The 115,343-nt window shown below is 62.1% G+C and carries 104 protein-coding genes and 1 tRNA gene (1 of these 105 running past the window's edge); 67 read left to right on the top strand and 38 right to left on the bottom strand.

Annotation, left to right across the window (positions count from 1 at the left end; genetic code table 11):
* Positions 1-92, bottom strand: the start of a protein-coding gene (locus X750_RS143645) for a cytochrome b N-terminal domain-containing protein (protein ID WP_023670028.1). 1,252 nt of this gene lie to the left of the window's left edge; 92 of the gene's 1,344 nt are visible here — the first part of the coding sequence; the start codon lies at positions 90-92; its stop codon lies beyond the left edge, outside the window.
* A 16-nt stretch (positions 93-108) separates the two neighbouring features.
* A complete protein-coding gene (petA, locus tag X750_RS143650; RefSeq protein WP_023670027.1) occupies positions 109-669 on the bottom strand; it encodes a ubiquinol-cytochrome c reductase iron-sulfur subunit in 561 nt (186 codons plus the stop codon).
* A 259-nt stretch (positions 670-928) separates the two neighbouring features.
* Here petA and X750_RS143655 point away from each other — a divergent pair, with 259 nt between their 5' ends.
* From X750_RS143655 to X750_RS143665, 3 genes are read left to right on the top strand one after another with little or no spacing between them, the layout of a single operon-like run.
* On the top strand, positions 929-1,204 hold the full coding sequence (locus tag X750_RS143655) for a type II toxin-antitoxin system Phd/YefM family antitoxin (RefSeq protein ID WP_023701566.1): 276 nt from the start codon (positions 929-931) through the stop codon (positions 1,202-1,204).
* The gene (locus X750_RS143660; RefSeq protein ID WP_023724964.1) at positions 1,204-1,626 is read left to right on the top strand and encodes a type II toxin-antitoxin system VapC family toxin; all 423 of its coding nucleotides are present in this window, start codon (positions 1,204-1,206) and stop codon (positions 1,624-1,626) included. The genes X750_RS143655 and X750_RS143660 overlap by 1 nt, the downstream gene beginning before the upstream one ends.
* A gap of 5 nt (positions 1,627-1,631) precedes the next feature.
* A complete protein-coding gene (locus X750_RS143665; RefSeq protein WP_023724965.1) occupies positions 1,632-1,976 on the top strand; it encodes a cupin domain-containing protein in 345 nt (114 codons plus the stop codon).
* 20 nt (positions 1,977-1,996) lie between these two features.
* Here X750_RS143665 and X750_RS143670 read toward each other — a convergent pair whose 3' ends face one another.
* From X750_RS143670 to X750_RS0133350, 5 genes are read right to left on the bottom strand one after another with little or no spacing between them, the layout of a single operon-like run.
* Positions 1,997-2,305 (bottom strand): DUF6665 family protein, encoded by a 309-nt coding sequence (locus X750_RS143670; RefSeq protein ID WP_023724966.1) that lies wholly within the window; start codon positions 2,303-2,305, stop codon positions 1,997-1,999.
* Between the two features lies 1 nt (position 2,306).
* Entirely contained in the window at positions 2,307-2,783 is a 477-nt protein-coding gene (locus tag X750_RS143675; RefSeq protein WP_023691590.1) for a GNAT family N-acetyltransferase, read from the bottom strand.
* 3 nt (positions 2,784-2,786) lie between these two features.
* Positions 2,787-4,670 (bottom strand): ABC transporter ATP-binding protein, encoded by a 1,884-nt coding sequence (locus X750_RS143680; RefSeq protein WP_023748155.1) that lies wholly within the window; start codon positions 4,668-4,670, stop codon positions 2,787-2,789.
* Between the two features lie 10 nt (positions 4,671-4,680).
* Positions 4,681-6,576, bottom strand: coding sequence for an ABC transporter ATP-binding protein (locus X750_RS143685; RefSeq protein WP_023705915.1), 1,896 nt, complete (start codon positions 6,574-6,576; stop codon positions 4,681-4,683).
* A gap of 27 nt (positions 6,577-6,603) precedes the next feature.
* Positions 6,604-7,011: a hypothetical protein gene (locus tag X750_RS0133350; RefSeq protein ID WP_023748154.1), complete on the bottom strand. Its 408-nt coding sequence runs from the start codon at positions 7,009-7,011 to the stop codon at positions 6,604-6,606.
* Between the two features lie 445 nt (positions 7,012-7,456).
* Between X750_RS0133350 and X750_RS143690 the strand changes: the two genes are divergently transcribed.
* Both X750_RS143690 and soxR read left to right on the top strand, forming a co-directional pair.
* Positions 7,457-7,915 carry a tRNA (cytidine(34)-2'-O)-methyltransferase gene (locus X750_RS143690; protein ID WP_023670018.1) on the top strand — a complete coding sequence of 153 codons (459 nt, stop codon included), beginning with the start codon at positions 7,457-7,459 and terminating at the stop codon, positions 7,913-7,915.
* Positions 7,916-8,061: 146 nt separating this feature from the next.
* Positions 8,062-8,508, top strand: coding sequence for a redox-sensitive transcriptional activator SoxR (gene soxR, locus X750_RS143695; RefSeq protein WP_023691595.1), 447 nt, complete (start codon positions 8,062-8,064; stop codon positions 8,506-8,508).
* On the opposite strand, the gene X750_RS143700 is transcribed toward soxR, so the two are convergent.
* The gene (locus X750_RS143700) at positions 8,505-8,762 is read right to left on the bottom strand and encodes a hypothetical protein (RefSeq protein WP_023683688.1); all 258 of its coding nucleotides are present in this window, start codon (positions 8,760-8,762) and stop codon (positions 8,505-8,507) included. The genes soxR and X750_RS143700 overlap by 4 nt on opposite strands.
* Before the next feature lie 275 nt (positions 8,763-9,037).
* Between X750_RS143700 and hemF the strand changes: the two genes are divergently transcribed.
* From hemF to X750_RS143715, 3 genes are all read left to right on the top strand, one after another.
* A complete protein-coding gene (gene hemF, locus X750_RS143705) occupies positions 9,038-9,952 on the top strand; it encodes an oxygen-dependent coproporphyrinogen oxidase (protein ID WP_023695814.1) in 915 nt (304 codons plus the stop codon).
* A gap of 238 nt (positions 9,953-10,190) precedes the next feature.
* Entirely contained in the window at positions 10,191-10,451 is a 261-nt protein-coding gene (locus X750_RS143710; protein ID WP_023670014.1) for a DUF1344 domain-containing protein, read from the top strand.
* Positions 10,452-10,681: 230 nt separating this feature from the next.
* A complete protein-coding gene (locus X750_RS143715; RefSeq protein ID WP_023670013.1) occupies positions 10,682-10,867 on the top strand; it encodes a DUF1059 domain-containing protein in 186 nt (61 codons plus the stop codon).
* 6 nt (positions 10,868-10,873) lie between these two features.
* On the opposite strand, the gene X750_RS143720 is transcribed toward X750_RS143715, so the two are convergent.
* From X750_RS143720 to X750_RS143730, 3 genes are read right to left on the bottom strand one after another with little or no spacing between them, the layout of a single operon-like run.
* Positions 10,874-12,145, bottom strand: coding sequence for a CCA tRNA nucleotidyltransferase (locus X750_RS143720; protein WP_031243197.1), 1,272 nt, complete (start codon positions 12,143-12,145; stop codon positions 10,874-10,876).
* Positions 12,142-12,774, bottom strand: coding sequence for a CoA pyrophosphatase (locus X750_RS143725; protein WP_023748152.1), 633 nt, complete (start codon positions 12,772-12,774; stop codon positions 12,142-12,144). Before X750_RS143725 ends, X750_RS143720 begins: the two co-directional genes overlap by 4 nt.
* On the bottom strand, positions 12,774-13,403 hold the full coding sequence (locus X750_RS143730; protein ID WP_023670010.1) for a DUF1285 domain-containing protein: 630 nt from the start codon (positions 13,401-13,403) through the stop codon (positions 12,774-12,776). Before X750_RS143730 ends, X750_RS143725 begins: the two co-directional genes overlap by 1 nt.
* 144 nt (positions 13,404-13,547) lie before the next feature.
* On the opposite strand from X750_RS143730, the gene X750_RS143735 reads away from it, so the two are divergent.
* From X750_RS143735 to X750_RS143750, 4 genes are all read left to right on the top strand, one after another.
* Positions 13,548-14,552 (top strand): MoxR family ATPase, encoded by a 1,005-nt coding sequence (locus tag X750_RS143735; protein WP_023670009.1) that lies wholly within the window; start codon positions 13,548-13,550, stop codon positions 14,550-14,552.
* A complete protein-coding gene (locus X750_RS143740; RefSeq protein WP_023683683.1) occupies positions 14,552-15,466 on the top strand; it encodes a DUF58 domain-containing protein in 915 nt (304 codons plus the stop codon). The genes X750_RS143735 and X750_RS143740 overlap by 1 nt, the downstream gene beginning before the upstream one ends.
* Positions 15,463-18,288 carry a DUF4159 domain-containing protein gene (locus X750_RS143745; protein ID WP_023748151.1) on the top strand — a complete coding sequence of 942 codons (2,826 nt, stop codon included), beginning with the start codon at positions 15,463-15,465 and terminating at the stop codon, positions 18,286-18,288. The genes X750_RS143740 and X750_RS143745 overlap by 4 nt, the downstream gene beginning before the upstream one ends.
* A gap of 211 nt (positions 18,289-18,499) precedes the next feature.
* Positions 18,500-20,584: a membrane protein gene (locus X750_RS143750; RefSeq protein WP_023748150.1), complete on the top strand. Its 2,085-nt coding sequence runs from the start codon at positions 18,500-18,502 to the stop codon at positions 20,582-20,584.
* A 187-nt stretch (positions 20,585-20,771) separates the two neighbouring features.
* On the opposite strand, the gene clpS is transcribed toward X750_RS143750, so the two are convergent.
* The 4 genes from clpS to X750_RS143770 form a co-directional block, all read right to left on the bottom strand.
* Positions 20,772-21,077, bottom strand: coding sequence for an ATP-dependent Clp protease adapter ClpS (gene clpS, locus X750_RS143755; protein ID WP_023683679.1), 306 nt, complete (start codon positions 21,075-21,077; stop codon positions 20,772-20,774).
* Between the two features lie 133 nt (positions 21,078-21,210).
* The gene (locus X750_RS143760) at positions 21,211-21,558 is read right to left on the bottom strand and encodes a hypothetical protein (RefSeq protein ID WP_023705924.1); all 348 of its coding nucleotides are present in this window, start codon (positions 21,556-21,558) and stop codon (positions 21,211-21,213) included.
* A gap of 154 nt (positions 21,559-21,712) precedes the next feature.
* Positions 21,713-21,943 carry a hypothetical protein gene (locus X750_RS143765; RefSeq protein ID WP_023670004.1) on the bottom strand — a complete coding sequence of 77 codons (231 nt, stop codon included), beginning with the start codon at positions 21,941-21,943 and terminating at the stop codon, positions 21,713-21,715.
* Positions 21,944-21,982: 39 nt separating this feature from the next.
* Positions 21,983-22,285, bottom strand: a complete 303-nt coding sequence (locus X750_RS143770) for a hypothetical protein (protein WP_023705925.1) — start codon at positions 22,283-22,285, stop codon at positions 21,983-21,985.
* Between the two features lie 258 nt (positions 22,286-22,543).
* Here X750_RS143770 and X750_RS143775 point away from each other — a divergent pair, with 258 nt between their 5' ends.
* The 3 genes from X750_RS143775 to X750_RS143785 all read left to right on the top strand — a co-directional run bounded on the left by X750_RS143775 (position 22,544) and on the right by X750_RS143785 (position 25,164).
* On the top strand, positions 22,544-23,260 hold the full coding sequence (locus X750_RS143775) for a response regulator transcription factor (protein WP_023670002.1): 717 nt from the start codon (positions 22,544-22,546) through the stop codon (positions 23,258-23,260).
* The gene (locus X750_RS143780; RefSeq protein WP_023670001.1) at positions 23,257-24,666 is read left to right on the top strand and encodes an ATP-binding protein; all 1,410 of its coding nucleotides are present in this window, start codon (positions 23,257-23,259) and stop codon (positions 24,664-24,666) included. Before X750_RS143775 ends, X750_RS143780 begins: the two co-directional genes overlap by 4 nt.
* A 93-nt stretch (positions 24,667-24,759) precedes the next feature.
* Positions 24,760-25,164 carry a YciI family protein gene (locus X750_RS143785; RefSeq protein ID WP_023733367.1) on the top strand — a complete coding sequence of 135 codons (405 nt, stop codon included), beginning with the start codon at positions 24,760-24,762 and terminating at the stop codon, positions 25,162-25,164.
* Positions 25,165-25,191: 27 nt separating this feature from the next.
* On the opposite strand, the gene X750_RS143790 is transcribed toward X750_RS143785, so the two are convergent.
* Both X750_RS143790 and X750_RS143795 read right to left on the bottom strand, forming a co-directional pair.
* Entirely contained in the window at positions 25,192-26,661 is a 1,470-nt protein-coding gene (locus tag X750_RS143790; RefSeq protein ID WP_023724976.1) for an aspartate aminotransferase family protein, read from the bottom strand.
* 19 nt (positions 26,662-26,680) lie between these two features.
* Positions 26,681-27,766: a pyridoxal-phosphate dependent enzyme gene (locus X750_RS143795; protein ID WP_023748149.1), complete on the bottom strand. Its 1,086-nt coding sequence runs from the start codon at positions 27,764-27,766 to the stop codon at positions 26,681-26,683.
* Between the two features lie 203 nt (positions 27,767-27,969).
* On the opposite strand from X750_RS143795, the gene X750_RS143800 reads away from it, so the two are divergent.
* Entirely contained in the window at positions 27,970-30,000 is a 2,031-nt protein-coding gene (locus tag X750_RS143800; RefSeq protein WP_050588799.1) for a transcriptional regulator, read from the top strand.
* A 97-nt stretch (positions 30,001-30,097) separates the two neighbouring features.
* Here the strand turns inward: X750_RS143800 and choV are convergent, their stop codons facing one another.
* The 3 genes from choV to X750_RS143815 all read right to left on the bottom strand — a co-directional run bounded on the left by choV (position 30,098) and on the right by X750_RS143815 (position 33,203).
* The gene (gene choV, locus X750_RS143805; protein WP_023669996.1) at positions 30,098-31,279 is read right to left on the bottom strand and encodes a choline ABC transporter ATP-binding protein; all 1,182 of its coding nucleotides are present in this window, start codon (positions 31,277-31,279) and stop codon (positions 30,098-30,100) included.
* Entirely contained in the window at positions 31,276-32,130 is an 855-nt protein-coding gene (choW, locus tag X750_RS143810) for a choline ABC transporter permease subunit (protein WP_023748147.1), read from the bottom strand. Before choW ends, choV begins: the two co-directional genes overlap by 4 nt.
* A gap of 137 nt (positions 32,131-32,267) precedes the next feature.
* Complete coding sequence (locus X750_RS143815; RefSeq protein WP_023686157.1) at positions 32,268-33,203, bottom strand: choline ABC transporter substrate-binding protein; 936 nt, start codon at positions 33,201-33,203, stop codon at positions 32,268-32,270.
* A 237-nt stretch (positions 33,204-33,440) separates the two neighbouring features.
* Between X750_RS143815 and X750_RS143820 the strand changes: the two genes are divergently transcribed.
* From X750_RS143820 to X750_RS143865, 10 genes are all read left to right on the top strand, one after another.
* The gene (locus X750_RS143820; protein WP_023683669.1) at positions 33,441-34,052 is read left to right on the top strand and encodes a thymidine kinase; all 612 of its coding nucleotides are present in this window, start codon (positions 33,441-33,443) and stop codon (positions 34,050-34,052) included.
* Positions 34,053-34,066: 14 nt separating this feature from the next.
* Positions 34,067-35,245: a glycosyltransferase gene (locus X750_RS143825; protein WP_023748146.1), complete on the top strand. Its 1,179-nt coding sequence runs from the start codon at positions 34,067-34,069 to the stop codon at positions 35,243-35,245.
* Between the two features lie 86 nt (positions 35,246-35,331).
* On the top strand, positions 35,332-35,715 hold the full coding sequence (locus tag X750_RS143830) for a cytochrome c family protein (RefSeq protein WP_023748145.1): 384 nt from the start codon (positions 35,332-35,334) through the stop codon (positions 35,713-35,715).
* Positions 35,716-36,036: 321 nt separating this feature from the next.
* The gene (locus X750_RS143835) at positions 36,037-37,125 is read left to right on the top strand and encodes a hypothetical protein (RefSeq protein ID WP_023748144.1); all 1,089 of its coding nucleotides are present in this window, start codon (positions 36,037-36,039) and stop codon (positions 37,123-37,125) included.
* A gap of 27 nt (positions 37,126-37,152) precedes the next feature.
* Positions 37,153-38,298, top strand: a complete 1,146-nt coding sequence (locus tag X750_RS143840; RefSeq protein WP_023669989.1) for a hypothetical protein — start codon at positions 37,153-37,155, stop codon at positions 38,296-38,298.
* 48 nt (positions 38,299-38,346) lie between these two features.
* Positions 38,347-39,126, top strand: coding sequence for a Fic family protein (locus X750_RS143845; protein ID WP_023748143.1), 780 nt, complete (start codon positions 38,347-38,349; stop codon positions 39,124-39,126).
* A gap of 2 nt (positions 39,127-39,128) precedes the next feature.
* Positions 39,129-41,039 (top strand): ATP-binding protein, encoded by a 1,911-nt coding sequence (locus X750_RS143850; RefSeq protein WP_023748142.1) that lies wholly within the window; start codon positions 39,129-39,131, stop codon positions 41,037-41,039.
* A gap of 136 nt (positions 41,040-41,175) precedes the next feature.
* Positions 41,176-42,480: a DUF6638 family protein gene (locus tag X750_RS143855; RefSeq protein WP_023683664.1), complete on the top strand. Its 1,305-nt coding sequence runs from the start codon at positions 41,176-41,178 to the stop codon at positions 42,478-42,480.
* Between the two features lie 16 nt (positions 42,481-42,496).
* The gene (locus X750_RS143860) at positions 42,497-43,621 is read left to right on the top strand and encodes a DUF2333 family protein (protein ID WP_023686165.1); all 1,125 of its coding nucleotides are present in this window, start codon (positions 42,497-42,499) and stop codon (positions 43,619-43,621) included.
* Positions 43,622-43,933: 312 nt separating this feature from the next.
* Positions 43,934-45,613, top strand: coding sequence for a formate--tetrahydrofolate ligase (locus tag X750_RS143865; RefSeq protein WP_023683662.1), 1,680 nt, complete (start codon positions 43,934-43,936; stop codon positions 45,611-45,613).
* 61 nt (positions 45,614-45,674) lie between these two features.
* Here the strand turns inward: X750_RS143865 and X750_RS143870 are convergent, their stop codons facing one another.
* Positions 45,675-46,991: a hypothetical protein gene (locus X750_RS143870; protein ID WP_023691612.1), complete on the bottom strand. Its 1,317-nt coding sequence runs from the start codon at positions 46,989-46,991 to the stop codon at positions 45,675-45,677.
* Positions 46,992-47,512: 521 nt separating this feature from the next.
* Positions 47,513-48,151 carry an isochorismatase family protein gene (locus X750_RS143875; RefSeq protein ID WP_023748141.1) on the bottom strand — a complete coding sequence of 213 codons (639 nt, stop codon included), beginning with the start codon at positions 48,149-48,151 and terminating at the stop codon, positions 47,513-47,515.
* Between the two features lie 127 nt (positions 48,152-48,278).
* Here X750_RS143875 and X750_RS143880 point away from each other — a divergent pair, with 127 nt between their 5' ends.
* On the top strand, positions 48,279-49,274 hold the full coding sequence (locus X750_RS143880) for a helix-turn-helix domain-containing protein (protein WP_023733377.1): 996 nt from the start codon (positions 48,279-48,281) through the stop codon (positions 49,272-49,274).
* Positions 49,275-49,289: 15 nt separating this feature from the next.
* On the opposite strand, the gene X750_RS143885 is transcribed toward X750_RS143880, so the two are convergent.
* Positions 49,290-49,847, bottom strand: coding sequence for a sugar O-acetyltransferase (locus tag X750_RS143885; RefSeq protein WP_023695826.1), 558 nt, complete (start codon positions 49,845-49,847; stop codon positions 49,290-49,292).
* A gap of 154 nt (positions 49,848-50,001) precedes the next feature.
* Between X750_RS143885 and X750_RS143890 the strand changes: the two genes are divergently transcribed.
* From X750_RS143890 to X750_RS143905, 4 genes are all read left to right on the top strand, one after another.
* Positions 50,002-50,463: a membrane protein gene (locus X750_RS143890; RefSeq protein WP_023695827.1), complete on the top strand. Its 462-nt coding sequence runs from the start codon at positions 50,002-50,004 to the stop codon at positions 50,461-50,463.
* On the top strand, positions 50,460-51,851 hold the full coding sequence (locus X750_RS143895) for an FAD-containing oxidoreductase (protein ID WP_023733378.1): 1,392 nt from the start codon (positions 50,460-50,462) through the stop codon (positions 51,849-51,851). The genes X750_RS143890 and X750_RS143895 overlap by 4 nt, the downstream gene beginning before the upstream one ends.
* A 115-nt stretch (positions 51,852-51,966) precedes the next feature.
* Positions 51,967-53,145 (top strand): MFS transporter, encoded by a 1,179-nt coding sequence (locus X750_RS143900; RefSeq protein WP_023733379.1) that lies wholly within the window; start codon positions 51,967-51,969, stop codon positions 53,143-53,145.
* Positions 53,146-53,236: 91 nt separating this feature from the next.
* On the top strand, positions 53,237-54,292 hold the full coding sequence (locus X750_RS143905) for a succinylglutamate desuccinylase/aspartoacylase family protein (protein WP_023705935.1): 1,056 nt from the start codon (positions 53,237-53,239) through the stop codon (positions 54,290-54,292).
* A gap of 1 nt (position 54,293) precedes the next feature.
* On the opposite strand, the gene X750_RS143910 is transcribed toward X750_RS143905, so the two are convergent.
* The gene (locus tag X750_RS143910) at positions 54,294-55,064 is read right to left on the bottom strand and encodes an isocitrate lyase/phosphoenolpyruvate mutase family protein (protein WP_023748140.1); all 771 of its coding nucleotides are present in this window, start codon (positions 55,062-55,064) and stop codon (positions 54,294-54,296) included.
* A gap of 321 nt (positions 55,065-55,385) precedes the next feature.
* On the opposite strand from X750_RS143910, the gene X750_RS143915 reads away from it, so the two are divergent.
* Positions 55,386-57,575: an anthranilate synthase gene (locus tag X750_RS143915; RefSeq protein ID WP_023705937.1), complete on the top strand. Its 2,190-nt coding sequence runs from the start codon at positions 55,386-55,388 to the stop codon at positions 57,573-57,575.
* Positions 57,576-57,581: 6 nt separating this feature from the next.
* Complete coding sequence (locus X750_RS143920) at positions 57,582-58,529, top strand: cation diffusion facilitator family transporter (RefSeq protein WP_023705938.1); 948 nt, start codon at positions 57,582-57,584, stop codon at positions 58,527-58,529.
* 258 nt (positions 58,530-58,787) lie between these two features.
* On the opposite strand, the gene X750_RS143925 is transcribed toward X750_RS143920, so the two are convergent.
* Together X750_RS143925 and X750_RS143930 are read right to left on the bottom strand one after the other, a co-directional pair.
* Positions 58,788-59,492 carry a DUF4272 domain-containing protein gene (locus tag X750_RS143925; RefSeq protein ID WP_023705939.1) on the bottom strand — a complete coding sequence of 235 codons (705 nt, stop codon included), beginning with the start codon at positions 59,490-59,492 and terminating at the stop codon, positions 58,788-58,790.
* Positions 59,493-59,520: 28 nt separating this feature from the next.
* On the bottom strand, positions 59,521-60,615 hold the full coding sequence (locus X750_RS143930) for a hypothetical protein (RefSeq protein ID WP_023748139.1): 1,095 nt from the start codon (positions 60,613-60,615) through the stop codon (positions 59,521-59,523).
* Between the two features lie 100 nt (positions 60,616-60,715).
* Here X750_RS143930 and X750_RS143935 point away from each other — a divergent pair, with 100 nt between their 5' ends.
* The 5 genes from X750_RS143935 to X750_RS143955 all read left to right on the top strand — a co-directional run bounded on the left by X750_RS143935 (position 60,716) and on the right by X750_RS143955 (position 64,352).
* The gene (locus X750_RS143935) at positions 60,716-61,144 is read left to right on the top strand and encodes a DsrE family protein (protein ID WP_023686179.1); all 429 of its coding nucleotides are present in this window, start codon (positions 60,716-60,718) and stop codon (positions 61,142-61,144) included.
* 73 nt (positions 61,145-61,217) lie between these two features.
* Positions 61,218-61,997 (top strand): SDR family oxidoreductase, encoded by a 780-nt coding sequence (locus X750_RS143940; protein WP_023686180.1) that lies wholly within the window; start codon positions 61,218-61,220, stop codon positions 61,995-61,997.
* A gap of 79 nt (positions 61,998-62,076) precedes the next feature.
* The gene (locus X750_RS143945; protein WP_023691624.1) at positions 62,077-62,385 is read left to right on the top strand and encodes a putative quinol monooxygenase; all 309 of its coding nucleotides are present in this window, start codon (positions 62,077-62,079) and stop codon (positions 62,383-62,385) included.
* Positions 62,386-62,465: 80 nt separating this feature from the next.
* Positions 62,466-63,554, top strand: coding sequence for an AbrB family transcriptional regulator (locus tag X750_RS143950; RefSeq protein ID WP_023711109.1), 1,089 nt, complete (start codon positions 62,466-62,468; stop codon positions 63,552-63,554).
* Between the two features lie 45 nt (positions 63,555-63,599).
* Positions 63,600-64,352 (top strand): SDR family NAD(P)-dependent oxidoreductase, encoded by a 753-nt coding sequence (locus tag X750_RS143955; protein WP_023669968.1) that lies wholly within the window; start codon positions 63,600-63,602, stop codon positions 64,350-64,352.
* 53 nt (positions 64,353-64,405) lie between these two features.
* On the opposite strand, the gene X750_RS143960 is transcribed toward X750_RS143955, so the two are convergent.
* On the bottom strand, positions 64,406-65,302 hold the full coding sequence (locus tag X750_RS143960) for a LysR family transcriptional regulator (RefSeq protein ID WP_023669967.1): 897 nt from the start codon (positions 65,300-65,302) through the stop codon (positions 64,406-64,408).
* A gap of 146 nt (positions 65,303-65,448) precedes the next feature.
* Here X750_RS143960 and X750_RS143965 point away from each other — a divergent pair, with 146 nt between their 5' ends.
* On the top strand, positions 65,449-66,984 hold the full coding sequence (locus X750_RS143965; protein WP_023686183.1) for an MFS transporter: 1,536 nt from the start codon (positions 65,449-65,451) through the stop codon (positions 66,982-66,984).
* Between the two features lie 10 nt (positions 66,985-66,994).
* Here X750_RS143965 and X750_RS143970 read toward each other — a convergent pair whose 3' ends face one another.
* Genes X750_RS143970 through X750_RS143980 form a run of 3 tightly spaced genes read right to left on the bottom strand, consistent with a single transcriptional unit; the run spans position 66,995 to position 69,257 of the window.
* Positions 66,995-67,309 (bottom strand): nuclear transport factor 2 family protein, encoded by a 315-nt coding sequence (locus X750_RS143970; protein WP_031199220.1) that lies wholly within the window; start codon positions 67,307-67,309, stop codon positions 66,995-66,997.
* Positions 67,309-68,085 carry an esterase family protein gene (locus tag X750_RS143975; RefSeq protein ID WP_023748138.1) on the bottom strand — a complete coding sequence of 259 codons (777 nt, stop codon included), beginning with the start codon at positions 68,083-68,085 and terminating at the stop codon, positions 67,309-67,311. The genes X750_RS143970 and X750_RS143975 overlap by 1 nt, the downstream gene beginning before the upstream one ends.
* A gap of 5 nt (positions 68,086-68,090) precedes the next feature.
* The gene (locus X750_RS143980) at positions 68,091-69,257 is read right to left on the bottom strand and encodes an ATP-grasp domain-containing protein (RefSeq protein WP_023748137.1); all 1,167 of its coding nucleotides are present in this window, start codon (positions 69,255-69,257) and stop codon (positions 68,091-68,093) included.
* A 482-nt stretch (positions 69,258-69,739) separates the two neighbouring features.
* On the opposite strand from X750_RS143980, the gene leuA reads away from it, so the two are divergent.
* The 4 genes from leuA (at position 69,740) to X750_RS144000 (ending at position 74,988) form a co-directional block, all read left to right on the top strand.
* Positions 69,740-71,416, top strand: coding sequence for a 2-isopropylmalate synthase (gene leuA, locus X750_RS143985; protein ID WP_023711107.1), 1,677 nt, complete (start codon positions 69,740-69,742; stop codon positions 71,414-71,416).
* 193 nt (positions 71,417-71,609) lie between these two features.
* Positions 71,610-73,379 carry a hypothetical protein gene (locus X750_RS143990; RefSeq protein WP_023669961.1) on the top strand — a complete coding sequence of 590 codons (1,770 nt, stop codon included), beginning with the start codon at positions 71,610-71,612 and terminating at the stop codon, positions 73,377-73,379.
* A gap of 103 nt (positions 73,380-73,482) precedes the next feature.
* Positions 73,483-74,286, top strand: coding sequence for an alpha/beta fold hydrolase (locus tag X750_RS143995; RefSeq protein WP_023686188.1), 804 nt, complete (start codon positions 73,483-73,485; stop codon positions 74,284-74,286).
* An 84-nt stretch (positions 74,287-74,370) separates the two neighbouring features.
* Positions 74,371-74,988 (top strand): hypothetical protein, encoded by a 618-nt coding sequence (locus tag X750_RS144000; RefSeq protein WP_023686189.1) that lies wholly within the window; start codon positions 74,371-74,373, stop codon positions 74,986-74,988.
* Here the strand turns inward: X750_RS144000 and X750_RS144005 are convergent, their stop codons facing one another.
* A complete protein-coding gene (locus X750_RS144005) occupies positions 74,989-75,990 on the bottom strand; it encodes a metallophosphoesterase (protein ID WP_023748136.1) in 1,002 nt (333 codons plus the stop codon).
* A 71-nt stretch (positions 75,991-76,061) separates the two neighbouring features.
* On the opposite strand from X750_RS144005, the gene X750_RS144010 reads away from it, so the two are divergent.
* On the top strand, positions 76,062-76,562 hold the full coding sequence (locus X750_RS144010) for an NUDIX domain-containing protein (protein WP_031195895.1): 501 nt from the start codon (positions 76,062-76,064) through the stop codon (positions 76,560-76,562).
* A gap of 16 nt (positions 76,563-76,578) precedes the next feature.
* Here the strand turns inward: X750_RS144010 and X750_RS144015 are convergent, their stop codons facing one another.
* Positions 76,579-77,565 (bottom strand): glutathione S-transferase family protein, encoded by a 987-nt coding sequence (locus X750_RS144015; protein WP_023705949.1) that lies wholly within the window; start codon positions 77,563-77,565, stop codon positions 76,579-76,581.
* Between the two features lie 271 nt (positions 77,566-77,836).
* Here X750_RS144015 and X750_RS144020 point away from each other — a divergent pair, with 271 nt between their 5' ends.
* The 6 genes from X750_RS144020 to X750_RS144045 all read left to right on the top strand — a co-directional run bounded on the left by X750_RS144020 (position 77,837) and on the right by X750_RS144045 (position 82,578).
* The gene (locus X750_RS144020; protein WP_023669955.1) at positions 77,837-78,373 is read left to right on the top strand and encodes an N-acetyltransferase; all 537 of its coding nucleotides are present in this window, start codon (positions 77,837-77,839) and stop codon (positions 78,371-78,373) included.
* Positions 78,374-78,479: 106 nt separating this feature from the next.
* Entirely contained in the window at positions 78,480-79,241 is a 762-nt protein-coding gene (locus tag X750_RS144025) for a 3-hydroxyacyl-CoA dehydrogenase (RefSeq protein WP_023705950.1), read from the top strand.
* A 6-nt stretch (positions 79,242-79,247) separates the two neighbouring features.
* A complete protein-coding gene (locus tag X750_RS144030) occupies positions 79,248-80,414 on the top strand; it encodes a CaiB/BaiF CoA-transferase family protein (RefSeq protein WP_023705951.1) in 1,167 nt (388 codons plus the stop codon).
* A 35-nt stretch (positions 80,415-80,449) separates the two neighbouring features.
* On the top strand, positions 80,450-81,220 hold the full coding sequence (locus X750_RS144035) for a HugZ family protein (protein WP_023705952.1): 771 nt from the start codon (positions 80,450-80,452) through the stop codon (positions 81,218-81,220).
* A 153-nt stretch (positions 81,221-81,373) separates the two neighbouring features.
* Positions 81,374-81,712, top strand: a complete 339-nt coding sequence (locus X750_RS144040; RefSeq protein ID WP_023669951.1) for a metalloregulator ArsR/SmtB family transcription factor — start codon at positions 81,374-81,376, stop codon at positions 81,710-81,712.
* 71 nt (positions 81,713-81,783) lie between these two features.
* Positions 81,784-82,578, top strand: coding sequence for an RNA methyltransferase (locus tag X750_RS144045; RefSeq protein ID WP_023705953.1), 795 nt, complete (start codon positions 81,784-81,786; stop codon positions 82,576-82,578).
* A 37-nt stretch (positions 82,579-82,615) separates the two neighbouring features.
* Here X750_RS144045 and X750_RS144050 read toward each other — a convergent pair whose 3' ends face one another.
* Both X750_RS144050 and X750_RS144055 read right to left on the bottom strand, forming a co-directional pair.
* A complete protein-coding gene (locus X750_RS144050; RefSeq protein ID WP_023705954.1) occupies positions 82,616-83,776 on the bottom strand; it encodes a hypothetical protein in 1,161 nt (386 codons plus the stop codon).
* Positions 83,777-83,931: 155 nt separating this feature from the next.
* The gene (locus tag X750_RS144055; protein ID WP_245259859.1) at positions 83,932-84,468 is read right to left on the bottom strand and encodes an EipA family protein; all 537 of its coding nucleotides are present in this window, start codon (positions 84,466-84,468) and stop codon (positions 83,932-83,934) included.
* Between the two features lie 390 nt (positions 84,469-84,858).
* Here X750_RS144055 and X750_RS144060 point away from each other — a divergent pair, with 390 nt between their 5' ends.
* Positions 84,859-85,488, top strand: coding sequence for a histidine phosphotransferase family protein (locus tag X750_RS144060; RefSeq protein ID WP_023669947.1), 630 nt, complete (start codon positions 84,859-84,861; stop codon positions 85,486-85,488).
* Positions 85,489-85,732: 244 nt separating this feature from the next.
* A complete protein-coding gene (locus tag X750_RS144065; protein WP_023669946.1) occupies positions 85,733-86,101 on the top strand; it encodes a response regulator in 369 nt (122 codons plus the stop codon).
* An 86-nt stretch (positions 86,102-86,187) separates the two neighbouring features.
* On the opposite strand, the gene ctrA is transcribed toward X750_RS144065, so the two are convergent.
* Complete coding sequence (gene ctrA / locus X750_RS144070; RefSeq protein ID WP_006203583.1) at positions 86,188-86,883, bottom strand: cell cycle two-component system response regulator CtrA; 696 nt, start codon at positions 86,881-86,883, stop codon at positions 86,188-86,190.
* A 449-nt stretch (positions 86,884-87,332) separates the two neighbouring features.
* Between ctrA and X750_RS144075 the strand changes: the two genes are divergently transcribed.
* Positions 87,333-87,710, top strand: a complete 378-nt coding sequence (locus X750_RS144075; protein ID WP_023669945.1) for a flagellar export protein FliJ — start codon at positions 87,333-87,335, stop codon at positions 87,708-87,710.
* Positions 87,711-87,810: 100 nt separating this feature from the next.
* On the opposite strand, the gene X750_RS144080 is transcribed toward X750_RS144075, so the two are convergent.
* Positions 87,811-88,212 carry a helix-turn-helix domain-containing protein gene (locus tag X750_RS144080; RefSeq protein ID WP_023705955.1) on the bottom strand — a complete coding sequence of 134 codons (402 nt, stop codon included), beginning with the start codon at positions 88,210-88,212 and terminating at the stop codon, positions 87,811-87,813.
* A 92-nt stretch (positions 88,213-88,304) separates the two neighbouring features.
* Between X750_RS144080 and X750_RS144085 the strand changes: the two genes are divergently transcribed.
* Positions 88,305-89,234, top strand: coding sequence for an NADP-dependent oxidoreductase (locus tag X750_RS144085; RefSeq protein WP_023748135.1), 930 nt, complete (start codon positions 88,305-88,307; stop codon positions 89,232-89,234).
* A 64-nt stretch (positions 89,235-89,298) separates the two neighbouring features.
* Here X750_RS144085 and X750_RS144090 read toward each other — a convergent pair whose 3' ends face one another.
* The gene (locus X750_RS144090) at positions 89,299-89,574 is read right to left on the bottom strand and encodes a DUF1153 domain-containing protein (protein ID WP_013529904.1); all 276 of its coding nucleotides are present in this window, start codon (positions 89,572-89,574) and stop codon (positions 89,299-89,301) included.
* A gap of 257 nt (positions 89,575-89,831) precedes the next feature.
* Between X750_RS144090 and mnmA the strand changes: the two genes are divergently transcribed.
* Positions 89,832-91,022, top strand: coding sequence for a tRNA 2-thiouridine(34) synthase MnmA (gene mnmA / locus X750_RS144095; RefSeq protein WP_023748134.1), 1,191 nt, complete (start codon positions 89,832-89,834; stop codon positions 91,020-91,022).
* A gap of 64 nt (positions 91,023-91,086) precedes the next feature.
* Here mnmA and X750_RS144100 read toward each other — a convergent pair whose 3' ends face one another.
* Positions 91,087-92,046 (bottom strand): Gfo/Idh/MocA family oxidoreductase, encoded by a 960-nt coding sequence (locus tag X750_RS144100; protein ID WP_023748133.1) that lies wholly within the window; start codon positions 92,044-92,046, stop codon positions 91,087-91,089.
* Positions 92,047-92,282: 236 nt separating this feature from the next.
* Between X750_RS144100 and X750_RS144105 the strand changes: the two genes are divergently transcribed.
* From X750_RS144105 to X750_RS144145, 12 genes are all read left to right on the top strand, one after another.
* A tRNA-Met gene (locus X750_RS144105) sits at positions 92,283-92,359 on the top strand.
* A gap of 1,511 nt (positions 92,360-93,870) precedes the next feature.
* Complete coding sequence (locus X750_RS1000000163820; RefSeq protein WP_050588798.1) at positions 93,871-94,194, top strand: hypothetical protein; 324 nt, start codon at positions 93,871-93,873, stop codon at positions 94,192-94,194.
* Between the two features lie 682 nt (positions 94,195-94,876).
* The gene (locus tag X750_RS144110) at positions 94,877-98,503 is read left to right on the top strand and encodes a clostripain-related cysteine peptidase (RefSeq protein WP_198021000.1); all 3,627 of its coding nucleotides are present in this window, start codon (positions 94,877-94,879) and stop codon (positions 98,501-98,503) included.
* 73 nt (positions 98,504-98,576) lie between these two features.
* Positions 98,577-99,470, top strand: a complete 894-nt coding sequence (locus tag X750_RS0133335) for a GH25 family lysozyme (protein WP_023748127.1) — start codon at positions 98,577-98,579, stop codon at positions 99,468-99,470.
* Between the two features lie 442 nt (positions 99,471-99,912).
* Positions 99,913-101,070 (top strand): DUF262 domain-containing protein, encoded by a 1,158-nt coding sequence (locus tag X750_RS144115; RefSeq protein WP_023748126.1) that lies wholly within the window; start codon positions 99,913-99,915, stop codon positions 101,068-101,070.
* Entirely contained in the window at positions 101,063-102,220 is a 1,158-nt protein-coding gene (locus X750_RS144120) for a DUF3696 domain-containing protein (RefSeq protein ID WP_023748125.1), read from the top strand. Before X750_RS144115 ends, X750_RS144120 begins: the two co-directional genes overlap by 8 nt.
* A gap of 2 nt (positions 102,221-102,222) precedes the next feature.
* Positions 102,223-103,200 (top strand): hypothetical protein, encoded by a 978-nt coding sequence (locus X750_RS0133330; RefSeq protein WP_031243181.1) that lies wholly within the window; start codon positions 102,223-102,225, stop codon positions 103,198-103,200.
* Positions 103,201-103,395: 195 nt separating this feature from the next.
* The gene (locus X750_RS144125; protein ID WP_245271890.1) at positions 103,396-106,944 is read left to right on the top strand and encodes a helicase-related protein; all 3,549 of its coding nucleotides are present in this window, start codon (positions 103,396-103,398) and stop codon (positions 106,942-106,944) included.
* The gene (locus tag X750_RS144130) at positions 106,944-107,183 is read left to right on the top strand and encodes a hypothetical protein (RefSeq protein ID WP_023748122.1); all 240 of its coding nucleotides are present in this window, start codon (positions 106,944-106,946) and stop codon (positions 107,181-107,183) included. Before X750_RS144125 ends, X750_RS144130 begins: the two co-directional genes overlap by 1 nt.
* Positions 107,183-110,062 (top strand): DUF1156 domain-containing protein, encoded by a 2,880-nt coding sequence (locus tag X750_RS144135; RefSeq protein ID WP_031243179.1) that lies wholly within the window; start codon positions 107,183-107,185, stop codon positions 110,060-110,062. Before X750_RS144130 ends, X750_RS144135 begins: the two co-directional genes overlap by 1 nt.
* A gap of 15 nt (positions 110,063-110,077) precedes the next feature.
* Complete coding sequence (locus X750_RS144140) at positions 110,078-110,719, top strand: hypothetical protein (protein ID WP_023748120.1); 642 nt, start codon at positions 110,078-110,080, stop codon at positions 110,717-110,719.
* Between the two features lie 14 nt (positions 110,720-110,733).
* Positions 110,734-114,060 carry a Swt1 family HEPN domain-containing protein gene (locus X750_RS144145; protein ID WP_023748119.1) on the top strand — a complete coding sequence of 1,109 codons (3,327 nt, stop codon included), beginning with the start codon at positions 110,734-110,736 and terminating at the stop codon, positions 114,058-114,060.
* Positions 114,061-115,343: the final 1,283 nt, after the last annotated feature.

Below are 115,343 nucleotides of genomic sequence, written 5' to 3'. Positions count from 1 at the left end.
CTGTCATAGACCATGCGCGGCAGCGGCATGCGGGCGTCGAACCAGCGTTCGATACCGGTCTTGGGCGTATAGGTCGAGTGTCCCTCGCTCATCGAATTATCCCCTGCCTCAACCGATAAGGATTTTGGTATCGGAAATGAACTTGAATACCGGCACGGCCATGTTTTCCGGCGCCGGGCCTTTGCGGATGCGGCCGGCGGTATCGTACACCGAACCGTGGCACGGGCAGAACCAGCCGCCGAAATCGCCTTCCTGGCCAAGCGGAATGCACCCCAGATGCGTGCAGACCTGCACCATCACCATCCAGGCTTCCTTGCCGGGCGTGGTGCGGTTGGCGTCGGTCGCCGGCGCATCGGCGGGCAGATTGGCGTTGCGGGCAATAGGATCCTTGAGATCGGCAAGGTTCACGGCTTCGCCGTCCTTCATCTCCTGCTCGGTGCGATTGCGCACCACGACCGGCTTGCCGCGCCATTTGACGATCAGCGACATGCCAGGCGTCAGCGAGGCGACATCGACCTCGACCGAGGCCAGCGCCAGCGTCGAGGCATCGGGGCGCATCTGGTCGATGAACGGCCAGGCGACGGCACCTGCGCCAACCACTGCGGCCATGCCGGTGGCGACGTAGAGAAAATCACGACGGTTGGGATCCTGGGTGTCGGTTGCGCTCACGGGTGCCTGATCCTTTCGCCTCTTCCGAGCCGGCGGCCGAGCTTTGTCCCCGCTCCATCGCGCCGGCCCGACAGCGCATGGCGAACAAGCTAGCGAATTCCTCCGGCATTTGGATTTCGGTTTATGCGTGAAGCCCGTTTTTGTCCAGCGGGCTGAGGCCACAAGGGCAGATTGTCGCGGGCGTTCCGCACGAAGAGAAATTTGACGAGCTTGGCCGAATGTAGCAATATGTCTACATCTTCCGGATGGAGGTGTTGATATGAATATCTCGACGAAGACGATAACCATCATGTCGAGCCGTGAATTCAACCAGGACACGGCGCATGCCAAACGGGCAGCCAAGAACGGGCCGGTCATCATTACCGACCGCGGCAAGCCCTCCCATGTGCTGATGTCGATGGAGGAATATCAGCGTTTAGAGAAGAAGCCGAGAAGCCTCGCGGACGCGATTGCCGATGATCGCCCCGAAGCAGATTTCGACTGGGAACCACCTCGCCTGGAAGGACCGTTTTTCAAGATTCCCGAACTCGACTGATGTTCATTCTTGACACCAATGTCGTTTCGAATCTGCGTCGTCGGGACAAGGCCGATCGCAACGTTTTGGCCTGGTCAGAGACCCACGACATCGCCAGCTTTTTCATGTCGGTCATTTCGATCCTGGAACTCGAAATCGGAACATTGCTCTTGTCGAGGAAGGATACTCGCCAGGCCACCATGTACCGTGAGTGGTTGGATCAGACACTCATTCCACAGTTTGACGACCGGATATTGAGCATAGACACGGCTGTTGTCCTGCGTTGCGCAAACCTCCACGTTCCCGATCCAAAGCCGGAGCGCGACGCCCTCATAGCCGCTACCGCGCTCGTCAAAAACTTGACAGTCGTGACCCGCAACACCAAGGATTTTGAAGGCACCGGCGTGAAGCTTTTCAACCCCTGGATACCGACGAAGGGTTAGAGGCTATGGCACACATCATCGACCGCGAGACCTGGACCAGGACGCCCGGCCGCTGGCAGGGCGAACTGCAATGCGGCGCCTACGGCTCCAACTCCTGCCTGATTTTCAACTATCAGGAAGAGATTGGCGGCGGCCCGCGCCTGCACACGCATCCCTATTGTGAGATATTCATCATCCGGCAAGGCACCGGCCTGTTCACGATCGGCGACCAGCAGATCGAGGCCACGGCCGGCCAGATCCTGATCGTGCCGCCCGATACGCCGCACAAATTCACCAATCTTGGCCCAGGCCCGCTCGAAACGACCGACATCCACGAAAACGGCAGCTTCATCACCGAATGGCTGGAATGAATGTTGCCGGCTGATGACCTCTAGCTTGCACCGAGCCTGACCAGCACGGCCCTTGGGATATCGTATTCGCGGATGACCGACTCATGCCGGCGCAGGCCGCAGAGTTCACGCTGGATGAAATAGGCGTGCACCGCTGCGGCAGCCTCCTTGAGCAGCCGCGGTCGCTGCTCCTTGTCGTCGTTGTTCTGACGGAGCTTGGCCAGCGTTTCCTCGACCCGTTGGCCGGCACGGCCGAGCGCTGCGGCCTTTTCAGCCAGTATCTCATGGCCAAGCGCGTCGAACGCGGCTTCGGCAGCCGAGGCGCCTAGGGATGGCGGACGCAGTGACATCTCAGCCTCCTTTTCTGTCTTGAGAGAGCATCATGCGGTGCGTGACGAATTCTTCGCCCACCACCGGCTGGAAGCCAAGCCGTTCATAGAACCCAAAGGCTTCTTGTGGCGCGCGGGTGTTCAGCACGGCAAAATGCTGACGTGCCCTGTCAATGACGGTCTCGACCAGCATGCGGCCAATGCCGCTGCGGCGGTGACGCGCGCTGACGAACAGGTGCCTGACCCGGCCGTGGTCCCGGCCTTCGAAATAAGGATCGATGTTCAACCCGCACACACCAGCGAGTTCTCGGCCATGCCATGCACCAAACAGCGCCTCGCCTCGTTTCAGGAACTTGTTGCGGCCGCCCGCCCAGCCATCCGCCAGCCGCACCAGCATCCAGTAGCCCTCCAGCCGGCTCTCCTCCTTCAGCGCGTCGAAGGCCGGCGCGGTTGGCCGCAGCCGCTTGAGGACGTAGCCGATATCAGGCGACGCTGCCATGCCCTACTCCGCCGGCCGTGTCTCTTCCAGCACGCTTTCCTCGTGGTAGAGGAAGCCGCCGGACTGCCGCTTCCACAGCCGCGCATAGAGCCCGTCGAGCGCCACCAGCTCGTCATGCGTGCCCTGTTCGACGATGCGGCCTCCGTCCAGCACCACAAGACGGTCGAGCGCGGCGATGGTCGACAGCCGATGAGCGATGGCGATGACAGTCTTGTTCTCCATCAGGCTGGCGAGATTCTCCTGGATCGCCGCCTCGATGTCGGAATCGAGCGCCGAGGTCGCCTCGTCGAGGATCAGGTTCGGCGCATCCTTGAGGAAGACGCGGGCGATCGCGACGCGCTGGCGCTGGCCGCCCGACAGTTTCACGCCGCGCTCGCCGACAAAAGCCTCGTAGCCGGTACGGTCCCGGTTGTCGCGCAGGCCCAATATGAACTCGTGCGCCTCGGCCTTCTTCGCCGCCGCGATCACCTCGGCGTCGGTCGCGTCCGGCATGCCGAGCTTGATGTTGTCGCGCAGCGAGCGGTGGAACAGCGCCGTGTCCTGGCTGACCACGCCGATATTGGCGCGCAGCGAGTTCTGCGTCACCTCGGCGACGTCTTGCCCGTCGATCAGGATTTTCCCGCTCTCGAGGTCGTAGAGGCGCAGGATGAGATTGGCTAAGGTCGTCTTGCCCGCACCGGACGGCCCGACCAGCCCGACCTTCTCGCCAGGCTTGACCACAAGGTCGATGCCATTCAGCACGCCAAAACCCTTGCCGTAGTGGAACTCGACATTCTTCACCTCGATGCGGCCGCCGGCGACGACAAGCTCTTTCGCATCCGGCGCATCGACAAGGCCAAGCGGCTGCGAGATCAGCGCCTTGGAGTTTTCCAGCACGCCGAGGTTTCGCAAAATGCCGTTGAGCTGCATCATCACGCGCCCGAGCAGCATGTTGAGCCGTAGCACCAGGGACAGCGTGAAGGCGACGGCGCCGACAGTGATCGACCCTTCGACCCAGAGATAGACGGCAAAGCAGCCAATCGCGGTGATCATGATGCCCGACAGCGTCGTCAGCGCCATTCGCACGCCGGTCAGCCGGCGGGTGAAGGGCCGTAGTGCATCGAGATAGATGTCGAAGCCGTTCTTGATGTAGCGGTCGTCGCCGTCGGCCGAGAACAGCTTCAGCGTCTGCACGTTGGAATAGGAATCGATGATGCGCCCATTGATCATCGAGCCCGCTTCAGCCGTCGCCTCGGCATGCCTGCGGATCGAGGGCAGATAGAGCTTGGCCAGCCAGGCGAAAGCGAGGATCCAGATCACCACCAGCACGGCCAGGCGCAGATCCAGCCCGGCGACCAGCGCCAAGGTCGTCACCGTATAGATGAGCATGAACCAGATGACCTCGATGAAGCTCTCCATCAGGTCGCCGGTCGCCTGCCCCGCCTGCCAGACTTTTGTCGCGATACGGCCGGCGAAATCGTTCTGGAAGAAAGTGTAGGACTGCCGCGACACATGCCGGTGTGCCTGCCAGCGCACCAGATTGTAGAAGCCCGGCGTGATCGTCTGTTCGTTGACCAGCGCCGACAGGCCGACGACGACGGTGCGGATGACCAGCACCACTGCGATCATGAAAACAAGCTCAGGCCCGGCGGCGGTCCACAGCGCGTCCCAGCTGCGTTCACCGGGAAGCTGGTCGAGAATATCGACCAGCCGCCCGACGAAGTAGAAAAGCCCGGCCTCGATCAGCGGCGCGATGCCGCCGATGACCAGCATGGCGAAGAAGGCGAACTTCGCCTGGCCGACATAGTGCCAGAGGAAGCCGCCGACGCTTGGCGGTGGCCGAAGGTCCGCCGGCTCCCTGAACGGATAGACCCAGTCCTCGAACCAGCGATAGACGGCTGTCATCATGCTGACGTCATCACTCTGCGGCTTCACCCTTCACGCCGATGTCGTTGGCAACGGCGTCATTGGCGGCATCGACCGGACCGTCGTCGAGCAGGAACCCGCCCGACTGGCGCTGCCAGAGCTGCGCGTAGAGCCCGCCGCTGGCAACGAGTTCCTCGTGCGACCCTTCCTCGATGACACGGCCCTTGTCGAGGACGACGAGCCTGTCCATCGCCGCGATGGTCGACAGCCGGTGCGCAATGGCGATGACGGTCTTGCCTTGCATGAGCTTGTAGAGATTCTCCTGGATGGCGGCCTCGGCTTCGGAATCCAGCGCCGACGTCGCTTCGTCAAGGATAAGTATCGGTGCGTCCTTCAACATAACGCGAGCAATGGCGATGCGTTGCCGCTGGCCGCCGGACAATTTGACGCCGCGGTCGCCGACATGAGCATCGAGCCCTTTACGTCCGGTGTGATCCGAAAGCCTGCCGATAAACTCCAGCGCCTCGGCCCGCCCGGCTGCCTCGACAAGCATTTCCTCCGTCGCATCGGGCCGCCCGTAAAGGATGTTGTCGCGCACCGAACGATGCAGCAGCGAAGTGTCCTGCGTCACCATGCCGATCTGCGCGCGCAGCGAATCCTGCGTCACCGAAGCGATCTCCTGGCCGTCGATCAGGATCCGGCCGTTCTCGAGGTCGTAGAACCGCAACAGGAGATTGACCAGCGTCGACTTGCCCGCACCCGAGCGCCCGACAATGCCGACTTTCTCGCCGGGCTTCACCGTCAGCGACAGGTTCTCGATGACGCCCTTCTGCTTGCCATAGTGGAAACGAATGTCGTCGAAGCGGATCTCGCCCTTGGTGACGGCAATGTCCTTCGCCCCCGGCCGGTCTTCGACCAGGCGCGGCAGCGAGATCGAGGCGATGCCGTCTTGCACCGTGCCGATGTTCTCGAACAGGCTCGACATTTCCCACATGATCCACTGCGACATGCCCCACATACGGAGCACGAGGCCGATGACCACGGCGACGGCGCCGATCGTCACCGCCTGGCCGAGCCACAGCCACAGCGCCAGCGCCGTCACCGAAAACAGGAGCAGCGCGTTGAGGATATAGAGCAGCCCGTAAAGCACCGTCACCAGCCGCATCGACCGGTAGACCGTGTCGAGGAAGCCTGCCATGCCTTCTTTGGCGAACGTTGCTTCGCGCCGTGCATGGGAAAACAACTTGACCGTCTGGATGTTGGTGTAGCTGTCGACGACGCGGCCGGTCATCGTCGAGCGCGCATTGGCCTGCGCCTCGCCGACCTTGCCCAGCTTCGGGATGATATAGCGCAACAACCCGATATAGCCGAGCAGCCAGACGCCGAGAGGTGCCGCCAGCCGCAAGTCGGCCGAGCCGACGATGAACAGCATGCCGAGGAAATAGACGATGACGTAATTGAGCACCTCGATCACCTTGATGACGCATTCGCGCACGGCGAGTGCCGTCTGCATCAGCTTGGTGGCGATGCGGCCGGCAAATTCGTCCTGGTAGAAGCTCATCGACTGCTTCAAGAGATAACGATGCACCTGCCATCGGATGCGCATGGGGTAGTTGCCCATCAGCGTCTGCTGGTTGAGCAAAGAATGCAGCCATACCGTACCCGGCAGCGCGAACAGCACGACGAAGGCCATGCCGGCAAGCTTCCAGCTCTCGGTCTGCAGGAAGGTTTCGCGGTTCTGCCCGGACAGCCAGTCGACGATGTGGCCCATGAAGCCGAACATCCACACTTCCGCGATGGCAATCGCCGTCACCAGCACCGCGTCGACGATGATGTATGGCCAGGCGCCGCGCGTATAATGCACGCAGAAGGCAACCAGCGTCTTCGGCGGCTCGACCGGTTCCGCTGCGGGGAACGGATCGAGCCTTCTTTCAAACCAGCTAAACATAGTGATGCTCACAAAACTTTTGTCCGCTCATGCGGCGCGGGAAAAATCCCCGGGGCGCTCCGCGTCCCCAGACCGTACGTCGGCGGGGACCGACGGCCCGGAATCACCCGGGCCATCGGTCCTGCTTCGCGCAATATAGGGACTTGCGGGCTTTTCACCGACAGAAGCCTTCGACTGAGCTGACGGCACGCCGCCGCCAGTCCGGTTTTTCGCGCCCGGCCGGATCAGCCGAATGATCCGGCGCACCAGCGACGGCCGGCTGTGGTCGGGAACCGCACGCGAGAAATCGACATCCGGCAACATGCCGCGATGCGGACGCCGGCGCGTCTCGGCGTGAACCGCCGACGAATTGGTCTCGCCGACCAGCAACGCCCAGGTCGCCGTCTTGCGTTCGTGCAGGCTTCTTGAACCCGGTATCTTATAGGGATCGAACATCGGTCCGTCCTCCGTGTGAGAATAGACATAAGAAGGCGAAGCAATGTCGTGCGCCGGCATTCGGCCGGAGGCACGGATTGCATCCGTCGGGACACGAGGATAGCACTCGGTCGCGACATGCTCAGCTGGGGCTCTGGGCCCCTTTAACCGGTTGAAAAACATCGCAGGATTCCTTCGAGAGCCGAAAATTGGGTTCGGCGGGAATCGGTGCGATCAGATCTAAGAAATCAGGTAAATCGTCGTACCGAAACCGCCGGCAGGCAGGTAAGCCCACGGGAGGGGCGCAGGATGTGCATGGTCATCATGAAATACCCCTCCATCGGTTCGGGTTGACAATGCCTGCGGTATAATCGACTTCGCAGAAAATGGCCACCCGCAGGTCCAGCAATTTCCACAACCAGCCACCCGCTGTGGCCGATCTGCCACTTATTAGAAAGACGCGGAAATGAACCACCGTCTCCGCATCGCCCTCTACCAGCCTGACATCGCCGGCAACACCGGAACAATCCTGCGCTTCGCCGCCTGCCTCGGCCTTGGCGTCGACATTATCGAACCAGCCGGCTTTCCGCTCTCCGACAAAGCGCTCAAGCGCGCCGGGATGGACTACCTCGAAATGGCTGCCCTGACCCGGCATGTCGACTGGAACGCCTTCGAGGATTGGCGCAAGGGCCAAGCCTGCCGGCTGGTGCTGCTCACCACCAAAGCCGCGACCCCCTATACGGGCTTCAGCTTCGCCCAAGGCGACATCCTGCTGTTCGGCCGCGAATCCGCCGGCGTGCCGGATCCTGTCCATCAGGCGGCGGATGCGCGGCTGACGATCCCGATGCAGCCGGGCACGCGCAGCATCAACGTCGCGCTGTCCGTCGCCATGGTCGCCGGTGAAGCCATCCGGCAACTCGGCTAGAACCTTCAACGCGTTGTCGTCATCGCCAACGGCCCTTGCGTCTTGCATCATTCTCACCCAGGCGCACATCGCCTTCTCCTCAATTGCCCTATCGACATTTCCTGGCTACAAGCTCAACTTAAGTTGAGGTCAAGCGGAAAATCGAGATGGCTCCGGTAAAGGAATTGACGGTCGGCCAGTTGGCCATGCGCAGCGGCGTGGCGGTGTCGGCGCTGCATTTCTACGAGGCGCGCGGGCTGATCCGCAGCCACCGCACGTCGGGCAACCAGCGGCGCTATGGCCGCGACGTGCTGCGGCGGGTGGCGATCATCCGGATCGCCCAGGAGGTCGGCATCTCGCTGGCCGAGATCGGCGCCGCACTTGAATCGCTGCCAGAAGGCCGTACCCCGACGCGCGAGGACTGGAACCTGTTGTCGACCGGCTGGCGCGACGACCTCGATCGCAAGATCACTCAGCTAAAGAAGCTGCGCGACGGCCTTACCGACTGCATCGGCTGCGGCTGCATGTCGATCGACAAATGCCCGCTGCGAAACAGGGAAGATCGCTTGAGTGCGCAAGGGCCGGGCGCAAGGCGACTGCTTGTGGAATCCTAATCCGCCGCGGGCAGCCGCCGTATGGTGAATTCGATTACGTCGCCCGGCCGCTCGAACCAGCTTTCGATCTCGGTCCAGTAGGCCTGCTTGGGAAAACGCTCGAACCATTCCTTGGCCTTGAGCCGCGCATCGGGGCGCGGCAGGACGAAGGTCTCGCGCAAAAACCCGTCACGCGGCATGCGCTCGCGCTCGGCGCGTGAACGATCGAGCCTTTTCTTCAGGCCATGCAGCGGCGGTCTTGCCGGCGTGCGCATGAAAGAACTCCTGGGCCGAACCAGATGACACTTGACCCTTGCCCCTAAGAGATTAGGGATCGCGCCCGGAAAAGGCTAGTGGTCCGATTCCAACATTCGCCTCCCTAATCCCCAGGCGCCGTTGCGAATGTTGGAATCACAAGGACCACTAGCAAGTTTATGTTTCTGGTGGAGTTTTCGAATTTGACATTTGCATCGTGCCCTGCGCCACGCTGTGTGCAAATGTCAAATTCACTCCACTAGGTCCTTTGTCGGCCGCGACCGGAGACAGCATTTTGGAACGACCAGAAATACCGGCAGGCCTGCCACCCGACATCGAACAGAAGAAAATGAAGGCTAGGCTCTGGTTCGAGACGCTGCGCGAGCGCATTTGCACAACCTTCGAGCAGATCGAACAGGAACTGCAGGGACCACTGGCCGAATGGTCGCCCGGCAGCTTCGAGAAGACGCCGTGGGAACGCGACAATGGAAAGGGCGGCGGCGGCGCCATGGCGATGATGCGCGGCCGCGTCTTCGAGAAGGTCGGCGTCCATACTTCGACCGTCTATGGCGAATTCTCGCCCGAATTCAGGAAGCAGATGCCCGGCGCCGAGGAAGACCCGAGCTTCTGGGCATCAGGCATTTCGTTGATCGCGCATCCCTGGAACCCCAACGTGCCGGCCGTGCACATGAACACCCGCATGGTCGTGACGTCGCGCCACTGGTTTGGCGGCGGCGCCGATCTGACGCCGGTGCTCGACCGCAACCGCACGGAAGATCACCCCGACACGGTCGCCTTCCATCGAGCCATGCAGTTCGCCTGCGAGAAGAACGCTGCGATCGCCGACCACCCCAAATTCAAGGCCTGGTGCGACGAGTATTTCTATCTGCCGCACCGCCACGAGCCGCGCGGCGTCGGCGGCATCTTTTTCGACTGGCTGCATTCGGGGGAGGAGAAAGGCGGCTGGAATGCCGATTTGAACTTCGTCCAGGATGTCGGGCGTTCTTTCCTTGTCGTCTACGGACACCTGGTTCGCGCCCATTTCAACGAGAACTGGACCGACGACGACCGCGACGAGCAGCTCATTCGCCGCGGCCGTTACGTCGAATTCAACCTTCTTCACGATCGCGGCACCATCTTCGGCCTGAAGACCGGCGGCAATGTCGCTTCGATCCTGTCCAGCCTGCCGCCGGAGGTCAGGTGGCCGTAAAAAATCGGTGAGCGAAACGTGAGCCGCATTGACGTCCCATTCGCCGAATCTGGGCAGCCAATGTGGCATCGCCATTATCTTTTTCGTCTAATAGGCGATTGAAATAAAACGACTATTTGTCGTTTCGGGCCGGGAAGCGCCGGCGGTTCAGTCCCGAACCGCGACACGACGCTACCGGACGGCCCTGAACAAGGCGGAGCATTTTCCAAACGGATGCCCGCATTTCCAGGAGTATTACATGCGAAAGCTCATTGTTTCGGCAGCCGCCGCTGCCCTTCTCGCTTCCGGCTCGATTGCCTTTGCCGCGGTCAAGCACACCACGGGCACGGTCAAGACCTATGATGGCACGGCCATGAGCCTCGTTCTGGACGATGGATCGACCTTTACGCTGCCCAAGACCTTCAAGGATCCTGGCCTGAAGGCCGGCGAAAAGGTCCGCGTTTCCTGGGACATGAGCGGCAAGAACAAGGTTGCCGAGTCCGTCAAGATCGTGAAGTGACCGGGACAAGACCGAACGGTCTCGCCTTTGGCTTAGCCTGACAAGAGGGGCGGAGCAGCGCTGCTCCGCCTTTTTCGCACCACGGCAACCAAAATGGTCGAACCGTGTTATGCTAGCTCCCCCGTGCGTGCCCCCGAAACCGACTGCTGTGACAGGGCGCGGAACAGAGATGGCGGAGCTTCGTGTGCCCATGAGAGGCACAGGCTCCAAGGAGGAAAGGAGAAAATCCCATGAAGGAATTCCATTGCGGCTCGCTCGTTCCCGGCTGTGAGTGGCACACGCGTGCCGGTGAGGAAGCCGAGGTCATGCGCCGCGCCGTCGACCATATGCGCGAGACACATGGCGAAACGGTCATTCGCGAGACGATGATCGAGGCGATCCGCTCGCGCATCGAGAAAGTTCGCGACGCGGCCTGAGCAGTCCTATCTGGCCTTCAAGGCTTCCGCGGCGCGCTCCAGCAGCGCGTCGCGATCGAGCGCAAAGCCGGACCAGATCCATTCCTTTTCCAGGTTTTTCAGGATCGCACCGAGTATTGGCCCCGGCGACGCGCCAAGCGCCGTCAGATCGCCGCCCTTGACTGGGAACACCGGTTTTTCCCATTTCAGCGCAAAAGCGAGCAGGCGCGAAAACCCGCCGGCCTGAACCAGCGCGTCATTGTCCTCGAGAGCCCGCGCTCGCGCCGACGCCAGCGACAGCCGCAGGCGATCGAGAAAACCCTGGCGCTCCCCGGAATAGAGTTTCTTGGCCAGTTCCGCTTCGCTTGTCTTGGGCTCGACGGCAGCCGTCAGCGCCCAGTGGCGCAGGCGCTCCGCCTCAGTGGTCGAAAGTTTCAGCCGCTTGGCCAGTGTCTTCATCCTCTCCGCATCGGGCGGCACGATCGCCTCCAGCCTGAGCAGCGGGTCCAGCGCCCAGCCCAGATCCTTTTCTGTCTTGGTCAGCTCATGAATGGCATCGATGCCCCATTTCTCGCTTTCCGGCAGGGCGCTGGTGAGCACGCCGGCCTGGCGCATCCACAGCAAGGCGCGCGACGGATCTGGGGCCGATAACAACTTCTTCAGCTCGGACCAGATGCGTTCGGCCGAGAGATGGGCGAGACCGTCCTTGAGCCGGGCGCAGGCCTTCAATCCCTCGGCATCGGGCCGACCCTCGCCATACCAGGCGAAAAAGCGGAAGAAACGCAGGATGCGCAGATAGTCTTCGCGGATCCGCTGCTCGGCATCGCCAATGAAGCGCAGCCTTCGTGCCTCGATATCGCCGACGCCGCCGACCAGGTCCACGACCGTCCCGTCAGCCTCCGCATAGAGCGCGTTGATGGTGAAATCGCGCCGTTCGGCGTCGGCCTTCCAGTCGCGGCCGAACGACACTTTGGCGCGGCGGCCATCGGTCTCGATGTCGGCGCGCAGCGTGGTGACCTCATAGGGCGCGCCGCCGGCAATCACCGTGATCGTGCCGTGCTCGATGCCGGTCGGCACCGCCTTGAAGCCCGCCGCCTCGGCGCGGCGAACGGTTTCCTCGGGCAGGCAAGTGGTAGCAACGTCGATATCGGCGACCAGCTGCCCAATCAGCGCATTGCGCACCGCGCCGCCCGCGATGCGGGCTTCCTCGCCGCCCTGCGCCAGCACGGCAAGCAGCCGCTGCAGATGCTTTTCACCCAGCCAGTCGGCTCTGCCCGCCAGCGATATCGGATCACTCAAGCATAGAGCCTTTCATAGAGCGTGCGGATGATGCCGGCGGTGACGCCCCAGATGCGCTGGCCGCCATAGGGCATATCGTAGAAGAACCATTCCAGGTCGTTCCACATGCGGCTGTCCCTGGTGTGGTTGGCCGGATCCATCAGGAACGAAAGCGGCACTTCGAAGGCGGCGTCGACCTCGTCGGAATTGAGCGACAGCGTAAAACCGGGCTCGACGATCGCCAGCACCGGCGCGATGCGATAGCCGCTGCCGGCGACATAATCGGGCATGCGGCCGATGATCTCGATGCGGTCATGGCCGAGGCCGATCTCCTCGAAGGTCTCGCGCAAGGCCGCTGCTTCCGGGGTCGCATCGGTGGGATCAATGGTGCCGCCAGGAAAAGCCACCTGCCCGGAATGGCTGCGCAGTTTTTCCGCCCGCTTGGTCAAAAGCACGGTCGCATCGCGTCCATGATCGACGACCGGGATCAGCACCGCGGCGTCGCGCAGCGCTTTGAGCTGCGTCAACCGTGGATGGCCGGGGTTGAAGCGATGATCGCCATAATCGTCGCCGGCATGGGCTTCAGCTTGCGCGGCGACCCGCGCGCGAAAATCCGCTGTGGAAAACGGCCGCGGCCTCACCTGATCCATCATGCGCTCAGCCGCTTCAGTTTTTCCGCCGGCATGATCGGATAGATTTCGCCTTTCGAGCGCACGGCAAACATCGTCTTGCCGCCGATATCGATCTCCTCGCCATGCTCGACCAGTTCGTACATCACCGGCCGCGCCACCAGCGCTTCCAGCCTCCCGCGCACCAGCACATAGGGCTTCAGGCCGCCGGTCTCGTTCTCGTCGACGAAGCGCAGCGGATGGCCAGGTCCGGCCTCGACGACATCGCCGACATTGGTGCGGAAAGTGATGGTCTGCTCGGCGCCGGCGCCGGAAACATCCATTTCAACCGCGATGAAAGGCGCGTCCACGACGCGGATGCCGACCCGTTCGACCGGCGTCACCAGATAGGTCCTGCCATCCTCGTCCTTGCGCAGCACGCTGGAAAACAGCTGCACCAGCGGCATGCGGCCGATCGGCGTGCCGAGATAGAACCACGTTCCGTCTTGTTTGATCTCCATGTCGAGATCGCCGCAAAAGTCGGGATTCCAGCGCTCCACCGGCGCCGCGCCCTTGCCGGCGCGAGCCGCACGCGAGATCAACGCTTCGAGACCGCGCGCCTCGGTTGCGGCAGCAAGGCTGTGTTCGCGATGTTCGGAGCGTTCCGTCATGGTCACGAAATAGTCACTGTTGTTCCGCTTGTCAGCCTAAGTCTGTGATTTAAATTCATTCGTAGGCGCCAGGCGAAGCCGAATCGCGGCATTCTAAGGCTCTACAGTGCAAGCCGGTACTTCCAGCACAAGGATCGATGCGGCATGAGCGTAATGGTCAAGGAAAGCCCAATCAGCGAAAAGGACATGATCGCCCAGGCCGAGACGGCGCTGGCCGATATTTCCAGGGTGCGCGACGGCGTCGGCCGCGTCATTTTCGGCCAGGAAGTGGTGGTCGAGCGCACGCTGGTGGCGCTGCTTGCCGGCGGCCATGCGCTGCTGGTCGGCGTGCCCGGCCTTGCCAAGACCAAGCTGGTCGAAACGCTCGGTGTCGTGCTCGGCCTCGATTCGCGCCGCATCCAGTTCACACCCGACCTGATGCCGTCGGACATTCTCGGCTCAGAGGTGATGGAACAGGACGAGGCCGGCAAGCGCTCCTTCCGCTTCATCTCCGGCCCGATCTTCGCGCAATTGCTGATGGCCGACGAGATCAACCGCGCCTCGCCGCGCACCCAGTCGGCGCTGCTGCAGGCGATGCAGGAATATCACGTCACCATCGCCGGCATTCGCCACGACCTGCCCGCGCCCTTCCATGTACTGGCGACGCAAAACCCGCTGGAGCAGGAAGGCACCTATCCCCTGCCCGAAGCGCAGCTCGACCGCTTCCTGATGCAGGTCGACATCCTTTATCCCGAAATCGAGGCCGAGCGGCGCATCCTGCTCGAAACCACCGGCATCGAGGACGCCAAGGCGCAAAACGTGCTGCAGCCGGCGCGGCTGAGGGAAATCCAGACGCTGATCCGCCGTATGCCGGTGCCCGAAAGCGTCGTCGACGCCATCCTCAAACTGGTGCGTTCGGCGCGTCCCGGCCAGGGCAATGCCGAGACCGACAAGCATGTCGCCTGGGGTCCCGGCCCGCGCGCCAGCCAGGCGCTGACGCTGTGCGCCCGTGCGCGCGCGCTTTATGACGGGCGGCTGGCGCCGTCGGTGGACGACATCCGCGCGCTGGCCGAACCGGTGCTGCAGCACCGCATGGCGCTGACCTTTGCCGCCCGCGCCGAGGGCACGACTGTGCGCGACGTGGTGGCGAAACTGGCCAAAGGAATCTGATGGCACGTATCGGCGAAGTCCAGGCACCGGCAGCGACGCGCGACGCGCTCGCCAGGGGCCGGTTGCGGGCTTCGCTGGTGCCGGACCTGCTGGTCGAGGCACGCCGTATCGTCAATACGGTAATTGCCGGCTGGCATGGCCGCCGCAAGCGCGGCATCGGCGAGAATTTCTGGCAGTTCCGCCCCTATGTCGAAGGCGATTCCTCGCGCATCGACTGGCGCCGTTCGGCCCGGGACGACCACACCTATGTGCGCGACCGCGAATGGGAAGCAGCCCACACGGTGTGGCTTTGGGCCGACCCATCGCCCTCCATGCTCTACAAATCGACTGGCGCCAGCGTTTCCAAGGAATCGCGCGCGCTGGTGCTGGCACTGGCCATGGCCGAATTGCTATCTCGCAGCGGCGAGCGCATCGCATGGCCCGGCCTGACAGATCCGTTCACCGCCCGCAACGGCGCCGAGCGCATCGCAGCGCAATTGATGCACGCCGCGGACCTGCCAGCAAAGCCTGACCTGTCCGCCATCCGCCGCTTCTGCGACATCGTCGTCGTGAGCGATTTCCTCGACCCGGTCGAGGAGACCATGGAATGGCTCGATGTGCTGGCGCGGCATGGCGTGCGTGCGCATCTGATCGAGGTTGCCGATCCGGCGGAGGAGACCTTTCCTTATGCCGGCCGCACCGAATTCACCGATCCCGAGACCGGCGACAAGTTGACCGCCGGCCGCGCCGAAATGCTCGGCGACGAATACCGCCTGCTCTACACCGCCCGCCGCCAGGAGATGGCCAGCTGGTGCAAGCGCCTCGGCTGGAGCTACACCGTCAACCACACCGATCGCCTCGCTTCCGAGGCGCTGGTGCGCATCCACATGGCGATGACCGCCGATGGCGCATTCGTGGGAAGGGCCGGCGCATGAGCTGGCTGCCGCTCTCCTTTGGCGCTCCCATGGTGTTGTGGGGCCTGCTCGCGCTGCCGGTGATCTGGTGGCTGCTCAGGCTCACACCGCCCAAGCCGCAGTCCGAAATGTTTCCGCCGCTGAAGATCCTCGCTCGCGTGCTGAAGCGCGAGGAAACGCCGCAGCAGAGCCCGTGGTGGCTGACGCTGCTGCGGCTGTTGATGGCAGCCCTTGTCGTCGCGGCATTAGCCGAACCCGTTTTCAATCCGCGCGAAAAATTGCCGGCCGAGGGCGCCGCCCTGGCGCTCGTCATCGACAATGACTGGGCGAGTGCCGCCGACTGGGGCAAGCGCGTCGCCACCGCCCAGCGGCTGATCGCCGATGCCGGTTCGAACGGCGTACCGGTCGTCATCGCCTTCACCGCCGAAAAGCCGAACGCCGAGATCGGCCCCTTCGATGCCGCGGCTGCCCTCGACCGGCTGCGCGCCGCCAAGCCGAGGCCGATCCCAACCGACCGACCCGCCGTCTATGCCCGCGTCGCCGGCGTGCTGGAAACCTTGCCCGGCGCCAGCGTTGCCGTTCTCGCCGACGGCCTTGCGGCAAAGGGCGACGAGGCCGCCTTCAACACACTGCTGTCGAAAAATGCCGCCCGTGTCGTCTGGGCCAATTCCGACCGGCTGGCGCTGACTGGGCTCACTGGCGCCGAAAATCAGGTCGACGGCTTCGCCCTGACCGCCATCCGCGCGCCCGGCGACCCGGCGCCGGCACAAGTCACCGCCGGCGCCTTCGACGACAAGGGCCGCCGCATCGCCGACGCGACGCTGACCTTCGCGCCGGGTGAGACTACCGCCAGCGGCACGATGGCGGTGCCGTTCGAACTGCGCAACGACTTCGCCTTGATCGCGCTCGACGGCGAACGCCAGGCAGGTGCGGTGCGCGTGCTCGACGAAAGCTCCAAGCGCCGCCGCGTCGGACTTTTATCGCAGGCCGAGGCCGACCAGGCGCAGCCGCTTCTGTCGCCGCTCTATTACATCAGGCGCGCGCTGCAGCCTTTCGCCGATCTGGTCGAACCGTCGAGCGTCGATCTCGCCGACGCCATCCCGCAGCTTCTCGACCAGAAGCCGGCGATGATCGTCATGGCCGATATCGGTACCATTCCGCCGCAGGTCCATCAGCGGCTGGTCGACTGGGTCGACAATGGCGGCACGCTGGTGCGCTTTGCCGGTTCGCGGCTGGCCGCCGCCGGCAATGACGATGATCTGTTGCCGGTCAGGCTGCGCACCGGCGAGCGCTCGCTTGGCGGCGCGCTGTCATGGACGACGCCGCAGGCGGTGACCGAATTCCCGAAGAACGGCCCGTTCGCCGACCTCGCACCGCCGGCCGAGGTCACGGTGAGCCGGCAGGTGCTGGCCGAACCGACGCCGGACATCGTCGAACGCACCTGGGCAACCCTTGCCGATGGCACCCCGCTGGTGACCGGGTTGAAGAAGGGCAAGGGCACGCTGGTTCTGTTCCACATCACCCCGGAAGCGACATGGTCGACGCTGCCGATCTCCGGCAGCTTCGTCGAGATGCTGCGGCGCATCGTGCAGCTGTCGCGCAACCAGGGTGCGGCGGTTGCCAACGCCGAAGCCGCTGCTACGTCGCTGGCACCTTATCGCATGATAGCCGCCGACGGCACTTTGGTGCCGCCGACGCCGGACGCGCGACCGCTGGTCCCCGGCGCCGGCACGCTGCCGGTGACGTTCGAGAACCCGCCCGGCCTCTACGGCTCGGAAACCGGCGTTTTCGCCCACAATCTGCTCGAACCGGCCACCGCCTTCGCGCCGCTGGTGCGCCCGCAATTCACAGTGCCGGTGACCAATATCCAGTACGCTTTCGATGAATCGCGCGACCTCAAGGGATCGCTGGTCACAGCGGCACTTGCGCTTATGCTGCTCGACACGCTGGCGGTGTTCTGGATGGGCGGGCTGATGTCGCGCCGACCGCGCCGCGGCCGATCGGCCGCAGCAACGACGGCTGCGCTGCTGCTTGGCCTCGGCATGCTGTTTGGCCATGCCGACCTCGCCCACGCCGACGACGCCAAGCCCGGCGATGCCGCGGCAATCGAGGATATTGCCAAGACCCGCATCGCCTATGTGCTGACCGGTGTGCCCGGTGACGATTCGATCAGCCGCGCCGGGCTCGAAGGCCTGACCCGCTTCCTGATCGAGAAGACCGCGCTCGAGCCGGGCGCGCCGGCGGGCGTCGATATCTCGAAGGACGAGCTTTCCTTCTATCCGCTGATCTACTGGCCGATCGATCCTTCCGCGCCGATGCCGAGCCAAGCCGCGATCGCCCGCATCGACGCCTATATGCAGCAGGGCGGCACGGTGCTGTTCGACACGCGCGACCAGTTCGCCAACGGCATCGGTGCGGATTCGGCGAGCCCGGCGACGGAACGGTTGCGCGACATTCTCGGCAATCTCAACGTGCCGCCCCTGGAGCCGGTGCCCGCCGACCATGTGCTGACCAAATCCTTCTTCATCCTGCCCGAATTTCCCGGCCGCTTCTCCGGCAGCCCGCTCTGGGTGGAAGCCTCGCTCGAGGCCAGCAATGCCGAGAATCGGCCGGTACGCGTCGGCGACGGCGTCTCGCCGATCCTGATCACCGCCAATGATTTTGCCGGCGCCTGGGCCGTCGACGGGAATGGTGACCCGCTTTTGCCGACCGTGCCATCGGATCCGATGCAGCGCATCTATGCGCTGCGCGCCGGCGTCAACATCATGATGTACATGCTGACCGGCAACTACAAATCCGACCAGGTGCACGTGCCCATCCTGCTCGAACGGTTGGGGCAATAGGATGGCAGTATTGGCTAATTTCGTCTCGATCCTGTCTGGCGCCGGCGGCGCAGCCTCACCCTCACCCTCCCCCTTTTGGGGAGGCTCGGCTCGCTGTCGCAGCGAAGCGAAGACAGTGGGCCGGGGTGGGGGTGCAGCCAGCGCTCTGTCGCCTACCCCCACCCCGCTCCGCTACGCGGATCGACCCTCCCCACAAGAGGGAGGGTAAACGATGAACTGGTCGATTTCGTTCGAACCGCTGCTGTCCTGGCCCTTGCTGGCTTTGGTGCTCGCACCGCTGCTGGTGCTGGCCGCTGTCGGCTTGTGGTTTCGCCAGCGCGGCGCGATCTTCCGCTTCGCGGCGCTGATTGCGCTGGGCGCAGCACTCCTCAATCCGGTCTTCCTCGATGAGGAGCGCGAGGCGCTGAAGAGCGTCGTTGCCGTCATCGTCGACCGCAGCCAGAGCCAGGATATCGGCGACCGGACCAAACAGACCGACGAAGCGCTTGCCGGTTTGCAGCAGCGCCTTGGCCGCTTCAAGCAGTTCGACGTCCGCGTCGTCGAGGCCGGCAAGTCGGAAGCCGCCGACGAGCGCACCGAGACCAAGCTTTTTGCAGCGCTTGAAGGCGCCTTCCGCGACGTGCCGCCCTCGCGCATCGGTGGCGCCATCATGATCACCGATGGCGAGGTGCATGACGCACCGGCCGCCCCCGACTTCAATGCGCCGCTGCACGCGCTGATCACCGGCAACGAGCACGAGAAGGACCGCCGCATCCGCTTCGAGAACGCGCCGCGCTTCGGCCTCGTCGGCAAGCCGCTCGACATGACCTACCGCGTCATCGCCACCGACGGCGAAACCGGCCCGGTCGATGTCCGCGTCTCGGTAAATGGCGAGCAGGTCGCGGTCGAAGAGGCGACCATCGGCCAGGCGATGCCGCTGCAGGTGACCATCCCCGGCGCCGGCCGCAACATCGTCGAACTCTCCATCGACCGCGAGCCGGGTGAACTGACCGACGCCAACAACCGCGCCATCGCGCTGATCGACGGCATCCGCGAGAACTTGCGCGTGCTTTTGGTTTCCGGCGAACCGCATGCCGGCGAGCGCACGTGGCGCAATCTGCTGAAATCCGACGCCTCGGTCGATCTCGTCCATTTCACTATTTTGCGGCCGCCGGAAAAGCAGGACGGCACGCCGATCAACGAACTGTCGCTGATCGCCTTCCCGACCCGCGAGTTGTTCGTCGAGAAGATCAAGGATTTCGATCTCATCATCTTCGACCGCTACCAGCACCGCGACGTGCTGCCGATCCTCTATTACGACTACATCTCCGAATATGTCGAAAAGGGCGGCGCGCTGCTGATCGCCGCCGGGCCGGAATATGCCGGCGACGCCTCGATCGCCCGCACCCCGCTAATGTCGTCGCTGCCGGCAATGCCGACCGGCGAAGTCATCGACAAGGCCTTCTATCCGCGCCTCACCGATCTCGGCCAGCGCCATCCGGTGACGCGCGGCCTCGACGGCTCGGCGACCGAGCCGCCGCGCTGGAGCCGCTGGTTCCGCACCATCGGCGTACAGAACCCCGAAGGCGAAGTGGTGATGAAGGGCGCCGACAACCGCCCGCTGCTTCTGCTCGATCATAAGGGCGAAGGCCGCGTCGGCATGCTTCTGTCCGATCAGGGCTGGCTATGGGCGCGCGGCTTCGAGGGTGGCGGCCCGCATGTCCAGCTTTACCGCCGCATCGCCCACTGGCTGATGAAGGAACCTGAACTCGAGGAAGAGCGGCTGACTGCCGACGGCCGCGGCATGATGCTGGAAATCCGCCGCCAGACGATGAGCGACGATCCCGGCCCGGCGCAGGTGATCACCCCTTCGGGCAAGGCGCTGATCGTCAAGCTGGAGAAGTCCGAACCCGGCGTTTTCCTGGGCAGCATCGAGACCAAGGAGATCGGCCTCTACCAGATCGGCAATGGTGACCTGACCGCACTCGCCCATGTCGGCCCGGTCAACGCGCCGGAATTCTCCGACGTCGTCTCCACCGAGGACCGGTTGAAGGCTCCGACTGAGGCCACCGGCGGCAGCGTGCGCCGGCTGGCGGCCTCCTCCACCCTTGGCCAGATCACCGGCAGTGTCGCCCTGCCCTCCATCGTCCCGGTCCGCGCCTCCGGTGCGGCCTCGGGCGCAGACTGGATCGGCCTGCGCAGCACCGACGACAGCGTGCTCAAAGCCGTCTCGCGCGTACCCCTGTTCGGCGGCTTCCTCGGCCTTTGCCTGCTGCTGCTGGCCATGGGCGCGATGTGGTACAGAGAGGGACGGTAGCACCGCTTATCCTTCTCCCGGTTCACGGGGAGAAGGTGCCCGAAGGGCGGATGAGGGGCAGCGCGAGCCTGAGGTTGTTGGCAATCTCCTCGGCCCGCGCAAGCGAACTGTCATCGACTCGGCGCTGCCCCTCATTGTCCTGCCGGACATTTCTCCCCGTATAGTGACGGGGAGAAAGACGCTCAACCTACTCCTCCGGCTCCGTCGTAAACAGCAGCGGGTACCCCTTGGCCTTGGCCGCGTCGATGGCCCGTGTCGCCTTGGTCTCGGCCACATCCCTGGTGAAGACGGCAACGACGCAAACGCCGAGCCGGTGCGCGGTGATCATCACCCGGTTCGCCTGGTCTTCGCTGAGCTTGAACTCGCCCTTCAGCACCGTCACCACGAACTCGCGCGGCGTAAAATCGTCATTGATGAGGATGACCTTGTAGAGCTTCGGTCGCTCGGTCTGCGGCTTGGTCTTGGTCCGGGGTTTGGAGCTGATTTCAGGCATCGGGAACCGGTATCGCGCGAGGGGTCGCTCTCACTTTGTCATGGGGGAAAGCCGTCGTCCATTTTGATCGGCGCGCCAAACCGGCTTCCCGGAAGTGCTGCCGTTCACAAATTTAGGAACTGTGCGCTGCGGTTCAACGGCCCTGGCGGTCGGCGACGCGACGAGCCTGGAATTGCCGTGCGCTGGATGCCGCATCGGGCCTTGATCCGGCCGCCTTGTATTCGACCCAGGCGACCGCGAGCCAGCCGAAGAAGCAGGCCAGCGCCGCGCCGGTGATCACGGTCAGCAGCAGGCTTTGCCATGGTGTGATGTATTGCCAGCTGCTGGAGATTGCCGGTGCAAACAGCGACGGCTCCGTGCGCCCGCTCACCGGATCGGGCACCGGGCTGGCGGTGAACTGGATCAGCACCCTGACCATGGCCGAGGCCACAAGGCCGCCGATGGCCATCGAGCGCAGAATGGATGAAAGCCGCTTCTTCATGCGGGCTATCCTACCGGACCGGCATTGCAAACGGGTTAAAGTCCTGGGTGGCCGGCACCCATCAACGGGTAATCATGCTCTCACACGACAAGGCCGCTCCAGCCGGGGGGTGCTGGAGCGGCCTTGTTACAGACAAACCTGTTGGCTGTCTGGATCAGGCCTTCGGGGCGTCCGTCTTGACGACCTTCTTCGCCTTCTTGTGCTTCTTGACGGGCTTCTTGGCGACGACCTTCTTCACCGGGGGCTTGGCGGTCGTGGTCGCCGGAGCGGTGGTCGTGGAAGCAGCCGGAGCAGCGGTCGTGGTGGCAGCGGCATTGCCCAGAGCCGGCATTGCGAAAGCGAGAGCGACGGCGAGACCGGTGGCGGAGAGGATGGACTTTTTCATGGCTTCATTTCCTTCTTTGTGCGGGTCGAGTTTCGAGTGTCACTGAACCGGGTCGATCGGTGTCACTCCAAGCAGCTTCAAAGCGTTCGCGAGCATCCGGATACCCTGTGCCTGTTTCTTGTTGGCGCAGAACCGGTTTCCCTTTCTTTGCAGTGCTTTCGCCGCGGTGACCTGCGTTGCCGCGGCATGGGTTTCGAGGGCTTCGTCTACCTGGCGATTGAGATCGATGCAGCGCTCGCTCCTTGTGATCGGCGTCACCTTTGCGGTTGTGGCTCCGATCGCGGCTGTGACGAGCGGAATGCTGAGCAGCGCACCCATCAAGCTGATCGTGAACCTGTGCATCGGTAATGTCCGTTACTCCGGAGACTTCGCGTCGCAGCCGATGTCCTGACCGCCACGACACCCTTTATGCCCTTGATTTTTTTCGGGAGTTTTTCCGGACTATAGAATTTTGTTTCTGGATTGTTTCTGGCAAATCGGCTTTGCGGGCGATCATCGCCGCTGGCCAACATGTGGCCAGAATTCTATCGTGTGGGTGACGCCACAGAAGCAGACTCAGAAGGCAGCCGCCGACCGGCCGCCAGCAATGACAGGATCGCCGTGAAATCCGATGCGCACATACTGATCGTCGACGACGACAAGGGCATTCGCGACCTGCTTCAGGAATTCTTCCAGAAGCGCGGCCTGCGCACCACGGTTGCCGCCGACGGCGTCGAGATGGAAGACATACTGCGCCGCACGCAGGTAGACCTGATCGTGCTCGATGTGATGCTGCCAGGAAAGAGCGGGCTGGAACTCTGCCGCGACCTGCGCGCCAGCTACTCGACGCCGATCATCATGCTGACCGCGGTGACCGAGACCACCGACCGCGTCGTCGGCCTGGAAATGGGCGCCGACGACTATGTGCCCAAGCCCTTCGACCCGCGCGAGCTGCTGGCCCGTATCCGCGCCGTTTTGAGGCGCAATGGTGCTGCCGAGCCGAAGCGCGCCACCACCAAGCAGATCTATCATTTCGCCGGCTGGACGATGGACTGCTCGCGCCGCCGACTGATGGCGCCGGGCGACGTCAGGGTCGAGCTGACGATGGCGGAGTTCAACCTGTTGCAGACCTTCGTCAAAAGCGCGCAGCGCGTGCTCACCCGCGACCAGCTCATCGAGCTTTCCGGCGGCGACAGCGACTATTCCTTCGATCGCAGTATCGACATCCTAGTCAGCCGTCTCAGGCGCAAGATGGAAGACGACCCCAAGACGCCGAAACTGATCCTGACCGTGCGCAGCGGCGGCTACCAGTTCCTGCCCGAGACCACCTCCGAATGAGACGGTTCCTGCCGCAAACCCTGCCGGTCTGGGTTTTGCTCATCGTCATTGCCGGCCTGCTGATCAGCCAGGTCGCTACGCTCTATATCGTCTCGCGCGATCGCGCCGTCGCCAATGACGAGGTCGATCTCTACCGGCTTAACGACCGCGCCTATTCGCTGGTGCAGTTGATGCATGACGACACGCCGGAGCAGCGCAAGCTGACGGCCTCCGGTCTGTTCAACGCCACCTATGCGCTCACCGTTTCGGACACGCCCGCGGTCACCTCGTCGATCGCCGGCGACGACGAACTGGCCGAACTCGAGGACATCCTGGTCGGGCGGCTGTCGAAATTCGGCATCACCGACGCCCGCGTCCGGCGCGATCCGGCAACCCAGGCAGCCAACGCGCCTGGCGGTGTGGCCGTGACCAAGGATGTCGGCGCGGTGGAGCGCGACCTGTTATCGCTGGCGGCCAGCTTCGCCCAGAGCGACAAGCTGACGGCATCTGTCCGCTTCGCCGACGGCCAATGGCTGAATTTCACCGAGCCCAACACGCCGGTCGGACCGATATTGAGCTTCGACAGCCTGCCGCTCTATTCGCTGATCGCGGCCCTGGTGGTGATCATGTCGATCTGGTCGCTACGCCGGCTGACGGCGCCCTATCGGATGATGGAAACGGCGGTCAACCGGATCGGCACGGACCTGAAGAGCCCGCCGATCGCCGAGACCGGCAGCCGCGAAATCCGCGCCGCGGCCAAAGCCGTCAACGCCATGCAGGTGAGGCTGCGCGACTATGTCGAGGACCGCGAACATCTGGCCGCCGCGCTCGCCCACGATCTGCGCACTCCGCTGACCCGCATGCGGCTGCGCCTCGAGCTGTTGCGCAGATCGACGGCGCGCGAGGCGCTCGCCCACGACCTCGCCGACATCGAGAGCATCGCCAGCTCCGTCATCGACTTCGCCACCTTCGAAGTCACCGAGGAGAAGAGCGAGCGGATCGATTTCTGGTCGCTGGTGGAATCGATCGCCGACAGTTTCGAGGACGTCACGTTCGACCATGACGGCGCCAGGCCGCGTGGCATGATCTGCATGGCGCGGCCGGTGGCGCTCAAGCGCTGCGTCAACAATCTGGTCCAGAATGCCGTGACCTACGGCAAGAAAGCCCATGTCAGCCTGCGGCAGTCGGACGGCACGGTCACGCTGGTTATCCGCGACGAGGGGCCGGGCATACCGCAGGCGCAGCTCGACCAGGTGTTCGGTTCCTTCGTGCGGCTGGAGCAATCGCGCAACCGCCAGACCGGCGGTCTCGGGCTAGGCCTGACCATTGCCCGCAACATTGCGCGTGCCGCCGGCGGCGATGTCAACCTGTCCAACCATCCTCGCGGCGGCCTGCTGACGGAGCTCAGCCTGCCGCTGGCGGCATAAGGCAGCAGACTAGCGTCTCGATGGGCACCGGGGGTGGATCAACCAACCCAACCTTGCAATAGTGCGGCCGCTCGAACAGGAGGAGATCGCCGCATGCTTTACGCCATCCTGGCCTATCACGTCGAACAGACCATCCAGTCCCTGACGCCGCAGCAGGACGCGGCGCTGATGCACGACCTGCTCGAGGTCAATGCCAGATTGACCCGCGAAGGCAAGCTCGGGCCGGCGGCAAGACTGGGCGCGACCGCCGACGCCGTCACGCTGCGTGGTCCGGGAGACGGCATCGTCATCGACGGGCCGTTTGCCGAGACCAAGGAACAATTGCTGGGTCTTTATGTCCTCGACTGCGCCACGCAGGAGGCGGCGATTGCGGCTGCGCGCGACTTGCGCCGCGTGAACCCCTCGGCGGTGTACGAGATCCGGCCGATCACATTTTACCTTCCCGGCCTGGCGTTCCCCGTGACGAAGGGCGATTTCCAGGAGGCCGCCAGCGGCTGAGAGCCGCTTGCCCTACCCCATGGCCGGTCAGGCAGAAGCGATCTCGTTGCCCAGGCGGACCGTTTCGGCGACGAGAAGGTCGAGATCCTCGCGCCGGGTCCGGTGGTTGTTGATCGCCACCCTCAGGCAATGCTGGCCTTGCACCGTGGTATCGGAAATGGCGGCGATGCCTTCTTCCTGCAGCCTCAGCATGATCTCGGTGTTGAGCGCCTTCGAGCGCTCGCCATCGAGCCCTTCCGCGCGATAGCGGAAGCAGACGATGTTGATGCTGGTCGGCGCTGTCAGTTCGAGCGCCGGTTGAGCCTCGATCAGGCCTGAGAGATACTGCCCCTGCGCAATGTTCTGGTCGATCAGACGGCCGAATTTTTCGACGCCGTGTTCCCGCAGCGCCATCCACACTTTCAGCGCCTTGAAGCCGCGTGTCGTCTGCAGACCGTAATCGTGCAGCCATTGGCCGGAGGCGAGGCCGCGCGGTGTCGATTCCAGATATTCCGGCGTCACCGCGAAGGTCTTGCGATGCGCCGAGGCATCCCTGACCAGCGCGCAGCCTGCCTCGAACGGAGCGTGCAGCCATTTGTGGGGGTCGAGCGCGATGGAATCGGCCCATTCGATGCCGGCGACACGACGCGCATTCTCGGGCGCGATCGCGATCAGCGCGCCGATGCAGCCGTCGACATGGAACCAGAGATCCTCCTCATGCGCCAGTTTGGCCAGCGCCTGCAGATCGTCGATGGCGCCGGTGTTGACAGTGCCGGCATTGCCGATGATGCAGGCCGGCTTGAACCCGGCCGCGCGATCTTCCGATATCGCCGCCCGCAAAGCTTCGATGTCGATGCGAAGTCCGGCGTCGCTGGCAATGCGCCGCAGCGCCTTGTTGCCGAGGCCGAGCGCTTCCATCCCCTTGCGGTGACAGGAATGGACCTGGTCCGAGCCATAGAAACGCAACGGCTTTTCGATTGCTCCAACGCCGTGCTCGCGCACGTCGATGCCGGCCTTGGTGTTGCGCGCCACGGTCAGCCCGATGATGTTGGCCATCGAACCGCCGCTGACCAGCGTGCCGCTGGCCGAAGCCGGCATGCCCATCATCTGCTTGCACCAGTCGACCACCTGGCCGTCCATCAGGGCGGCGGCATGGTTGCCGCCGCCGAGATTGGAGCCCTGGATTGCCGCCAGGAAATCGCCGATCGCGCCGGTAAAATTGCTCGACCCCATATACCAGGACCAGAAGCGCGGATGGATGTTGCCCATCGGATAGAGCATCACCTTGTCCACGACATCGCCATAGATGTCGGCAAGCGGGGTCGGCGATTGCGGCAGCGAGGCGGTGAAGAAATGCCTCACATCTCCAGGCATCTCCTGCCACACCGGCCGTTGCCTGACATCGCGCAGGTAAGCGACGGCATCGTCAACGATCCGATGCGACAGGCTTTGCACATCGGCCCAGTCCGAGGGGTCAAGCGTTTCCTCGGCAGCCGAGGTGACAGGCATCGCGTCCATGCAATTTGCTCCCGCGTCATCATGCCGGGAACTGGCAACCGGGCGTCGAGCGCGAGAGAGCAAGCTCTTCCGCATTCATCTCGGCCTCGATGCCGTCGAACAAAGGCGTGGTCATGTAGCGTTCACCGGTATCGGGAAGCATGCACAGGATCACCGATCCGGCCGGTGCCGTGCCGGCGATCTGGCGCGCCACGGCAAAAGCCGAACCGCCGGAAATGCCGGTGAAGATGCCTTCCTGCTGCGCCAGCGCCTTGGCCCATTTCATGCCCTCCGGCCCGGCGATCGGCATCACCTCGTCATAGAAGTTGCCATCGATGGCCTCCTGCAGGACGTGCGGGATGAAATCCGGCGTCCAGCCCTGGATCGGGTGCGGTTCGAAAGCCGGATGGCTGGCGGCCGGCGCTCCGCCGGCGCCACGCATCTGCGGCTTGCCGCTGCCGACAAGCTGCGCGTTGGCCGGTTCGGTGAGCACGATCCGGGTCTCAGGCCGCTCGCGGCGCAGCACCCGCGCCACGCCGGCGACGGTGCCGCCGGTGCCGTAGCCGGTGACGAAATAGTCGAGCCGCGAGCCGGCGAAATCGTTGACGATCTCGCGTCCCGTGGTAGCTTCATGAATGTCGGCGTTGGCCTTGGTCTCGAACTGGCGGGCCAGGAACCAGCCATTCGCTTCGGCCAGTTCCACCGCCTTCTTGTACATGCCGAAGCCTTTCTCGGCGCGCGGCGTCAGCACCACCTTGGCGCCCAGCATCCGCATCAGCTTGCGGCGCTCGACCGAGAAACTGTCGGCCATCGTCACCACCAGCTTGTAGCCCTTCTGCGCACAGACCATGGCAAGACCGATGCCCGTGTTGCCGCTGGTCGCCTCGACGATGGTCTGTCCTGGCTTGAGCGCGCCGGTGCGTTCACCTTCCTCGATGATGTTGAGCGCCAGCCGGTCCTTCACCGACGCCGCCGGATTGAAGAACTCGGCCTTGACGTAGATGGTGGCGTGCGCCGGTCCGAGATTATTGACGCGGATGACCGGCGTGTCGCCGATGGTGTCGAGAATGCTGTCGAACAGGCGGCCGCGGCCGGCCGTGGTTCTGATTTTCTGCTGATGCAACATGGGTAAACTCCTGGTTCTTGCTCACGGGCCGGTTACACACCGGCGGTTTGGGCGGCGAGATTTCGACACCTTGCCGCACTACAGGTCCTTGACGTGCGGCAGTGTGGTAAACACCACATTCGGCGCACAAATTTTGCGAGCCGGGTGCACTTTGTCGTGCTCGGTGGTAAAGCAGGGGCCGACAGGTCAGCGTGGGAGCAGGCGTGGTATCTGGCGTGGAATCGAGCCTGGCGAGCAGCCATCAAGGTGTTGTCGTGCGCCTGTTTGGGCCGCCGACGATTGCGCGCGACGGCGTCCCGGTGGTCTTGCCGGCATCGCGCAAGCTGCGCGCGCTGCTGGCCTATCTGGCGCTGGCGCCCCATCCGGTCGGACGTGGCAAGCTCTGCGAGTTGCTGTGGGATGTTCCAAATGATCCCAGGGGTGAGCTTCGCTGGTGCCTGAGCAAGCTGCGGGCCGCGCTCGACGAACCGGGCCGCCGCAGGATCGAAACATCGGGCGATACGATCGCGCTCGACCTCGACGGCATCTCAGTCGACGTTCTGGATGTCGCGGCGGCGGCTGCCGCAGGCATCGAAACGCTCGAGCCGACGCGACTGCAGTTGCTCTCCGACCTGTTCGTCGGCGACTTCCTCGAAGGGCTGGAGATCGACCGCAGCCCTCTCTTCAACAACTGGCTGACCGCGCAGCGCCGCCGTTTCGGTTCCTGCCAAGCTGCTATACTGGAACATCTGGTCAAGACGCTGCCGGCCGATTCCGAAGACGTCTCCGCCCATCTCGAAAAATGGCTGGAATTGACCCCGTTCGACAGCAGCGCCCATGTCGCACTCCTGGTGAGGCTGGCGCGGCGCGGCCAGTTCCGTGCCTGCGAGGACCATCTTGCCGCAGCAGCATCGCTCTTCCAATCGGAAGAGCTGGATTTCGGCCCCGTGCGCCAGGCGTGGCTTGCCATTCGCGCGGAACGTCACTGCGCCACTTTGCCGGCACAGCCTGCGGTTGCGCCGGTGGCGGGCCACAGTCCGATCGCGCTTGCCGCCACCGAAGCCGCGACGCCGCACAAGGCTGCGCTGGCCGTGATGCCATTTGCCGAAGACGCCGGTAGCGGCGTTCGTGGCGGGCTGGCCGATGGCTTGACCCACGACATCATCACCCGCCTCGCCAAGCTCAGGGACTTCTTTGTCATCGCCCGGGGCTCGGTCTTTGCGCTGGCGGAAAGGAACATCGCGCCGGAAGATGCCGGCCGAAGGCTGAATGTCGACTATGTCGCCACCGGCACGGTGCGCAGCCTGACCGGCCGCCTGATCATCACCGTCGAGCTCGTCGAGGTCCGCACAGCCAGGATCGTCTGGGCCGAGACCTTCGAGCGCAAGCCCGACGATCTTTTCGCCGTGCTTGACGATATCGGCAACAGCATCGTGGCCTCGGTCTCATCCGAGATCGAGACCGTCGAGCGCAACCGCGCCATGCTGAAAGCGCCCAATTCACTTAACGCCTGGGAGGCCTACCATCGCGGCCTCTGGCACATGTATCGCTTCACCCGCAGCGAGAACGACCTCGCACGGCATTTCTTCGACATTGCTGTCAGGCAGGATCCGACCTTCACCCGCGCCTATGCCGGCCTCTCCTTCACCCATTGGCAGAGCGCCTTCCAGCGCTGGGGCGACCGCGACCAGGACAGCGCGCTTGCCTTTGAGGCAGCCGGCCAAAGCCTGTTGGTCGACGATCACAATCCCGCCGCGCACTGGGCGATGGGCCGGGCGCTGTGGCTGCGCGGCGAGGGTGACGCGTCCGTGCTCGAACTGCAAAGAGCCGTCGACCTCAGCCCGAACTTCGCGCTTGGCCACTATGCGCTGTCGTTCGTGCATTCGCAGTCGGGCGACCCGCACGCGGCGATCGGATCGTCGGATCATTCGCGCCATCTGTCGCCGTTCGACCCGATGCTGTTCGGCATGCTGGGCGCGCGCGCCATGGCCCATGTCCGCCTCGGCCAGTTCGACGAGGCGGCCGAATGGGCGCTGAAGGCGGCCGCCCGCCCCAACGCCCATGTCATCATCCTGTCGATCGCCGCTCACTGCCTGGCGTTGGCTGGGCGGCTGGACGAGGCGAAAAACTTCGCCGCCGCCATCCGCAAGACGCTTCCGGATTACCGAGCCGACGACTTCATCGACACCTTCCGCTTCGACCGGGATGCCACAGCCCTGTTCAAGCTCGGCGCCACGCGTATCGGGCTGGCTTAGAGCATGATCCCAAAAAGTGGGTACCGGTTTTTAGAAAAGATCATGCTCCAACAAATGGTTAGATCATGATGAGATTTCAACCAAATCTCATCATGATCTAGCGCCGCAACACCGCGCTCAGCACATCGCGTATCCCGATCGCGCCGACAAAGCGCGACTGGTCGTCGAACAGCGCCACGGGTGCCGTCTGCGAGCGGTGCATGGCCAGCATCACCGTCTTCAGCGAGGTCCCGGGATTGGCCCAGAACACTTGCGCCGTCTCCTCCGGCTGCGCCTCGACATCGGCGCACGAAACCCATACCGCCGGTTTGCCGTCGCGTTCCGCCGCCGCCACCAGCCCGTGCTCGTCGATCTTAAAGCGCGTCGTCTTGCGCCGGTCGAGCCACACCCAGCCATTATCGCCGTGCTCGAGGTCGCGGCTGTCGCGCATGACGTTCCAGGCGGTCAGCACCGACAACGGATTCACATTGGCGATGAAGTCGCGGACATAGTCATTGGCGGGCTTGAGCACGATGTCTTCCGGCGCCCCGGTCTGCACGATGCGACCGCCCTCCATGATGGTGATGTGGGTGCCGATCTTCAGCGCCTCTTCCAGATCATGGCTGACGAAGATGATGGTCTTCTTCAGCTCCGCCTGCAGCTGCAGCAATTCGTCCTGCAGCTTGGTGCGGATCAGCGGATCGAGCGCCGAGAACGGCTCGTCCATCAGCAGGATCGGCGCCTCGGTGGCGAAGGCACGGGCCAGGCCGACGCGCTGCTGCATGCCGCCGGACAGCTCATGCGCGTATTTCTTCGACCACTGGTCGAGATTGACCAGTTTCAGCTGGCGTTGCACGCGCTCCTTGCGCTCTTGCTCCGGCACGCCGGCGAGTTCGAGGCCGAGGCCGACATTCTCCTCCACCGTACGCCAAGGCAGCAGGCCGAACTGCTGGAACACCATCGCCACCTGCTTCTGGCGCAGCCGCCGCAGCGTCGCCTGATCGCAGGTCACGACATCGACGATATTGTCGCCGTCCTTGACCAGCACCTGGCCGCGCGACACCACGTTGAGCCGGTTGACCGCCCGCAGCAGCGTCGACTTGCCCGAGCCGGACAGGCCCATCAGCACCGAGATTTCGCCCTCATGCACGGTCAGGCTGGCGCCGGCGCAACCCAGCACATTGCCGGTCTTTTCGAGGATTTCGGCGCGCGTGGCGCCGCCGTCGATCAGCGCCAGCGAACCGGCCTGGTCGGACCCGAAGACGATATCGACATTCTTGAAGTCAACGGCGACGGTCATTTCTTGCCTCCAATGCCGATACGCGTCATCCGGTCGAGCACGATGGCGAGTACGACAATCGCCAGACCCGCCTCGAGCCCGAGATCGATACGGCGCGAGCCGAGCGCGCGGTTGATTTCAGTGCCGAGGCCGCCGGCGCCGATGAGTGCTGCAAACACCACCATCGACAGCGACAGCATGATCGACTGCGTCAGCCCGGCCATGATGGTCGGCAGCGCCGAGGGCAATTCGACCTTCCACAGCAGCTGCTGCTTGGTGGCGCCAAACGCCTCGCCGGCCTCGATGATCGACTTCGGCACCGAGACGACGCCGAGGTGGGTGAGCCGGACCGCGGTCGGGATGACGAAGATGATGGTGACGATGAGGCCGGGCGCGTTGCCGAGACCGAACAGGGTCAGGACCGGGATCAGGTAGACGAAGGTCGGCAGCGTCTGCATCAGGTCGAGCACCGGCAGCATGATGCGGTAGACCTTCGGCTTGTGCGCGGCCCAGATGCCGAGCGGCACGCCGATGGCCATCGCCATGGCGGCGGCGGCCACGACCAGCACCAGCGTCTGCACCGTCTGCTTCCAGAGATTCTGGTTGATGATGAAGATCAGGCCGAGAAAGACGCCTATGGCCAGCGGCCGAGAGCGCTGCAGCAGCCAGGCGATGATGGCGATGATCAGCGCCAGCAGCACCGGCGGCACCATCAAAAGGATGCCAACCAGCCCGTCGAGCAAGAAATTGAGGCCATTCGAGAAGGCCCTGAACACGGTGTCGAAATTGTCGGTGAGGAAACCGAAGAACGCCTTTCCCCAGGCGCCGATCGGTATCTTGTGATCGACCATGAATTTCGAAATCGGATCCATATCGCCCCTCTCATGCGAGAGACCGCCTGCTTCCGGCCTCCGCTGTCGTTAGGTCATCTTCTCACAGGATATGAAAAAGGGCAGCCTTTTCTAGATTGGCTGCCCTTCCTGGTTCGGCTTTGCCGAATTCAGTCGGCTCAGCTTCCGAGCGCGGTCTTGACCGCCGCTGCCGCATCACCGCCATCGAAGGTGGTGACGCCGGCAATCCACGGCGCAACCGCGTCAGGGTGCTTCTTCAGCCAGTCGGCTGCGACCGTGTTGGCGTCGCCGCCCTTCAGGATCGCGTCCATCATCTCGCCTTCCATGTCCAGGTTGAACTTCAGGTTGGCGATGAACTTGCCGGCATTCGGGCATTCGGTGGTGTAGCCCTTGCGCACATTGGTGTAGACGGTGGCGGCGCCGAAGCCGCTGTCGCCCATGCCGTCGAGATAGGTGAGCTTCATGGCGCCCATCACCGGATGCGGCGTCCAGCCGAGGAACGCGATCCACTCATTGTTCTTGATCGACTGCTCGGCCTGCGTCAGCATGCCGGCTTCCGAGGACTCGACCAGCTCGAAGCCTTCGAGATTGTCCTTCGGGTTCTTGATCATGTCGAGGATGATGCGGTTGCCGTCATTGCCCGCCTCGATGCCGTAAATCTTGCCGTTGAACTTGTCCTTGAACTTGCCGATGTCGGTCAGCGACTTGACGCCGGCCTCCGCGACATAGGTCGGTACGACGATGCCGTAGCCGGCGCCGGTCAGGTTGGTGCCGATCGTCTCGACCGAACCATCGGCGGTGTAGTCCTTGATGTCGTTGGTCATCGACGGCATCCAGTTGCCGAGGAAGACGTCGAGATCCTTGTTTTTCAGCGACGCCATGGTCACCGGTACCGATAGCTGGATCGTCTGCGGCTCGTAGCCGAGCGCGGTGAGCAGCACCGAAGCGACGCCGGTGGTTGCCTGGATGTCGGTCCAGCCGACATCGGAAAGGCGCACCGCCTTGCAGCTCTCCGGATCGCCGGCAAGTGCAGCGCTCGTGGACAGAAAAGTCGCCAGGCCGAGGCCGGCGACGAAGGTGTTCATACGCGACATTGGCAGTCTCCCATTGTGATTCTTTGGCGAAGCGTAGTTACGGTTTCTCTGCCCGCCTTGTTTCGTCAGCCAAACACCATTCTGGTGTGGTTTCAAGCGCTAAGACAATCACGATCAACGGCGCGGACTGGCCAAACAGCGACACGCCCGCCGCTTTTTCGATTGCAGAGGGCTTTTCCCATTAAATGCAGCGGTGCCCTCTCCCCGCGCCGCGCCAACTCGGCTTAAAAGGACGGCATGGCCAAGCTCTACTTCCACTATGCGACGATGAATGCCGGCAAAACGACAATGCTGCTGCAGGCGTCCTACAATTATCGCGAACGCGGTATGACGACGATGCTGTTCGTCGCCGGCCACTACAGAAAGGGCGACACCGGGCTGATCTCGTCGCGCATCGGCCTGGAGACCGAGGCCGAGATGTTCCGCGACGGCGACGATCTCTACGCTCGCGTCGCCGAGCATCACGAACATACGACGGTGCATTGCATCTTTGTCGACGAGGCGCAATTTCTCGAGGAAGAGCAGGTCTGGCAGCTCGCCCGTATCGCCGACCGGCTGAACATCCCGGTGATGTGCTACGGCCTGCGCACCGATTTCCAGGGCAATCTGTTTTCCGGTTCGCGAGCGCTTCTGGCCATCGCAGACGATCTGCGCGAAGTGCGCACCATCTGCCGCTGCGGCCGCAAGGCGACGATGGTCGTGCGTCTCGGCGCTGACGGCAAGGTGGCCAGACAAGGCGAACAGGTGGCGATCGGCAAGGACGTCTATATCTCGCTCTGCCGCCGCCACTGGGAAGAGGAAATGGGCCGCGCCGCGCCCGACGATTTCATTGGCTTCACCAGAGGCTGAACGGCCGGGACAACATGAAAATTCTGCAGTTCACAGTTGATTGCCCGTTCCCGCCGGTCTCCGGCGGAGAGATCCGGAACGCCGCCAATGCACGCGCCCTGGCATCGATGGGCGAGGTCCTGACGGTAAGCCTGACTGGCGCCCCGGCACCCTCCACACCGCCGAACATCCGTCACCGGATCATCGAGGCAGCGCGCGGCAGGGCGCCTTGGGGCAGGCGCAGCCCGCACCCGACCGTGCATATGATGCCGGACGACGAACTGGCCGAAGCCGACGCCATCTGGAGGGAATTCGCGCCCGATCTCGTGGTGATCGAGGAGATCGTGCTTTCGCAGCTGCTGACGCTGGCGCCGAAGCATCGCGCGCGCACCGTCCTTGACCAGCACAACATCGATTCCCGGACGGTGTCCGACCGGATCGCCGGCCTGACGCTGTGGCAGCAAATTCGAGACTGGCGCCAAAACAGGCGAAGGAAGGCAGAGGCGCGCGAAGCCGACAGGTGTGCGGCTGCCCTGGCCGACCAGGTCTGGGTTTGTTCGCGGGCCGACGAAGCGCTTCTGTCCGCTCTCGGCCCCGTCAACGACGTCAGGTTCGTCGCCAACCCCATTCCAGACGAGAGCGTGCTTTCCCTGCCAATTGCTGCCGAGCGCTTCAGTGAGCTCAGCCTGTGCTTCATCGGGCATCTCGGCTATTTCCCCAACATCGACGCCGTCAAGCAGATCGGCCGCGCGATGACGCCGCGCCTCGCCGCTTCCGGCCGGCCCTGGTCGATCACCGTCGCCGGCAGAAACCCGCGCGATGTCGTGCGCGGTCTATGCACCAGGCATGGTCTGCGGTTGATCGAGAACCCGCCGCATCTGCCGGAATTGCTTGGCCGCGCCGGCTATGCGCCGATCCCGCTGCACTTCGGCGGCGGAACCCGCATCAAGGTGCTGGAGGCGATGGCGGCGGGCTTGGTCGTCGCCGCCACCGAAAAGGCCGTCGAAGGTCTTGGGCTGCAGGCGGGCAGGCATTTCCTGTCCAGCGACGATGCCGGCAAGTTGGCATCGAAAATCATCGATCTCGCGACACGCCCGCAAGCGGCCGCCGAGATGGCGGAGATCGGCCGCGCTTTCGTGCGCGATAACCATTCGTCGGCGGCGATTGAAAAGCAAGTCAAGCAGGCGGTTGCGGCGATCCCGCGCACGGATTGAGCCCGGTCCGCTATCCAGCCGCCATACTGCGTTTGTTAAGGCCTGCTGCCTATTTTGCCCTCAACAAGAGCCAGCCGGGACCCGCCATGCTTCGAGCCATTTCATCAGCCCTTGTCATTTACTTGGCCGGTATCCTCGCCGCGCAGGCCGACGGCGATGCAGCACTTGGCAAGAAAGTATTCTACCGCTGCATGGCCTGTCACGAGGCGGCAAGCGACCGCGACAAGGTCGGCCCGCATCTCCTCGGTATCGTCGGCCGCACCGCCGGCACCGCCCAGAATTTCAACTATTCGCAGGCCATGAAGGACGCCGGCGCGGCCGGCCTGGTCTGGGACGAAGCCAACCTCAAAGCCTATCTTGGCGCTCCCAAGCTGAAAGTACCCGGCAACAGGATGGGCTTCTCCGGCCTGAGCAACGACGAGGACATCGCCAACGTCATCGCCTATCTGAAGGCCGATCCGAAGCCTTAAACGTCGCGATGGGTAGCGTGATGGCGACGGCTTCCGCCAGCTGTCTCGCGCTTGCAACTCATTGAGCCTTCTGTCGAATTCAGCACACCCACACTGTCCGAGATCGACTTCTTCGCAGCCGTCAAAGTTCAATGACAATTGAACAATACTTGGCCGGCTGGTTAATCACGCCATGACCCCGCCTTCATTGCCTTTCAAGACGACCATGCATTTTTTTGTTTTCGGGGCGGGTCTTGTCTTGCGTCTTTCAATCCCCTGATACCCCACATATATTCGCCGCTGTTCGCAGCCAGCGACCGGAAGCCGAAGCGGGAGGCCCCTATGGCGACATTGCAGAATTTCGATGCCGAAATTGCCAAGACCAGGCAGGTCGTGCAGGACATGCGCTCCAAGATCGAGCAGTCCGGCACGGTGCTTGATACGCTGGCAACCGCCGACAAGAAGATCGGCGACGCCAATTTCGACGTCGAGAATGCCCGCATCGAGGACGTGCTGAAGCAGCAGAAGGTGATGGAAGGCAACATTGCCGACCTGATCATCGGGCTGGAAGACGCCACCAACGTCTTCGGCACCGAATTCGAGAGCATGAAGAACTACACCGGCTGGGAAAGCTTCGTCGGCGTCTTCTCGGCGCAACGCAAGCAGCGCATGCGCACCGACCGCGTCCGCAACATGTCGCTGGCCGGCAATCTGCAGGAGCTTCTGGTCAAGTCCGACACCATCGTCGGCATCCTGAAAGCGCAGAAAGAGGTCCTCGACCAGCGCTACAAGACCTCGGAAAACAGCCTGTCGCAGGTGATCGAGCGCCGCAAGGTCACCATGACCAACCTCGAGGCGGTGCAGAAGCGCATCGAGGAGGTCAATCCGCTGCTGCTCGACATCGAAAACAAGATCGCCGCTTCTACCAGTCAGAAGGAGCGCACGCAGCTTGAGGGCGAGCGCTCGAAACTGGCGACCGAATACAATGAAAAGCAGGCCAAGGAGCAGGAGCTTCTGGCCGAAAGCCAGACGCTGGAACGCTACACCTCGATGTTCCAGACCTTCGTCGATTCGCTCAACAATCAGATCGCAGCGCAGTCGACGCTGATCAACAAGCTGACCATCGATACCGAGCAGCGCATCGTGCTCTACAAGGCACTGGAAGATTCCTTGAAGACCGCCGCCCAGCAGGATGTCGCCCACAAGATCAACACGCTGGGCAGCCAGGTCGACAACACCGCCGAAGAGACCATGGCCGGCATTGGCGCCGCCTCGCAAAAGCACATCGGCGATCTTCTCGAAATGCACGAGAAGAACATGGTCGCCAGCTCCGACATCCAGCGCCGCAAGAAGCTCGCCGACGACGCCTTCGCCCGCCGTTTCGACGACGTGATGAAGAAGCACAATTCGGCCAACTACGTGCAGTCGTAAGGAGCGGCTGCACGCGGGCACACCGGCATGACTCCCGAAAACGAAGCGGCGGCGCGCTATTTTTCCGCCATCACCGCGGCACTCAGCGGCCTTGAAGTGTTCATGCGCGACGACCGCTCGCCGCTTTACCGGCACGGCATCGTTGCCAAGATCGTCGCCGAATACATTGCCCGGCTGGACAAATCGTTTTCCTGCTGGCGCAACCGGCTCGGCTTCATGGACACGTTCCGCATTTCGCGCGCCGACAGCGGCTATCCCGTCTTCCAGAACCTGCTCGAACTGGAAAACGACCGCCGCCAGGCCGAGGCGCGGCTGGCCAACATTCCGCTGGCCGGCGAATTGCGCGAGGAAATGGCCGACTTCATCCTGCGCCACAAGGAATTCCCCGAAGCGCTGCAGAAGTCGATGGCCGAGCGGCTCTATCTCGAGGACGTCAAGAGCGAACAGACTTTTGGCCCGTTCTCGCTGGCGCAGACGGCCAAGGTCTCGGTCAATCCAAAGACCGGGCGCCCCTATTACCTCGTGCACTGGGCGAGCTTCGACGGCAGCGCCAACCTGCCGCTGGTCTACATGGTGACGGTGGAGGATTCCTCCGAAAGCATGATCCGGCAGCTCGTTGACAGCAGCGGCAAGCTCAATGAACGGGTCGACATCCCGCTGCCGGTGGACGGCCTGCTCAACCCCGAACTCGCCCATCGCTTCGACGATTTCACCGAGAAGAATTCCGCCTACACGCTTTCGCCCGCAACGATTGCGGTCAATCTCGACAAGGATTTCGAGCCGCTGCACCCTAAGCAGCTGCGCCGCGTCGTGCTCGGCCCCTTTTATTCCGCAGGCATTACGGACAACAATTCGACCGTGACCGAGGTGCTGGCCAAGGTGCGCAAACCGGAAAATGCCTGGCTGCTCACATGGACCATCCAGGAGGTCTACTCCAAGGGCGAGAAACCCGGCCGCAAGGGGCTGTTTTCGAGCGAGAAGACGACGCAGGAATTCTTTATCAACACCGACGATCTCGAAGCCGCGCGCCAGGGTGTGTCGAGCTACGAGAACCACGCCCTGATCCCGCACGAAGCCTATCAAGCACTCTACGCCGCCGGCGAAGCTCAAAAGATCTTTTCCGGCTACAAGGTTCACATCCTGTCAAATGGGCAGGTGATTTCAGATGTGTAAGAGTCTCGCTTGTGACGCCAATCGCCAAGCTGAGCCGAGGCGTGGCCGATGATGCCAGCGGTCTTCGCAAAGAAGAAACAGCTTGATGCTCTGAGGAAGACTGTCCGGGCCGGCGCGCTGGACGGTCTGGAGCACAGCCAGCGCATCGACATCACCTACACGTCCAATGCGATCGAAGGCAACACGCTGACTGCCGGCGAAACAGCCCTGGTGCTCGAGAAGGGCATCACAATCAGCGGCAAGCCCCTTAAGGACCATCTGGAGGCAGTCGATCATGCGCGAGCACTGAATTGGGTGCTGGAAATCGCCTCGCAACGCGACATGCCGATAATCGAGGCCGATATCCGTAACCTCCACCACCTGGTTGTCGCGAATTCCAGGCCCGAGATTGCAGGCAGCTATGCCGATACCGCCCGCTATGTGAATACCGATGCCGGTGTTCACAATTTTCCGACGCCGACGGAAGTCCCGGCCCTCATGGAAGCTTTTTCCCATTGGCTGGGCGTGGCACGCAACACGCCGAAGACCGCCTTCGAAGCGCATAGACGGTTCGTCGGCATTCATCCTTTCAACGACGGGAATGGTCGTACGGCACGTCTGTTGATGAACCTCATTCTGGCGCGGGCCGGCTATCCGCCGGTAGCGATTCGTCCCGAGGACCGTCCGGCCTACATTGCCGCCCTTGAGATCGATCAACGCGGCGGCGGCCATGCCGCCTTTGACAAGTTACTTTTCGACAGGCTGGACCAGACGTTGGATATGTATCTCGACGCCGCTCGCCAGGCGCGCGATTCGTCGGCCAGCAAAAGTATTCCTATGAGGAGCTGACCATGGACACGGGCCTGACCACCATCCCGGAAGCGGCTATCGAAAAGCACCGCGCAACCGCGCAAAGCTTCATCACCCGCGTCGTCGTGCTGGAGGATCCTTCACGCGAATCCGGCACAGCGCTGGCCGGCACCAACCGCCGCTTCGTCTCCACCGTCTCGGTCGGCTCGGTGCGGCGCACACGCGAGGTCGAGCTGGTCAAGACCGTGGCAGCCGTCCATCCCGACGACCAACTGATGAGCATCCCGCAGCACACGCTGCTGTTCCGCGCCCGCCGCGGCCTGGCGATAGCGCTCGCCATCTCCGACGTCTTCGCCGAGGGCTCCGACCTCGAAAGCCTCCAGGCCAAGAACACCCGGGCGCCTCTTGAGGGCGATGAGGCGGCGGCCTTCAAGAAGCTTCTGTCAGCCTCGGCTTACGTTTCAGCCTTCAGCCTCGCCTCTTATCTGTTCCAGCTGATCGACAGCGACGGCGAGGCGCCCAACGATATCCCCGAACCGGACTTCCTGTTCGACACGCCGCAGGACGCGGTGAAGTCGATCGTGGCTGGGTTGGACAAGGCGATCACCGGGTCGAAGGACGATGGCGACCTGACGACCCGGGCGCGTGCTTTCGCCCGTGTTGCCATTGACGGGCTCTTGGCCCGTAAAGGCCGCTTCGACGGCATCGGCCCGTTCGAGAACGCCCATATCCGCATCGACGCCGACGATTTCACCCTCGACGGCTTCGACGTCGCGCCCGGCAAGCGCTCCAAGCCGCTGGTGATGACCTTCAAGAAGCCGGAAGAGGTCGTCGGCAACCACATTGCCAAATACCAGTCGGTCAAGCTCGCCAAGATGCTGATGGCCTACGATTTCGAGCGCGAGTTGAACCCGTTCGTCGAACTCGGGGGCTTCCTCTTCACCTTCATCGGCGACGGCGCGCCGGGCACCGGCAAGACGACGCTGATCCAGATGATCGCCGGCCTCGTAAACGGCTATTGCCAGGTCGCCGGCTATCCCTTCGCCTATGAGAATTTCGGCGTCGACCAGATCTCGTCCTACCAAGGCAAATCCGGCCAGAATTGCCGCCAGTTCATCAACAATGTCTTGAACCCACGCGTCATCGGTTTCGGCACCGTCGACGACATCGACCAGGTGGCGGCCCGCCGCTCCGACGACCGCGCCTCGGCCGGCCAACAGGAGATCACCGGCGTCTTGATGGATGCCTTTGCCGGCGCCGGCACGGTAGTGCGCGGCAACTGCTCGTTCGGCATGTTTTCCAACTATCCCGAAAATGTCGACGATGCGCTGCGCCAGCGCGCCGGGGCCCGCTGGCTGGTCGACGGCCCACAGAGCCGCGACGACTATATCGACATCTTCGTCCTGCTTGCCGGCAAGAACCACAAGATCCCACTCGGCGACCACAAGCTCTACGCCGCGCAGGAGATCCAGCGCGCGGTGACCGAAGCCTATGAGGAGCACGAGAAGCCTCAGGAAGACGGGCTGATGAAAGTCTATGAGCGCTACATGAAGGAGAATGGCGCGCCGAAATCGATGGCCGACATCGGCACCTATCTGCACCTGATCAAGGATGCCGAGCCGCGCTTCACCGGCCGAGCCATCAAGAACGTCACCGACGCCATCAAGATGCGCGCCATGGACATCGAGCTGCCCGACGACTGGTTCGAGAAGCCGGAAGCCTTCATGCACAAGGGCTACGACGAAAAGAAGGCCATGATCGAGGAACTGCGGGGGCCGTTCTCGATGGACATGGTCATGCAGGAGATCAACCGCTACGCCGACTCGGAGTTCCGCTATTCCGACAAATCCGATGACGCCGCGGTGGAGAAGCTGCTGCGCGACGCACGCCTGCGCGAACGGGCGGGGCGCGAGATGGAGGAGATGAAGAAGAAGGGGCTCTGGAATGCGTGAGCTTGCTTCGCTGCCCGCGGGTGCTGAAAGGCTTGGCGCTAACGCTGACGCCCCCTCTCCCCGTGAAGAACGGGGAGAGGGAGGCGTCAGCGTTGGCGCTTCGCCACAACAGGCAACGCCACTCGGAACGTTCTGCATGAGCCACGCCAAAAAGCCCGACCTTCTCCGCGACAATGAGCTGATCTACGGCCGCTTGCTCACCGTCGACGAGTCGCACCTCATCCAGCGCTACAACAAGGCGCTTGTTGCCTTCGGCCTCAAGCCCACCAAGCTGAAGAGCTTCCAGATCGACCGCACCGGCTTCTCGCCCGAAGTGGCCGAGGAATGCGGCGATTACGATTATCTCGACCCCAATGAGGTCAACCGCCGCTTCATCATCCTGACGCCGTCGCAGATCGATCTGCCGGTGGTGCACACCGCCTTTTCCAACACCTCGCAGCTGATGTTCGAGTTCATGTCCAAGAACCAGCGCGCCATCGATGCGCTGACCATCAAGGATGTCATCTACGGCGAGATCGAGGATTCCGTTCCCCTGGTCAACGACATCGAGGATCTGCTGTCGATCAGCCAGGTCGAGTTCAGGGTGCTTTCGGCCGAGGACGTGCTGGGCAAGGCCGCCGAACTCGGCAAGCTGGTCGACCGGCTGAAGCAGGAGCCCGATGCCTGGCGCGACAACACTATGCTGAGCCGTATGGTGGAACTGGCGAAGGTCTGCGGCGATATCCGTGAGAATGCGCTGGTGCCCGACCAGGTGATCTTCCGCCACAACGCCTACTGGACCAGCCATTTCGGCGGCGTCTACGTCTTCGTCGATCCTGATATGACTACCGTCATCGGCGACCCGGCCGCCCCCGGCTTTCGCCGTTCGCGGCCCTGGCAGGTCAGCTATCTCTCGATCAACGATGCCGACAAGGTGTTCAAGTTCCTGGCCAGCACCGGCCGCATCGAACTGCCCCGCGCGTCATGGGTCGAAAGCTCGGGCTATCTCGAGCATCGCGCCGAGATGGTGGTGCGCTCTCTCATCCGCGACACAGAGCCGAACCGCAATTTGACCGAGGTCGACAAGGTCTGGCTGCAGACCTGGATCCATGGCCATGCCGATCTGATCACCAAGGACGGCAATTTCCCCTTTCTCAACGCCGCCAAGCGTGAGATCGCCCAGCTCGGCCATCTCAAGATCGAGGATGTGTTTCCGCAACAGCGCTTCCTGGTCGTGCGTGGCAAGCCCGACCATCCCGACGCCTGGCTGACCAACCAGCTGATCTCGGATTTCGTGCCGCAGGACTTCGTCTCGCGTTACGTCTTCAACAAGCCGGGCTTCTACAAGGACTATGACGGCTACAGCGACGCCTGGCGGTCGCATGTTGTGGACGTTCTGAAAACCACATATTTGAAAGACAAAGTGGCGTTTCGCACGCGCCTTTACGGCCTGACTGACTGAGGGGTGAACGAGAGCCATGCTTGATCCGATCGTGAATTTCTTCACCCGCATCTTCCAATGGATCGGCCGCGGCATCGGCCTCGTCATCGGCGCGATCCTGTGGCCGTTCCTCTGGGCTGGGCGCTGGTATACGCAGCGCGGCTGGATCCTGAAGGCTGTGGTCGGCCTCGCGCTTCTGGTATTGATCGGCCTCTACGCCAATTTCTTCTACGCCACCCAGTGGTGGAACAAGTTCGATCCCAACTACGTCGACAAATACACCTTCGAGAACCGCAACATTTCCGCCGGCGAACAGGTCGCCGCCGGCGCCGGCACCGACACCGCCAAGACCTGCGGCAATTCGGGCATCGCCCAGGTGGCGGCCGACCTGACGGACTTCAACGTCAACCAGAATGCCTGGATCTCGTCGATGATCCTCTACAAACTCGGCCTGTTCGGCATCGACTGGGACAACACGCCGTTCATGGACAACAAGGCCTCGTTCCAGCGCGGCATCAACCAGGCGGTGCGGCGTACCGCCACCGAGCTTGCCGACAATCTCGGCCGTGTTCGCACCACATCGCAGATCGACGGCGACCTGCAGGATGCGCGCGGCAATCTGCAGTTCGACGAGGAGACCTGGTATTTCGGCCTCAACCCGTTCGGCCCCAAGACGCCGACGCCGAGCTATTATCGCGATGCCGTCACCAAGCTACGCTCCTTCAACGCCCGCCTCGGCAGCTGCCAGGCGACGTTCGATGCCCGCGCCGACAATCTGAAGCAGTATATCGACCGCATCTCCTCCGACATCGGTTCCACCTCCGCGATCCTCAAGGAGCGCGCCGAAAACCATAACAATGGCTGGTTCGACTTCCGCGCCGACGACCGCTTCTGGTTCGCCTATGGCCAGCTCTATGCCTATTACGGCCTGATGAAGGGCGCCCAGGCCGACTTCGAGGACGTCATCAAGGAAAAGCATCTCGGCAATCTGTGGGACACGATGGATGCGCAATTCGTCTCGGCCCTGCGCATCCAGCCCTTCATCATCGCCAATGGCCGCGAGGATGGCTGGATCATGCCGACGCACCTGACGACGATGGGTTTCTACGTGCTTCGCGTGCGCTCCAACATGGTCGAGATCAGCAACGTCCTGACTCAGTAGCGTCCACAGCTTTCCCGGCGAGCGATGGCGAATTTGCGCCGTCGCCTCTGTCGCATTCCGTGCATTGGGCGGCTGTTTTGAGACGGCGGAACGTCGCGTCCTCTGGCTTCTATACGGCGCGGCAACGGAGCCAGGAAGAACCGGCGACAGGTCGGCCGGCCGCGGAGACACTTTCTTCATAGGAAACATAGTTGCATGCAAGTTGACGCCGCGGGAGCGACAGGGTTAGAACATGCCCGCGCCCTGGTTCAACATGCCTGCGAGTGAGATCAAACCCGTCCCCTCCACCGTCCAATCCGAAGGAAAGCCGTCATGGCCGAAGTGAAGTCCGACATCGAGATCGCGCGCGGCGCCAAGAAAAAGCAGATCCAGGAGATCGGCGCCAAGATCGGCATCCCGACCGAGCACCTTTTGCCCTACGGCCACGACAAGGCGAAGATTTCGGCCGAATTCATCAAATCGGTGAAGGGCAACAAGGACGGCAAGCTGATCCTCGTCACCGCCATCAACCCGACGCCGGCCGGCGAAGGCAAGACGACCACCACCGTCGGCCTCGGTGATGGCCTCAACCGCATCGGCAAGAAGGCGATCGTCTGCATCCGCGAGGCTTCGCTCGGCCCGAATTTCGGCGTCAAGGGCGGTGCCGCCGGCGGCGGCTACGCGCAGGTCGTGCCGATGGAGGACATGAACCTCCACTTCACCGGCGACTTCCACGCCATCACCACGGCGCACAATCTTCTGTCGGCGCTGATCGACAACCACATCTACTGGGGCAATGAGCTCGGCATCGACACCCGCCGCGTCGCCTGGCGCCGCGTCATGGACATGAACGACCGGGCGCTGCGCGAAATCATCTGCTCGCTCGGCGGCGTCGCCAACGGTTATCCGCGCGAGGCAGGCTTCGACATCACCGTCGCCTCTGAAGTGATGGCTATCCTGTGCCTGTCCACCGACCTCAAGGATCTGGAAAAGCGCCTCGGCGACATCATCGTCGCCTACCGCCGCGACAAGACGCCGGTCTATGCCCGCGACCTCAAGGCCGACGGCGCCATGGCGGTGCTGCTGAAGGACGCCATGCAGCCAAACCTGGTGCAGACGCTGGAGAACAACCCTGCCTTCGTGCATGGCGGCCCGTTCGCCAACATCGCGCATGGCTGCAACTCGGTGGTCGCCACCACCACGGCGCTGAAGCTCGCCGACTACGTCGTCACCGAAGCCGGCTTCGGCGCCGACCTCGGAGCCGAAAAATTCTTCGACATCAAGTGCCGCAAGGCGGGTTTGAAGCCGGCGGCTGCCGTCATCGTCGCCACCGTGCGCGCCATGAAGATGAATGGCGGCGTCAAGAAGGAAGACCTCGGCAAGGAAAACATCGAGGCAGTCAAGAAGGGCTGCCTCAATCTGGGCCGCCACATCGAGAATGTGAAACAGTTCGGCGTGCCTGCGATCGTGGCGATCAATCATTTCACCACCGATACCGAGGTGGAAATCCAGGCGATGAAGGATTTCGTCGCCTCGCTCGGCGCCGAGGCGATCCTGTGCAAGCATTGGGCCAATGGCTCTGCCGGCATTGAGGAGTTGGCGCGCAAGGTCGTCGAGATCGCCGAATCCGGCGCCTCGCAGTTCGCGCCGCTCTATCCCGACGCAATGCCGCTGTTCGAGAAGATCAACACCATCGTCCAGCGCATCTATCGCGGCGACGAGGCGATCGCCGACAAGTCGGTGCGCGACCAGCTGCATGCCTGGGAGCAGGCCGGCTACGGGCACCTGCCGGTCTGCATGGCCAAGACCCAATATTCCTTCTCGACCGACCCGAACCTGCGCGGCGCGCCGACCGGGCACACCGTGCCGGTGCGCGAGGTCAGGCTTTCGGCGGGCGCCGGCTTCGTCGTCGTCATCTGCGGCGAGGTCATGACCATGCCCGGCCTGCCCAAGGCGCCGTCCTCGGAAAAAATCTTCCTCAACGAGGCCGGCCAGATCGAAGGCCTGTTCTGAGATTTGTCTCGACAACCAAGGGCGCCGCAGCCATGCGGCGCCCTTTTGCTTGCCGGGCTTCTCACGCCACTGTCGAGGACCCGAACTTCTTGATCCCGGCGACCGACATGCTGACGAACTGGTCGAGAATGGTGAAGAAGATATCCAGACTGAACCCAAACAGGAAGGAGAAGGTGAAGAGGCTGAAGCCTATTCCCGAAGCCTCCTCTCCAAGCTTGGTGCCCGGTGCTACAAACCAGGCAAGCACCATGCCGGCCAGCGCCCCCAGTGCGATCCTGTGGATCAGCCGCGACAGCGGTGGATTGGGCAGCAGCGGATTGAGGATCATCCGCATGTGAAACATGATGGCTCCGAGCGCGCCGTAGAAGGCCGGGAGTATCCACAAGGCATATGGGCTGAGAACCTCGTCCAGCGTCTTTATCTGCGCGGTCAGCGTGTAGATCGAGTTCGGCGCGATCGTGATCACTCCGTCGCACTGCAGGCTGCGCGTTGCCTCGTCGAAATCGGCATTCACGTCCGTCACTTTTTCCGAAGACGTACCTTCAAGATTGTTCGGGTTTTTCTTTTCGGTGTTTATCTGCGCGCAATAGGCATCCGGCTGATTGGGGAGCTCCTTGAGCTTGTCTGGAGGCGTGGATTTACTCACCCCCAGCGGCTGGTCACAGAACTGGTCTATGGCACCTTGCTGGGAATACTGAGCCTGGCCCGCCGCTACGCCATCTGCCGTGGAGGTTGAATAAAATTTGCAGTACATCCATTGCATTCCCCAGATCGGGAATTGCGCGTCCTCAGTCATGAACCCTTGCGCTCTTCTCACCAGGGAGGAAAAGCGCTGGTCGAGAGCGTGAAGGCTATCTTCCGAATTGTAATAGGCGTCCTTCAGAAGCGTCAGATCCGTGGTCGAAGCCTGCTCGGACGATGCCGAGCTCAGTTGTTTCTTCGTCGCCCAAACCTGGCGTATCGCCTGTCCGAACCGTGCGCTGAAATCATTGTTGTCGATTTCTATGAGTTCGGAGTTTATCGCGACTCCCTTGTTGTAAATGTACGTCAATCTTCCGGTTACAACCATGAAAAGCACGGAAAGAGCCACGAGAAAGTACGTCGCCAGCGCGGTCTTGCGCGACATGTCACCGGGCGACCAGCCCGATCGCAGTGCCGCCAGGGTGGCAAATGGCACGGTGCCGGAACAATCGTTGAAAACCGTCTGAAGATTGACGACCTCAGGCTGGCTGGCCGTCGCATCGTCGAGCTTTTCGGCATTGCCGATGGCCGCAAACAGGGAACTGTCCTTGAACACACCGTAGCGGCCGTAGTTGGCGACCAGCTTGGCGTCCGCGATGAGTCCAGAAACGAGAGGGTCGGCCGGTGTCGTCGTCATCGTGAAATCCCCCCGCCTGACGACTACCCTAGATAGCCCGGCACATAGCCGTATTGCGACGGGCACCCGCACGGATATCCGGGCGGGCCGGGCGGCTGCGCCCAGCACCAGAAGGATTGAGTGAAGCAGATCGTCCCCGGCGCGTGCGAAGGGACCTGGGCGAAAGCGGGCCATGGCAAGAGTGCCGCGGCACCAGCCAAGGCGAGAACGACTGTAGTTCGTGCAATTCGCGCTTTCACTTGTTTCTCCCGGGGAAGTCTACCCCGTCCCACCCCTTGATCCAGATATACCGTTCCTCGGAGAGAGGCCTTCGTCTGTGAAAGACTTCACTCTGTTCTCCAGTTCCCCATCCTGAGATAGAGCCCGATCTGAGTTTCTTGCGTTTAGCCGGCTCATCATCCCGAAAGTGAATGGGCCCAGCCGAAAAGACTTCCAAACGAGGCCATGCCCCGGTGTTCGTGATCAGGAACGCCAAAGGGCGCCGCAGACTGCGGCGCCCCTGTTCCTTCGCGGCAATTTGCCTATGCAGCGTTGCGCGCCAGCGCGCGCTGGTTGGACGCATAGGGCGTGTCGCGTTCGGGCAAAGCACCGGTCTTCAGGCAATCGATCCATTCGGCGGTCTTGAGCACGGCCGCAAAGCGCGACTGCAGGATGATGGACACCACGCGGTGGATCTCCTCGGCCGAGGCGTAGCCGGCGCTGTTGGCGTAAGGCAGCGAACCGGTGGCGTCGGACAGGAACTCGACCGCAAAGCCGACATGCGCGGCGTGGATGATGCTCGACAGGTCGCAATTATGCGTCATGTAGCCGATCACCGTTATCGTATCGATGGTATTGGCGCGCAGCCACGCCTCGAGGTCGGTGCCGGCAAAGGCGCTAGGCAGTGACTTCTCGACATAGTGGTCGCGGCTTCGCCGGGCGATCTCGGGATGCAGTTCGCCGCCATGGCTGCCCTTGGCGAAGACTGGCGAGGTCTCGGGCGCCATCTGCTTGACGACCACCACCTTCACGCCGGCCGCAGCGGCGGCATCCATAGCGCGCGCGACATTGACGACGCTGTCGCGGAACGGCGGATACTGGATGGCGAGGTTGCCGCCATCATAATCGTTCTGGACATCGATGACGATGAGCGCGCGGCGCGGCGTGATATTGGCGGACATGGTGTTCTCCTTCGGGCTTGAATGGGATAGGTCGAAAATAGGCGGATCGCCCGACTGCCAAAAGTGGCCCGATTGACATCATTCGAAAGAATTAGGACAATTCGCTTTTCGCTTGCTGGAAACACGCATGGCCGACCCGATCATTGCCGTTCTCGCCTTTGACGGCATCAGCCCGTTCCACCTCTCCGTGCCGTGCGTGGTGTTCGGCACCGACCGCACCAAGCTTGGCTTGCCGCGTTTCGACTTTCGCGTCTGCGCGCTCGACGATGGAGCGATCCACACCGATGCCGGGCTGACCATCGCGGTGCCGTATGGCCTTTCCGCATTCGACGATGCCGACATCGTCATCATTCCGAGCTGGAAGGATCTCGAGGCCCCACTTCCGCCGCCGCTCCTGGCAGCGCTCACCCACGCGCACCGGCGCGGTGCGGTGATCGTCGGCCTCTGTCTCGGCACCTTCGCCATTGCCGCCGCCGGGCTGCTTGCGGGCCGGCGTGCGACGACACATTGGGCCTCCACCGACCGGCTGCAAACATTATACCCGGACATCGAAGTCGACGCCGACGTGCTCTATGTCGACGACGGCGACATCGTCACCTCGGCCGGCGTCGCCGCCGGGCTCGATTGCTGCCTGCACATTGTGCGCGCCCGCTATGGCGCAGAGGTAGCGCTGCGGCTGGCCAGGCACATCGTGCTGTCGCCGCACCGGCAGGGTGGGCAAGCGCAGTTCATCGAGCGCCCGCTGGCGAAAACCCCGGCCACCGACCGCTTCACCCTGGCGCTGGACACGGTGCGGGCAACGCTCGGACAAACGCACAACCTCGACCGCGTCGCGGAGGCCGCGGGCCTGACTCGGCGCACTTTCACCCGCCGTTTCCAGAAATCGATCGGCACCAGCTTTGGCGAATGGTTGGCCGGCCAACGCACCGAACTGGCGCAACGGCTGCTGGAGGCGACGGAAAAATCGATGGACATGGTGGCCTTCGAAGCCGGCTTCGGCAGCGCCACCTCGCTGCGCCAGCATTTCGCCGCACGGCTCAAGACGTCACCGGCCCAATACCGGCGTGAATTCTCGCGGCGAGCCGGTCCGGACGAGCGCATAGCACGTACGGCTTCATACTGACCGCCCACGACGAGTTCAGCCCCGCTTGACCGCCCGCGCCGGATTGCCGACCACTGTGGTGTTGTCAGGCACGTCGCGCGTCACCACCGCGCCGGCGCCGACTATGGCGCCATCGCCGATGCTGATGCCGCCGAGGATGATGGCGCTGCCGCCGATCCAGGCGTCATTGCCAATGGTGACCGGCCGGGCAATCTCCAGTCCCGCCTGACGGCCCGCGGCCTCCTTGTGGTGCTCAGCGCAGTAGATCTGCACATTGGGGCCGAGAAGCGTCCGCCTGCCGATACGCACCGGCGCGGTGTCGAGGATGGTGCAGCCGGCATTGAGGAAGGCGCCGTCGCCGAGATGGATGTTGAAACCGTAGGCGCAGTGGAACGGCGCCTCAATGCGGCCGCCCTCGCCCGTGCTGCCGAGCAGCACCGACAGCGCCGGACCGATATTGCCGCGTTGCTGGGGCGGTAGCGTATTATGCTCGAACACCGCATCGCGCGCGATCACCCGCAGCGCCTCTAGTTCGTCGTCGATGCAGGTGTACCATTCGCCTGCAATCATCCTTGTGCGTTCGCTATCGGCCATCACAGCGACTCCGTCCCTTCGTCGTGTTCGACTGTTTACCAAAGTACAATGCTCACTGATGGAAGAAGCACCAGTGCCGACTCTGGTCAAACGTAGGACCTATGCTAGCTTGCCCTCGTGGGCCAGTCCCGGGCCTGCTTTCGAGGGGATCGACATGCTCTATTTGCTTGCACTTCTGATCGGCGTCATTGCCGGTCTTCGCGCCATGACCGCGCCGGCCGCGATCGCCTGGGGCGCGTATCTCGGCTGGCTGCCGGTGGCCGGCACCTGGGCAAGTTTCATGGGCCATTGGGCCGCCGTCGGTATCTTCACCATCCTCGCCATCGTCGAACTGGTCACCGACCAGCTGCCCTCGACGCCGAGCCGCAAGGTGCCGCAGCAATTCGGCGCCCGCATCCTGCTTGGCGCCTTCAGCGGCGCGGTGATCGGCGCCACCGCCGGTTCCACCATTGGCGGCCTGATTGCCGGCGCCATCGGCGCCGTCATCGGCACCTATGGCGGCGCCGAAGCGCGCGGCCGGTTGGCCGCCGCCTTCGGCAAGGATTTGCCTGCCGCCCTCATCGAGGACGCGGTGGCGATCATCGGCGGCCTACTGATCGTGGCGGCGGTGGTATGACTGCCCAAGCCTCAGACGCCAAGACATACGACGCCATCATCATCGGCGCCGGACAGGCCGGCCCTCCTCTCGCCGGCCGGCTGACGTCAGCCGGCATGAGCGTGGCGCTGATCGAGCGCAAGCTGGTCGGCGGCACCTGCGTCAACACCGGCTGCATGCCGACCAAGACCATGGTCGCCAGCGCCTATGCCGCGCATCTGGCGCGGCGTGCCGCGGACTACGGCGTGACGTTCTCAGGCCCTGTCGGCGTGAACTACAAGAGGATCAAGGCGCGCAAGGACAAGGTCACAAACGACTCCCGCAGCAATCTGGAGACGTGGATCGCCGGCATGAAGGGCTGCACGCTTTATCGCGGCCATGCCCGCTTCGAATCCGCCAACACCGTGCGTATCGGCGACGACCTTCTGACCGCCGAAAAGATCTTCCTCAACACGGGCGGCCGCGCCTCGGTGCCCGACCTGCCCGGCGTCAACGACGTCGACTACCTCACCAACTCCTCGATGATGGACCTCGACGTTTTGCCGCGCCATCTTATCGTCGTCGGCGGCAGCTACATCTCTCTTGAATTCGCGCAGATGTTTCGCCGCTTCGGCTCTGAAGTCACCGTCATCGAGAAGAGTTCGCGCCTGACCGGCCGCGAGGACGAGGACGTGTCGGCGGCCATCCTGTCGATCCTCGAAAACGAAGCCATAGAAGTCCATGTCGGCGCCGACGACATCCGCTTTGCCAGACAGGGCAAGGACATCGCCGTGACCTTCTCATCCGGCAAGCCGCCGGCGGTCGGCTCGCATGTGCTTCTGGCACTCGGCCGCACCCCCAACACCGACGATCTCGGCCTCGATAAGGCCGGCGTCGCGGTCGATCTGCGCGGCTTCGTCACCGTCGACGACCAGCTGCGCACCAGCGCGCCCGGCATCTGGGCAATGGGCGACTGCAACGGCAAGGGCGCCTTCACCCACACCTCCTACAACGATTATGAGATCGTCGCGGCCAATCTGCTCGACGACGATCCGCGCAAGGTCAGCGACCGCATCGAGGCCTATGCGCTCTACATCGATCCGCCGCTCGGCCGCTGCGGCATGACCGAGGCGGCGGTGAAGAAATCCGGGCGCAAGGCGCTGGTCGGCCAGCGGCCAATGACCCGCGTCGGCCGCGCCATCGAAAAGGGCGAGACGCAAGGTTTCATGAAAATCCTGGTCGATGCCGACACCAGGCAAATCCTCGGCTGCTCCGTGCTCGGCCCCGGCGGCGACGAGGCGGTGCACTGCGTGCTCGACCTGATGTACGCCAAGGCGCCGGTCGATACGCTGGCGCGCGCCGTGCATATCCACCCCAACGTCTCGGAGCTGTTGCCAACCATCGCCCAGGAGCTGAAGCCGCTCGCCTGACATAGCCCCGCGTCAAGCTCAGCGCTTTCTGCATTGGTGCGTTGCAGCAATGTGCATTGCGCGCGGCAAGGCTTCTCGTTCAGTCTGAATTGAACCGATTCAGTCTGGATTTTCCATGCCTTTGCCGATCCTTGCGCTTGCCATTGCGTCCTTCTGCATCGGCACCACCGAATTCGTCATCATGGGCCTGTTGCCGGAGGTTGCGGCCGATCTCGGCGTGTCGATCCCCTCGGCCGGCCTGCTGGTTACCGGCTATGCGCTGGGCGTCGTCTTCGGCGCACCCATCGTCGCCATGGCCACCGCGCATCTGCCGCGCAAGCCGGTGTTGGTCGCGCTGACGGCGATGTTCGTCGTCGGCAATCTGCTCTGCGCCATTGCGCCCAATTACTGGCTCCTGATGGCCGCGCGCGTCTTCACCGCGTTCGGTCATGGCGCCTTTTTCGGCATCGGTTCCGTCGTTGCCGCCAGCCTGGTGCCGCGCAACAAGCGCGCCAGCGCCATGGCGATGATGTTCGCGGGATTGACGCTCTCCAACATTCTCGGCGTTCCTGCCGGCACCGCGCTTGGCGAAGCCTTCGGCTGGCGCTCCACCTTCTTTGCCGTCGTCGGCATCGGCCTGATCTCTGTTGCCGCCATCGCCTGGCTGGTGCCATCCAATGTCGTCGAACCGAGCGGCGGCGGCCTGCGCAGCGAACTGCGCGTGCTGGGCAAGCTGCAGGTCTGGCTCGCCATGCTGATCGCCTCGCTGGCCTCGGCCAGCCTGTTTGCCGTCTTCACCTACATCAAGCCCTACCTTACCGATGTCTCCGGCCTGTCGACCTCCGCGGTCACCTGGGTCCTGCTGCTGTTCGGCGCCGGCATGACCATAGGCAACATCATCGGCGGCCGGCTGGCCGACTGGAAATTGATGCCGACGGTGATCGGCACGCTGCTTTTAATGGCGGTTCTGTTTGTCAGCTTCATGCAGTTCGGCGCTATCGCCAGCGTCGCCATCGGCGTCGTCTTCTTGTGGGGACTGCTGATCTTCGTCGTCGTGCCGCCGCTGCAGATCCGCGTCGTCGAAACGGCTTCGGAAGGGCCGAACCTCGCCGCCACGCTCAACCAGGGCGCATTCAATATCGGCAATGCCAGCGGCGCCTGGATCGGCGGCGTGGCTCTGTCGGCCGGCGTTTCCTATGCTCATTTGCCGCTGGTCGGCGCGGTGCTGGCCCTGCTGGCGGTCAGCGTAGCCGTTGTCTCGCAGGCGCTCGAAGGATCGGCGCCGATAACGACGGTTCCGGCCGCCGCCGAATAATTCCATTGCGCCCATGGCGGCGCGAACTGGACCAATCGACAGCCCTTCGGCAAAAGTGCATGTGTTCTGCCTCTTATCCTGGAGGCATCCCATGCAGAAATCGATCGAACGCATCGCCGGCGATACCGAAGGCGTTTCCTACGAATTCCCGGTGTTCCGCTTCGCCGGCGCCGACAAGGCAGCACCTTCGGCCTACCTGCAGGCAGCGCTCCACGCCGGTGAATTGCCTGGTGTCGTCGCCATCGACGCGCTGATGCCGGCGCTGAACAAGGCCGAAGCGGAAGGCCGCATCAAGGGCAGCATCACGGTCGTGCCCTGGGCCAATCCGATCGGCCGCGCGCAATATCATTTCGGCGAGCACCAGGGCCGCTTTCATCTCGGCACCCGCAACAATTTCAACCGCGGCTTTCCGTTGCTCGCAGCACCGGACGCCAAGCTTTTGCCCGACACCACGCTTGGCACCCCCGACCAGCGATTGAAGACCCGTCTGGTGCAGCTGTCGCTCGGCCACGACATCGTGCTCGACCTGCATTGCGACGACGAGGGCCTTGCCTATCTCTACGTCCACGCCAGCCTGTGGCCGGCGATGGCCGATTGCGCCGCCGCCATGGGTATCGACGCCGTGGTGTTGTGGAGCGAGGACGCCGACGGCACCTTCGAGGGCGCCACGATCATGCCCTACCAGAACGTCCCCGCCAACGTGGCGAAGCTCGACCGCCGCGTTGCCACTACGGTAGAATACCGTGGCATGCTGGATGTCGACGGCGCGCTGGCAAATTCCGATGCCGAAGGCCTCTACCGGCTGCTGGCGGCGCGCGGCGTGATCGCCGACGCCGCCCTTCCCGAACCCGGCCCGTTCAAGGGCCTCGTCGCGCCGCTCGAAAACATCGACATGATGCCGGCGCCCCGGGCCGGCGCCATCCTCTACGACGTCAAGCCCGGCGACCGCGTCGCCAAGGGCGCGCGCCTCGCCACCATCGTCCACACACCGGGCGAGGCCGGCGGCCGCACCGAAGTGCTGGCGCCGCAGGACGGCGTCATCCTGACCCGCCGCTCGCGCCGCATCATCCGCGCCGGCGAGGATCTCTTGAAGCTGGTCGGCGACAAGAAGAGCGCCGACGCGAGGTCAGGCACGCTGGAGGACTGAGCTAACCCGAAATCGCCAGCCGCGCCTTGGCCTCCAGCCATTCGGCCATTTGCCGGTACGGCACCGGGCCGTGGCTGACACGGGCAACACCAAGCTCGGCCAGGCGCTGGCGCGGCGGCACATGCGCCAGCGCGATGATGTTGACCGGCAATGCCGTCGCCTTGCACAGCGCCTCGATCAGACCCTCGTCGCCGAGTCCCGGCGCAAAGAAGCCGCTCGCTCCTGCCTTTTCATAAGCGTGCGCCCGCTCGATGGCCTGGTCGAGCAGCACGCTGTCATGCGCATCCGTCTTGGCCTTGAGGAAAATGTCGGTACGGGCGTTGATGTAGGCGGGAATGCCGGAAGCCTTCACCGCCGCCGCTGCCGCCTCGATCCGCTTCACCTGTACCGCGATGTCGTGCAGACCGGCGCCGCCGAAGATCTGGTCCTCGAAATTGAAACCGATGGCGCCGGCCTGCAGGGCACGTGTCACCGTCTGGGCGACAGTCTCCGGCTCGACGCCGTAGCCGCCTTCGAGGTCCATGGCCACGGGCAGGTCGACTGCCGCCACGATGCGCTTGATGTTGTCCAGCGCTAGCTCCAGCGGGATTTTCTCGCCATCGGCATAGCCGAAGGCGGCTGCCACCGGCCAGCTTCCGGTGGCGATCGCCTTGGCGCCCGCCCTCTCGACGATCTTGGCCGAGCCCGGATCCCAGGCATTGTAGAGAACGATCGGGTTGCCCTTGACATGAAGGGCATGGAACGTGCGTGCGCGCTCGATCTGCTCGGTCATTGCTGTCTTCCCGTCTTTCCGATGTTGGACGAACAGTCTAGGCAGGACCCCAAGCCTTGGCGATGTGCCATGGGCTGCAGAAGCGGCGGCCACAAACAGGCCTTTCAAACCTGTTGCGCATCCGGCTTTTCGCCGCTATGGATTTCGCCCATGAACATGCGCTCGATCAAGACCATTTGGTGGTGGGCTCGCTGACAGCGGCCTGTTCGAACGCGTGCGCGTGAAAATAGAGGGTGGCCGCAACGGAATGTCCGGGCGGCCATTTGTTTTTTCAAAGCCATTCCCGGGTCCGTTGCCCCAACAAGCCATATGGAGACGGCAATGACGATGAAGGCTCTGGAAAACGGCGCGGAAAGCTTCGTGACCGCAGGTGGTGTCACCATCACCCGCGAACGCCACGACAAGCCTTACGCCGGTGCGATCGATGCTTATGTCGACGGCTTGAACTCGCGCCGTGGTGCGGTGTTTTCCTCGAATTACGAATATCCGGGCCGCTACACACGCTGGGATACGGCCATCATCGATCCGCCGCTGGTGATTTCCGCGCGTGGCCGCGCCATGCGCATCGAGGCGCTGAACGGCCGTGGCGAAGTGCTGCTGCCGGTGATCGGCAAGACGCTGGCCGGCATTGCCGAGGTGACGATTGCTGAAACCTCGAAAAAGCTGATCCGCCTCGATGTCGCCAAGCCCGGCCGCGTCTTCACCGAGGAAGAGCGCAGCCGCGTCCCCTCTGTGTTTACTGTGCTGCGCGCCATCACCGCTTTGTTCAAGACCGATGAAGACGCCAATCTCGGCCTTTACGGCGCCTTCGGTTACGACCTCGCCTTCCAGTTCGATCCAGTCGACTACAAGCTCGAGCGCAAACAGAGCCAGCGCGATCTCGTGCTGTTCCTGCCTGACGAGATCCTGGTCGTCGACCATTATTCGACCAAGGCCTGGACCGACCGCTACGACTATTCCGGCGACGGTTTTTCAACCGAGGGGCTGCCGCGGGACGAAATCGCCGAACCGTTCAAGACCGCCGACCGCATCCCGCCGCGCGGCGACCATGAGCCGGGCGAATACGCCAATCTGGTGCGCAAGGCGATGGACAGTTTCAAGCGCGGCGACCTGTTCGAGGTCGTGCCCGGGCAGATGTTCTACGAACGCTGCGAGACGCAGCCTTCCGAAATCTCGCGCAAGCTGAAGTCGATCAACCCGTCGCCCTATTCCTTCTTCATCAATCTCGGCGAAAACGAGTATCTGATCGGCGCCTCGCCCGAAATGTTCGTGCGCGTCAATGGCCGCCGCGTCGAGACCTGCCCGATATCCGGCACCATCAAGCGCGGCGACGACGCCATTTCCGATAGCGAGCAGATCCTGAAGCTGCTCAACTCCAAGAAGGATGAATCCGAGCTGACAATGTGCTCGGACGTCGACCGCAACGACAAGTCCAGGGTCTGCGATCCGGGCTCGGTGCGCGTCATCGGCCGCCGCCAGATCGAAATGTATTCACGCCTGATCCACACCGTCGATCACATCGAAGGGCGCCTGCGCGAAGGCATGGATGCCTTCGACGCCTTCCTGTCGCATGCCTGGGCGGTCACCGTCACCGGTGCGCCGAAACTGTGGGCGATGCGCTTCATCGAGCAGAACGAAAAGAGCCCGCGTGCCTGGTATGGCGGCGCCATCGGCATGGTCAATTTCAACGGCGACATGAACACCGGCCTGACGCTCCGCACCATCCGCATCAAGGACGGCATTGCCGAGGTGCGAGCCGGCGCCACATTGCTCTTCGACAGCATCCCCGAGGAAGAAGAAGCCGAAACCGAACTGAAGGCATCCGCCATGCTCTCCGCCATTCGCGACGCCAAATTGGGCAATGCCGCAGGCGCCGAACGCACCACCGCGCGCGTCGGCGACGGCGTCAACATCCTGCTCGTCGACCACGAAGACTCCTTTGTCCACACACTGGCCAACTATTTCCGCCAGACCGGTGCCAATGTCTCGACCGTGCGTTCGCCGGTGCCGGAAGAAGTCTTCGAACGGCTGAAGCCCGATCTCGTCGTGCTGTCGCCCGGACCGGGCACGCCGAAGGATTTCGACTGCGCCGCGACCATCAAGAACGCCCGCGCCCGCGACCTGCCGATCTTCGGCGTCTGCCTTGGCCTGCAGGCGCTGGCCGAGGCCTATGGCGGCGAACTCAGGCAGTTGCACGTGCCGATGCACGGCAAGCCGTCGCGGATCCGCGTCTCCAAACCCGGAATCATCTTCTCCGGCCTTCCCAAGGAAGTGACCGTCGGCCGCTACCACTCGATCTTTGCCGATCCGGTGCGGCTGCCCGACGATTTCATCGTCACCGCCGAGACCGAGGACGGCGTCATCATGGCCTTCGAGCACCGCAAGGAGCCCATCGCCGCGGTGCAGTTTCATCCGGAATCGATCATGACGCTCGGCCACAATGCCGGCATGCGCATCATCGAGAACATCGTTGCGCATTTGCCGCGCAAGGCCAAGGAAAAGGCCGCTTAGAAAACGATGGCGGCAACCGACAACATGGCGGCGATAGCAGCGAAGGCAGCGGCCAGGCAGAGGGTCGCCAGCCTTGCCTTCTGGTCGATTGTCATCGCCTGCGTGGTGCTCGCGCTCAAGCTTGCCGCATGGTACGTCACCGGCTCCGTTGCGCTCTATTCGGATGCGCTGGAGTCGATCGTCAACGTCATAGCCTCGGCCGCCGCCTATTGGGCGGTCCTGGTCAGCTACAAGCCGGCCGACCAGGACCATCCGTTCGGCCACCACAAGGCCGAGTATTTTTCGGCGGTGCTGGAAGGCGTGCTGATCGTGCTCGCCGCGCTTTTGATCCTCAACGAGGTCTGGCGCTCCTGGCAGACGCCGACCCCGCTCGAACAACCTTGGGAGGGCCTGGCGATCAACGGTGTCGCCACCGTCATCAACGCCTTCTGGGCCTGGACGCTGATCCGCGCCGGGCGCAGCGCAAAATCACCGGCGCTGGTCGCCGACGGCCGGCACATCATGACCGACGTCGTGACCTCGGTCGGCGTCTTCGGCGGCCTCGCCGGCGCTATCCTGACCGGTTGGCAGATCCTTGATCCGGCGCTTGCCGTCATCGTCGCGCTCAACATCCTGTGGCAGGGCTGGCACGTCATCGGCTCGTCGATGAACGGGCTGATGGACCGCGCAGTGGACACGACCGAACACATGCACATTCGCGACATCATCTCGGCCAATTGCAAGGGCGCGCTGGAGGTTCATGACCTCAAGACCCGCATCGCCGGCCGCGCCACCTTCATCGAGTTCCACCTGGTCGTCGACGCCGACATGACGGTCGGCGCCAGCCACGTCATTTGCGACCGCATCGAGGACGCGCTGAAGGCCGAAATCCCCTCGGTGCGCGTCACCATCCATGTCGAGCCCGACGACGAGGCGAAGCTGCCGAAAGGCACCACTGCTGTGCCGTTTGCTTGAGGAAAAACTCAGGGCATCATCCTCGGGCGAGGATCTGCCGACCTCGCCGGATCGATTGCGCCATTACCGCCATGTGGGTAGCTCGCCAATGGCTACATCCAGGCGTTGATTGCATCCAAATCGGGCAGCGCCTGCTGCTCAAGCGCGCGCCAGCTCGGCCTCGGCAAAAGCGTAGTCAGGCGAACCGTCTAAGTTCGTCAAATCCAAACTCGGCAAGCGAAGTCCGATCCAAGGTAGCACCCGCTTGCGATCGGCTCATCATGTGTCGGTCGAGATGTCATCCCATTCCTGCCCCATATACCCAATCAGCCAATTGAGCACGTAATGACGTTCGACAACCACGTCTCGTTCCAATCCTGCCGGCGCGGCTTTCCCATTCACCCGCGCATCCATCACAGCCCAATTGTACCGATAGATCAGATCGGCAGCATCGAGAAGCTCGCTTTGCGGGCGCAAATTGGCCCGCTTGAGCAGCCCTTCCGTGTCGAGGTCACGCAACACCGAAACCATACGCGACACATCGCAAGGCTTGTCTGGACGCCCAAGGTTTTTGAAGACTTGCAACGCCCACAACATCACGAAAGCCCCTTCATAGCGCCAGCTAAAATTTGCGCGATCTTGCTCGGTTGCAACGGGGTTACCGACAAACGCCTGCTCTTTGGGCGTAAAAAACCCTTCGGCTCCAAACTGGCTGATCAAGTTGCTTAAAAGATTTCGATCATTGGTCTCCGCTGTGACGGCCACGATCACCAGTGCGATGGCGCGTTTAACCACCTCGTCCTTCGTTCGTCGCCGACTTTCGGCTTCGGTTTCGATCGTCGGCAAATGGTCGATGAACGGCACGCCCTCCTTCTTCAACTGTGCTGTTGAGGCCGCCTTGCGAGCCTCAGCCTCGCCTTCAGCGTTGGCGGAACCGATGAAAGCCAAGGAAGTCAGAAAACCAAGAAAGCTGCGACGCATCATATTCATTTCCAAATGGCTGCTAAAGTGACTAAGGCGCACACGCCGACTGCGGCATGGCCTCCAACCGGTAAACCTTGTCGTCCGACTTCGTCTTGCCATCCGCCGTCTTCGAGCACATATCGACGATCGCCAGGCTGCTGTTGGGATTGGCGAGCATCATGGTGCCGTTGGCGCCGCGCTTGAGGAAGATTTCCTTTTGCGCGATATCGCAGGAAAAGTTGCTCATCTTCGAACTGGCCGCGCAGCGCCATTGATCCGCTTCACCCTGGCAGGAATAGGTCTGCGTGACCTTCGTCCCGTTCTTCCTGGTGGTCACCGAAACGGCGACATCGGAGCCGTCGGGCCAGTTGGCGACATCGCCTGAGGCAAAGGAGGCGAGTTCGACCGGCCCGCGGAAGACCCGGATCGACTGCGTCACCTGGTCGGGATGCGAGGAGAGATGCGCGGCATCGTAGTCTCGCCCGAAACAGAAAGGCTGGTCCGGCTTCAGTCGCTCGCGCAAGGGAGCCCCAAGCGCCGGATCGATCGGGTCGATCTTGGCGAATTCAGCCTGGCAGGTTGCGGCCGGCATCGGGTCGAGGCGGAAATTATTGTCCTCCGAGCCCAGAGCCTGCCGGTCATATTCGGCTTCGCCCAGTTCGTCTTCCGATCCGGCGTCGAGATAGAGATCGGACGAGACGTCGGTGAGGATCAGGCGGCCTTTGTCATCGAGCTTCAGCGACGCCATGGTGCGGTCGCAGTCCATGCCGCAGCGGATCGGACCTGACTTGCCGTCCTCGGACTCGTGATTGCACCAGCCGCCGGCCCATTGCGGCGCCTTGGCGCCGCGCACCGTGGTGGTGAGAAAACCGTTGTAGGAGGTGTCGGCGTTTGCCATCGGCTCTTCGTTCGGATGGCTCACCGGATCATGGCCATAGAGGAAGAAGATCCGCGCCACCTTCTGCTTTGGATGCGCCTTGAGGTGCGCCGCATCATAGACGCGGCCGAAACACGCATCGGCGCCATTCGGGCTGAGTTCTGGTAATTTAAGCGCATCGCCGGCAACGGCCGAACTTGCAAGCGCGCCGAGCAGCACGGCGCCAAATCCAGCGCTGGCAACAACCTTCCACTTCCTGAACGCCATGTGACCCCCTCCTCGCATCGACAGGACGTAACGTGAATTTATGCTAGTATCATGGCCGCAGCCACGCAATTTGCGGGGAGCGCCAAGCCGAGAGGATGCCATGCGTCGACGCGACATGTTCCGGGCCAGCCTTGCCGGTGCCGCCGGCCTGTTCGGGCTGAGCCGGGCCGCCGCCGCTGAAGACAGACCGAAGGTCGCCTATCACCTCAGCGACCTCGATAAGGTCAACTTCGTGCTCGGCAACATCAAGAACCACTATGAAGGCACCGGCGGCAATGTCGACATCGTGTTGGTCGTGCATGGTCCGGCCCTCGCCGGCTTCAAGTCGAAAGGCATATCGGCGGCGATCTCGGGACGCTTTGCCGGCCTTGTCCAGCAGGGCCTTGAGCCGCATGCCTGCGGCAACACCATGCAAGGCATGGAGATCACGCTTGCCGACCTGCTCGAGGGCTTCCACGCCGCCGACAAGGGCGGCGTCGTCAAGCTCGCCGAACTGCAGCGCCAGGGCTACGCCTATCTCCGGCCCTGAGCCGCCACGGGCTTGAACGTGAAGGCCATGAGAGCCTACGAAGGGTGGCCAAACAGCCCGAAGGAAAGTGCTCATGACCGCGACCACCCTCGTCATCCCCGATCTTGCCGGCAAGGCGGTGCTGGTCACCGGCGCTTCGACCGGCATCGGTGCCGCCCTTGCACTGGCCTACGCCGCCCAGAAATGCCGGGTCGCCCTGCACTACAATTCGAGCCGGGAGGCCGCAGAAACGCTGGCCAAAAACATCCGCGACAGCGGCGGTGAGGTGTTCCTGACACAGGGCGACTTCTCACAGGCAGCCGATGTCGAGCGGGTAGTCGAGGAGAGCGCCGAAACATTCGGGCGGCTCGACGGGCTGATCAACAATGCCGGCGGCATGCTCGGCCGCGTACCTTATGCGGAGCAGACCGAGGCGCACTACGACGCGGTGATGGACCTCAACGCCCGCTCGGTGCTGACGGCCTCGCGCAAGGCGATGCCATGGCTGAAGAAGCAGGGCGGCTTCATCGTCAACACCTCGTCGATCGCGGCGCGCAATGGCGCTGGCGGCGGCGCCGGGCTGTACGGTTCGGCCAAGGCCTTTGTCTCCAATGTGACGCGCGGCATGGCCAAGGAACTGATCGGCTTCGGCATCCGCGTCAACGCGGTGGCGCCGGGCACCATCGCGACACCCTTCCATGAGCGCTATTCCACCGACGAGCAGATGAAGGGCATGGTCGCCACCATTCCTCAAGGGCGTGCCGGCACGGCCGAAGACTGCGTCGGCGCCTATCTCTTCCTGTCCTCCGATCTCCTGAGTGGTTACATCACCGGCCAGGTGATCGAGGTGAACGGTGGCCAGTTGATGCCGTGAGCCGGCAATTGCATACTGCGTCTCGCAACCATGCATGTCGTGCGCACGTTTGCTGAGGTTGGAAGAAAGGGGAGAGGCAATGTACGGATTGATCGGAAAGATGCGGGCGGCGCGCGGCCAGCGCGACGCGATCATGGATGTGCTGCTCGCCTCGACCGGCGCCATGCCGGGTTGCCTGAGTTATGTCATCGCCCGCGACCCGGCCGATGCCGACGCGATCTGGGTGACCGAAGTGTGGACCGACGCCGCAAGCCACAAGGCTTCGCTGCAGCTGCCGGAGGTCCAGGCAGCGATCGCCAAGGCCCGGCCGATCATCGCCGGCTTCGAATTCCAGGTCGAGACCCATCCGGCCGGCGGTTTCGGCCTGCCCGCCATCAAGAACGAGTGACATCCCAACGCGGGGTCGGGGTCGTGAATTTCGTCCGAGACAGCGTTCGCATTTTTCTCTTCCAGGTCTAAGACCCAAACATGGACTCTTCGCCAGACCAACCGGCCGTCGAACGCATGGCGCGCATGCGTCCGGTTCGGCAGTGGCTGGTGCTGCTGATCGTCTCGCTGCTGTTCGCCGGCGCGCTGGAATACGCCGCACTGCCGGCGGCGCTGCTGATCGGCCCGATGCTGGCGGCGATCCTTGCCGGCACCAATGGCGCCACGGTGCGCGTGCCGCGGCCGCTGTTCGCCGCCGCCCAGGCCTTGGTCGGCTGTCTGGTCGCGGCGTCGATCTCCACCGACATTTTTTCGGTGTTCTACAAGGAATGGCCGCTGGTCCTTGTCGTGGTGCTGGCGACCCTTGCGGCGTCCAGCCTGCTTGGCTGGTTGATCAGCCGCTGGCGCATCCTGCCCGGCACCACCGCGGTCTGGGGCTCGTCGCCGGGTGCTGCCACTGCCATGGTGCTGATGGCCGGTGCCTTCGGCGCCGATCAGCGCCTCGTCGCCTTCATGCAGTATCTGCGCGTCATCTTCGTCTCGATGACGGCAGCACTCGTCGCCAAGATGTGGGTCGACACTTCCGGCATCGAGGTACCAGCCATCGTCTGGTTCCCGCCGATCGAACCGGCAGCCTTTGCCGCCACGCTCGGCGTGGCGCTGGTCGGCGGCCTGCTCGGCCGGTTGTGCCGGCTGCCGTCACCCTTCTTCCTCGGCACCTTCATCATCGGCACCATCGTCCATCTCGGCTTCGGCGTGGCGATGCAATTGCCGCCATGGCTGCTGGCGCTCTCCTATGCGATGGTCGGCTGGTCGATAGGGCTGAATTTTACCCGGGCGATCCTGCGTCATGCGACACGGGCGCTGCCGCAGATCGTCGGCTCTATCGTCGTGCTGATCGCCTTTTGCGGCGGGCTAGCCTGGCTGATCAGCCACGTCCTTGGTATCGATCCGCTGACCGCCTATCTCGCGACCAGCCCCGGCGGCATGGACAGCGTCGCCATCATTGCCGCCGCCGCGCAGAACGTCGACATATCCTTCGTCATGGCCTTGCAGTCGACCCGCTTCCTGGTCGTGCTCATCGCCGGGCCGAGCATAGCGCGGCTGGTGGCGAGAGCCGTCAGGGACTGAGATTCAAATATCCAGGGAAGAGGAAAAGTGCCCATGAAACGTCGTGTGAATGCCGTCGATCTCTCAGGCCGGGTCGCCGTGGTGACCGGCGGCGCGCAAGGCATCGGCCTTGCCGTCGCCCGGCGACTGCTGTCATCGGGTGCCAGCGTCGCCATCTGGGATGTGGACGAGACCGCCATGGCGAAGGCCGTTTCCGAACTCGCCCCGCTCGGCCGGGTCGAGGGTTTGCTGTGCGATCAATCGCTGATGGAGGCCGTCGACAGCGCCGCGACCGAAACCGAGCGCTCGCTTGGTCCGGTCGATCTGCTGGTAAACAATGCCGGCATCGCCGGACCGGCAGCGACGGTGGCGGATTATGATCCTGCCGCCTGGCGCCAGATAATCGACATCGACCTCAACGGCGTCTTCTACTGCTGCAAGCGCCTGGTGCCCGGCATGATCGCGCGCAGCTACGGCCGCATCGTCAACATCGCCTCGGTCGCAGGCAAGGAAGGCAATCCGAATGCCGCCGCCTATTCCGCCGCCAAGGCCGGCGTGCTCGCGCTGACAAAATCGCTCGGTAAGGAGTTGGCTGGCCACGACATCGCCGTCAACGCGCTGACCCCATCGCCCGCCCGCACCCGCATCCTCGAACAGCTCACTGAGGCCCAGGTCGCCTACATGCTGGGCAAGGTGCCGCGAGGCCGGTTCGTCGAAGTCGAAGAGGCGGCTGCGATGATCGCCTTCATGCTATCGGACGAAAATTCCTTCACCACCGGCGCAACGTTCGATCTCTCCGGCGGCCGCGCCACCTACTGAGAAGCGCCGCTGTTCCTTGCTGTCGCCGTCGCTGTCGGCCGCGAAGGACTAATTCAAGAGCCGCTCAGCGTCGCGGCAAGCCGGTCGGGAAGAAAGTCGACGAAGGCGCGAACCTTTGGCGACAAATGGCGATTGGACGGCCAAAGCAACCGGAACTGGCCGCGGCCGTCGACATGATCGTCCAGCACCGTGCGCAGCAGGCCGTCACGCAGCGCCTCGCGGACCAGGAAATCGGGCATCGAGCTGATGCCGAGCCCGGCCATCGTGGCGCCCTTCAGCGCCTCCGTGTTGTTGCAGGTCAGCATCGAGCGGACCTGCGGCTCGGCGCTGCCGCCGATGAACGGCCAGCCTTGCAGCTTGCCGCTGTTGGGAAAGCGGAAGCGGATGCCGTAATGGTTCACGAGATCGTCCGGGCGGCTCGGGTTGCCGTGCTGCTCGATATAGGAGGGTGCCGCACACAACAGCAGCCGGAAGGGTGCAAGCGGCCGCGCCACCAGGCGCGAATCCGGCAGGTCGCCGCTGCGGATCGCGATGTCGACGCCTTCGTCGATGAGGTCGACGATGCGGTCGTTAAAGTCGATGTCGAGTTCGATTTCGGGATAGCGCGCCATGAACTCGGACAGCACCGGGAACAGCAAATGATAGGTCACGATCGGCGTCGAAACGCGCAGCCGCCCATGCGGTGTTTCGCGGCTCCGCGACAGCATCGCCTCGGCATCGTCGATGTCGTCGAGGATGCGCCGCACCCGCTCGTTGAACAGCTTGCCCTCTTCGGTCAGGCCGATGCGGCGCGTGCTGCGCTGAAGCAACCTGACGCCGAGATCCTGCTCGAGCCTGGCGACGCTCTTGCCGACGGCCGATGCCGAGATGCCGAGCGTGCGGCCCGCAGCGATGAAGCTGCCGAACTCAGCCGTGCGGGCAAAGGCCAGGAGCCCATTGAGGCGTTCCATCGCATCTCTCCATTCGAGCGTTTCAGTCCGGTATATCTGGAGATTTAACACTATTTTTCTCGAAGTGTCGCGAGCCTATCTTCACGTTACGACCGGCGCAGCAAGCTTGCGGCAGGCCGGCGGATCCTGGTTCAGATAGGAAATCCATGACCTCGAAGACCACAAACGGCGCGGTCGCGCCATGGCTTGTCCTGTTGTCGGTATGCCTTGCGGCCATGACAATGCCCTTGACCTTCACCGGCCCGGCCGTCGCGCTTTCCCGCATTGCGGCCGACCTCGGCGGCAGCCCGATCGCGCTCAACTGGGTGACCAACGCCTTCATGCTGACCTTCGCCGCCACCTTGATGGCATCAGGCGCGCTGGCCGACAATCATGGCCGCAAGCGGCTCTTCCTTGTTGGCCTCGCCACCTATGTGCTGGCATCGCTGGGATCGATGTTTGCCCCTGATATCGTCTGGTTCGATGTGCTCAGGGCTGCGCAAGGGCTCGGCAGTGCCGCCGCCTTTGCCGGCGGCGCCTCCGCTCTTGCCCAGGAATTCGATGGGCCATTGCGGCTGCGCGCCTTCTCCTTCCTCGGCACCAGTTTCGGCATCGGCCTCGCTTTTGGGCCGATCGCGTCGGGCCTGCTCATAGATGCTTTCGGCTGGCGATCGATCTTCGTCTTGGTGGCAGTGCTCGCGATTGCAGCCGCTTTGCTCGGCCTGCGCACCATCAGGGAATCGCGCGATCCGGATGCGACCGGCCTCGACTGGGCGGGAGCCGGCACCTTTACGATCGCGCTGGCATCGCTGACCTACGGCGTGCTGCAAGCGCCGCAGAGCGGCTGGACCGATCCCCTGGTGATCGGGCTTCTCGTGGCGGCCGCCCTTTGCTTTGCCGCTTTCGTCGTCGTCGAGCGGCGCGTGCGCCGGCCGATGCTCGATCTCTCGCTGTTCCGCTTTCCCCGCTTCGTCGGCGTCCAGTTCCTGGCGGCCGCTCCCGCCTATGGCTTCGTCGTCCTGCTGGTGCTGTTGCCTATCCGCTTCATCGGCATCGAGGGGATGAGCGAGATCAAGGCGGGGCAGTTGATGATCTGCCTGTCGGGACCGCTGTTGATCCTGCCACTGCTCGCCGGCCAGGTAGCGCGCTGGATCGCTCCGGCAACGATCTGCGGTGTCGGCCTGCTTGTGGCCGCCGGCGGCCTTGTCTGGCTGAGCCTGACACCGCCTGTCGTCGCAGCGCTGGTGGCGCCGCTGATCCTCATCGGCGTCGGCATCGCCTTGCCCTGGGGGCTGATGGACGGACTTGCCGTCGGCGTCGTGCCGAAAGAGCGTGCCGGCATGGCGGTCGGCATCTTCAACACCACCCGCGTCGCTTGCGAAGGCGTGGCGCTGGCGATCGTCATGGCAGTCCTGTCGGGTTTCACGGCAGCCCAACTGGCGGCTCAGGGAACGGCGTCTTCCCTGGATGCAACCGCCGCCGCGCAGCTGCTGGTGACCGGCAACATCGGCGAAGCGGCAGCCCGCTTGCCGGGTGCCGGAGCCACGGTCCTGGTCCAGGCCTATGAGATCGCGTTCGACAGGCTGCTGATCGTGCTGGCGGCAATCACCATCGTCACCGCCCTTGTCGTCTTTCTCGGCTTGCGCCGTGGATCGGCGGTAGAACACGAGACCATTGCTCTGCCGGTTTGCCAGGAAGGGTAGCTGAGCCGCGTCAGGAGATGACGAGGCTCGCTATGCGGTGGCCGTCCAGCACGAAGGTCATGTCACCCTCGCCGTTGAGGCCATTGCCTTTCACGGCAATGCGGACGCGGTAGCTGCCCTCGACCTCGGCGATGCGGACAATGCGAAGATTGGACTTCACGCCGATATTGTCCGACTGGTTCCAGCGCGCGATCTGCTGGCGGCCTTGGAAGGACCGCCCCCAGTCGGTCAGGGACGCGTCGGCTGTGAACGTGTGGAGAACGGCTTCGCTATCACCCGCATTGGTGGCCTCGATAAAGCGGCGGATAGGTTCGGGTGTGGTCATCAATCGAGCCGGTGCATCAGATCATCATCCAGCCAGCGGCCGAAGAAATAGACCAGCTGCTTGTGCCACCATGGCCAGTCATGACTGACATCGCCGCCCCAATAGTCGACCCAGGCGGGAATGGATTTGTCGCGCAGGATCTGTTCCAGCCTGCGGGTCTCGACCAGCATCCGCTCTTCCCAGGCGCCCTGCCCGCAGCAGAAGATCATCCTCAGCGCCTTCAGCCGGGCAAGCAGTTTTGGGTCTACGATGCCGGGCAGATAGTCGAGCGGTGAATTATAGAAGATATCACCTTCCAGCGCCTTGCCGAAGAAGTCGCCCGCCGAATAGACGCCCGACAGCGCGATGACGCCGCTGGCGAGTTCGGGAAAGCGAAAGACGAAGTTCGTGGAATGATAACCGCCCATCGAACAGCCGGTGAACAGCGGCTTTAATTTGCGCCCGCCATTGGCTTGCTCGGCGGTCGCCAGAAACTCCGGCAGCGCCTCCTCGCGCACATATCGGAAATAAGCCTCGTGGCGACCGATACGGTGGGCGGCGCCGGCATGCTTGTTGAAGAACGATTCCGAATCGACGCCGTCGACCGCAAACAGCTGGATGCGGCCGGTATCGATGAATTCGGCCAGCGCTCCAACCCCTCCGGAATCCTCGAATTGGTAGAACCGCCCCTGCGACGTCGGGAACACCACCACCGGCCGGCCGGCATGGCCGTAGCGCTTGTATTCCATGTCGCGGCCGAGATTGCCGGAGAAATGCTTGTGATAGGAGATGTCCATCGCGTTCAAGCCTTTTCCGCGTGGATGTAGGCGACGGCCGCGCGCAGTGCTGCTTCGTCCTTCGAGCGCATCTGGTAGGCGTAATTTCCCATGGCGCGGCTGAAAACCTTTTCTATCGGCTGATGATGGACGATCTTGTCGCGATGCGCGGCTAGCACGTCCTCATGGCTGTGCAAATAGTGGAGGTGCTGCTTGCGGCTGGCATAAGCGGTGAAATATTTGCCCTCGTAAGGCCCGCCGGCGGCATCCTTCACCACCATGTCCGCCCAGGCCGCGTAGACGTCGATGTCGAACGTGTAGTTGATCGCATCGGTCATCCAGGCGCCGGGCGGCCGCATGTTGACCTCAAGCGCGATGACGCGGTCGTCCTTGGTTTCGAACAGCTCGATGTGGAAGAAGCGCTCGCGCACGTCGAACGCTTTGAGGATCTTGCGGCCGGCTTCTTCGATCGCCGGTCGGACCTTGGGAAAGCAGGTGTAGCTCATGTGGCGGTCCTTGTTGACCACTTCCATGATGCTCTGGTCGTAGCGGTGGCTGGCCGCCAGCACCACCTCGCCGTCACGGTTGACCAGCCCATCGAAGGTCACCACGAGCCCCTCGATGAACTGCTCCATGACGAAGGTCACGTCCTCGGGCTTGTCTCTGAAAAACTGGTCAAGCTCCCTGGCGCTGGAAATCTTGAAGGTGTTCGAGGCGCCGGACCCGGAATCGGGCTTCACCACCACGGGATAGCCGACGCGGCGGATGAAGGTCATGGCGCCGGCCCGGTCGGAGCATTTGCGCTGGGCGATGGTGTCGACGCCGCTCTTGCGGAAGAATGCACGCATGCGGCTCTTGCGCTTCAAATTCTTCACGAAATCGAGCTTGGTGCCGTAGATGTTGAAGTCGGTGCGGATGTTGGCTTCCAGCTCCAGCCAATGCTCGTTGAGGGACTCGAAGCGCTCGATCCGGCCCCATTTGTGGATGAAATGACCCATGGCCCGGAACACCGGATCGTAGTCCTCCATGTCGGCGATGCGGTAATATTCCGACAGGGCCACCTTCAGCTTCCCGTCCAGCGCCTCATAAGGCGCATCGCCAATGCCCAGCACCGTAGCGCCGGCCTTTTTCAGCCGGTCGCAGAAATCGGCGCCGTTGGCGGGAAAATGCGGCGAGAAGAAAACAAAATTCACGGATGATCCCTCCGACGGCGAAGCATTGCGGCCTCGGCTACACGCAAGTCTGGCGCATTTGCCGCGCATGGGGAAGAGTGCTCGCGAGTGGTGGAATGGCAGCCCACTTGCCTGTCCATGGCGGCTCCTGTATGAACCCCGCCATGAACACGCGCGTCTCCTCCGTCGCTTCCCGTCCGACCGGCTTTGCCGGCGAGACCGTGCGCGCGCTGGCATCGACCCTGCTTCTTCTCGGCCTTATCGGCGATCGCCGGGTTCGCTGAAGGAGCGCCCGGCGGTCGAACCGCCGCTTACGCGCACGCTCCTTGGCCAGTTCAGAAATTGGCAATTCACATCAAGCGAACGAAAATCTGATAAGGCGCTGCTCGCCCTGGAATCCGTCCGAAGACCGATCCGCGAGCCGCCGGGAGAACAAGACGATGAACGCACGAGAAGACATCCGCGCCGGCGAAGCCGAAAGCGTAAAACGCGCGACCGGCCACATGCCGGGTGCGGCCCGAAAATACCAGCCCTACCCGACGGTCGGTCTCACCGACCGCACCTGGCCCAACAAGGTCATCGACAAGGCACCGGTCTGGTGCTCGGTCGATTTGCGCGACGGCAACCAGGCGCTGATCGATCCGATGGGTCATGAGCGCAAGGCGCGCATGTTCGCCCTGCTGCTCGACATGGGTTTCAAGGAGATCGAGATCGGTTTCCCCTCGGCCTCGCAGACCGATTTCGATTTCGCCCGCTGGTGCATCGAGGAAGGCAATGTGCCGGCCGATGTCTCGCTGCAGGTGCTGGTGCAGTGCCGTCCCGAACTGATCACCCGCACCTTCGAGGCGCTGAAGGGCGCTACCAATCCGATCGTGCATTTCTACAATTCGACCAGCGAGTTGCAGCGTCGCGTCGTCTTCGAGAAGGATGTCGGCGGTATCAAGCGCATCGCCACCGACGCGGCCAAGATGATCACCGACATGGCGGCCAAGGCCGGCGGCGGTTATCGCTTCGAATATTCGCCCGAAAGCTTTACCGGCACCGAGCTCGAAGTCGCGCTGGAGATATGCAACGCCGTCACCGAGATCGTGAAGCCGACAGCCGACAACAGACTGATCATCAACCTGCCGTCGACGGTCGAGATGTCGACGCCCAACATCTATGCCGACCGGATCGAATGGATGTGCCGCAACCTGGACGACCGCGAGAACCTGCTGATCTCGCTGCACCCCCACAACGATCGCGGCACCGGCATCGCCACCACCGAGCTCGGCCTGATGGCGGGTGCGGACCGCGTCGAAGGCACGCTGTTCGGCAATGGCGAGCGCACCGGAAATGTCGACATCGTGACGCTGGCGCTCAACATGTACACGCAAGGCGTCGATCCCCATCTGGATTGCTCCGACATCAACCGGATGAAGGACGTCTACGAATATTCCAACCAGCTGAAGATATCCGAACGCCATCCTTATGTCGGCGAACTGGTCTACACCGCCTTTTCCGGCTCGCACCAGGACGCCATCAACAAGGGCATGAAGGCCTTGAAGAAGGCCAACACGCCGGTCTGGGAAGTGCCCTATCTGCCGATCGATCCGGCCGATGTCGGGCGCAGCTACGAGGCGATCATCCGCATCAACTCACAGTCGGGCAAAGGCGGCATCGCCTATGTACTGCAGGCCGATTACGGCCTCAATCTGCCGCGCAACCTGCAGATCGAGTTCAGCCAGGAGATCCAGGCGATCACCGACGCCGAAGGCAAGGAAGTGCCGGCAAAACGCATCCATGACCGCTTTATCGAAACCTATGTCGACCAGCCCGGCGCACGACTGAAGTTCCTCGACCATCACACCTATCCCGATACCGAGAAAAAGGGCCGGCGCGTGGTCGAGGCGGTGATCCTCGACAACGGCAAGGAGACGACCATCGCCGGCTCCGGCACCGGCCCGATCGACGGCTTCGTCGATGCGCTGTCGCGTCATGTTGGCGTCGACATGTCGGTGCTTGATTATTCCGAACATTCGCTCCAGCGCGGCTCGAACGCCTCGGCGATTTCCTATGTCGAGATGGAATATCCCGGCGGCAAGCTGTTCGGCGCCGGCATCAACACCAACATCGTCGCCGCCTCGCTGGAAGCCGTTGTTTCGGCCGCCAACCGGATAATCGGCCGCAAGGCCGGCTGATATTTTCCCGGGCGCCGAATGTCCGCGGCGCCCGGAAATCCCCCATTTGCCGAGGGAAATTCCGGTCTTTTGTGTCAACCACCGGCAACTATCCGGTGTGTTACGCGATCGCATAACATAAGCATGCTTGTATGGAAGTGCAGGCTCTATATGATTGCGCCTCAACCTGTGCCGACTTCGAGAGGATCGACACTTGCAGCATGCCACGCCTGCCGCCCCCGCAGTGCGCGAGACACTGGAGCGACTGCTCGCCAGCGAAACGTTCGGACGTTCCGAGCGCGCGCGCAAGTTGCTGCGCTATCTTGTTGAGCGCGAGCAGGCCGGCGAAGCCGACAGGCTCAAGGGTTTCTCCATCGCCATGGACGTCTTCGGCAAGGACGGCGATTTCGATTCGTCGACCGACGCCGTTGTCCGGGTGCAGGCAGGCCGGCTGCGCGAACTTCTCCAGCATTATTTCGCCAATGAAGGCATAGCCGAACCGGTTCGCATTGCCATTCCGCGCGGCGGCTACGTGCCGTCCTATGAGCTCAACGCCATACGCCTGCCGGTTGGGCAGGAGCCGCTTGCGGCGGCGGTAGCCGCCTTGCCCGGATCGCCCGACCAGGCGGCTCTTGACGCCGTTCCCGCTGCCGCGACAGCTTCGGGGGTTACAGAACCTGGGCCTTCGCTGGCGCGCCATCTCCAGTTCTTCTGGGTCGCCATGACGCTGGTCATTCTCATGCTGGGCGTGCTCATCCTGCGCCAGGGCAGCGGCGCATTGCTTGCCAGCAGCGATCCTACCGCGGTGGTCGAGACCGCAGGCGTAACGAGCAGCATCGCATCGCCGTCGATGGAGGCCCTGCCCCTCGTCTACATCGCGGTGAAGGCCACCGGCCCCGAGGCCGGCCGCGTCGCCGCTTCGCTGCGCGCCGGCCTTGCCGGTTTCGACACGATCGACTTCATCGGCCGCGACGCCGACAGCAAGCGCGATCCGAGCACCGACCCGACCAGCTTCGTTTTCGATGTCCTGCCGGGACCAATGGCAGGTGACGTGACGCTCGAACTGCAGAGCGTGGCGACCGGCCGCGTGCTTTTGTCCCGCAGTCTGACGGCCGCCGACAGCGCACCTGGCACCGTCGAGGATCGTATCGCCGCCATCCTCAGCTCGACCGTTCCCGCCTCCGGCCCGCTCTACAGCTACATCGAACAGAACGGCATTCAGACCGGGCTGACGAGCTGCCTGATCCTCAACGACAGATACTATCTCGACCAGAGCACCAGGACGCACGAGGCCGCCTATCGCTGCCTGGACAACCTCGCCGGCCAGGGTGCGAAATCGTCGTTGGTCTATTCGGAACTGGCCTCCCTGACCCTTGAGGCCGCCACCGATCATTACGCCTATCCGCCTGGCGCGACGGTCGAACAAGCAATGTCTTTCGCCCATCGCGCCATCCAGATGGGACCGACCAGCCCCTATGCGCACCGCGCCTATGGCTACCTCAATTCGCGCCTCGGCAACACCGAGGAATCGATCCGCTGGATGCGCAAGGCCTATGAGCTCAACCCCTACGACCTCGGCATGGCTGCCGCTTACGGCTATGGCCTGATCTTTGCCGGCAAATATGCCGAGGGAACACCCATCCTGACCCATGCCGTCGAGACGTTCAGCGGCCATCCGACATGGTGGGATTTTGGGCTTTTCGCCGGGCAATTCATGCTGGGCGACATGAACAAGGCCGCGATAGCCAGCGAGTCGCTGCGCACGACGGCGATGAAATCGCATTATCTGGCGGCGCGGCTGATCGGCGCCAAGGCTGCCGGCCGCGAACAGCTGGCAGCCAAGCTTCTGGATGAGCTGACCACCAAATTCCCGAAATTCGCCGCCGATCCGCGCGCGGCCTTCGCCGAGCGCAAATATCCCGCCGATCTGACCGACCGGCTGGTTGAGGCGCTGCGCGCCGCGGGCCTCGGCAACGCCAGCTAGTCTTTCCGGATCGCGAAAACTTTACTGGCCATCGGTCTGGACTGGGAGCAATCCAGCCTCGATTCGAATTTCCTCTCCAGTCTTGCAATAATCGCACATTTTCATGGTCTCATCCCTCTATGTTGCCGAGCGGGGCGCCGGGCCGAAGACGGTCGTCCTGCTGCATGGCTTCGGTGGTTGCCATGATATCTGGCGCGAGGTGACCGCGTCGCTAGGGCCCGATGTCAGGACCTTGGCCTACGATCTTCCGGGACACGGACTGTCTCTCGAATTTCCTGGCAGCGGCCCGGCCAAAACAGCGGCGCGAGCGGTTCTCGCCGATATCGCCGCACGCGGGATAGCAAGGGTGCATGTCGCCGGTCATTCGATGGGCGGCGCGGTCGCCTCCCTGATGGCGCTTGCCGAGCCTGAAAGGATAGGCTCGCTGACGCTTCTGGCGCCGGGCGGTGTTGGCCCCGAGATCAACGGACCGCTGTTGCGCCGCTACGCCGCGGCCGCCGACAGACGGGAAATCCGCGCCTGCCTTGCCGCCATGTCGGGACCGCGAAGCCCGCCGCCCGAACGCATCGTTGGCGTCCTGGCGGACCTACGCCGTCGCCCCGGCCAGTTGCGCAAGCTGATTGAGATATCGGCCGTCATGACCAGGAACGAGCGGCAGGGGGTCATACCCCGCGAACAGCTGGACACCCTCGACATGCCGGTGATGGTGGTTTGGGGAACGGACGATCCGGTGCTGCCCTTTACCCAGGCTGATTGTCTGCCGGCGCATTTTCATATTCATCACGTGCTCGATGCCGGCCATATGCTGGTCGAGGAAGTGCCTGATGTGGTCGCCCAGGCCGTGCGCCGAAACATGGCACGCCGCGGCAGGCGCCTGCGTCCGACATTCGAGGCCGCGGCGAGCTAACTTACTTGCGCCCCGCATCTCGCCAGTGCATTTTGCCGCCGCCTGTGTTAACTCGCAATTAACCATATCAGCGAGGCGACGCCGATGAAGGACACTGGCGAAAACATCACCCCCATCGACACCTCCCGCAAACTGTCCGACGCCGTTCGCGATGTGAAAAATGCCTTCGCCGATCGCGACGATGTCGTGGTCGACATGCGCGAGGCGCACCGGATGCGGCTTGATCTGCTCGCCGCCGAGCTCGCCCCGGTCTTTGCCGACGTGCCCGCCGACATGGACAATTTCGACTTCGTCGTCTCCTCCGGCCTGCAGCCCCGCCTGTGGATCGACGCCGTCAGCCATGTCGCCATGGGGCGCGACCGCCGCACCTACCGCTTTCTCAGGGATACCCGCATCGGCCGCGTCGTGCTCGCCGAATCGACCGATATGAAACCGGTCGCCGATCAGGTCACGCGCTATGTGGCGGAGCGTATCGTCGAGCGCCAGCGCATGATGGAGGGCGGTGTCGAGCCGGCCGTCGCCGACCTGAAACGCCCTGCGGTGGTCGAAGCGGAGCCGCCCTTGCAAGCAGCCGCGCCAGGCAAGAGCTGGTCAACCTTCTTTGCAGGCCTGGGCTTCGTCGCCGCCGGCGCGCTTGTTGGCCTGGCGGTGGCGGCCGCGCTGTTTTGGGATCGCCTGATGGCGATGAAGATCAGCTTCTGATCAACGATCTGAAGGCCTCGGTGTCTGCGCGCCGAGTTCAATGACCTGCAGGTCCGATGGCGGCAAGGCCGGCCCGGTCAGGCCGCGCCGCGTCAGGCGAATCAGCCAATTGCCCTTCTCCCCGTCAATATCGAGCAGATTGTACTGTGCCGCCGGGTTCTTGCTGCCTGGCGACTGCCCGGCGGCGGCGACGCCGACGACCGGAATCCTGGCGCCGCGCCCGCCGATGAAGAACAGCGACGGCAGATGCGAATGGCCGTGCAGCACAAGTTCGGCGCCATGCCTATGAACGGTCTTGTGGAAGCGGGAGATGCCGAACAGGCGCTTTTGCTGGGCGACGGCGCCGCGCACCGGCGGATGATGGATCATGATCACCCGCAACAGGCCGCGTTTGTTCGTTGCGTCGAGCACTGTCGCCAGCCTTTGCGCCTGACCTTCGAGGAAGAAGCCGTTGGCCATGAACGGCGCCGTGGCGCGCGCCGTCGAAACGCCGATCAGCGCGACATTGCCGCGTACGCGCAGATAGGGAAAAGCGTTGCGGTCGATCGGCGCAGTCACGCCGTCGCCGCTCATCCACGCCGCCCAGGAGCGGCAGACCTTGTCGAAGGCGCCCGGCACATAGGCGTCGTGGTTGCCCGGCACCACCGNCCACGCCGCCCAGGAGCGGCAGACCTTGTCGAAGGCGCCCGGCACATAGGCGTCGTGGTTGCCCGGCACCACCGAGACATCCTCCGGCGAACCCAGCGTCTCAAGCCAGTGCTTGGCCATCTCGATCTCGCCGTCGAGCGCCAGATTGACCAGATCGCCGGTAACGGTGAGGTGGTCGGGTGTGCTCGCCTTCATGTCGGCGACGATGGTGTCGATGACGGCATCGTGCATATGGCGGCGGCGGTTGCGCTGCCAGTTGACGTAGCCGACGACGCGCTTGGACGCGAGTTCGCGATAGGTTACACCGGGAAGCGGCCCCAGATGGACATCGGAAATATGCGCGAGCCTGAACATCCTTCCTTCATAGGCGACGCGTTCCCCGCTTTCCACTCACTGTTTCCTGCCCATCCACGGTTTCGCTAGTCATGGCTATATCGGACCCGGAGCAGGCGTTTCGCCAGACCGGTTGGGCAGGCCTCAGGGCAAGGCTGTTCCATCTCTATTTCCTGCTGCGGCGGCCGATGACGCTGGGCGTGCGCGGCCTGATCCACGATCGCGCCTCGAACACTGTCTTCCTCATCCGCCACACCTACGTTCCCGGCTGGCAATTGCCGGGCGGGGGCGTCGAAGTCGGCGAGACGCTCGGTGAGGCGCTGGTGCGCGAACTGGCCGAGGAAGGCAACATCGCGCTGACAGCCCAGCCGGTGCTGAAATCGATGCATTTCAACCGCCGCTCCAGCCGCCGCGACCATGTCGGCCTCTATCTCATCGAAACCTTCAACCAGACCGCGCCGAAACTGCCGGACCACGAGATCGCCGAAGCAGGCTTCTTTCCGCTCGACCGCTTGCCGCATGGCACGACGCCGGCGACGCTGCGGCGGCTTGCCGAGGTTTTTGAAGGCCAGCCGGTATCGCCGTACTGGTAGGCTGTCAATCCGATGCTCACGCCGCCTGCCTGAACCGCGCCCGGTCGTGCGGCGCGCCATAGTCGAGCCCAGGCCCGACCGGCACGATGCGCGTCGGGTTGATGCTCTCGTGGCTGCCGTAATAGTGCATTTTGATGTGGTGCAGGTTCACCGTGCCGGCGATACCAGGCACCTGGTAGAGGTCACGCAGATAGTTCGAAAGGTTCGGATAGTCGGCTATACGGCGCAGATTGCATTTGAAATGGCCGAAATAGACCGGGTCGAAACGCACCAGCGTGGTGAACAGCCGCCAATCGGCCTCGGTGACACGCTCGCCAGTGAGATAGCGCTGTTTTGACAGTCGGCCCTCCAGCGTGTCGAGCGCCGCGAACAACTCGCCGAACGCCTCTTCATAGGCCGCTTGCGTGGTGGCAAAGCCGGCACGGTAGACGCCGTTGTTGACGGCTGGAAAGACCAGCGCATTGACCTTGTCGATCTCGCCGCGCAGGCCTGGCGGATAGGAATCGAGAGCGGCATCGCCCCACTCGTCGAAGGCCGAATTGAGCATGCGGATGATTTCGGCGGATTCATTGGAGACGATGGTCTCTTCCTTCTTGTCCCACAGCACCGGCACCGAAACCCGGCCCGAATAGGCTGGATCGGCCTTGGTGTAGATTTGGTGCAGGAAGTCGAGGCCGTAGAGCGTGTCGCCGGTGGCGCCATCCTCGGCCAAAAACGTCCAGCCCTCAGCACCGAGGAAATGATGCACGACTGAAACCGGGATGATGTCTTCTAGCTTCTTCAGCGCGCGAAAGATCAGCGTGCGGTGCGCCCACGGACAGGCGAGCGAGACATAAAGATGGTAGCGTCCGGGCTCGGCCTTGAAGCCGCGCGTACGACCTTGCGCCGGCGCGCCGTCGCGCGTGATCCAGTCACGCCACTGCGTCTCGGCGCGGATGAACCTGCCGCTGCTATCGACATTGGCCGGACGGCCCTGCCATTTGCCTTCGACCAGCAATCCCATACGAAATCTCCTTGCGTGCCTTGGCCAATGTAGTCGCAAGGCGGCAATGCCGAAGCCGTCATCTGCTGAACAGAGCGTCACTCGTATGAAACGCCGGATGAAAACAGCCGATTGCAGCCGCCGGAAATTGATGCTAGCGGACACTCCGCATGTTCGATCTTGGCTTGATCCGGTTTGACCGACGACGAAAGGGCGCCCGCGCTTAGAAAGCGCTGACTGGCGAACGCTGCCGCTTGCAGCAACCTTTCCTCTTTATCGGACCGCGAAGACCATGAGCCTTGCCGACGTGAAATACCTGCCGGAAACTCCGGCGCATGATCCCGAAATCGAAGCCATCAACGACGAAGCCTTTGGCCCCGGCCGTTTCGTGCTGGCCGCCTACAAGATCCGCGAGACCGGCGGCCACGAGCGCTCGCTGTCCTTTGTCGCCATGGATGGCGACATCGTCATTGCTTCGGTGCGCATGACCCGCATCGCCGCCGGCGCCGGCCGCGCGCTGATGCTCGGGCCGCTTGCCGTGCGGCCCGCCTTCAAAAATCTCGGCATCGGCCGCCGGCTCGTGGCGATCGCGCTGGAGGCGGCCGCCAAGGCCGGCGCGCCGGCGGTGATCCTTGTCGGCGACGAGCCTTATTACGGCCCGCTCGGCTTCAGAAAGATCCCCCGCGGCCAGATCTCCATGCCGCGCCCGGTCGACCTCGACCGGCTGCTGTCGCACGAGATCGTGCCCGGTGCCGTGGCGCGGCTCTCCGGCGAGGTCGGCCATGCCAGCCTTGCCAGGATCGCGGAGCAGGCACCAGTGATGGCCTGAGCTCCAGGATCGGTCACGGCACCGGTCGCGATGGATCCCCATTGGTCAGGTTGCACCATGGCGGCGACCTCCGTAGCATGACCCGGAACAGCACGGAGCATGCAGCATGAACCCGAACGGCCAGATTGCGATCGTAACCGGCGGCGGCTCCGGCCTCGGCGAGGCAACCGCCCGCGCGCTGGCCGACAAGGGCGCGCGCGTCGCCATTTTCGATATCGGCATCGACCGGGCATCGAAGGTGGCGGGCGACATTGGCGGCGCCGCCATCCAGTGCGATGTGAGCAGCGCCGACAGCGGTGCGGCCGCGGTCACCGAGGTGGAAAAGAGACTTGGGCCAGCGCGCATCCTGGTCAATTGCGCGGGCATTGCCATCGGCGTGAAGACGATCGGCAAGGATGGTCCACATCCGCTCGACCAGTACCGCAAGGTGATCGAGATCAATTTGATCGGCACCTTCAACATGATCCGCCTCGTCGCCGACCGTGCCGCCAAACTCGAACCGCTGCAGGGCGGCGAGCGCGGCGTCATCGTCAACACCGCGTCGGTGGCCGCTTATGATGGCCAGATCGGCCAGGCCGCCTATGCCGCATCCAAGGGCGGCGTCGTCGGCATGACGCTGCCGGTTGCCCGCGACCTGGCGCGCTCCGGCATTCGCGTCTGCACCATCGCGCCCGGCATCTTCAAGACGCCAATGATGGCCGGCATGCCGCAGGAGGTGCAGGATTCGCTCGGCGCGGCCGTGCCCTTCCCGTCCCGCCTCGGCGAGCCGTCCGAATATGCCGCGCTCGCCCTGCATATCGTCGAAAACCAGATGCTGAACGGCGAAACCATCCGCCTCGATGGGGCAATCCGCATGGCGCCGAAATAGACGGCCATGGCGGCCGGCGCAGTGAAGACCGGTCCGCTGGCCGGCCTGAAAGTCATCGAGATGGCTGGGCTTGGCCCGGTGCCGCTGGCGGGGCTGATGCTGTCGGACATGGGCGCCGAGGTGCTGCGCATCGAGCGCACCGGTTCGGACCAACCCCTGCTGCCGCTCTCCGATGCGTACAATCTCGACCGTCACGGCCGCTCCATCCTGCGCGTCGACCTCAAGCAGGCAAAAGGCACGGAACTGCTGCTGCACCTTGTCGAAAAGGCCGATCTGTTTGTCGAAGGCTTTCGCCCCGGTGTGATGGAGCGGCTCGGTCTCGGCCCGGATGCTGCATTGGCGCGCAATCCGGCGCTGATTTACGGCCGCATGACCGGCTTCGGCCAGGACGGGCCGCTCGCAGGTCGCGCCGGCCACGACATCACCTACCTCGCCTATTCCGGTGTGTTGCATGCCATCGGCCGGGAGGAAGGCCGGCCGGTGCCGCCGCTGAATCTGATCGCCGACAATGGCGGCGGCGCCATGATGCTGATCGCCGGGGTGCTTGCAGCGCTGTTCGAGCGCTCGCGCTCCGGCAAAGGCCAGGTGATCGACGCGGCGATGGTCGAGGGCGCTTCGATGCTGGCGGCTCCCATACACGCCTTCATGTCGGCAGGTCTGTGGAGTGACCGGCGCGGCGCCAACCTGCTCGATTCCGGTGCGCCCTTCTACGATAGCTATGAGACGGCGGATGCACGCCACGTTGCGGTCGGTTGCCTTGAGCCGCGCTTCTTCGCCGCCTTCGCAAGGCTGCTGCCGCTCGGCGAGGATTTTGTCCGCGGCCAATACGACAAGGCGTTGTGGCCGGACATGCGCGCGGCCATTGCCGACAGGTTCCGGCAGAAGACACGCGACGACTGGGACGCGCTGTTTGCCGCAAGCGACGCCTGCGTGGCGCCGGTTCTGTCGCTGGCCGAAGCCAGGGATCATCCGCACAACCGGGCGCGTCACGCATTTGTGAAAGCCGGTGCGCTCGAGCGCCCCGCGCCCGCGCCACGCTTCTCGGCCTCGCAGCCGGCGCTTGCCGGCATGCCTGAAGATGACGATCAGCTGCCCCAGACTGTGCTGGCGCGCTTCGGCTTTTCGACAGCCGAGATCAAAGCGCTTGTCAAAGCCGGCATGATTGGCCAATAACTGGATTTAGAAAATCAACTTACCTGGTGAGCATTTTGGACCAGCCGAAGAAGGACGTCATACGCGCGACGGACGCCGAGGCGATCAGGCTGGCCGCAACGCTGATCCGCAGCGCCCGGTTCGGCGCCTTCGCGGTGATCGAGCCGTCGACCGGCGCACCGCTGGCCTCCAGGGTCGGAGTCGCCACCGACATCGATGGCACGCCTCTGATCCTTGTCTCGGCGCTGTCAGCCCATACCGGCGCCATCCTTGCCGAGCCGCGCTGCTCGCTGCTTGTCGGCGAACCCGGCAAGGGCGATCCGCTGGCGCATCCCAGGATAACGCTGGTCTGCCGGGCGCAGCCGCTGGAACGCGGGTCGAGCGCGCATGCCCGCGCCGAGCGGCGCTATCTCAACCGCAATCCCAAGGCAAAGCTCTATGCCGGGCTCGGCGATTTCTCGATCTTTCGCCTCGAGCCGGAGCGCGCCAGGCTGAATGGCGGCTTCGGCAAGGCCTACCTGCTCGACCGTGCCGATCTCATCACCGAGGGGTTGATCGTCGACGAGCTGGCCGCCAGCGAACAATCCGCTCTCGACCACATGAATGCCGACCATCTCGACGCCATCGCCGTCTATGCCCATCATTTCGCCAGGGTTGAAGGTGATGGTTGGACCATGACCGGCTTCGATGCCGATGGCATGGACCTGGCATCGGGCGACACCGTTTGCAGGGTCTATTTTCCGCAGCCATTGAAGACCGCGCGCGACCTGCGGCCGGTTCTGGTCGACATGGCCAAAGCCGGTCGTGCGCCAGCTACGCAAGGATAATCGTCATGAATCAAAAGCACGTCTTGAGATTTGGGCGAAATGATCTACGATTCAGGCGACGCTGAATCAGCAGCGTGATCCATAGCTGAATTATAGCAGCCAACGCTATTTGCCCCCATAGCGTTTGGATGAGCAGGAAAACATGGGGCATCGATGGTCTCGACCAAACTAATCGCCAATGCCGAATCGGCGGCGACATTTCTGACCCTTATGGGCAACGAAAAGCGGCTCTTGATCATGAGCTATCTGGCCGACGGTGAAATGTCGGTCGGCGCCATCGCCGAAAAGGTGATGCTCAGCCAGTCCGCTTTGTCGCAACATCTGGCCAAGCTCAGGGCGCTCGATCTTGTCGAGACCCGCCGCGACCGGCAGATGATCTACTATTCCTGCAAGTCCGAAGCCGTGCGCGAACTGTTGCGCATGCTGGACGGCATTTTCGGGATAGGCGACTTGTCCCAAATGGCAACGCGTCTGCGCCGCGCCGGGACTTGACCTGCAGGGCTTGACTGGCGGCTCCGATCGCTCCTTACCTCGCTGACGATTTTTCGCCGGCCGAGGTATTGATGGATCCGATCCAGATCGACGACGCGCGCGATCCGCGGGTCGCCGCCTATCTCGACATCCGCGAGCGCGATCTCACCGGCCGCCATGGCCGGTTCGTTGCCGAAGGCAAGGTGGTGCTGGACGTCCTGCTGTCAGCCGGACGCTTTGCTGCGGAGTCGGTCCTGGTTCTCGAAAACCGCCTGGCCGGGCTCCACGACATACTGCGCAAGGCCCCTGCCGACCTGCCGGTCTACGTTGCGGCAAGCGCCGTCATGGACAGGATCGCCGGCTTCCACATGCATCGCGGTATAATGGCGATCTGCAGCAAGGGCACGCCACAGCCCGCCGAGGCCTTGCTCGACACCTTGCCTGCCGAAGCGTTGATCGTCGTTCTCATCGGCATCGCCAACCATGACAATATCGGATCGATCTTCCGCAATGCCGCCGCCTTCGGCGCCGATGCCGTCTTCGTCGACGCCACCTGTTGCGACCCACTGTATCGCAAGGCGATCCGCGTCTCCGTCGGCGCCGCGTTGAAGGTGCCCTTTGCGTCCTTCGGCGACACTGAAGCTTTCATCGCGAAGCTCGGCGAGTTGGGCTTCGGCCAGGTCGCTTTGTCGCCGCGTGGTGAGGCTGACATTCGCGATGCCGCGCGACCGAAACGACTGGCGCTCTATCTCGGCACCGAAGGCGAGGGCCTCCCGGAGAGCCTGCTTGCCCGCCTGCGGACGGTGCGGATCGCGATGTCGGAAGGGTTCGACAGCCTGAATGTTGCTGCCGCGTCAGCCATTGCGCTGCACCATTTTTCGCCCTGATAGGCGTAGTCAGGCAATTTCAAGCCGGGCTTGAAACTCAGCTCGGCAAATCTGCCTTCTGCAACGCCCGGACGCGATCGGCGAGGCTGGTGGTTCCTGACCGCGTTTCCTGCGGCGCCGCCAGCGCCTTGGCGATCGGTGAATCCGGTCCTTCGAGCTTGGCCGTCAAATGGACGACCTCAGCCGCCAGATTGTTCATCTGTTCGCGCAAGGCAGAACCGGTATCATTGCCATTGCCGGGGCCATTCCCGGGCTTCGCGGATCCAGAACCGCCAAGCTCCGCCTTCATCCGCTTGTTTTCGCGGGCCAGCGTCGTCAGCCTGGCTTCGAGCCGCTCTCGGTCGCCTTCGAGCTTGGCGAGCGTCTTGTCGATGTCCTCGTTCCTGGCGCGGGCACTGTCTTGCGCACCAACCAGGCCAGCAGCCGCGGCGGCTCCCGCAGCCTCGCCCTTCACCCGTTCGCGAAGCCGGGCCAGTTCCTTTTCGCGGCGATCGAGCTTGTCCTCGCGATCGGCAAGCGTGGCGAGCAGACGCTCGAGCTTTCTGTCGAGGTCGGCGGTTCTTTTCTTTTCGGCCTTCAAGGCATCGCGCGTGGCCTTGGCCTCGGCGACGACTTCCTGATGGCGCCTGTCGGCCTCCTTGCGCTGGCCGCGCAGCACTGAAATGTCGTTGGCAAGTTTTTCCAGCTCGGATTCGCGCGCCACCAGTTCGATCTGACGATTGCTGGAGGAGAAGGACGCGTCGTCGTACATATGTTCGAGCTTTTCCAGCTCGAGCGCGCGCTTTTCCATCATGCGCTCTGTTTGTGCAAGCCTGTCAGACAGCTGTTGTATCTGCTGCTCGCGATGCAGCAGCAATTCGTTTTTTTCCCCGAGCTCCGAAAGCGCCTGCTTCTTGTCCTTGCGCTCGACCGCCAGGCCCTTCAGCGCCTCGCGGCCGCGATTGATTTCGACGAGTTGCTCATTCGCCTGCTCACGCAGCGTCTTGATGCTGATTTCGAGCCGGCGCGTCGTCATGGCGAACTCGGCCCGCAAGCTGTCCTTGTCGGCCTGGATCTCGGCCAGCGTTCGCGGCACCGACGCCTCGACACGCTTGCGTGTCAGCACAACCGCCCGCCGCCAGATGGCCGGCGCGACCAGCAGCGCCAGAAAGCCTGCGCACAGAAAGCCGAGGGCGAAGAACAGGATCGACTGAACCAAGGTGACTACCCGTTACGGGCGGGCCGCTATCCGGCAACCGCCAAGTCTGGACTTTGCCATGTTCGCATGACGCAAATCCAGCGCTGCGGCAAGGGTTTGCCGCAGCTGCACCGGGTCAGAATCTGTTGATCGGGTCGAAGTGTGGTCGGAATCGCTCAGAAGGGATTCCAGGTCGGCCTCTGCGTCAGCTTCAGATAGCCGAGATTGACGCCAAGCCGCGCGCCGACGCCGGTGCGGATCGGCACCAGCAGCACCCTGTTGTTCTGCAGCACGTTGAAGCCGACGCCGGCCACGACATAGGCCGAACCGGCAACGCCGCCGAACCGATTGTAGAGATTGCTGACGTCGTCGAGGTTATAGACGAGCATCATCACCCGCGATCCCTCGCCGCCGAAATCCCAACCGAGCGAAGGCCCTTGCCAGAACACCTTATGGTCGCCGGCATTCTTGGTGTAGAGCGTACCTTCGCCATAGGTCAGGCCCCCGATCAGCGCGCCGGATCCCTCTTCGCCGAGCAGATAGCCATTGGGCAGGCCGTAGGAGGCAAAAATCTTCTCGACGACGGTTGCGAGACCGCCCGACGTCGCGCCGAAGAACTTGTGACCGGAATCGACGATCTCCTGAGCGGTGTATTCCTGTGCCCGCGACGCAGAGGTTGAGAATGCGAGAGCGCCCATCAGGGCAATCGCCATGAAGAAGACGCGGACAAACGTCCGGTCGTAGAATCGGGAAACCATGCTTCCAATCTCCGTCAGGGAGCACTTTCGCCGACGCCTCGCACCCCGTCCGGCTCTTTAGGCGACCGTTAAGGATGACTGTTACGGGCAAACTATGCCGTAATCCTTTTTCAACCATTAACCTCCCACATGAACATGGCGGTTCGAAGGCTGTTTCTGACTGTCTGCACGGGCTCCCACCCTGTGCAAAGATGCCGTTTTTCTCACAAGAATTGTGGATTGTTGCTGCACGCTCGGGCGCTGTGTATTCAGTATGCCTGGGGGAGAGAGCGTGATTCGGGTGGTGAGCGTGGCTGTCGGCCGCGCGGCCACCAGGATGTGAATTTTAGCAGGGATTTTTCGCCGATGGCTGAGCTTTTCTCTCTCTCCGCACCCGATCTCGCAGCCTTGTTGTGCAGCCGAGTCTGCCACGACATCATTTCGCCGGTCGGCGCCATCAACAACGGCCTTGAACTCCTGGACGAGGGCGGCGCCGACGAAGACGCCATGAAACTGATCCGGCAGAGCGCCAGAAACGCTTCGGCCCGCCTGCAATTCGCCCGCATCGCCTTCGGCGCCGCCGGTTCGGCCGGCATGATGATCGACACCGGCGATGCCGAGTCCGTCGCCATCGCCTTCCTGAAGAACGAGAAGCCGGAATTGATCTGGAACGGGGTTCGCGCCCTGCTGCCCAAGAACAAGGTCAAGCTGCTGCTCAATTTGCTGCTCGTCGCCAATGCTGCCATCCCGCGCGGTGGCAGATTGGTGGTCACGCTGGAAAACCTCGACACCGAGCCGCGCTTTGCGCTTGCCGCAAGCGGCCCGATGCTGCGCGTGCCGCCGAAATTCCTCGAGCTCCATTCCGGCAACAAGCCCGAGGAGCCTATCGACGCCCATACCGTCCAGCCCTACTACACGCTGCTGCTGGCGCGTGAGGCCAACATGACGATCTCGATTCATGCGACCGCCGAAGAGATCGTGCTGTCCGCGGCTTGAGCGAAGCCGTTCGGCAGGACGTCCGAGCATCAAGAACAATCAAGTATCTTTTCCCGCTGATATTTGCGGCAATTCAGAACAGGAAAGTTTCATTGCCGGCAATGCCCCTGCCGAATGGGGCTGCAGACGACATGTTTGTAAAAACTTTACCTAACGGCTTTTCTGCTTCTTTACCAGATCGGCCTAGTGTGCATCCCGATACCCGGATGCCGCCGGTTCGCCCCATGGCAAAGAGGACCCGGAAATGAAGCGCTGCATGTTTGTCGACGATTCGAGCGTCATCAGAAAGGTTGCAAAACGGATTCTTGGCGGCTCCGACATGGTGGTGATCGAAGCGGCAACTGGACTTGATGCTGTTGAGATGTGCGCTGCCGAGATGCCTGATGTGATTGTCGTCGACGGCGCCCTGCCGGACATGCAAGCGGTCGACGTCATTCGCCAGGTTCGCGCCATGGAGAGCACGATCAAACCGCAGATTCTGATCTCGCTGGTCGAGGTCGATGTTGCCTCGATCATGAAGGCAAAGCGCGCCGGCGCCCAGGGTTATCTGTTGAAGCCGTTCAACCGGCCGCAACTGCTCGAACGTTTTCGTACCTTGAAGGTTGCCGCCTGATTCGGCTCGTTTTCGGCCACAAAAGGACAGCAAAAAACCCGGCCTGAGCCGGGTTTTTTGCATTGATTCAATTGGATGATGTTCGCTCAGGCGCTGACGCGGATGTCTTCCGGCTCGCGCAGCACATAGCCGCGACCCCAGACCGTCTCGATGTAGTTCTGGCCACCGGATGCTGCGTCGAGCTTCTTGCGCAGCTTGCAAATGAAAACGTCGATGATCTTCAGTTCCGGTTCGTCCATGCCGCCATAAAGGTGGTTGAGGAACATTTCCTTGGTCAGCGTGGTGCCCTTGCGCAGCGAGAGCAACTCCAGCATCTGGTATTCCTTGCCGGTCAGATGCACGCGCTGGCCGCCGACTTCGACGGTCTTGGCGTCGAGATTGACCACCAGGTCGCCGGTGGTGATGACCGACTGGGCATGGCCCTTGGAACGGCGCACGATGGCATGAATGCGGGCGACCAGTTCGTCCTTGTGGAACGGCTTGGTCATATAGTCGTCGGCGCCGAAGCCCAGGCCGCGCACCTTGTCCTCTATACCGGCCATGCCGGACAGGATCAGGATCGGCGTCTTCACCTTGGACAGGCGAAGTGTCCGCAAGACTTCGTAGCCGGACATATCGGGAAGGTTGAGGTCGAGAAGAATGATATCGTAATCATAAAGTTTACCGAGATCGACACCTTCTTCGCCGAGGTCGGTCGTGTAAACATTAAAACTTTCAGATTTGAGCATCAGCTCGATGCTCTGAGCGGTTGCACTGTCGTCTTCTATCAGCAGAACGCGCATTTCATTCCCCTTTTCTGCCGCCGGACCATGTCACGACCCATCCGGGACCGGAGCAGTGATTGCCTGAACAGAGGCTGCCATCGAATGGTTAACAAAACCTAATTCCGCACCAAGGACGGTACCAGATTTTTTAACCCCTTTCTACACCCTCTTGAATCTAATGATGAATCACAGAACCAAATCGCTAATGCAACACATTAATAAGTCGGACTAAGTGACTCAAGGGACTCGCTGGCCGGCTTCCGTATCGGGAGCCGGAATTTTTACCCGGCCTTAAGTCCTCGCCCTTATGATTAACAATGCGCGTAAACGAATGGTTACCGCCGGCAAAAAACTTTAGGGATTTGTTTCCCATAGTTCGGGGAATGCCGGTGGATACGGGCGGCGCCAGGCCCTGGCGGGCGGATTGGACGATATGTGCAGGTGTGCGTTTCCGGGAGTACCGAATCATGAAGTCACGTGAAAACCTCGTTCGGCTGAAGCAATTTCAGGTGAATGAGAAGCGGCGGCAGCTGCTGCAGCTCGACATGATGATCGCCGAGTTCGAGCGCATGGCCGTTGAACTGGAGCTTCAGATCACCGCCGAGGAGAAGAAGGCCGGCATCACGGACATCAATCATTTTGCCTATCCGACCTTCGCCAAGGCGGCGCGTCTGCGCCGTGATAACCTCAGAAACTCTCAAAGCGACCTCGCCCAGCAGCGAAGCGCTGCCGAATCATTACTCGGCGAAGCTGAAGCGGAGCTTTCCAAGGCCGAGATGCTGGAATCGCGCGACACCAAGATCCGCGACGCGGAACTCGGCGGTCGCAGCGCCATGATCGGCTGACGGCAGAGTTTGAGCCGACCGGCGCCGCCTGACGCCGATCTTCTTGCTCCGGACCAAAAGGCTCCAGCGCTGCTGACTTGGCCGCAAGGCGGCCGCAGCTTCAGGCCCGTGTCAAATCCCCGTCCTGGTTCGCCGCCGCCCTCGCCCGCGCTTGCTTGATGTCAGGCACATGCTCTTCCGACCAGGAGCGTATCTGGGTGAGCAGCCCCGCCAGGTTCTGGCCAAGTTCGGTCAATTCATATTCGACCCGCGGCGGGATCACCGGAAAGATTTCGCGCCGCACCAGACCGTCGCGCTCGAGGACGCGCAGCGTCTGCGTCAGCATTTTGGGCGTGATGCCTTCGAGCTTGCGCGCCAGTTCCCCATTGCGCATCCGGCCACGGCGCAGCGCACAAACCGTCAGATAGATCCATTTGCTGGCCAGCATCTCGAGCACGGCGTGCGAAGGACACGTCCGCTGGAAGGCGTCATAGCCGGAGCCGCAATCATTATCACTATCCATGAGGTGCCTATATATGGAAAAGGTACATACTGGACAAGGGAATGTTACTATCGAAATGATAGTGGCTCAGAAAACCCCAGCAGGAGCCTCCCATGCGTGCCGTTATCCAGAATTCCGTCGGCGGGCCCGACGTCCTCGTCATCGCCGATCGCCCCGCGCCCTCGCCCAAGTCAGGCGAAGTGCTCGTGCGCGTGCATGCCGCCGGCATCAATCCGGTCGATGGCTCGGTGCGCGCCGGTTACTATCCTTTGCTGGGCGAACCGCCCTTCAGTTTGGGCTGGGATATTTCAGGCACGGTCGAGGCGGTGGGCCCAGGCGTCGATGGCGGCCTCAAGGTCGGTGACGCCGTGTTCGGCATGCCGCATTTTCCCAAGCAGGCCGCGGCCTATGCGGAACTCGCTGTGGCGCCGGCCGATGAAATCGCACCGAAGCCCCAAGGCATCGACCACAATCATGCCAGCGCGCTGCCGCTGGCCGGCCTGACCGCCTGGCAAGGCCTTGTCCGCCATGGCGGCCTGAAGCGCGGCCAGCGCGTGTTGATCCATGCCGCGGCCGGCGGCGTCGGGCATCTGGCGGTGCAGATCGCCAAGGCGCACGGCGCTTGTGTCATCGCCACCGCCAGCCCGAAGAAACTCGATTTCGTCCGCTCGCTCGGCGCCGATGAAGTGGTCGACTACACCAAGCGAGATTTCACCGCCGAGGTCAGCGACGTCGACCTGGTGCTGGAGCCGATGGGCGGCGACCATGCCGACCAATCGCTGACAGTCCTGAAGGACGGTGGGGTCCTGGTGTCGCTGCTCAATGTCCACGACACCACCCGAGCCAAGGCTGCTGCGCGTGGGATCCGCGTCGAGCGCATGTCCGTCGTGCCCGACCGTGAAGGCCTCGTCGAACTTGGCAAACTGGTCGATGCGGGAAAGCTTGCGGTCCATGTGGCAAAGGCGTTTCCGCTCGAACAGGCGGGCGCCGCGCACGCTTTTCTCGCCACTAGGCCGATCGGCAAGGTGGTGCTGGCGGTCTGAAGCAGGCATTACCGACAGGCAAAAGGGCGCGGTTACCGCGCCCTTTTCTGTTGTGGTCCTGGCTCTAGTGCCGGTATTGCTGGATGCGCGTCGTGCGCAGCCCGGCAAGGCCGTATTCGTCGATCGACGCTTGCCAGGACAGGAATTCCTCGGTGGTCAGCTTGTAGCGCTGGCATGCCTCGTCGAGGCTCAAAAGCCCGCCGCGCACCGCAGCAACCACTTCCGCCTTGCGCCGGATAACCCAGCGACGTGTATTCGTCGGCGGAAGATCGGCAATCGTAAGAGGGCTGCCGTCAGGCCCGATAACATATTTGACTCGCGGTCTAACAAGATCGGTCATCGTACTCTCTACTAAAAACTCAAAGACCCAATCCCCACCACATTACCGCCACAGCTTTAAAAATTGCCTAAGCGAACCCTAATGAGTAGGTAAGGATCATGAACGCCGCGTTAGTCTTTTTATCGGCATTTGAGGCAACTGCGGGCAGACGCGCGATTCTCCCGCAAAATCGGCATCGCCGCAAAGCTGGCGCCACCGGTGTGGTTGACCTATATTCGCGCCACTGCCATTGAAGCGCCGCGCAGAACGAAAGAACCATGAACAGCCTCGACCTTCCCGCCAGCCCGCAAAACACCCGCATCGTCGTCGCCATGTCGGGCGGTGTGGATTCGTCTGTCGTTGCCGGCCTTTTGAAGCGCGAAGGCTATGATGTCGTCGGCGTCACGCTGCAGCTCTACGACCATGGCGCCGCAACGCACCGGGCCGGGTCGTGCTGCGCCGGCCAGGACATTGACGATGCCCGCCGCGTTTCCGAGACACTGGGCATTCCGCATTACGTGCTCGACTATGAGGAGCGCTTCCGCAAGGCGGTCATCGACCCGTTCGCCGAGAGCTATGTCGCCGGCGAAACGCCCATTCCGTGCGTCTCTTGCAATCAGACGGTGAAGTTCGCCGACCTTTTGGCCACCGCCAAGGACCTTGGCGCCGATGCGCTCGCCACCGGCCACTATATCCGCTCCGGGGCCAATGGCGCCCACCGCGCGCTATTCCGGCCCGTCGATGCCGACCGCGACCAGAGCTATTTCCTGTTTGCCACCACGCAAGCGCAGATCGACTATCTGCGCTTTCCGCTGGGTGGGTTGTCAAAGCCTGCGGTGCGGGCCATCGCCGAAGAAATGGGGCTGACCGTTGCCGCCAAGCAGGACAGTCAGGACATCTGCTTCGTGCCGCAGGGCAAATATTCCGACATCATCGCCAAGCTGAAGCCATCTGCCGCCAACCCAGGCGACATCGTCCATATCGACGGCCGCGTGCTCGGTCGCCATGACGGCATCCTGCGCTATACGATCGGCCAGCGCCGCGGCATCGGCATCGCCTCGGGCGAGCCGCTTTACGTCGTCCATCTCGACGCCGACCGGGCCCGTGTCATCGTCGGCCCGCGGGAGGCGCTGGAGACGCACAAGATCTATCTGCGCAACATGAACTGGCTGGGCGATCGCGCGCTGTCCGACATTCCGGTCGCCGGCATGGAGCTGTTCGCCAAGGTGCGCTCGACGCGGCCGCCGCGCCCGGCCGTGCTGCATCACCGCGCCGGCAGCACCTTTGTCGAACTGGTCGACGGCGAGTCCGGCATCGCGCCGGGACAGGCCTGCGTGCTCTATTCCGACGACGGCAACGAAGCCCGCGTCTTCGGCGGCGGCTTCATCGAGCGCTTCGAGCGCGGCGCCGAGGCCGAAGCCATGCTCAGCCGGCTCGCAGCCAGGCCGGCGCAGATTCCCGCAGAGTAAACACTACCCTCTCGGAGACAGTTTTAGTTTCCGTCTGCCTTCAGAGCAGGGTTTCGAAACGGTCTCAGGACTTTGTGTGCGTGACTGTACCCGCCGTCAGGATGCGCAGCACCCTGATGGCTTCCTCGCCGCTGGTGCGCGGCTCGGCCCGGGTCTCGATACACTGGATGAAGTGCTCGAGCTCGCGCGTCAGCGGCATCCCCTGGCCGACCGCGACATAGGACGGCTCGTTGGTGGTGAAGGCCCACTGGCCGCTGTCCTGCCACACCGCGTGGCGGTAGACGGCCAGCTTGCGCTCCCATGGCTCGACATCGTCGAACACCGCCATTGCCTTGGTGCCAACCACGGTCAGCCGCCGCTCGCGATAAGGGTTGAGCCGCGAGGTGAAGAGATGGCTGCGCAGCCCGTTGGGAAAACGCATGTGCAGATGCGCGAAATCGCTGAGACTGTCGAGGAGTGCCGCCCCCTCGCCCCTGACCTCGATCGGCTCGGTGCCGGTGATGGCCAGGATCATCGACAAATCGTGCGGCGCCAGATCCCACAGTGCGTCGTTCTCGGTGTGGAATTTGCCGAGGCCGAGCCGGTGCGAGTGGATGTAGCGGACCTCGCCGAGCTCGCCATTCTCGATCAGCGCCTTCAGCGTCTCGAAGGCGGGATGGAAGCGCAAGACATGGCCGACCATGAACACGCGGCCATTGTCCCTGGCCGCCTGCACGGCGCGCTCGGCGTCGGGCACGGTCAACGCAATCGGCTTTTCCACCAGCACGTCCTTGCCGGCCTCAGCGGCGCGCACGGCAAGATCGGCATGGAATTGCGGCGGCAGCGCCATGACGATGGCGTCGATATCATCACGCACGAACAGCTGGTCGGGCTCGATCGCCAGGCAATCCTGCTCGCTGGCAAAGCCTTCGGCCCGCGCCCGATTGGCATCGGAAACCGCATGCAGCGCGCCGAGCGCCTTGAGGGTGCGGATGTGGTTGCTTCCCCAGTATCCGCAACCGAGGACTGCAATGCGCGGCTTCATCAGCTTCAAACTCTAATTTCTTGGCCGAGACATAGCGGCGTGCCCCGTCGAACTCAACCCCGGTGGCTTACCGGAGATGCCAGCCCGGCAGCGCTTTTACCGGCCACAATATGCCGGCGCCCCTCGCGCATCGATGCTTGACAGGCTCGCCCTCCCAACCTTATATCCGCGCGACCTTGGCGAACGCCTCGAAATGCCTTTCGATTTAAGGCGGATTTCGGGCCTTTCGCCGCCCTGGCGGGGTAGCTCAGTTGGTTAGAGCACGGGAATCATAATCCTGGGGTCGGGGGTTCAAGTCCCTCTCCCGCTACCACTTGTTTCTAATGACTAAAACTCCCTTGCCGTAATCGAAAATCATCCCCGAGTTGGGATGCAGGGCTACCTATGGGCTACTGCCACGGCATTTAAAATGCCATCCGTAGGGTGTGGAAGCGTTGGGCGCCAAGGTTCGGCCATTGCGCCCGAAACAGGCATTCCAAGAACATCGCACGTCAGCAGTGGGCCGGCGACCCAAAGGGTGGCACCTGAGTTTGAGGCTCGCAGCCTGCTTGCGGGTGCCCCCACCCCCTAGTGGAACGGGGGGGGCGGGGTAGGGGCACGGGTTCAGACACAAGCACAATCACCCTGCTGCCAATATGTGGAGTCTCCCAGCGAGAGGCCGAGAAGGCACGGCACGTGCTCATGGATGATCTTTACCGCAAGTGCGGTGCGACACCACAGACGGTGAGGAAGCGAGTGAACCGCTCGATCGCGATATGAAACGGACCCCTCAGGGTCGGCACCTGTTCTGTGATGCTTTCGGCCAAGCTTTAAGGGACCAGTAGCGTTCGCACGCCGCACGCCGTCCTTGGGCCTCGCCGCGTAACTCTGTAGGTGCCGTGGCTCAGGCATCCTTCTCGGCGTCGGCGCGCAGGTGCGCGGACAGGTTGGCATCTAGCGACTTCATGGCCTTATCCAGCCGCGGGTAGGCAAGGCGATCCTTGACGGCGGCGAGGTGCTTATCGGCGGCCCCAAAATGCGGTCGATCTCATGCAGAGGCATGGTCAGGGTGATGGTCTTGGTCATCGCTCCAGAAGCGCTAGGTTCTGGAGGCGAGAAGCAAGTTTTCGGGCGACCAAATTCATTCGAGCCGCATTAGGATGCGATCTATCAAAGCCTTTGCTGCGACGCGGTTAGTCGAGCACTCGTACACCAACTCGAAAAAGTGCTTATAGGTCTTCCGCTGCGATTCGGGCAGTCGCATCAGCGGAGACGACACCGCCGCGTCGTCACTCATCGCCTCCCCAAGCTATCCTCGCAACATGTCGATCCTGTCGATGCGTTCGCCTGCGGAATCGGCAAGTAGTTCCTTACCGGCGACTTTGCTCATTTGAACCAACGTCTGTTCAACAAAGCGGTTCGCCCATAACCTCGAAACGCGCGGTTTCCAGCAATTCCGGAAGAAAACCGGCAGAGGTTTTCATGGGTTGCGTGTCGACCGTTCCGATGAAATCCAGCAGCACGGGAATGATCGGTGAACAAGCTGATGACGCATGTGACGCTAGAGGTGCTTAAAGGACGCGCGGCACGGTGTTGACTTGAGCTGGCGTCATATGCGTCACCATCGCAGTCGCCAGTACGCAACCGCCCAACAGCATGACCGCGATTCCGCGCCGCCCCATCATCGCCAATGGCGGGAGCAGACTAGGGTTTTGCGAGGGACACGGAAATCTCGCGCGAAAAATCATGGCGACGCTCCGCTAGTCCGGGTCTGGCCCTGTTGGGCAGAAACCTATCGCCTGGTTGAAGCGAAAGTATCTAAGAAACGAAGTTAGGAGATTTGGGATGGCCAAGAACGGCTCAGCCACTGAGGACGCTTCGGCGAACCACGTTTCACCCGTCGCACTGAAACCTTCGGCTTCGGCCGGCGCGCCTTCCGACACTTGGGCGGATATGCTCGCGGCGCAGACCTTGCTGACGCTATGGAACGGCGATAGCAGCAGCGAGGATCGCGCTAAGCGGCTAAATGCCATCCTTGATGCCTTTGAGAGCATTGCGCCGCGCGATGAGCTTGAAGGCATGATGGTGTCGCAGATGATCGCTGCACATAACGCAGTGATGGAGTGTTTCCGCCGCGCCATGCTGCCGAACCAGACGCTGATCGGGTGAGACGAAAATTTGGGCCACGCGAATAAGCTGCTGCGTGCGTTTCCTAGCCTCGTCGAGATGTTTAATCGGCAGCGCGGCAAGAACCAGCAAAAGGTGTTGGTCGAGCATGTACATGTTCATGCGGGCGGGCAAGCGGTAGTGGGGAACGCGGCGCCAAATGGGGGTGGTCATGAACGAACTATAGGAACAACCCCATGCAAAGCAAACTTGCAATGCATCTCAGTCCCCGCTGCGGTGCGCAGACACGCAGGGGAACCCATTGTAAGTCTGGAACGATGCAGAATGGCCGCTGCCGGATGCATGGCGGCAGGTCAATAGGCGCACCGAAAGGTAACAGCAACGCCCAGAAACATGGTCGATACACACAAACGGCTTCAGATTGGCGCTGCCGGCTAGTTGCACTTAGGGCGAAAATCACCGACCTCCTCAAACAGTAGTCGTCGCACTGGCAAATCATTAGGCCGGCGCCTAGAACCAGCAAGTCGGCAATTCCATGGAAGCAATGCGCGCCTAGCCACTATGCCGGTGGAAGCCGTTGCTTAATCACTGCCAACGGCTCCCGCAAATCATCGCGCAGCGAAAACCAATGCACGACATCAGCTCCCAACTGGGGTACGGTGAGCTTCGATACGATTAAAAGCACTGCTGTAGACGAAAGTGCTGTCGTTTTATGGGGCTCCTCATGGTTCGCGAAGCGGTTCGTGCCCTCCTACTCATGTCGCTCGTATTGTATTGCGAAGCGGCTTTCGCCGCGCCTGCCAAATGGAATTTTATAGTATACCTTGCAGCTGACAATAATCTGGAATCGAATGCCGACTCAGACTTGGAGGAAATGGCCAAAGTAGGCTCGACAAGCGATGTGAATATCCTTGTGCAAGTCAAACGGCCTCGATTGTCAGCTCACCCGGGGACTATGCGTTACAGACTCGAAAGCGGAAAACCATACGGCGCATCATCTGATATTATAAACGGCAATCCTGATTCCGCTGACGTGAGAACTCTAAGAGAATTTATTGACTGGTCATACGACAACTATCCTGCAGAACGAACAGCAATCATAGTCTGGAGTCATGGACAGGGATGGCGCGCTGCCAAATCTGCTTCTATTGCCAATAACCTGAGCTCTAAGCATTATAAATCTATTATACAAGACGATGCCCACGGAAGTACGCTTTATCAAAGTGACATTGAGGGTGAGCTCAAACGCCTTAAAGGTCAAGGTCGAGTCTTAAACCTTATAGGTTTTGACGCATGCTTGATGTCAATGCTCGAGGTGTGGTCGGGCTTGTCTGATTTAGCCGACGTCGGGGTGGCGTCCGAGGATCTCGAGCCAGGCTTCGGATGGGACTATAGTGCAGTGCTGGAGGAGCTCACGAACACTCCGACAATGAGCGCAAAGGAGCTCGGAGTCTTAATCGGTAAAACCTACGCCGCGTTTATCTCGACGTCCAGCTCCGCTGCTATTCGAGAAGAGAAGTATACCATCACGGTAATCGATCTCTCGAAGGTTGCCGACCTAACGTCACATTTCGATCGTTGGATCGGCGCACTCAAGGATTCCGACTATGGCCCCTTGCTTTGGGTCGCTGCCGGTATCAAGCCGTTTGCTTATAAGCCAGAAGAGTTTTGGCCAAACGGAGTTGATCTCGGGACCCTGATGCAGCGATTCTCTAAAGTTGCAACATCTCGACTAGCCCGCGCAGCAGCCTTGTCTGTGGTGGAGACGGCACGCAACGCTGTACTCCTAAACCGCAATAGTGTCGATCAGGTCGGCTTCCCTACAGGAATATCTATCTATTTTCCTTCAAGTGAAGACGTCATTGAGCGCGACCCAGAGGGTGATGCCTACAGGCGTGGTGCAACCCCGCCTCCCCCGACATTTGTGCAGACTAGCGAATGGCCAAATTTACTACGCCGGCTGTTGGCAGCGAAAGCCAAGATAGGATTGGTCGCGCCAGACCCAAACGCGCCCCTGTCGGACGTCGTGGAGGTCGGGGATCGCCGGGGAACGAAGTTTGAAATATGCACAGATCGCGGTATTGACGAAGATATCGCATATAGAAGGTTCGATGATCTTATTGAAGAGGGCCTTCTGGGGCAGCTAGACACACTAGATGTTACGATAGCATTAATGGCTGTGGTTGATGATTATTGCCAAAATACAACCTCTTCCGCCTTGTCAGTGGAGTCTGTTGGCCCGTGGCTGGCTCTCGTCAGGCAGGCTCGTATTCCGCCGCTTCTGTTATATGCTACTATTCGATACGTCTGCGAAAATGACGCGTACTCCCCCAGCCATTCTGATTTTATTCTAAAGTTCATTAATGCAGTGGCGGATGCCGATCCAGACCTATTGAGTAGTTTAGAAAGCATGTTTCAGCCAGAGGTCATATCTGAAGCGTCGTTAGGGCAATTTGGCAAGCTGTCGGATCTTCTGCCGTCATATGGTGCCACGAGTTTGTTCTTTACGGTATATGACACTATCGCTGACCGGAATTCAGCGACGAATTTGTCCCAGTGGACTGTGTCGAAGTTCTTCGTTGCCCAGGCGTACATGAATCTTGTCGTGCCCGATTTAAAAAAATCGCTCAATGCTAGGCTCGAATTTGGCAAGGATGTAAAAGCAGATAATCCGATTTCTGATGACGCTGCGCCCAAGTTCAAGAAGATATGTGAAGAGATCGTCACGAGGACCGCTAATGTATCGCTCGGCACACCTGCAGGCCAGATGGTGGAGACATGTCGATACTACAGCGCGCTCGTCGCCTTTCTGCTCGGTAGGCCCGAGGACGCTATCGACGACGTGGGCAACTGGGATCCCGAACGAGATGAGACCGCGTCGACTTCCCGATCGGAACTGCGCAAGTGGCAAATGGAGTGGTTTCGGGCGGAAGGGCTGTATCATCGAGGCGACGCAGCTGCATCTATGCAGGCCTTCTCGCGGGCTTTTGACAGGCTCTTGCTCGCCGATGTTCCTGCGATAGATCGCTTAGCTGCCTTGGGTGGGTACCAGCAATTCGCACCTGATGCGGGGATAGTCGGCGACGAGGGAGAGCCCGAGAACTCGGCCTACTTGTTTTTTTGCCAATGGATGGAGGCTGCGGAGGGTGCGGGCGACGCGATAGAGATGCTCAGAGTTGTTGAGCGATCTAAACTTTTTGGTGGCGAGACGTCGATCGTGACCGGCGTGTTCGGCGGCGAAACGCAGTTGATCGCGACGCCCGGTGTTTCCGAAAAGGCAGCCGGCGATAGCGCCGATCAGAACGCTAAACTCAGAAAGGCCCGTGGCCGGCTGAGCCTCGCAATCGCTGCTAACTCATTCGGGTCAGTTGCGCCGAATACGCTTGTCTATTTCGAGAATGCGTGGACAGGTCGTGTATCAATACTCTATCGCAATCAAAATCGATGGTTGATCCGATCTGCATATTTCAGTGCACTCGAGGCGATGGATGACAATCATTCCGGGCGCATGCCGGAGGTTAAGTATGCCTATGCAAGATATTTGGCGCCGATCTGGTCTGACCTTCAGGGCAACGTCGATGGCAGTCGCTTGTACGTTGTGCCGGACGGATTTTCGCGAAATTTGCCTTTCAGCGCTATGTTGACTGGAGATGGCAGGTATGTCGTTGATAAATTCGCGGTGGTGTACCTACCTTCTCTAGTACAACTTAACACGGCGAAGGGTGTCGTCGCAAAACAAGCAAAAATGCTCATGGTGCATTCAGTGAGACCGACGAAAGACGGGCCATTTAATTCACCACTTTTTGACGGGGCGAAGGAGGGAGCATTCATTAGACAGGCATTAGGCAACGCAGGACAGCTGACGGAACTCACAGGCGCTGACGCAACGCGCGAGAAGGTAGTTCAACTTCGCACATCGAACTTCGACATATTTCATGTGGTGAGCCATAGCTTTGCGCTGGCAAGTGCACCTGCTGAGTCAGGTTTGGTGATGACGTCTGCTGATGGTCAATCCGAGGACATTCTTACCCTTCGTGACCTGCAGGATTGGCCGCACCTTCAGCTCATTACGCTGGCTGGGTGCGACACAGGGACGGTGCGGTCTGAAGGAGCGTTCCTTGATGATGCGCCAAGCTTGCTGACTTTGGGGGTCACTGATTGGCTTCAGATGTCCCTTTGGCGGCTCCAAGATGATGCAGGATCGTTGATGAGCAAAGAGTTTTATTCGCAGCTCTTTAGTGGTGTGGAGGTGCCGGAGGCGTTGCGACGTGCGCAGCTTGTTGCCAGGGAGGCATACCCCTCTCCCGACCAATGGGGCTCCGTTGCCATATATGGCGATAGTCAAGACTGATCGCTTTGGAGAGTCGTGCTAGTGACACGCAGGCTCTTTATCTAACGCGCGGCTATTTAGAAGGAGAGATTGAATGAGAATATCGCTATTTCTGATTTGCTTGCAAATACTCGCTGTTGGGGAGGCCCACGCCGACGAATTGCCACTCCAAGAGGATATTTCTCGTTCGGAGTTAGCAGTCTATGCCGCCGACCTCGATTCAGGACCAAAGACCTTTAGCTACAGATTTCGCTTTCCCACTGACGCAAGCGCTGAACATGTATGGGGCATCGACGTATCTCACTATAGTGGCGCCGTGGATTGGGATAAGATGGTCGATCAGAATGTTACCTTCGCATTCGCAAAAGCCACTCAAGGTACTCGCTATTATGATAGCACCTTTGCTACAAACTGGAATGCGCTAGCAAGGCAGCAAGCCCAAGGAGTGCCTATCTATCGTGGGGCTTATCACTTCCTTTCGGCCGCAGGCACCGGAGAGGACCAAGCGGACAATTTTCTCAAAGTAGTCGGGAAGATAGAGAAATGGGACCTTCCTCCCTGTCTTGACCTCGAATGGGACTTTGAAATTAGCGGCGGACGAGTGGTTACAGGCTCAGATGGGAAGCCGATTGACAGGTGGGCCGCAGTACCGGCTTCCGATATTGTTGCGGCTGCGAAGGGCTGGCTGGAGCGCGTCAAGGAGCGTACTGGCAAAACTCCCGTTATCTATACAAATCGGCATTGGTGGGTCGCGCGAATCGGCTCGGACCAGTCACTTGCTGGCTATCCGCTCTGGATTGCCGACTACGGCAGCCGTAGTCTCAATAAAGAAAGTCCATCTCTTCCCGAGGGCCACCAATGGGATTTCTGGCAGTTGACAGATAAGGGTAAGATTTTAGGGGGAGCAATGGCGGGCAATGTAGATACAAACGTCTTCGTTGGAACTGTCGCGGACTTCAGATCTCGTTTCGGATCGCCTGTAAAGTGAGTCAGCCACCATAGGCAGCGCCCGCTGTCGATGTAGGCTTGCCCCTGTGGGCTCGGCTCAGACGCCTTCGACCCGGAGTTTCAACGCGATCTGATTCAAGGGCGCGCGCTCAACGAGCCAGTGCTTGTTGGGCATGAGGCTCAGAAGTGGCTAGCCGGCCGAGGATGGCACCGCTCTTGCGGTTCATTCGCAGCCACAAATGGACTGCGCTGATAACCATAAGCGCCTGAGCGGCAAGCACGCACCAAATGCGGGGCAGCGCGTGCTACTTTTCCAGCGAGATCAGCCAATGTCCATGCCGTAGCGCCTTAGCTCCCTTCACCGTCGCCCCCCGATCGCCACACGGCAGGCCATAGTCGCGCCGAACGATTTGCGCGGGTCGGCGGTCAATGCTAGTTCATCGGTCCGATAGCCAAATGCATGGGCAAGGCAGGGGGACGTTTTGTCTGGAATTACGCCGTCGGAACTGGAAGGAACAGAAGATCCTCATGATCGGGGCGTTGAGGATGAACCAGAAGACGCATCGATCGCCTTCGATCACCCGTTCGATCCAAGCAAGATTCGCGTCACAACTGAACCTCGCACAATCGATTTGCTGATGCGTCGAATTAGCCGCGAGGAAATTGACCTAGCGCCGGCTTTTCAACGTCGGGCGCGGCTATGGAAGCCTTCTAAAAAAGGGCAGCTGATAGAGTCATTGCTACTGCGCATCCCACTGCCCGTATTCTACGTTGCTGCCACAGAAGACGATATGTGGTCGGTGGTTGACGGATTGCAGCGGCTAACCACGATCCACGATTTCGTTAATGATCAATTTGCTCTGCTGGGCCTTGAATACCTGCATCAGCTTGAGGGGCTAACCTTTTCAAAATTGCCAAGGCCGATGCAGCGCCGGATTGAAGAGACAAGCCTCGTGCTCAACATCATCCAGCCGGGCACGCCTGACGAGGTCATGATCAATATATTTAGGCGCCTCAATACAGGCGGCCTACCACTCACCGGTCAGGAGATCCGCAACGCGCTTTACAAGGGGCAAGTTCGCGAGGTTTTAGCGCGTCTGTCATCCTCCGAACAATTCAAGATCGCGACTGATGGACGTGTGAGCGACCAGCGAATGGATGCTCAGGAGTGCGTGCTGCGTTTCATTGCGTTCTTTCTCGACGGGTCACAACCTTATGACCGCAACGACTTAGATGCATATCTCAGCGAAGCTATGCGCCGTATCAATACGCTGGACAGCGATAGCTTGGCGGCAATTGAGCGAGAGTTCTATGCGGCCATGGAAACGGCGCGCGCGATCTTCGGCAACGACGCCTTTCGGAAGCGCTATCGCGAGAGCGATGATCGTAAGCCGGTGAGCAAGGCGTTATTTGAGGCCTGGAGTGTTAATCTCGCGAAGCTCGATGAATCTGAGCGGGAAGTTCTGATTCGTAACCGTGAAGCCGTGCGGAGTGGTTTTATCGAGCTCATGAGTGCGGACAGATTCTTTGATGTATCGATCTCATCTTCCACCGGCACTGTTCAGCGGGTTCACAAGCGATTCGACGCTATTGCACAAGTTGTGACTGCGGTCCTAGAGGGAGCGGAAGCCGTTGATTGACAGCCTTCACCTTCAGAATTTTAAATGCTTCGAGGATGAGCATTTGCCTTTTGCTGCTCTCACACTTCTATCTGGACTTAATGGAAGTGGGAAGAGCAGTATAATGCAGTCATTGCTACTTGTTAGGCAGTTGACTCTTCAATCCGGGCTGCAGCCGAGCCGAATTTCGTTCAGCGGCGAGTATGTTGATCTTGGTCGAGGTCGTGACGTCCTATTTACTTCGGCGACGAATGACGCGTTCGCAATCGGCGTCAAGGATGATGCTGTGGGCGACGTTCGGTTGGAATTTCAAGTCGAGCGGGAAACCGGTGACACGGCGTGGACTACTCACGATTCGGTCCGCAAAGACGCTACCCAGCTCGCGCTCGACGGTTTTGCTTTGTTTTCAGGCGTCGGAGGCGCAGGCCGGCTCGCCGAGTTCAACTATTTGAACGCGGAACGGTTTGGTCCGCGTAAGGCGTTGCCTACTGAGGGATCGCGCGGTCAGGCATTTAATCTCGGCGCGCACGGCGAATATGTGCTCGACGCGCTGCTCGTTCATCAAGATCGAATTACACTCAGCTCGGGCGATCCGCGTCGCATCGAAGGAGCGGAAGGTGATCGGCTCCGCGACCAGCTTGATGCGTGGCTGGCGGAGATCAGCCCTGGAGTTCGCCTCGCAATTGCCGGTGTGCCTAACGCTGATCTTGCAGTTGGATCGTTCTCTTTTGGCCGCGAAGGCGAGCTTCGGTCTCCGGAGTATCGGGCAACGAACGTAGGTTTCGGGTTGAGCTATATTCTGCCGGTTTTGGCAGCGCTCCTTTCGGCTCCTCAGGGTGGACTTGTCCTGATAGAAAACCCGGAGGCGCACCTTCACCCGCGCGGGCAAACCAAGATGGGCGAGTTATGCGCGCGAGCCGCCGCGGCAGGTGTGCAGGTGATAATTGAGACTCACAGCGACCATGTCTTAGATGGCGCAAGGCTCTCGGTTCGTGGGCAGATTGTTGCCCCGAAGGATCTCCGCTTCCATTACCTTTTTCAGAATGGTGGCAAGGCGGAGCGGCGCAGCCCTTCTGTTGACGCAGATGGGCGATTGTCCGAGTGGCCGGAAGGCTTTTTCGATCAACACCGGCGCAATGCTGCCGGGCTTGTGCGTCCCCGCGCTAACTAATCATGACAAGCTACGTTTTCAATCCGGCGTCGATCCCAGCCCCGGCCGTCGACTTGGGCATTGCGGCACAGCTTGTTAAGGGCATGCTAGAAACAATTTCGGAGCTAGATAGACATGTCGGTGGTGATGTTCGACCTCTCCGATTGCCAAGAAACGCATGGCTTTTAGAAATTGGTGAACTTCCTGGCGCTCCCCCAACGCCTGTTACTCTTGGACAGGCGGCAGCGAGCCTTTACGAATCGCCGGCGACTTATGATCTTGCTGTCTACTTCGATGCGTTGATGATGTACGAACCAGCCGACCGCGACTTGGATGACGACACCGTCGAGGCAATCTTAAAGCTGGCGCCTGATGGCGCAGTTGAGGGTTTCGAGGCGGTGCTCGCATCAGTCCGCCGTGCCGGACTTGAAGCGATGCAGTGCGCAGTGACTGCTAGTACCTTGGTCAGTTTCAGGGGGCAAGACTGGGACTTTGACCTGGCTAAGGTGCGCTGCGGTGAGCAGATCTTGGTGCTAGACCACGCCTCGACAACGACTCACGCTGGAGCAATCGCAGAGCGGTGGCTTGCCGGAGCCCGGAGGGAAATCAGCCGTGGGAATTTCATGGCTTCACGAGCAATTACATTCCCGTATCTGGAGTGGGGCAGTGATATCGAAGAACAGGTGGCTCGGTTCCCGGCAGAATATATGGATCTGGCGTTCAAACGGCTTGCAAAGCTTGATGACATGGTACGCCGCTGGCGCGACATGGAGTGCGCGCGACCCGATCCGGGCAGCATGGAGATCCGAAACGAGAGCGACCTCACTATGCAAAACTATGGCAATCAGCGCCGCTTTCGCTCCCAGACGGGGGAGATGGCAGTCTTCGAAAAACACGTTTGGATCGATCGGCATAACAGAATCCACCTCATCGTGCACGACGATCGGCGAACGATAGAGATTGGATATCTGGGCGTTCATTTGCCCACGTGGACCAATTGAGGCCGTAGCATCGAGAAATCACGCTGCCGCCTCGCAGGGTCCGCGTTGTGCGTCATCAGAATCGCAAGCTCATTTCGCTCTAGTGTATTGTTACGCGTGGCCGTATGACATCGTCACAAGCTCGATTTCAGCCAAAAGAAAAATATTGGGGGATGCTTGGTAGCTGTCCTAGAGGACCTTAAGCCAAATTGCTCCGTGCGCGGCGTGCTGCCCAACGCTTTGGTCACGGTCGTCAGCGTGCAGTGGTTCGGCTCCAGTGCGATCGAGCTGACCTACAAGGATCCGACTGGCAAGGTCGGTAACGAACTCCTCTACCGCGACCGTGAGGTCGACCTGGAGATCGTCGAGGAAGGGCGACCTTGGAGTTTTGACGGCGATGGCGCCTTGTTCAGGCTCGTTTCCGAGGCGCAGCGCATCCATCTCGCGCACCTGTTCGATCCGGTACTCGCCGTTCACACGTCGATCGTCGAACCGTTGCCGCACCAGATCACCGCTGTTTACGAAAGCATGTTGCCACGCCAGCCTTTGCGGTTCTTGCTGGCGGACGACCCTGGCGCCGGCAAGACCATCATGGCGGGCCTCCTGATCAAGGAATTGATCGCGCGCGGCGATCTCCAGCGCTGCCTGATCGTGTGCCCAGGTAGCCTCGCCGAGCAGTGGCAGGACGAGCTCTATCGCCGGTTCAACCTACCCTTCGAGATACTCACCAACGACAAGCTTGAAGCGGCCCGGACCGGCAACTGGTTCCTCGAAACCAACCTGGTCATTGCGCGACTCGACAAGCTGGCACGCAATGAGGACGTGCAGCACAAGCTTCAGGCGCCTGACTGCCGCTGGGACCTAGTCGTCTGCGACGAGGCACACAAGCTGTCGGCCACCTTCTTCGGTGGCGAGGTCAATTACACCAAGCGCTATCGCCTGGCGCAGCTTCTATCGTCGCTGACCCGCCATTTCCTGCTGATGACCGCAACGCCACACAACGGCAAGGAGGCGGACTTTCAGCTCTTCATGGCGCTGCTCGACGGCGACCGCTTCGAGGGAAAGTTCCGCGACGGCGTCCACGCGGCTGACGTCTCTGATCTGATGCGTCGCATGGTCAAAGAGAATTTGCTCAAGTTCGACGCGACCCCGCTGTTTCCGCAGCGCTTCGCCTACACGGTTCCCTACAAGCTGTCCGACGCAGAGTCGGCGCTCTACAAGGCAGTGACCGAGTATGTGCGTGAGGAGTTCAACCGCGCCGAGGCTCTGCAGAACGACAAGCGCGCTGGAACTGTGGGTTTCGCGCTCACTATCTTGCAGCGCCGTCTGGCCTCGTCGCCGGAGGCGATCTACCAGTCGCTGCGCCGCAGGCGCGAACGACTGGAAAGCCGCATGCGTGAGCTGGAAATCCTGCAACGTGGTAGCCAGTTCGGCAACGCCATCGCGGCCAATGTACCGGTGCTCGACCGCGAGGACGTAGACGATTTCGAAGACGCGCCAGATGCGGAAATGGAAGCTGTCGAGGAACAGGTGCTCGACGAAGCCACTGCAGCTCGTTCTATCGAAGAACTTCGGATCGAGATCGAGACCCTGAAACGGCTTGAGACCCTCGCCATGTCGATCCGGCGCAGCGGCGAAGACAAGAAATGGCGTGAACTTGCTTCACTGCTCGGCGAAATCTTCACGCCTGCAGCTATAGCCAACGATCTGGCAGAAGAGGGATCGGAATACGACGCGGGCGTGCCGATACCACCAAAGCCAACACCGTCACCGCGCCAGAAGCTCGTCATCTTTACCGAGCATCGCGACACGTTGAACTACCTTCAGGGTCGGATAGCAACGCTGCTCGGCCGGGAGCAGGCCGTCGTCATGATCCACGGTGGCATGGGTCGTGAGGAGCGGATGAAAGCCCAGGAAGCGTTCCGTCACGACCCGGAGGTGCAGGTGCTGCTGGCGACCGACGCGGCGGGCGAAGGCATCAATCTGCAGCGCGCGCATCTGATGGTCAACTACGACCTGCCCTGGAATCCCAACCGACTGGAGCAGCGCTTTGGGCGCATACATCGCATCGGTCAGACTGAGGTGTGCCACTTATGGAACCTGGTCGCCGAGGAAACGCGGGAAGGCGATGTCTACCGCAAGCTTCTTGAGAAGCTGGAGCAGGCGCGCATTGCGCTTGGCGGCCAGGTCTTTGACGTCCTGGGCAAGCTGCAGTTCGAGGGTCGGCCGCTGCGCGAGCTGCTGATCGACGCCATCCGCTATGGCGAGCAGCCCGAGGTGCGCGCGCGGCTCACCACGGTCGTCGAAAATGCCTTCGACAAGAAGGCGCTGCAAAGCCTTTTGGAGGATAACGCCCTTGCGCACGACTCTATGGATGTTTCGCGTGTCCATCGCATTCGCGAGGAAATGGAAAGGGCGGACGCACGTCGCCTGCAGCCCCACTACGTCGAGTCCTTCTTCCTCGAAGCCTTCAAGCGTCTAGGCGGCGCCGTCAAGCAGCGCGAGCCCAAACGCTATGAGATCACACATGTCCCGGCGCCAGTGCGCAACCGGGATCGCCTGATCGGCGTCGGCGAGCCTGTCCTCCCGCGCTATGAGCGTATCGCCTTCGAGAAGTCGATGGTGGCGCCACAGGGACAGCCCATGGCCGCGTTCGTATGCCCCGGTCATCCGCTGCTCAACTCGGTTATAGACCTAACGCTGGAACGTCACCGAGACCTTTTGCGGCGCGGCACCGTACTCGTCGACGAGCGCGATCTCGGCGTCACGCCTCGCGTGCTTTTCTTCCTTGAACACGCAATCCAGGACGCCAGCGTGACGAAGAGCGGTGAGCGACGCATCGTGTCCAAACGGCTTCTGTTCGTTGAGATCGGGTTGGACGGAGTTGCCCGCCACCTGAACTATGCGCCATACCTCGACTATCGGCCACTAGCTGCCGGCGAACCAGTCGTGGATGGGATACTTGCCAGGCCTGAGTGCGACTGGATCAATCGCGATTTGGAAGCGCGGGCGCAGTCTCACGCCATTTCCGAGGTGGTGCCCGAGCATCTCGCCGAGGTGCGCGACCGCAAGCTGGCGCTCCTTGACAAGACCGAGGCCGCGGTGAAAGACCGCCTTACCAAAGAGATCAACTACTGGGACTTCCGTGCCGAGCAGTTGAAGGAGCAGGAGCGCGCCGGCAAGGCCAATGCGCGGCTCAACTCCGGTGAGGCCCGCAAGCGCGCCGACGACCTCCAGGCTCGGCTGCAAAAGCGCATGGAAGACATCAAGCGCGAACGTCAACTGGCGCCGCTGCCGCCTGTTGCGCTCGGCGGCTTGCTGGTCGTGCCGGTCGGGCTGATCAATGTGATGAGCGGCAAACTGACGACAATTCCACAGGTGACGGTCGACACTCAGGTCGCAGCAGCCCGTGCGCGTGAGATCATCATGGAGATCGAGCGCGGCCTCGGCTTCGTTCCAACCGATCGGGAGTTGGAGAAGCTTGGTTATGATATCGAGAGCGCCATCCCCGGCACGGGCCGGCTGCGCTTCCTCGAGGTCAAAGGGCGCGTCGCAGGCGCAGACACGGTCACCGTGACCAAGAACGAGATCCTCTATTCGCTGAACAAGCCAGATGATTTCATCCTGGCCATCGTCGAACTAGATGGCGAACGACATCGCGTTCACTACATCCGCAAGCCCTTCAGGGCTGAACCGGATTTCCACGCAGCAAGCGTGAACTACAACCTGCGCGATTTGATCGCGATGGGAAAGGAACCTGCCTGATGAGCCATGATCTCCTTGGAAACCACATGGCCTTCGTTGGCGAGCGGAAGGAATGGCCAGAATGCTGGCTGCGCATTGAGGCGGTTCTCGAAGATGCCCGAGTTACCGACGAGGACTATCGCGCCAGCCGTGAGGCAGGTGCCGACGCCCGCCTCGAACGGGTCTGGTTCGGCTCCGGCAAGGATCTCAAAATCCGCTCGCTCGACTTCTGCTGCAAGTTCCTGAAGGAGGCCGCTTGATGTCGGATCCAGCCAAGACCCGTAAGAAACTCATTGAGGTGACATTGCCGCTAGAGGCAATAAACCGAGCGGCGAGAGACGAAAAGGCAGTTCCGCGACCTGGGCACCCGCAGACCATGCATTACTGGTGGGCCCGCAGGCCTTTGGCGGCGGCACGCGCAGTGATATTCGCCCAGATGGTGGACGATCCTTCGTCGTATCCAGATCTGTTCCCGACCGAAGCAAAGCAGGAGAAGGAGCGTCAACGCCTGTTTCGCATCATTGAAGAGCTGGTGCGATGGGAGAACACCACCAACGAGACGGTACTGCAGAAGGCGCGCGAGGAAATCTGGACGAGCTGGCGGCGCGCCTGCGCCGAGAACGCCGACCATCCGGGTGCGAAGGAGCTGTTCGACCGCGACCGGCTACCGGCCTTCCATGATCCGTTCGCCGGCGGCGGCGCGCTACCGCTGGAAGCACAGCGGCTCGGGCTGGAGAGTTACGCAAGTGACCTCAACCCGGTCGCCGTGCTGATCAACAAGGCGATGATCGAGATCCCGCCGAAGTTCGCGGGCAAGCCCCCGGTTAACCCGACACGGGACTTACATGTCCACTGGAAGGGCGCCCAAGGGCTGGCCGAAGATGTCCGCTACTATGGTCAGTGGATGCGTGACGAGGCCGAAAAGCGGATCGGGCATCTCTATCCGAAGATCGAAATCACTGCGGAGATGATCGCGGAGCGGCCTGACCTGAAACCGTATATCAGCCAGAAGCTAACCGTCATCGCCTGCTTGTGGGCACGCACGGTGAAAAGCCCGAACCCGGCCTTCGCAAACGTCGACGTGCCGCTCGCGTCCACGTTCATGTTAGCAGTCAAGGCCGGGAAGGAGGCGTATGTGGAACCCGTCGTCGAGGCCGACGGATATCGCTTCACAGTGAAAGTAGGCAAGCCTGATGATCCGGATGCGGCAAAGAACGGGACGAAGCTCTCGCGAGCCAACTTCCGATGCCTAATGTCCGAATCCCCTATCTCAGGCGACTACATTAAGACCGAGGGGAAGGCCGGTCGGATGGGGGCCCGACTGATGGCTATCGTAGCCGAGGGCCCCCGCGGCCGACTTTACTTGGCCCCAACAAAAGAACAGGAGGCGGCGGCGCTACGGGCCCAGCCAAGCTGGCGGCCAGGGGGCGAGATCGCCACTCGGATGACTGGTGGCAACTGCACGCCATACGGGTTGACCTCATGGGGCGACCTTTTCACCGATCGACAGCTGGTCGCGATGACAACCTTCTCCGATCTAATTGAAGAAGCGCACGATCGTGTGAGGCGTGATGCCGTTGCCAGGGGCGAGTCCGATGACGGCAAGCCGCTACGAGATGGCGGCCTAACTGCAAGTGCTTACGCGGATGCTGTAAGCGTCTATTTGAGCTGCGCTCTGAGTCGGCTTGCGAGCTACAATAACTCAATTTGCCATTGGAACATGCTAGGCGGCAGCGTCGCTCAGATATTTTCTCGACAGTCAGTCCCCATGTCTTGGGACTTCATCGAAATCAGTCCACTACAGAAGATGAGCGGAAATTGGATTGGTGGCATTGATTGGGTGAGCGATGTGTTCGCAAATCTCGAAGTCTCCCTACTCCCAGGGTATGGCAGTCAAGCCGACGCCAGCACACAAGCTCTGTCACGTGACCGATTGGTGTCTACCGATCCGCCTTACTATGACAACATAGGCTACGCCGACCTATCGGACTTCTTCTATGTTTGGCTTCGTCGATCGATGCGGCCGGTCTTTCCAGAGCTTTTTTCGACCGTAGCGGTGCCTAAGGTCGAGGAGTTGGTTGCGACTGCCCATCGGCACGGCAGTAAGGAGGCGGCGGAATCCTTCTTCCTCGAGGGGATGACGCGGGCGATGCACCGACTCAGCGACCAGGGGCACCCGGCCTTCCCGGTCACGATCTACTACGCGTTCAAGCAGTCCGAGACAGACGACAAGAAGGGAACTGCCAGCACTGGCTGGGATACCTTTCTGGATGCAGTGATCCGAGCTGGGTTTGCCATCAGCGGAACTTGGCCAATGCGAACAGAGAAGCAGGGACGTATGATCGAGTTTGGGACCAACGCCCTTGCGTCCAGCATTATCCTCGTCTGCCGCCCCCGCGCTGCCAACGCGCCCATTGCTACTCGGCGCGAATTGGCCGCGTCGCTGAAGGCCGAATTGCCACTCGCTCTCCGGCACCTCCAAGCTGGCAACATCGCACCCGTCGACTTGGCGCAGGCTGCCATCGGCCCTGGTATGGCTGTCTACACGCGCTTCGCCCAAGTACTGGATGCCGAAGGGAAGCCCGTGTCCGTGCGCGAGGCATTGGCTCTGATCAATGCCACGCTCGACGAAGCACTTGCCGAACAGGAGGGGGACTTTGAAGCCGACAGCCGTTGGGCGCTTGCTTGGTTTGAGCAGTACGGCTTCGCTGAAGGCGAGTACGGCATAGCAGAATTACTCTCTAAGGCGAAGGTCACAGCTGTCGCCGGTCTTGTCGAGGCCGGCATAGTCGAGTCTAAGCGCGGCAAGGTACGGCTTTTAAAGCCTGAGGAGTTGCCCGCTGGTTGGGATCCGACGACCGACCTGCGCCTGACGGCTTGGGAAACCGTGCATCACCTGATCCGCGTGCTCGCCACCGGGGGAGAGAGTGCAGCAGCTATTCTGGTCGCCAAGCTCGGTGCAAGGGCTGAGACTGCCCGCGAGCTTGCTTATCGGCTCTACGTACTCGCTGAGCGGAAGAAGCGAGCGACAGAAGCACTCGCGTACAACGGCCTCGTCCAGAGCTGGCCCGAAATCGTGCGCCTGGCCCGAGAGGGCGCAGCGGCATCGGTGAGCGGACAGACCGAGTTTCAGCTCTAGCCGAGGGGGACCAGCATGTGGGGTCAGGAGCAGTACGACGGTGGGTCGATGATGGGCAGCATCAAGACCTATGGGAAGGCCGTGCGGGCCATCGGCGAGGTGTGGCTTCAAGTGTACGGGGAGCCTATGCCGAAGCTCTCCGGTGCCCCATCAGCGCGGTTTAGTGCCGCCCTCAAGTTGATCGAGGAGCGACTTCGCAAGTCGCAGGATACAGGCTTCTTGGAAAAGTTGCGGGATATTCATGGTGATACCGATGTTGAGGAGCTGTTCAACGAGAATATTTCGGACGGGCAGCAGCTTGTTCCGAGGCCGGACATCGACGACGTCTCGCCAAACGCGTTCAAGGCGGCCGCATGGGACACTGCCTTAGAGTTCTGTCCCACGTGGGAGATCATCGACGTCGAGCTCTCTGAATTTCTGCGCAAAGCTCTCGATAGGCTCGCAAATACTCTTGGCTGGCCGCGGCGCCCAAATATCGGCGAGAACCGGCATTTTCCACGTATGGTGCAGTGGCTACGCGAGATGGAAGAGGAGACCGATTGGCGGCCCGACGGTCAAGGTTTTCGCCTCATGAACGCGGCGGGCAAAGGTGCTGTCCGTTTCGCTCCCACTGATCCGCGCTCGCTCAAGCTTCGGATCAATCCGCGCTTTCTTTGACGGGGAACCTTGATATGGCGATTACCAACCAAGAACGAGTCGGCAAAGGGATGGACCTTCTGCGGACGGGTTTAGCGCCGTTCGTCGATCGCGAGATCCAGTCGGCTGTCAAGATGCATACCGTTGGCATGGATGCCGTACGCCGCTTCGCCGACGATCCTAATCTTGGTCGCAGGCCGATTGCGCAATGGGATGTAGCCGGCCTTCTGAAACTGATGTGGGAGACGTGGAACGACATCTTCGGTCGCACGCTAGGCCGCACCGAACGGTCACTCGTGCAGGAGCTGCGCGACGTGCGTAATAGTTGGGCGCATCAGAAACCGTTTTCCGGCGACGACACCGACAGGGCGCTCGACTCCATGAACCGCCTGCTTGCCGCTGTGTCGGCGCCGGAGGCCGACGAAGTCAACAAGATGAAGACGGAGCTACGCCGCCTCATCTTCGAGGAACAAGTACGCGGCGAGAAGCGCAAGGCGGGCGGTTCGCTCATCGAACCAGCGGCCGCCGGCAACCTCAGGCCATGGCGCGAGGTGGTCACGCCGCACGCAGATGTCGCCAGCGGCCGTTATCAGCAGGCGGAGTTCGCCGCTGACCTTTGGCAGGTGCACCTTGGCGAGGGCAGCGACGAGTATCGCAAGCCGGCCGAGTTCTTTCGCCGCACGTTCCTCACGGAGAGCCTTAAGCGCTTGCTGGTCGGCGGCGCGCAGCGCCTGTCCGGCCAGGGCGGCGATCCAGTCGTGCAGCTCCAGACAAATTTCGGAGGCGGTAAGACGCACTCGATGCTGGCGCTTTACCACCTGTTCGGCGGCGCGGCTGCTAGCGAGCTGTCGGGAATCGATGGAGTGCTCGCCGAGGCTGGTGTGAAGACGCTGCCCAAGGCGAGGCGTGTCGTGTTGGTCGGCAACAAGATCTCGCCGGGCAATCCCGTCACCAAACCCGACGGCACGGTGGTCAATACGCTGTGGGGTGAACTCGCGTATCAGCTCGGCGGCAAGCAGGCCTTCGCCCGCGTCGCCAAGGACGACGAGAAAGCCACTAGCCCCGGCGACGTATTGCGCGAGCTCTTCGTTCAGTACGGGCCTTGCCTTGTTCTTGTCGACGAGTGGGTGGCCTATGCGCGGCAGCTGCACGATCAAAGCGACCTGCCGGCAGGTGGCTTCGAGACCCAGTTCTCCTTTGCTCAGGTGCTAACCGAGTCCGCAAAGCTCGCGAAGAACTGCCTGCTGGTCGTCTCGCTGCCAGCATCTGACACCGCCGGGTCGCCGCATACCCAGGCAGACGATGTCGAGGTTGGCGGCATCCGTGGTCGCGAGGCACTCGACCGGTTGCGCAACGTCGTAGGGCGTGTCGAATCGTCGTGGCGACCAGCGACGGCCGAAGAAGGCTTCGAGATCGTCCGTCGCCGCCTGTTTGAGCCGATAGCGGGCGAGCTCTTCAAGCAGCGCGATCTCACCGCGCGCGCTTTTGCGGATCTCTATCAAGCACAGGCTGCCGAGTTTCCGCCGGACTGCCGGGGCGGCGACTACGAGAGGCGCATGCAGGCGGCCTATCCGATCCACCCCGAAATTTTTGACCGGCTCTACACCGACTGGTCTACTCTTGTGAAATTCCAGCGCACGCGTGGCGTCCTGCGGCTAATGGCCGCCGTGATCCATAGCTTGTGGGAGAAGGGTGACCGCAGCCCGCTGATCCTCCCGTCGACTGTTCCAATCGACGATCAGCGCGTCCAGTTCGAGCTCACGCGCTATCTCTCCGACCACTGGGTGCCGATCATTGAAAAAGACGTGGATGGCCCCAATTCATTGCCACTCAGGATCGACAACGAAGTTCCCAACCTGGGCAAGCTGTCTGCGACGCGGCGTGTGGCTCGAACCATCTATCTCGGCTCCGCCCCGACCACGGCTGCTGCGCAACGCGGGCTGGAGGATAGGCGTGTCAAACTGGGCTGTGTGATGCCGGGGGAGACGCCCGCGGTCTTCAGTGATGCTCTGCGACGCCTCGCGCGCGACGCCACATATCTCTATCAGGACGGTCCGCGAAGCTGGTATGCGACGCAACCCACGGTTACCAAGCTGGCCGACGACCGTGCCGAACAGCTCAAGCGTGATCCCGACAGGATCGCGGCCGAGTTGGACGCGCGGCTAAGGGCCGATCTAAAGCGTGGCGGCGACTTCTCACGCATACACCCCTTGCCACGCTCAGGTGCCGATGTTCCTGACGATCTCGATGCGCGACTTGTGGTGCTGCCGGCCGAGCACTCTTACAGCAAGGAAGGCGGCAGCGCCGCGGAACTCGCCGCGAAGGCGATCCTCGAACTACGCGGCAACACGCCGCGCCTCTACCGCAACACACTGGTGTTCCTGGCGGCGGACAGGGTGCGCCTGCAGGATCTCGACGAGGCACTGCGCAAATTCGTCGCGTGGTCGTCGATCGTGGCCGAGAAGGACATGCTCAACTTGGATCCGCACCAAGCTCGTCAGGCCGAAACACAGAAGCAAGCGGCCGACGGGGCCGTGACGGCTCGGCTGCCGGAAACCTACCAGTGGCTCCTGGTGCCGGAACAACCTACACCGCAGGCACCCGTTGCATGGCAGGCCTTGCGGCTCACCGGAAGCGATGTGCTGGCCGCGCGCGCAAGCAAGAAGCTTCGAGCCGACGAGTTGCTCGTGGCGGGCCTCGGCTCCACGATCCTGCGCAAGCACCTCGACCAGGTGCCGCTCTGGCGCGGCGACCACGTCGCCGTCAGACAACTGGTCGATGACTTCGCCCGCTACCTCTATCTGCCGCGCGTCGCCGGCCCCGAGGTTCTCGCCCAGGCGATACGCGATGGTATTGCCCTGCTGACGTGGCGGACTGACACATTCGCTTATGCAGAAAACTATGACGAAGCGGCCGGCCGGTATCGCGGATTGCGTTTCGGCCAAGGCGTAGCTATTGCGCCCGACAGCGCCGGCCTTCTCGTCAAACCGGAGGTAGCAGCGCGGCAGCTCGAGGCCGAGGTGCCAGTTTCGCCCACTCCAACGCCTTCGCCGGGCGGAGGCATGGACGAGCCGCGCCCGTCGCCTGGCGGTCCTGATCCAACGCCGAGCCCACCGGTTGCCCAGCAGTTACGACGTTACCACGGCTCGGTGCGGGTGGATCCCACACGCGCGGGCCGAGACGCCGGTCGGATCGCCGACGAGATCATCGCCCATCTGGCTGGCCAAATCGGGGCCGACGTCACGGTGACCATCGAGATCGAAGCTCGGCTGCCTAACGGTGCAACCGACCAGTTGGTTCGCACAGTGACGGAAAACAGCCGCACGCTGAAGTTCGACAGCCATGGGTTCGAAGGGGAGTGATATCGACCGTCTTTGGAAATGCCATTTGGTTCGCGATCATCCCAGCCATATGAGGCGAACAGGCTTACCGAGAGCCTCTTCGTCGCTTTCTTGTGCGCGGGACAAAGCGGGGACGAAGAACATCGACATCAAACTCAGCAAAGACAAACAGCGCGATGGATCGTTGCATGCATGCACCCCGAGTGCGAAAAGCCACATTAGCTGACGGCCCGGCCTGATGATCTGACCGGTGCGTTTTCCTGACAAAGTTACCCTGTAAGGTAATGGGGCGCCGTTGTAAAACTTGGCTGGGCCTCACCCACGGTGTCTTTCGGGAAGCACACTCCGTTGCCAAAGACCGCCATTGTAACCGTGCAGGTGCCATCGCTGGGAGTTTCTGCCCCCAGTTTTTGACTTTGAGGCCTCACATGAGGGTAGTGGGAGTTCGGCCTTCAAATAGAGAGCTTGAATGCCATATTGGCGGCATGACACAGCAGACCGTTAGAGTCCTCGAAATTCGCCCCCTATCTCAATGATCCTGGTTATTTGGCCGAGATTTGGTGGGCCGCTATTATTGATCCAGACGAAGCCATCAGCCGCGTCCGTGCAGCCAGCAATAGCTCGAACGATATCGATATATTGATGACCGGAACACTGACTGCCGCTGCCGCTGCCGCCGTGAATCTGCCTAGCGGAAGCGTAAGGTCTGCGTCATGAGCAAGGCCAAGCGCCCGTGCGACCAATTTTGCAAAGTCGATTGTCGCGGTCGCCACAGGCGAGACCCACCTTAAGAAGTTCTGGCGTAGCCCCGCACGCGTCCTACCGAACCTGTGGCTGTTACGTGGCGAGCACGGACCCAAGTCCAACCTAAACCACACATTACCGCCTTTATCCGTTTGCCGGCCTCGGGCGTACGTTGGACGGGCTTCAAGTTCAAATGGTCGAACACGGCTTCCGTCGAGACACGCTCGACACCGTCGCTCCCTTTCTGTCCTCGAAGAACTGCAAGCCGCCCTTGCCACGGGTCGCTCTTGCGGGCTTGCAGCTCATTACGAATGATCCGCAATTGTGCAAGAAACGGACGGTGTTCCAGTGGAGAGGTTGGAACGGCCCCCGTCCTGGCTTGACGAATTTTCATGCCTGCAAGGTCCAATGGTCAAATCATCTGATCTATAGGAATATAAACCGTTAAAGCCGTCCAGATTCGGACACTGGACGCCATGCGGTGGGGTAGTGTGCTGAGAGTTCTGCAAATTCGCTGAGAGAGGGCGGTCATGGCAGGCTGGTGATGTTCAACGTCACCG

Source organism: Mesorhizobium sp. LNJC391B00 (genome assembly GCF_000502535.1).
Classification (GTDB): domain Bacteria; phylum Pseudomonadota; class Alphaproteobacteria; order Rhizobiales; family Rhizobiaceae; genus Mesorhizobium.
Note: the sequence above shows the minus strand (reverse complement) of the source record. Positions and strands in the feature narration are given on the sequence as shown.

Bases quoted from the DNA above. Each gene is read 5' to 3' on its own strand.
- X750_RS143655 (WP_023701566.1), top strand. From the start codon at position 929: ATGAATATCTCGACGAAGACGATAACCATCATGTCGAGCCGTGAATTC.
- X750_RS143660 (WP_023724964.1), top strand. From the start codon at position 1,204: ATGTTCATTCTTGACACCAATGTCGTTTCGAATCTGCGTCGTCGGGAC.
- X750_RS143665 (WP_023724965.1), top strand. From the start codon at position 1,632: ATGGCACACATCATCGACCGCGAGACCTGGACCAGGACGCCCGGCCGC.
- X750_RS143670 (WP_023724966.1), bottom strand. From the start codon at position 2,305: ATGTCACTGCGTCCGCCATCCCTAGGCGCCTCGGCTGCCGAAGCCGCG.
- X750_RS143675 (WP_023691590.1), bottom strand. From the start codon at position 2,783: ATGGCAGCGTCGCCTGATATCGGCTACGTCCTCAAGCGGCTGCGGCCA.
- X750_RS143680 (WP_023748155.1), bottom strand. From the start codon at position 4,670: ATGATGACAGCCGTCTATCGCTGGTTCGAGGACTGGGTCTATCCGTTC.
- X750_RS143685 (WP_023705915.1), bottom strand. From the start codon at position 6,576: ATGTTTAGCTGGTTTGAAAGAAGGCTCGATCCGTTCCCCGCAGCGGAA.
- X750_RS0133350 (WP_023748154.1), bottom strand. From the start codon at position 7,011: ATGTTCGATCCCTATAAGATACCGGGTTCAAGAAGCCTGCACGAACGC.
- X750_RS143690 (WP_023670018.1), top strand. From the start codon at position 7,457: ATGAACCACCGTCTCCGCATCGCCCTCTACCAGCCTGACATCGCCGGC.
- soxR (WP_023691595.1), top strand. From the start codon at position 8,062: ATGGCTCCGGTAAAGGAATTGACGGTCGGCCAGTTGGCCATGCGCAGC.
- X750_RS143700 (WP_023683688.1), bottom strand. From the start codon at position 8,762: ATGCGCACGCCGGCAAGACCGCCGCTGCATGGCCTGAAGAAAAGGCTC.
- X750_RS143710 (WP_023670014.1), top strand. From the start codon at position 10,191: ATGCGAAAGCTCATTGTTTCGGCAGCCGCCGCTGCCCTTCTCGCTTCC.
- X750_RS143715 (WP_023670013.1), top strand. From the start codon at position 10,682: ATGAAGGAATTCCATTGCGGCTCGCTCGTTCCCGGCTGTGAGTGGCAC.
- X750_RS143725 (WP_023748152.1), bottom strand. From the start codon at position 12,774: ATGGATCAGGTGAGGCCGCGGCCGTTTTCCACAGCGGATTTTCGCGCG.
- X750_RS143730 (WP_023670010.1), bottom strand. From the start codon at position 13,403: ATGACGGAACGCTCCGAACATCGCGAACACAGCCTTGCTGCCGCAACC.
- X750_RS143735 (WP_023670009.1), top strand. From the start codon at position 13,548: ATGAGCGTAATGGTCAAGGAAAGCCCAATCAGCGAAAAGGACATGATC.
- X750_RS143740 (WP_023683683.1), top strand. From the start codon at position 14,552: ATGGCACGTATCGGCGAAGTCCAGGCACCGGCAGCGACGCGCGACGCG.
- X750_RS143745 (WP_023748151.1), top strand. From the start codon at position 15,463: ATGAGCTGGCTGCCGCTCTCCTTTGGCGCTCCCATGGTGTTGTGGGGC.
- X750_RS143750 (WP_023748150.1), top strand. From the start codon at position 18,500: ATGAACTGGTCGATTTCGTTCGAACCGCTGCTGTCCTGGCCCTTGCTG.
- clpS (WP_023683679.1), bottom strand. From the start codon at position 21,077: ATGCCTGAAATCAGCTCCAAACCCCGGACCAAGACCAAGCCGCAGACC.
- X750_RS143760 (WP_023705924.1), bottom strand. From the start codon at position 21,558: ATGAAGAAGCGGCTTTCATCCATTCTGCGCTCGATGGCCATCGGCGGC.
- X750_RS143765 (WP_023670004.1), bottom strand. From the start codon at position 21,943: ATGAAAAAGTCCATCCTCTCCGCCACCGGTCTCGCCGTCGCTCTCGCT.
- X750_RS143770 (WP_023705925.1), bottom strand. From the start codon at position 22,285: ATGCACAGGTTCACGATCAGCTTGATGGGTGCGCTGCTCAGCATTCCG.
- X750_RS143780 (WP_023670001.1), top strand. From the start codon at position 23,257: ATGAGACGGTTCCTGCCGCAAACCCTGCCGGTCTGGGTTTTGCTCATC.
- X750_RS143785 (WP_023733367.1), top strand. From the start codon at position 24,760: ATGCTTTACGCCATCCTGGCCTATCACGTCGAACAGACCATCCAGTCC.
- X750_RS143790 (WP_023724976.1), bottom strand. From the start codon at position 26,661: ATGGACGCGATGCCTGTCACCTCGGCTGCCGAGGAAACGCTTGACCCC.
- X750_RS143795 (WP_023748149.1), bottom strand. From the start codon at position 27,766: ATGTTGCATCAGCAGAAAATCAGAACCACGGCCGGCCGCGGCCGCCTG.
- choV (WP_023669996.1), bottom strand. From the start codon at position 31,279: ATGACCGTCGCCGTTGACTTCAAGAATGTCGATATCGTCTTCGGGTCC.
- choW (WP_023748147.1), bottom strand. From the start codon at position 32,130: ATGGATCCGATTTCGAAATTCATGGTCGATCACAAGATACCGATCGGC.
- X750_RS143815 (WP_023686157.1), bottom strand. From the start codon at position 33,203: ATGTCGCGTATGAACACCTTCGTCGCCGGCCTCGGCCTGGCGACTTTT.
- X750_RS143820 (WP_023683669.1), top strand. From the start codon at position 33,441: ATGGCCAAGCTCTACTTCCACTATGCGACGATGAATGCCGGCAAAACG.
- X750_RS143825 (WP_023748146.1), top strand. From the start codon at position 34,067: ATGAAAATTCTGCAGTTCACAGTTGATTGCCCGTTCCCGCCGGTCTCC.
- X750_RS143830 (WP_023748145.1), top strand. From the start codon at position 35,332: ATGCTTCGAGCCATTTCATCAGCCCTTGTCATTTACTTGGCCGGTATC.
- X750_RS143835 (WP_023748144.1), top strand. From the start codon at position 36,037: ATGGCGACATTGCAGAATTTCGATGCCGAAATTGCCAAGACCAGGCAG.
- X750_RS143840 (WP_023669989.1), top strand. From the start codon at position 37,153: ATGACTCCCGAAAACGAAGCGGCGGCGCGCTATTTTTCCGCCATCACC.
- X750_RS143845 (WP_023748143.1), top strand. From the start codon at position 38,347: ATGATGCCAGCGGTCTTCGCAAAGAAGAAACAGCTTGATGCTCTGAGG.
- X750_RS143850 (WP_023748142.1), top strand. From the start codon at position 39,129: ATGGACACGGGCCTGACCACCATCCCGGAAGCGGCTATCGAAAAGCAC.
- X750_RS143855 (WP_023683664.1), top strand. From the start codon at position 41,176: ATGAGCCACGCCAAAAAGCCCGACCTTCTCCGCGACAATGAGCTGATC.
- X750_RS143860 (WP_023686165.1), top strand. From the start codon at position 42,497: ATGCTTGATCCGATCGTGAATTTCTTCACCCGCATCTTCCAATGGATC.
- X750_RS143865 (WP_023683662.1), top strand. From the start codon at position 43,934: ATGGCCGAAGTGAAGTCCGACATCGAGATCGCGCGCGGCGCCAAGAAA.
- X750_RS143870 (WP_023691612.1), bottom strand. From the start codon at position 46,991: ATGACGACGACACCGGCCGACCCTCTCGTTTCTGGACTCATCGCGGAC.
- X750_RS143875 (WP_023748141.1), bottom strand. From the start codon at position 48,151: ATGTCCGCCAATATCACGCCGCGCCGCGCGCTCATCGTCATCGATGTC.
- X750_RS143880 (WP_023733377.1), top strand. From the start codon at position 48,279: ATGGCCGACCCGATCATTGCCGTTCTCGCCTTTGACGGCATCAGCCCG.
- X750_RS143885 (WP_023695826.1), bottom strand. From the start codon at position 49,847: ATGGCCGATAGCGAACGCACAAGGATGATTGCAGGCGAATGGTACACC.
- X750_RS143890 (WP_023695827.1), top strand. From the start codon at position 50,002: ATGCTCTATTTGCTTGCACTTCTGATCGGCGTCATTGCCGGTCTTCGC.
- X750_RS143895 (WP_023733378.1), top strand. From the start codon at position 50,460: ATGACTGCCCAAGCCTCAGACGCCAAGACATACGACGCCATCATCATC.
- X750_RS143900 (WP_023733379.1), top strand. From the start codon at position 51,967: ATGCCTTTGCCGATCCTTGCGCTTGCCATTGCGTCCTTCTGCATCGGC.
- X750_RS143905 (WP_023705935.1), top strand. From the start codon at position 53,237: ATGCAGAAATCGATCGAACGCATCGCCGGCGATACCGAAGGCGTTTCC.
- X750_RS143910 (WP_023748140.1), bottom strand. From the start codon at position 55,064: ATGACCGAGCAGATCGAGCGCGCACGCACGTTCCATGCCCTTCATGTC.
- X750_RS143915 (WP_023705937.1), top strand. From the start codon at position 55,386: ATGACGATGAAGGCTCTGGAAAACGGCGCGGAAAGCTTCGTGACCGCA.
- X750_RS143920 (WP_023705938.1), top strand. From the start codon at position 57,582: ATGGCGGCAACCGACAACATGGCGGCGATAGCAGCGAAGGCAGCGGCC.
- X750_RS143925 (WP_023705939.1), bottom strand. From the start codon at position 59,492: ATGATGCGTCGCAGCTTTCTTGGTTTTCTGACTTCCTTGGCTTTCATC.
- X750_RS143930 (WP_023748139.1), bottom strand. From the start codon at position 60,615: ATGGCGTTCAGGAAGTGGAAGGTTGTTGCCAGCGCTGGATTTGGCGCC.
- X750_RS143935 (WP_023686179.1), top strand. From the start codon at position 60,716: ATGCGTCGACGCGACATGTTCCGGGCCAGCCTTGCCGGTGCCGCCGGC.
- X750_RS143940 (WP_023686180.1), top strand. From the start codon at position 61,218: ATGACCGCGACCACCCTCGTCATCCCCGATCTTGCCGGCAAGGCGGTG.
- X750_RS143945 (WP_023691624.1), top strand. From the start codon at position 62,077: ATGTACGGATTGATCGGAAAGATGCGGGCGGCGCGCGGCCAGCGCGAC.
- X750_RS143950 (WP_023711109.1), top strand. From the start codon at position 62,466: ATGGACTCTTCGCCAGACCAACCGGCCGTCGAACGCATGGCGCGCATG.
- X750_RS143960 (WP_023669967.1), bottom strand. From the start codon at position 65,302: ATGGAACGCCTCAATGGGCTCCTGGCCTTTGCCCGCACGGCTGAGTTC.
- X750_RS143965 (WP_023686183.1), top strand. From the start codon at position 65,449: ATGACCTCGAAGACCACAAACGGCGCGGTCGCGCCATGGCTTGTCCTG.
- X750_RS143970 (WP_031199220.1), bottom strand. From the start codon at position 67,309: ATGACCACACCCGAACCTATCCGCCGCTTTATCGAGGCCACCAATGCG.
- X750_RS143975 (WP_023748138.1), bottom strand. From the start codon at position 68,085: ATGGACATCTCCTATCACAAGCATTTCTCCGGCAATCTCGGCCGCGAC.
- leuA (WP_023711107.1), top strand. From the start codon at position 69,740: ATGCCGGGTGCGGCCCGAAAATACCAGCCCTACCCGACGGTCGGTCTC.
- X750_RS143995 (WP_023686188.1), top strand. From the start codon at position 73,483: ATGGTCTCATCCCTCTATGTTGCCGAGCGGGGCGCCGGGCCGAAGACG.
- X750_RS144000 (WP_023686189.1), top strand. From the start codon at position 74,371: ATGAAGGACACTGGCGAAAACATCACCCCCATCGACACCTCCCGCAAA.
- X750_RS144010 (WP_031195895.1), top strand. From the start codon at position 76,062: ATGGCTATATCGGACCCGGAGCAGGCGTTTCGCCAGACCGGTTGGGCA.
- X750_RS144015 (WP_023705949.1), bottom strand. From the start codon at position 77,565: ATGGGATTGCTGGTCGAAGGCAAATGGCAGGGCCGTCCGGCCAATGTC.
- X750_RS144020 (WP_023669955.1), top strand. From the start codon at position 77,837: ATGAGCCTTGCCGACGTGAAATACCTGCCGGAAACTCCGGCGCATGAT.
- X750_RS144025 (WP_023705950.1), top strand. From the start codon at position 78,480: ATGAACCCGAACGGCCAGATTGCGATCGTAACCGGCGGCGGCTCCGGC.
- X750_RS144030 (WP_023705951.1), top strand. From the start codon at position 79,248: ATGGCGGCCGGCGCAGTGAAGACCGGTCCGCTGGCCGGCCTGAAAGTC.
- X750_RS144040 (WP_023669951.1), top strand. From the start codon at position 81,374: ATGGTCTCGACCAAACTAATCGCCAATGCCGAATCGGCGGCGACATTT.
- X750_RS144045 (WP_023705953.1), top strand. From the start codon at position 81,784: ATGGATCCGATCCAGATCGACGACGCGCGCGATCCGCGGGTCGCCGCC.
- X750_RS144055 (WP_245259859.1), bottom strand. From the start codon at position 84,468: ATGGCGATTGCCCTGATGGGCGCTCTCGCATTCTCAACCTCTGCGTCG.
- X750_RS144060 (WP_023669947.1), top strand. From the start codon at position 84,859: ATGGCTGAGCTTTTCTCTCTCTCCGCACCCGATCTCGCAGCCTTGTTG.
- X750_RS144065 (WP_023669946.1), top strand. From the start codon at position 85,733: ATGAAGCGCTGCATGTTTGTCGACGATTCGAGCGTCATCAGAAAGGTT.
- ctrA (WP_006203583.1), bottom strand. From the start codon at position 86,883: ATGCGCGTTCTGCTGATAGAAGACGACAGTGCAACCGCTCAGAGCATC.
- X750_RS144075 (WP_023669945.1), top strand. From the start codon at position 87,333: ATGAAGTCACGTGAAAACCTCGTTCGGCTGAAGCAATTTCAGGTGAAT.
- X750_RS144080 (WP_023705955.1), bottom strand. From the start codon at position 88,212: ATGGATAGTGATAATGATTGCGGCTCCGGCTATGACGCCTTCCAGCGG.
- X750_RS144085 (WP_023748135.1), top strand. From the start codon at position 88,305: ATGCGTGCCGTTATCCAGAATTCCGTCGGCGGGCCCGACGTCCTCGTC.
- X750_RS144090 (WP_013529904.1), bottom strand. From the start codon at position 89,574: ATGACCGATCTTGTTAGACCGCGAGTCAAATATGTTATCGGGCCTGAC.
- mnmA (WP_023748134.1), top strand. From the start codon at position 89,832: ATGAACAGCCTCGACCTTCCCGCCAGCCCGCAAAACACCCGCATCGTC.
- X750_RS144100 (WP_023748133.1), bottom strand. From the start codon at position 92,046: ATGAAGCCGCGCATTGCAGTCCTCGGTTGCGGATACTGGGGAAGCAAC.
- X750_RS1000000163820 (WP_050588798.1), top strand. From the start codon at position 93,871: ATGGCCAAGAACGGCTCAGCCACTGAGGACGCTTCGGCGAACCACGTT.
- X750_RS144110 (WP_198021000.1), top strand. From the start codon at position 94,877: ATGGTTCGCGAAGCGGTTCGTGCCCTCCTACTCATGTCGCTCGTATTG.
- X750_RS0133335 (WP_023748127.1), top strand. From the start codon at position 98,577: ATGAGAATATCGCTATTTCTGATTTGCTTGCAAATACTCGCTGTTGGG.
- X750_RS0133330 (WP_031243181.1), top strand. From the start codon at position 102,223: ATGACAAGCTACGTTTTCAATCCGGCGTCGATCCCAGCCCCGGCCGTC.
- X750_RS144130 (WP_023748122.1), top strand. From the start codon at position 106,944: ATGAGCCATGATCTCCTTGGAAACCACATGGCCTTCGTTGGCGAGCGG.
- X750_RS144135 (WP_031243179.1), top strand. From the start codon at position 107,183: ATGTCGGATCCAGCCAAGACCCGTAAGAAACTCATTGAGGTGACATTG.
- X750_RS144140 (WP_023748120.1), top strand. From the start codon at position 110,078: ATGTGGGGTCAGGAGCAGTACGACGGTGGGTCGATGATGGGCAGCATC.
- X750_RS144145 (WP_023748119.1), top strand. From the start codon at position 110,734: ATGGCGATTACCAACCAAGAACGAGTCGGCAAAGGGATGGACCTTCTG.